The organism is Microcoleus sp. FACHB-831 (assembly GCF_014695585.1).
Lineage (GTDB): Bacteria > Cyanobacteriota > Cyanobacteriia > Cyanobacteriales > FACHB-T130 > FACHB-831.
The window spans coordinates 1-98,800 of the sequence record NZ_JACJON010000046.1 but is presented as its reverse complement, the minus strand read 5'-3'; the positions used below and the strand labels follow the sequence as shown (position 1 = coordinate 98,800).

Here is a 98,800-nt window from a genome sequence, read left to right as displayed (position 1 = left end):
GCTTAATGCCACTTATTATCATTAAGCCTGTTTATTCTGGTTTCTCATTAGTTCATTTGTACTCTTCCATCCCCTTTTGCTGATGTGTGACAGTTGTGGGTGCGGAATGTGGGTGATAAAGCGTGTTTTGTTCTTCAATTATGTGCTTTCCAGATAAAGTAAGCGATCGCGCCAACGACAGCAAAACTAGCAATTACAGCGGCACTAATTTTCCAAACACTATACGGGCGATCGCCGTGAATTTCACCAGTAATTGCATTCACCATTACTTGGTATGACTTGTTGCGATAACGATAGGCAGAAATCCATACAGGGAGCAAAATATGCTTAAAAGTAATCGCACTGTAAGCAGTCGAAATATTATTAACCCGCTGTTCATCGCCGCCAATGTCGTAGCGCACATCAGCATCAATCGAACCTGCCATAATATGTTTAGCAGTTTCAAACCCTTCGTCTAGGGCAACCTGCGATCGCTGCGCCTCAAATCCTGCCAGATAAGATGGATCGTAGGGGCGTAGCGAGTCCTTGAGGTTCCAAGGTTGCAGAGCATCCAGGCGATCCGTATTAACTAACTTCGTCCCTGGAATTAAAATATCGTCAAAAAAGCGATCCACTTTGCCAGAAACCCAGTACCAACGGGTGTGTCTCACCTCACGAGTTTTAGTTTCCGTCGCCCCCTCACCGTTAGTTTCCGTATACGTTTCAGTTACATAATAATAGTCGCCGCGATCGCCAGTGTAGTGGCTGACAGTATAAGTATCGTAAGTCCAAAAAGGCAAATAAACCCCTTGAATTTTTTCTTGTTGCGCCAACTGCTTTAACTCAGTTGGTGCAAACCAGCGACTGCCAATCCAGCGTTTAATATTTTCTCTAGCCGCCTTGCTACCAACAGTAAAAGGCACAATACCTTCTGGTGCGACAGTTGGGTCGGCCATTTTAGGTTGCGCCACAATAGCAGCCGCACAAAATGGACATTGACCAGCTACATGGGGAGGCTCAAAAGTTACACTTGCTCCACAATTAGAGCAAGCAACTTCCATAGCCGTTGCAGATAAAGTGGCAAGTTGACTGCGGTTAGTGTTGAGGTATTCATCATAAGAACGTTCCTCTACCTGTTCGGCACTCTGGGGAATTGCATCTTCCCAGCCGCAGTAAGGACATTTCAGCTTACCGCCTTGGGGGTTGAACTGCAAATTAGCTCCGCAACTGGGACAGGGAAATTGTTTAGCTTGTGGTTTTGGAGTATTCATTGATAGGATGCGATCGCTTACAAGTAGAGGTAAACTCTTTATCTACCTCATTTCCACCCTCAGCCCTTACCCCTAACCCAAATACTCCCTTAAACCTTTGTGGTTGGGCAATATAGCCTCACAAATAGGCACAGCTTTCATCGGGAGATGCTTTGGAATCTACCCCTAAATTGCCTATTTTTCAGCAATTAAACACAACTCTCAGGCCGAGGGGGTTTGGAGGGAGGCCCCCAAGTCCGGGTTTTATTAGATAAAGGTGCAAGATTCTTTCTCAATCCCCCAATCCAACTGGCGGTGGCGGCGGCGTAGAACCCAGCAACAAAGCTAGATCCGGCACTTCCGAAGCATACTTCCAACCATCCTGACCAGCACGCCACACATACGTTTGAGCCGTCAAACCTTCTTGGAGCAACTGATTTGCCGCAAACGGCCCCATCTGCTGACCGTTGCGCGACATATACCACTGAATTTGTGGCGGTGGCGGCGGCGGCGTTTGGGGAGATTGCTGTTGCATCGTCCCCGTCAACTGCTGACCCATTGCAATCCCAACACCAAAATCTAGAGCCTGATTGCCACCGCCTGGGTTTTTAGCCGAATGCTCTATAGCGTTAGCAGCCTGAAACTGGGCATATTGCTGCATATTCCCCAGAATCCCCATCGACGTTCGCTTATCGAGCGCTTCCTCAACTTCAGGGGGTAGGGAGATATTTTCGATCAACAACTGGGTTAGTTCTAACCCGAAGCTTTGCATTTCCGGCTGCATAGCGCTGCGGATGTTATTGCCCATCTCCCGATAGTGGGCGGCAAAGTCATATAAAGAAATTTTGCTTGTACCAAGCCAAGTGGCAAAGCCAGTCAAGATCATATTGCGGAGGTTATCGCTGACCTCATCAACTTGAAACAAACCATCGGTGCTGACAAGTTGCTTTAATATTTCTGCTGGGTCAGCAACTCTAATACTGTAGTTCCCATAAGCCCGCAACCGCACCGGGCCTAGTTCAGGATCGCGCACGGTAATGGGGTTGGAAGTTCCCCACTTTAAATTAGTAAAGACTCTCGTGCTAAAAAAGTAGACTTCTGCCTTAAACGGAGAATTGAAGCCATAAGGCCAAGCTTTCAGCGTACTGAGGATAGGCAAGTTGCGGGTATATAGTTCGTACATTCCCGGCTCGAACACATCTGCCACATGACCTTCGTTGACGAATACTGCGACTTGGCCGGGTCGCACCGTCAGTTTAGCGCCTTGTTTAATTTCATTGTTGTAGCGCTCGAAGCGGTAAACAATAGTGTCGTTGGTGGAGTCTAACCATTCGATGACATCTAGAAATTGACCGCGAAGATTGTCAAAAAGACCCACGAGCTGACCTCCAGGTTTTCTAAAAATTCTTACCTGCCTGCATAGGATCTACGAGGCAGGAGGTAGCGATTCCAGAATCACCTGCATTGTCGGACGTGGCTGGGTGGGAAGTTGCCCACCCTATTCTATTAAAGGGGTCGATAAACGCGATAGTTAATTTCGGGGAAGATGTTGTCGATTTCCTCTACTTTTTCTAACCAACCGCTGTCAATTTTGCCAACTTGAATGTCATCGTAGATTTTGTTGAAGCGCATGAGGTGCGATCGCGTTCTTCGCACTGCATACGGAACCATCGTCCCCGTCCGCATAATAAATGCCCAGTCTGAAGATTGCGCCAGTAGCAGTTCCCGCGCCGCTTGGTTGAGTGCTTTCCACTCCAATTCATCCGCTGGTTCCCGCCGTCCTAGCTCAATCATCCGCTCTGCGGCTTTGTGCAAATATTGATAAATCCAGGCGTTGGTTTCATTGAGCCAATACTCGTGGAAACCCTTGTAACCCCAACTCGACTGGGAAGGACGACACACTTGCTGAGTAGGATTTTCTTTTAAATAATCCGCCAAGTGGGTCATCTGATAAGTACCTTGGTCATACCAAGACTTGCGGAACAAGTAATCTATAAACCAGGGGCCTTCATACCACCAATGACCAAATAACTCGGCATCGTAGGGCGAAACTATAATTGGAGGGCGATCCATAATGCCCTTAAGATGTTCAACTTGGCGCTCCCTGTTATACACGAAATTTCCAGCGTGTTCGGCAGCCTTTTCCCGCGCCCAATATGGATCGTAAAGTTGTTTATCACCTAAACCCAAGCCGCGTCCTGTAATCTTGTGGTATTTAATACCAGTGTTCTTGCGCTGGCCATTAGGCATGATGTAGGGCTTAATATACTCATATTCTGCTTCCCAGCCCAAATCTTTATAAAACTCCCGATATTCTGCCGCACCGGGATATCCGACTTCAGACGACCAAACCTGCTGGGAAGACTCGTGATCGCGACCAAAAGCTGCAACTCCACTTTCAGTAAAAATGGGCGCATAGCTGCCAAAGCGGGGGCGAGGGCGCGCATAAAGAATGCCGTGACCATCTGTGAGGAAATAACGCAGACCAGCATCCGCCAGCATCCGCTCTAGCCCTTCATAATAAGCACATTCTGGCAACCAAATTCCTTTAGGCGGACGGCCAAAATTTTGCTCATAGTGTTCGCAAGCAACCTGGATTTGCGCCCATACCGCTTGGGGGTACATCTTCATCAGCGGTAAGTAGCCGTGAGTTGCGCCACAGGTAATGATCTCTAGGTTGTTACTGTCTAAGAATTGCTTAAAGGCCGTTATCAAGTCCCGGTTATAACGTTCCCAGGTTTGGCGAATAGTATTAAACTCAGTGGCATAATGTTCGGCTAGGTAGCGTATGTGGCCGTTATGCGCGTTATGCTCAACTTCTAACTCAGCCAGTTCTTCCAATTTTGCTAAGTGATCGTCGTAGCGGTCTTGGAGCAATGGATCGCGCAGCATTGACACCAAAGGTGGTGTCATGCTCATAGTCATTTTGAAGTCAACGCCATCCCGCTTTAAGCCTTCAAATACGTGTAAGAGGGGAATATAGGTTTCTGTAATGGCCTCAAACAGCCATTCTTCTTCCAGAACATAGTCACTTTCAGGATGGCGGACGAAAGGCAAGTGGGCGTGAAGGACAAGCGCGAGGTAGCCAATAGCCATAGTGATTCGGGTGGGGGTGGATGTAGAACTGACACCAACTGTAGCTGGAAAAACTTTTACAATATTTTAAGATTGTATGATACAGGTGTAAAAATAAACTAAGCCACATCTTAGACTGTCAAAATGATGAAATAAAGATTAAATTTAAAAGAAGTAAGTATTTTCTGCCACATACAGTCAATCCCACTTTTGCCCAAAGCGTTATCGGTTTGTCCCTAGTGCTGAAACCAGATTTAATGCAGGCAGCTTCAGGATCTCCTACATCTTCCGAAGCGTCGTTACAGCTACTGCTGTTTGTCGATGATCGTCCTAGTTCGCGCAAACAGCTCCAGCAAATTTACAGTTATCTGGAGCAGATCAAGGCAGATAATAGCTTTGAACTTCAGGTAGTCGAGGTGGGTGAAGAGCCTTATTTAGCTGAACACTTCAAAATTGTCGCTACCCCAGCTCTGATTAAAATCCATCCCGCTCCTAGACAGGCACTCGCTGGTAGTAATTTAGTCGTCCAACTACAGAACCTGTGGCCGCGCTGGCAAACCAGCGTTGAGCAATACGAGTCTGCAAACAATGTGGAGCCTAACTTACAGCAGCAGAATAGCTCATCGGACACTAGAATTCGTTCTGTTGCTCATTCGGCAGAACTGATTCAGCTATCCGACGAAGTGTTTCGTCTTCAGAAAGAAAAAGAAGAACTTGAAGAGCAGCTGAACTTTAAAGACCGGGTTATCGCGCTTTTAGCACATGACTTGCGTAGTCCTTTAACTGCGGCTTCTCTAGCGTTGGAAACCATAGAAATTATTCAACAGCCGCCTAATAGCGGTAATACGCGGTTGTCACCAGCACTGATGGAGCAATTAATTAAGCAGGCGCGGAGCCAAATCCGTGCTATGGACAGATTAATTGTAGATATTCTGGAAGCCGCTAGGGGAACCAGTGCCGAATTACACATTCAACCGCACAAATTAGAGATAGGGGAACTGTGCTGGGATGTGATTGCTCAGATGAAGGAGCAATTTAAGGTAAAATCACAACGCTTGGTGACAGATATTCCTAATGACTTGCCGACTGTGTATGCAGATAGAGAGCGAGTGCGGCAGGTAATTGTGAATTTGCTAGACAATGCGATTAAATATACTCCGGAAGAAGGGACGATTCAGATCTCAATTTTGCACCGGACGACACAAAAAATTCAGGTGAGCGTGTTCGATAATGGGCCGGGTATCCCAGCGGAGAATCGCGATCGCGTCTTTGAAGACCACTTTCGGCTAAAGCGAGATGAAGCTAAAAATGGCTACGGGCTAGGCTTAGGTCTATGTCAGCGCATCATCCGCGCACACTACGGTCACATTTGGGTCGATTCTCCTGGCAATCAAGGCAGCTGTTTTCACTTCACCCTCCCGGTTTATCGCTGAAGTTGTTAGGTGAAAACTGGCGCAGGGCGTCGATAATCTGGAAATTGGCTTCAGGAAAAGCATAACTATCGAGGTCATCTAACCTTACCCAGCGGATTTCATCGCATTCGATGGGTTGGGGAACGCCACTAAGATGGCGACAGTGATGTACGTTCAGGGTAACGCTAAAGTGCGAGTAAATGTGGTTGATAGCCAGCAAGCGATCGCCCACTTCTATTTCAATCCCTAACTCCTCTAAAATTTCTCGTTTAATACACTCAACAACCGTTTCACCAGGTTCTATTTTGCCACCTGGAAATTCCCAAAGCCCGCCCATCAGTCCTTCGGGGCGTCTCTTGTCAATTAAAATTTGCCCTTCATCGTTCCAAATGACGGCGACGCCGATTGACTTATGCGGAAAAGGGGAAAGCTTTTCATTCATATTTGTTAACTATTAGTTATTGGCCATTGGTTAACCCTGCTTTTATACCCCGTTTGCAGGGAAACATGATGGAGCCAATCACCAACAAATAACCAAAATAGCAGAACTCGGCAGATTGGAAAATCAATCTGCCGAGTGTCTTTGATAGAAATTTCTTGTAGACACGAGCTTATAATCATCTCTACAAGAACTAGGCTTTATAAGCGTGGGCTGTCGGAAGCCGATTGCAAAGATTTTTCAAACGCCATGCGTTGTTCAGCGTTGTGCAGGAAGTAGCCACTAATCATAGCAGAGGCCAAAAGACGCCCCAGATTCTCGCGATTGGTGGTAACTGTAACACCGAAATGCTCTGGAGGCAGATTACCCAACAACCCTACAATATTGCGTTCCATTACTTGAAACACTTCAGAAGAAGATGGCTTTGAGAGTTGGGCGATTGTCTCTGGACTCATGGATTGGACATATTGCCACAGCACGTTGCTGCCTTCCGAATCGCTATCAAAGAACTCTGAAACTCGATTTGATTGGTTATTCACCTTAAACCTCCCTACTTGGTAGCGACAGCAGCCTCCAATTTGAGATCCAGGGAGTAGCCGCTAATCTGCTGGTTGTTGTAGTTAACTCGGATGTTTGCTTTTAGAGTTATTAACCTTTGTATAACTTAATGTAACAGGCTCCCTCTAGCTGTGGAGTGAGCGCAACCGTACCTCAAGCGGCGTATTTATTCGCCAAGGTAGTGGGGATTAGAAGTCCAAAGTCCGGAGTCCGGAGTCCGGAGTCAAGAGTCCTCAATCCCCATCTAGTAGGCTCAAATCCCTTGCGCCAAACTAGCTGGCAATATATTCACCCATGTCTGCTTTGCGCTTGCGGAGTTTGGATAGGGCTTCGCGTTCAATTTGCCGCACTCGTTCCCGGCTAATATTTAGCCTTGCGCCAATCTTGGCGAGAGTGAGGGCTTGTCCATCAGCCAAACCAAATCGCAGCGCCAAAACTTCGCGTTGCTGGGGTGTCAAATCTGCCATAATTTTCTCTAGATCGACTTGCAGAGATGACTGGGTGGCAAATTCTTCTGGGGAGGGGCCAGTATCTTCTAGCAACTCTCCGAGTTCTGTATCTTGGTTATCGCCAACGCGCAAATCTAAAGATAGTGGTTGACGCGCCCGTTCTAGGTACTCGCGCACCTGCTTGGGGGTAAGCTCTAATTCGGCTGCGAGTTCGGCTGCTGTGGCGGCGCGTCCCAGTTGTTGAGCTAGGTAGCGTTGAGCTTTTTTAATTTTGTTAAGTTTTTCGGTGATATGGATGGGGAGGCGAATTGTGCGACCTTTTTCTGCGATCGCCCGCGTTATTGCTTGTCTTATCCACCAATAAGCATATGTTGAAAACCGATAGCCTTTGGTGGGGTCAAATTTCTCGACGCCGCGCTGCATACCGATAGTACCTTCTTGGATCAAGTCCAGCAGGTCAACGTTGCGCTTTATATATTTTTTAGCTACAGAAACCACTAAGCGCAAGTTAGCTTCAACCATTCTGCGCTTGGCTGTTTCACCTGCTGCGATCGCGTTGTTTAACTCGGTTTCTTCTATACCTGCTGAACGTGCCCAATCTGTTAAACTTGGCTCATAACCCAGCACTTCTTGAAGTGAATTTTTCACTTCCTGCAAATTGGTTAAGCGCTGTACTTGCTTTCCAAAGACGATTTCCTGCTCGTGGGTCAGCAAGGGGACGCGGCCAATTTCTCGCAGATAGGTGCGTACTAGGTCTGTTGAAGCTTGAGCAGTTTTCATAGCGCTGGTCTTTGATTAATAAGGAAGGGGATAGGGCAAAGGTACTTTGCGGTAGTGAGGAAGTTGCGATCGCTACAACTATGGCCGTGTTTCAAAAAGATTCTTAATCGGGGCGCTTGCTTGTAACCAATTGTAACATTTCTGAGAGCGGCGATCTATTTCCCAGGATGGAGTTCTGGTGTAGCTAAATTTAGAGTACCCAGCGATCGGCCTGGTAGTTGCATCTTGGGCAACAAAAATGGAAATAATGTTTGCCCACCTGCAATGGCGCGGGTGAGTTAGTATTTTTGCTAATAAAGATTGACAAATAAACTTAATGGTGAATAAAAGGGTGGAAGCGAGCCAACCGAACGGCATACGTTTGGCGATCGCTCTGTAAAGTAGCATTAGCTCTTGGTGCGGGAAGTCCAAGAGTAGCATTCTTTTGAAGTAAAGTAAAAATGCTCAGTGGCGCAGGTTTAAGGAAAACAGGTACGGGGTGGGAATTTGCGAGTGAAGCGGCGCTAGAAGATTTTGTTTGGGCTAATCTACAGCAGCTATTTGGATTAACTTGTCTGAAGCGACAATATTATATTAATGGTCAAGTTTGTGACATTTTAGGGCTGAGTGAGAATAAACAGTTAGTCGTTGTTGAGTTGAAAAATACTGAAGATAGATATATTGTTCAGCAGCTAACTCGTTATTATGATGCTTTGCGTGAGGAAAAACCCTTTAGCGAAGAAATAGACTATGAACAACCCATCGGGTTAGTGGCGATCGCGCCAAGTTTTCATAGAGATAACTTTACAGATAGAAAGTATAACCATCTAGTTGTTTAATTTTTACGTTGTGAGATTTTGATAGAGACAGAAAATTTATATTTACAGCTAAAAGATGTAGATACTGGGAAAGTTTTACAAATAGAAATTACGCAGCAAAAAACAGATATCAATGAGGATATACCACCGCCTCTCCAAGCGCTTCATAAACTACTGAATAATTGCGAGCATAGTCAACAGGAAGAAATATTGAGGATTAGGAGGAAAATCCTAAGCTTTGATAAACGTATGCAAATTTTAGTTTTAGATCGCTAGGAGCCGATGGTAAAAACAACTCCTATGCTGCGGGTTTCTGGGTAGAAAATAAAACACCTAGTAAATAGTACACAAGGCGGCAAATGGAAAAAAATTGGGATGCTTAAGAATCTATTGTCAAAAATGTCAATTACATAAAACAATAAATCGGCAATAACTTCTTTGCAAATATTCCTAATGATATTGAGTAGAATATCGAAGAGAATAAATTTATATGCGATTCCGAAAAAAATAGAAATGTAATACTTTGAGAGCTAGTAAGATTAAACAGCCCAATAGTTTTCTGGAGGCAGAAAAAACAGCCGATTAAAATACTTTTGGAGCGTCTACTATAAGCAACGTTAATTTCTTACCCGCACCTACAATCGTTGTTTATGATACTTCCGTCGGGCATAGTGGTGTTGTAGAGAATAGCATCATCAAGATCAACCCTCTGACTACCCATCAAGTTGGCATTGCTGAGGTCAGCACCCCAAAATCCAGCTTGAAACAAATCAGTATTCCGCAAGTCAGCACCAACAAACAGAGCATCCCTCAAGTTGGATTCATAGATGAAACCACCACTGAGGGTAGCACCAGTGAAGTTGGCACGCTCCAAGTCAGCGACATCAAAACGGGCAGATCTCAGGTTAGCACCGCTGAAATTAGCATTAACAGCACAAATACTACCGAGGTCGGCTCTCTCAATGTTGGCATAACTCAGATCGGCACCGCTGAGATCGGTACTATCCAAGAAGGCTCTGCTCAAGTTGGCTCCTCTCAGGTTGGTGTTTCTCATCTCAGCACCAGTCAGAGTAGCTTCTCTGAGGTTGGCACCGCTCAGGTCAGCACCAGTCAGGTCAGCACATCTGAGTTCAGCACGGCTCAAGTTGGCATTTTCCAAGTGGATACCACTCAAGTCAACACGGTTCAGTTTGGCTCTCGCCAAATCAACCCCAGAGAAATTCCTATCTCCAGCAGCATAGCGCCTGAGCAATTCTTCAACAGTCATATCCATCACTCATTTCCCGCATCTATTTACACCCTCAACAATAATGCCCTCAACCTCTGGCACACCCTCCTTTCACCTCAAACAAAGTTCGACATCAACCTCCAACTGGTTGACCTCCCCGCCGGACAACTCGCAGAAGCTCAAATTACTAAATATGACGAGTTCGGACACCCCAAAGGTTAGTAACTTATGAAGATATGAAGTTGCTTGAAGCGAGAAAAGAGGTTGAATTTGAATTGCCTATTTCTCCGTATAAAAATATGGAGTAATTAGTTGAGATAGCTTTAAAAAAGTAGCTGAAAAGGTTTTGAGGGGAGTTAATGCGATCGCACGCTACCATATCCTCGATTATTCCTTCTACCCCGACTAAGAGTATAGTGAACTTGAAGCCCGCACAGACGGGCTTTGTTTGTGTAGCCGCGATTACGAACATCGCCCGGATCTTTAAACCCATGTCTCAAACCATCTGGATTGCCCGACACGGAAACCGCCTCGACTTCGTTAACCCCGAATGGTTTAACACCGCAGAACGCCCCTTCGATCCGCCACTTTCCGATGATGGCGTCATCCAAGCAAGGCAACTAGGACAACGCCTGGGGCAAGAAAACATCGCCCATATCTTTGCCTCGCCTTTCTTGCGAACGGTGCAAACCGCAAACCAGGTAGCAGAAGCCCTCGATTTACCCATTAAAGTTGAATCCGGCTTAAGCGAATGGCTAAATCCTGGCTGGATGCCAAGCATACCAGAAAAACTCCCAATCGAAGCATTGCACGAAAAATATCCCCGAATTGACCTAAACTATACCTCTCGCGTTATAGCCAACTATCCAGAAACTAGCGAAGATGTCTTAGAACGTTCAGGGGAAACCGCAAGACGACTCGCCGCCGAGTTCCCAGAAGATATCCTATTGGTGGGACACGGCGCATCCGTGTTGGGTACAACCAGAGGTTTAGTCGGTGGCGAACCTGAAGTAAACGCTGTTTTGTGCTGTTTAGTTAAAATTGTGCGGGTGGGTGAAGAATGGGTTATGGAACTCAATGGCGATACGTCCCACTTGAGCGAAACTGAAAAAGTCATCCGGTTTAATTAACGTCATGGGATTGTTACTAGCAGGGGATATCGGCGGCACTAAAACGATTCTGCGTTTGGTTGAACAGCCAGATGCGGGAGAATTGTACAGTCTAGATGAGGCGACTTATCCCAGCCGCGATTTTCCAGATTTGGTGCCCCTTGTGCAGCAGTTTTTGCAGGCGGCGGCTGAACATTTGGGCTATATGCCAGTACCTCAAAAAGCTTGTTTTGCGATCGCTGGCCCAGTCGTCAATAACACTTCATTATTGACCAACCTTGGCTGGTCTCTCGACGCGAAGCGTCTGGAAAAGCAATTAAAAATTGCACAAATTAGTTTAATAAACGATTTTGCTGCTGTTGGGTATGGTGTTTTGGGTCTAAAAGACTCAGACTTGCTCACCTTGCAAACAGGCAAGCATCAGCCTGATGCCCCGATTGCTGTAATTGGTGCAGGCACTGGCTTAGGACAAGGTTTTTTAATCCAGCAGGGAAACAGCTATCAAGTATTTGGCTCTGAAGGCGGACACGCTGACTTTGCCCCGCGATCGGAGTTAGAATTTCAACTGTTGAAATATCTGCTAGATAAACACGATATCCAGCGAGTTTCAGTTGAGCGCGTAGTTTCCGGAATGGGGATTGTAGCTATTTACCAGTTTTTGCGAGACAAGCAGTATGCCAGCGAATCGCCAGAAATTGGGCAAATAGTCCGAAGTTGGGAAGCACAGGCAGGTCAGAGCGAGAAGACAGTTGAGCCAGCAGCAGCGATCGCCAAAGCTGCCTTAGAAAACAGCGATCGCCTCTGCCAACAAACCATGCAAATCTTTGTAGAAGCCTACGGCGCTGAAGCGGGCAATCTCGGCCTCAAACTCTTACCCTACGGCGGTCTTTACGTTGCTGGTGGCATCGCCGCCAAAATTCTTCCCCTAATGCAAGATGGAAGGTTCATCCATGCCTTTACCCACAAAGGGCGCGTCAGTTCATTACTAGAAAGAGTGCCAGTACATATTGTCCTTAATCCTCAAGTAGGACTAATCGGAGCCGCCATCTGCGCTGCCAGATTGTAAATAGGGAGTCCGGAGTCCGGAGTCCGGAGTCCGGAGTCGCCAGTTTTGTAGAGACGCCGATTTATCGTGTCTCCAGATTTATCGCGTCTCCCCAATTCTCTATGACTGCTCAGACTTAGCGCAATTGAGCATCCGCAGAGTAGCAGCCGCAGCATAGTTGCGACGAGCAGCAGACTCCGGCTCAAAGTTGGTGCCTCTTTCATTGAGAGGCGAGGCAACATTGCAATAAGAAGACATTTCGCCGATTAATCCAGATGCCCAGTGTTTGGAGGTATCAGAGAAGGCGGTGGGTGAATTTTTGCCAGTTAGCTGCGAAGGCAAACCGCGACTAGATTTGGCGAATTCAGCAGCACGCCGCTGCACCGCCATCAGTTCAGCTCGCGTAACGGGTTGAGTGGGTCGAAACTTGCCATCTTTATAGCCGCTGACAATCTTGTTATCTCGCGCCCATTGAATCTTAGCCGCACTCCAGCGAGTAGCATCGACATCGGGATAAGGTTTGGATGCTGCTTGAGTGGGGATGTTGACGTTAGTCCCCGGTAGTTTGCTTAAGCCTTCCAACACCATAGACACGAGTTGCTCTCGCGTTAAGGCGACTTCTGGACGGAAGGTATTGTCTTCTTTAAACCCAGAAACGAAGCCCATTGCCACAGCGTCGGTAATTTCTTTAGCGTATACATCTGAGGAAATGTCTCGGAAGGCTAAAGTTGTACCAGTGCCCGTACCTGTGCCAGTGCCCGTCCCCGTCCCCGTGCCAGTTCCCGTTCCAGTACCGGAACCGGAAAGGTCGATACCAGTAGCTACAACGTCGCTGGCGAGATAGACGTGACCTAGTGTTTTACCGTCGTAGGTTCTTCTAGCAAACTTCCAACCAGGCTCTAGAATAATTTTCATAAAGCCATCGGTCATGCCTTGGGTGCTACCAATTTTAATAACTGGAGCGCGGCGATCGCGCAAGTCTTGTCCGACGAGTAATACTTCCCCATCGCGCTTAACCAGGTTGAAGTCGTACTTCTGTCCGTAATCCGTTCCCGCCATACGGATGGAATAGCCGTTACTGTCGGTACTGCGTCCGCAAATGCCCGTAAAGTCGAATTTGAGTAGCAACGGATCTACTTGTATAGGCGCTTGCGTGCCGCTTTCACTCCAGCATTGCCGTTTGTTTGATACTTGTTCGAGGACGATCAGTTGGTAATTACCAGCACCAAAGGGCGCTGCCATAGCGATATATTTCTCTTGGTCAACTTCTTTTTGACCAAAACCTGTCTGCGCGATCGCACTGCTGATAGCGGTGAAGGTAACAAGTCCTGCTGTGGCGATCGCGCCCACAGCTCTTTTAACATTAAGTCCAGTTTTCATTGAGCCGAGTATATTTTTCTCTTTACACTGTTTGATGAACGCGGGCGCCAAAAGTTCCCACTTCTATCTTCGGGTAGTGGCGCTAGCTGTCAACGGGTGAATTACCCATCGCGACTTTGCACAGAACCTACTGCGAACGGCTTCCTCGTATTGTCGGGGTTGACGATATTGCCACGTTACCCCCATAAAACAAACCATCTTGGTAAATAAACAATCAGGAAAGAAATGACTGTAAATTTCTTTGAATTGCTGTTCAGACTAATATTGCCTGATGCTAAATGCCTTTACAAAGGTTCATGAGTTCTAAACTTTAATATTCTCCATGCGTTGCCTATTACATATTTTACCCTATCTGGAATAAAATCTTTTATCGCATCAACTATATAACCGAGTGGAGCTGGGCTTTCTACTTCTGATATATTATCTAATATAGCAATTTTGCCGATTGTATTATTTAAGATTATTCGGTAGATTCCAGCAAATATATTGGATATGGAGAGCAAACCTTTTAAAACGAGCGCTCGCTAATATTTTATCAAAAATATCAATTTCTATAACCAATTCCTAAGTTTTACTAATTTATCCGGCGATTAGCAGCAGATTTACTTCCTGCGATCGCCATCCTCCGGTTGCTAGTGAAGTTATCATTGCCTACGCTAACTTAGGCGGACAACCGCTTAAGCTGAAGGCGGAGATGACGCGCAGACTATCCTTTAAACGGAATAAATCCCGCTGATTTTATTCAACATAACCAGCCTTAAGATATTCGCTAGAACCAAATATGCGCGATCGCATTTTAAGCGAAAATTATTTAATTTTGTAAATTACTTTTGTTTTAACAAAGTTTTTAATTAAAGTATAATGTAGACAGAATAGCCAACTTAGCCATAATTTTAAACTGGATTTTAGCTCACAAGCGACTATAGCTTTAGTTTATAGACTTATACCTTGTTAGTTCCCATTATAACTTTAAATTACATAAGGTACAGAAGTCAAGTAGAATAATTGGTAAGAAATGAGAAATTAGAACAAATTGCTAAAAGAAATATTCAATAATTTTGAAGCTGCTAAACATAAACTTAAAATGAAATACCAAGTAATCAAGGTTTAGTATATGGAGGTCAATCAAAATTAGTCTAGCCTGACTAAATTAGTTTACATTAGGCTACCGATGTTCAAGCCAGCGATATATTATATTAAGGCTATGGTTCTAATAGGAACTTTACAGTTGTTTTATAAGTCTTATATATCCCACTTGGCTATAAAGGGGTAAATAATTCAGTGCTAACTGTTAAAAGTGTGCGCCCTAGAGATAGGTTATACAAAAAATGTAGAGTAGATTGGCTATAACGCTGGAATTGGAACGATTATTGCTAGTGAATTCATGCTATAAAATCTTATTTAGTCAAAAATTTATAACAATATAAATTAAAATGATTGGAGTAAAGTTTACTAATTTTAAAAGTAACAAATCGCCAAATACAGCGCATACACAAAGTATAAAAAAATTAATTTTTGATTATATTTTTAGAACTAATCTGAAGCGGTAGCATCTTTGGGTAAGTTGTGCTTTTGAAATAGAGGTGTAAGCATTGTATAGATTAACTTGCGGTAATAAGTATATGTCAATTATTTTGCCCTTGGCTAAAACTGCTTGGGCGCAGCCAGGAATATTTATTGTTTTGTGTTGCTTGAATAATCTTTTAACGGTAGTAATAAACTAATTTAACAGACACTTATTTACATAAGCGCTAAAATTGAATACGTTTAAAGAAAAATATAGAAGCTAGTGGAACTACAGTAAGGCGTTTTATATGATGTTTGCACTGCCTGGATGGGCGATTGATGGTCTTTTTGAAGCTATTTTATTTAGGGGGTAATATCTAGCGGGAGTAAATAAATAAAATTCATCAGTTGAATAATTAATTAAGGTGTATGCGATCGCCAGTGAACCTGGATGCGATCGCCAGTCAGTTACTATGCAAAATAACACTCAGATTTTCTGCATTTCTGCCTTAGAGCCAGCTATCGATCGTCATCCTCTAACAGTTGCTCCTGACACGCCCTTATTAAATGCGATCGCGCAGATGAGTCAGCACGATCGGCAAATTTCAAACGTGTCCATACAAAATGCGGCACGGGCTAGATGCGTTTTAGTTATGCAAGAGACGCAAATAGTTGGGTTATTAGAAGAAGGGGATGTGGTGCGTTTGGTGGCGTCAGGCATGAACTTGGCTAATGTCAAAATTGAAGAAGTGATGAGCCAGCCTGTTCGCGTTCTAAAAATAGCTGAGACCATCGATATTTCCGCAGCTTTGTCAATTTTAAATCAGCACAACCTGAGTCACCTACCAGTTTTAGACGATACAGATAGGCTGGTAGGTATTGTCACCCACGAAAGTATAACCAAAGCGCTACAACCCACGTCAGAAATAGCACAACAGGAATTACTGCAAAAAAGTATTTACCAACAATCCATCAGTATGCCAAATACTGAGGCGCGATCGCTCGAAACAACCACAGAGCGTATTTTATCGACAGATGGAATCGCAAATAATATCATTTTTGCCACCGACATTACCCCATCATCGCAGACTACAGAAGCACTGCAAAGCAGCGAATCGGTTGTGCGTAGCGTCATTACTAATGCGCCTATCATCCTGTATTCCATAAATAGCGAAGGCGTGTTTACCCTTTCAGAAGGAAAAGGACTGGAGAGTTTGGGACTTGCGCCTGGGGAGGTGGTTGGGCAGTCAGTATTTGATATCTACCGCAACAATACCGACATCTTGGAAAAGCTCGTCCTTGTACTCGCTGGAAAAAAGAATGAGTGGATTGGAAAATTAGGAGACTTTGTGTATGACAATCGAGCAACGTCACTAAGAAACGAAAACGGCCAAATCATCGGCATGATTGGTCTTGCTATTGATATTACACAGCGCCAGCGAGCGGAAGAGGCGAGGCAAGAAAGCGAAGAACGCTTTCGCATCATGGCCGATAACGCAGCAGTGCTGATCTGGATGACGGATCGCAACGGGCGGTGTATTTTTGTTAATAAACCCTACTTAGATTTTACTGGAAAAACTCTAGAAGAACTGGGCGCGAACTGGGGAGAAAGCATCCATCCCGAAGATAGACATCGCTGTTTAAATACTTATCTATCTGCCTCTAATGCTCGTCAGAAGTTTACGATAGAATACCGCATGAGACGAGCTGATGGCGAGTATTGTTGGATTTTAGATAAAGGCATTCCGCGCTTTACATCAAGCGGTAACTTTGTCGGATACGTTGGCTCAGGTATAGACATAAGCGAGCGCAAAGCTAGTGAAGAAGAAAAACTAAAAGCGATCGCATCTCTACAAGAATCCGAACAGAAACTATCGCTCCACGTCGAGCAAACCCCACTCGCCGTAATTGAATGGAATCTCAACTTTGAAGTTACAAAATGGAATCTGGCTGCACAGAACATCTTTGGTTACAGTGAGAGCGAAGCCAAAGGTCGTCATGCTTACAGCCTGATAATCCCCCAAAGTGCCCGCGATCGCGTAGGCCAAATCTGGAATCAATTACTGACTAAAACAGGCGGCACTCGCAGCACCAACGAGAATATCACAAAGCTGGGCGAAACCATCATTTGCGATTGGTACAACACCCCATTGAGAAATACTGAGGGGATGGTAATAGGTGTGGCATCCCTTGCTCAAGATATCACTCAGCAGGTGGAGGCTCAAATAGAGTTACAGCTGGCATATGAAGAGTTAGAAATGAGAGTAGAGGTGCGTACCGCTGAAGTATGGCAAGCGAACGAGCAACTTAAGAACGAAATTAACGAACGCAAACGAACGGAAGCAGAACTTCGCGCCACTACATCGCGCCTGACAGCGCTGATTACAAATTTACAGGCGGGCATTCTTGTTGAAGATGAATCAAGGCAGATTATTTTGGTGAATCAAGCATTTTGCACAATGTTCGGCGTTAAGGCGCCTCCTAATGCTCTGATAGGACTCGATTGTTCTCAATCCACTCTGGAACACAAATACTTGTTTGTTTCACCCGAAAAATTTGTACAGCGTATGGAAGAAATCATTGCTCGCAGACAAGTGATTACTAATGAAGAAATCTTGCTGACTAACGGAAGGATCTTAGAACGAGATTACGTGCCGATTTTTGTCGAAGAAAATTACTGCGGGCATTTGTGGATGCATCGCGACATTACCAGTCGGAAACTTGCAGAAGTGGCGCTGCTGATGACACAACAGCGGCTGCAATATTTACTATCTTCTAGCCCAGCAGTAATCTATAGCTGCAAGGCCTCTGAGGATTACGGTACTACGTTTATAAGCGAGAACGTCCGCAGCGTATTTGGTTATGAAGCGCGAGAATTTTTAGAGGAACCCAACTTCTGGCGCGATCGCGTACACCCAGAAGAGATAGATGAGGTCATGACTGGGTTGGCAAAGTTATTTGACGAGGAGCATCACACCCACGAATATCGCTTCTTGCACAAAGACGGAACCTACCGCTGGATGCACGACGAAGCAAAGCTAGTGCGGGACAAGGCTGGCAATTTGCTGGAAATTGTTGGTTACTGGGCAGATATCACCGAACGCAAGCAATTGGAAGAAGATATCAGGCTAGCTTTGGCTAAAGAAAAAGAACTTGGCGAACTGAAATCTCAATTTATTACCACAACCAGCCATGAGTTTCGCACTCCCCTCAGCACCATCCTGTCTTCGGCTGAATTGCTGGAACACTACCGTCACAAATGGGCGGAGGAGAAACAACTAACTCACCTACACCGCATTCAAAAGTCGGTGAAGCATATGACGCAGTTGTTGAACAATGTGTTGATTATCGGTGCATCAGAAGCTGAGACTTTGAAATTTCACCCTTCGCCACTAGATTTAACAAAGTTATGTCGCGATATCGTAGAAGAAGTGCAATTGAGCGATAACGCTCTGCACAGCATTAACTTGACAATATATCAACAGCCCTCCTCGTGCCACCTAGATAAAAATCTGCTACAGCAGATTTTAAGTAATTTACTGGCAAATGCCATAATGTATTCCCCCAAGGGCAGCACTGTAGAGTTTAGTCTCAGGTGTCTTAATGAGTATGCCGTCTTTGAGGTTCGCGACGAGGGCATTGGCATTCCCCCAGAAGACCAACCCCGCGTCTTTGAGTCCTTTTATCGGGCTGGCAATGTCGGCAATATCCCTGGGGCTGGTTTAGGATTAGCAATTGTCAAGAAGTGCGTGCAACTGCACGGGGGCGAGATTACTTTAGAAAGTAAAATCGGAGTAGGTACTACTTTTACCGTTACCCTGCCAATTAGCTATTAGCTTTGTTATGTTCGCAACAAGCCATATGTAGAAAATAAATATTTAGTTAGGCTAATTAAGAATTACTATACAAAGCGCGATCGCCCCCTTCCTTACAACTCCAAATTAAAATTGTCCATGAAAAAGATCTTGGTAATTGAAGACGAAGAATTCATCCGGTATAACCTCATGGAACTGCTGGATGCAGAAGACTTTGATGCGAGAGCCGCTGAAAATGGTGTCATCGGGTTGCAGCTAGTGAGAGAGGAGATCCCCGATTTGATTCTGTGCGACGTGATGATGCCTGAACTTGACGGTTACGCGGTGCTGAGTGCGCTGCGTTCTGACCCTCTCACGGCAACGATTCCTTTTATTTTTATTACCGCTAGAGCCGACAAAAACGACCTCCGTAAGGGGATGCAAATGGGAGCGGATGATTACCTCACAAAACCCTTTACCAGAGCCGAACTGCTAGGAGCGATCGCCACCCGCTTTAAAAAACAGCAAGCAATGGAAGAGCGTTATAACAGCACGCTCAAACAAGCAAATTCAAGGCTAAATCGCTTAATACATTACGACAGCTTGACCGGGTTGCCCAATCGTTTAATATTACGAGAACGGCTGAATCAATTTCTGTCTAAAACTACAGAAAGCTCGCAAATAGTACCGATTTTTTTCCTCGATTTAAACCGATTCAGCAGCATCAATGATACTCTCGGCCCCTCCTGCGGTGATAGTTTACTCAAAGAAGTCGCCCGTCTGTTATCAGGAGTTGTCAGTCCTGAAGATACAGTCGCTCGGTTGAATGCCGATCAATTTGCGCTCATACTATCACCTATTCATCATCAACGAGAAGCTGCCCATATTGCTGAAGCTCTCCTTGATGCCCTCTCTCAATCTTTTCTCCTTAACGGTCAGCAAGTCTTCATTACCAGCAGTATCGGAATTGCTTTTTATCCCAAAGATGCTCGCGACATCGATACTCTGATCCAGTTGGCTGAAACGGCAATGTCACACGGAAAAAATAGACGTGGAAATAGCTATCAATATTACACCAGCCAAATGCAGGTTGGTTCTAAAGACGATCGGGCACTAGAAAGCGCTCTATATAAGTCGTTATCTCGCAACGAATTTGAAGTTTATTATCAGCCGCTAGTCAATCTCCAGACAAGGCAAATTGTTGGAGCTGAAGCTTTAGTGCGCTGGAAACATCCAGAACTAGGGATGATTTCTCCTGGATCTTTTATTCCGTTAGCAGAGGCAAATGGGCTAATTATTCCTATCGGCGAGTGGGTATTGAAAACAGCAGCAAAGCAAACTAAATTGTGGCATCGCTCTGGTTTTCCTTGGTTGCGGGTGTCGATTAATCTGTCATGTCGTCAATTTAGTCAGCCAGGTTTGAGCGAAAAAATTGTTGAGGTACTCGCAGCAACTGGCCTTGAACCCCAGGCAATAGAATTGGAGCTGACAGAAAGCATCTTGATGCAAGATGTACCCTCTGCGATCGCTACTTTGGGTCAATTGCAAGCCAAGGGTATTAAAATCGCTATTGATGATTTTGGAACAGGATATTGTTCTTTAAGTTATCTAAAACAATTCCCATTTACTACCTTAAAAATAGATCGTTGCTTTGTCCGCAATATAGCTAATGATGCTACAAACAGCGCGATTACAACTGCAATAATTCAAATGGCTCACGATCTGAATCTTGAGGTAATTGCTGAAGGAGTGGAAACAGAAGATGAATTGGCTTTCCTCTATCAGCACGGATGCGATATCATGCAAGGCTTCTTGTTCAGCCGTCCGTTACCAGCTATAGAGTTTGAACAATTGCTAAGGACAGAGAAATGTTTGACAATTAAAAATTAACAATTAAAAATTAAAATGATGTTCATTTTTAAGGGAAACTTTTGAATTTTTAATTTGTATGGCAGGACACAGTAAGTGGGCGAATATCAAACGCCAGAAGGCAAGAGTTGATGCTGTAAAGGGCAAAACGTTCACGAAAATTTCGAGGGAAATTATTGTAGCAGCCCGCAGCGGCGTCCCAGATCCTAATGGCAATTTCCAATTACGCACGGCAATTGAGAAAGCCAAAGCAGCAGGGATTCCCAATGACAATATCGAACGAGCGATCGCCAAAGGTTCCGGTAAACTAGGAGCCGATAACGCCGCCTTAGAATCAATTCGTTATGAAGGTTACGGGCCAGGAGGCGTCGCCATTCTTATTGAAGCACTCACAGATAATCGCAATCGCACTGCGGCAGATCTGCGAGAAGCTTTCAGGAAAAATGGCGGTAATTTGGGTGAAACTGGCTGCGTTAGCTGGATGTTTGGGCAAAAAGGCGTTTGTACTGTGCGCGGTGAAATTGATGAAGAAGAGTTGTTAGAAGCTGCACTTGTTGGTGGTGCCGAGTTCTATGAATTAAGCGAAGATGATGATGAGTTAGTAGGCGAAGTATTTACAGATGTCGCAAACTTGGAAGCACTCGCCGGGGTTTTAAAAGACAACGGCTACTCGGTCAGCAATGCCGAATTGCGCTGGCTTCCCAATAATACGGTAGAAGTAGGCGATCCAATGCAGGCGCGATCGCTCCTCAAGTTGATGGATGCTTTAGAAGAGATCGATGACGTGCAAAACGCTACGGCTAACTTCGATATGGCTGATGAACTTATGTCCCTAAGCATGGTTTAGTTCGTTGTTGGTTGTTCATTGTTCATTGTATGAATAACCAACAACATAAAAAAGCTTATTTTTTATTAATTTAAATATAAATAGTGTAGCTTTTTTAATACTAATAAGCGATTATTTGTTATAAACAACTGTTAGTAAATAAAGCTTTATAAAAAAATAGTAGAAACTCAGGGTGTAAAAACCTTCCACCCCAAGTCTTAAAATCAGATCCAAGGCCATGCAGTAGTTACAAGTATCTCCCTATCTGGCGCTGGTAAACCTTGGCTTTGACGGATGGCTTCTTGACGACGAGCGATCGCCCACTGGCGCTGACGCCACAACACAAAGCCAGTAATAAATAAAACCATTGGTGCAAGGCCAACAAACACATAGATAATACGCATTACCAGCCCACCATAAGCACCGTTGTGTAACGGTAAAAGTACATTCATAATTTTGGTAGCTAGGGGCGCAACGAGTGCATTGTCCACCCGCAAAACTTTAGCGCTGTACTGGTCAAGATAAATACGGGTGCGACCTGAAGGGTGGATTTCCCCGGCTAATTTCTTAGTTACTCTGAATACTCCATCTGGTTTTTTAGGAAGGACAATGAACGTAATTTCGCCTCCTGGTAATGCAGCATCAACTTTTTGTAGAACTGTTTCTAGTGAAGAGGGCGGCAAATTCGCAACGATGGTCGATTTGACTTCGGCAGGCTTTGGCGTACCTGTAAGCCAGTAAACAGCAGGTTCAAACTGCTCGTGAAACATTATTGCTGCGCCTGAAAAAGCGATCGCGACTAGAAACACAGCAGACAAGATACCCCCTACTTTGTGGATATCGTAGTTAAGCAACCTCGCGGGGGAATTCCACCGGATTTTAAAGCCAGGAGTCAGTTTTTTCCAACCGGGCCATAGTATTAGTCCAGTCACGCCTAGTATTAACAGCAATATGCCGCAAAATCCCACAACCATTTCGCCGATTTCGCCAGCAAGGAGAGTGATATGAATGTCATAGAGGAACGTGATCAGAGTTTGTCCCCACTGAAGCTTTCCTAGAATCGCTCCCGTATAGGGGTGAACGTAAACGTCGCTCCACTTATCATCTTGTGAGACCATCGCTACTTTGTAAGTTTCTTCTGGCTTGCGGGGCAAATCGATAGCACTCAGTTTTAGAGTGGGATATGCTTTTTTGACTGGTTCTAAAATTGAATCTATAGAGACGCGATCGCCTTGAGGAACAACCTCCATCAGCGGTAAATTTTGTAAGTGTTCGATCTCGTGCCAGAATACTAAAAAGCTGCCAGTTAAGCCGACAATCGATAGTATAATTCCTACCATCATCCCGACATAGCGGTGCAGCTTGAATGCTATTTGCCGTATTTTCATATCATCATCTCCTTTTAGTACCAAAAAATTACTTTTTAGCCAAATAGATAAAAATTATTTAAAAATTGCTATTTGATTTAAAAAGCATAAATCAACGCGGTTAGCTAAGATATAAAAAAACTAACTCAATCTAATTTAAATTCAAAAACGAAACCCTATTTTTATAAACATTTAGTTGGGTTTTACTATCGTTCAACGCAATCTACAATTAACTCCCTTTCCTTATACATTACTAAGTGACAAGGAAAGGGAGTTTAGTTGGTAGCTTTCAGCTACAAAAATCAAAACTGTACAGACACCGTTCCCAAGAGAGTCAAAGGCGCTCCGGGGTAGAGAGTTGTTCCCTGAGAATCGAAATACTTGGTATCCAAGAGATTTTTCGCCGTCAGAGCTAATTTGTAATTATCGCGGCGATAGAAGAGAGTGGCATCTGTTCTGATATAGGAGGGAATAACAAGGTTATTGGGAAGCTCTGCTTCGCGCTCTCCCACAAAAAATAGCCCCGCTCCAAAACCTAAACCTCGCAAAGCACCACTTTGAAGTTCATAAGTAGTCCACAGGCTAGCGCTATGACGAGGCACGTTAATCAGCCCGTCGCCTTCAGGGATATCGTTATCTTTGCTAACAAAAGCATCAGTATAGGCATAGGTTGCGATCGCCTTCCAGCCTGGTGCAATTTCCCCTGCCAAATCAACTTCAAAGCCTCGGCTTTTGAACTCTCCAGCTGCAACCGAGAAATCACTATCATTGGGATCTGTGGTGGCTATATTTTCCTTGGTAATTTGAAAAGCTGCCACCGTCGCCGAAAGCCTTCCTCCCAACAACTCGGCTTTCATCCCCACCTCATATTGCGTGCCGCGTTCAGGGTCTAATGGCTGCCTGTTAGATGTCAAAGCAGTAAAGTTTGGCTTGAAGGAGCGGCTGTAACTGGCATACAGTGAGATAGGTTCTATCGGTTGATAAACTATTCCCACACGGGGGGAAAACGCTTCATAGGAACGACTAGCTTTTACAACCTCATTTTCAGCAAAAATGTCTGCAATATCTTCGCTGTCGTAGTTGACAAAATCGAATCTGCCTCCCGCAAGTAATTTAAGATTTGGCAGCAATGCCACCTGGTTTTGGAAATAAATGCCTACACTATCGTTAACTTGTTCATTTGCAAAACCCTCAGTCAACCTGGTTGGCAGCGGCAGACCATAGACAGGATTGAGAATATCAAGCGAAGGGAAATTAGATCTCTTGAAAGTGTATCCACTAATGCTTCTATTCAACTCGAAACCCAGAAGAACTTCATGTTTAATCGAGCCAGTATTGAATTTACCTACCAGGTCTGTTTGCAGAGAATAATCTCGCGCGTACTCGTCAACTTCATTAAATCTTCGCCGTAAGGTACGACCATCGGCCTCTAAGCGGAAGGTGCGAGGCTGGACATTTGAGCGACGTGAATCCAAAAGTTGAGCTGACAAACCACTCCTGATCCGCAAATTCTCATTAAAGCGATGATCTAAAACCAACCTTGCTTTGTTGTCAGTGCGGGTGTAGATGTCGCTTCTTTCTCCTACATTAAGACTAATCGGGAGGTCAAAAAAGATTTTTTCTGCTGGAAATCCCCGGTCAAAAGTCCGCTCAAGATCGATGTGTTCATATTCCAGCGTCAAGGTAGTAGAATCACCTATTTTGTAGCTCAATACGGGCGATATAACAAAAACTTTATTGTCAACAAAATCTCGGAAGCTACCAGAGCTTTCGTATGCAACATTTAAGCGATACAACAAGTTTTTATCAGGTGTAAGCGGCCCGGAAATATCTATCGATGGACGATAAAAGTCGTAACTTCCACCTGTAAATTCAGCTGCGTAGTACGGCTCGCTCAGAGGTTGTTTGGTGATGTAATTAATCGCTCCGCCTGGTTCAACCTGACCGTAAAGGACGGAAGCTGGGCCTTTGAGAACTTCGACTCGTTCTATGGTGGCGACATCAGAGTATCCGTAATAACCTTGGTCTTTAAAACCGTTTCTCAGGTTGTTTGATATTGCAAATCCCCGGATGGTGTAGTTATCAGTAGCGCCTCCATAACCTTCAGTTCGCGCAACGCCGCTGACGTTGCGCGTGGCTTCTGTGACTCGAACTACTTGCTGATCTTCGATCACCCGCCGGGGGATAACTTGAATTGACTGAGGAATGTCCCGCAAGGGGGTGTCTGTCCTGGTGGCGCTTGTGGCGCTTGGTGCGGTATATCTTCCTGGTTCCTCACCTGTCACGACAATTTCAATTTCCGCATCTCCATTGCTTTGAGCCTCTGGCAGTTGGCTAGATGGTGTCGTTGGTACGTCTGGCTGGGTTTCGCGAGGTAGGTTATCAGATGGTGTTGTTGGTAAGTCTGGCTGCGGCTCTACCGCGGTTTGACTAGATGGGATTGTTGGGACGACTGGCTGAGTTTGGCGAGGCTGGTTATTTGATTGTGTCGTTGGTAAGTCTGGCTGAGTTTGGCGAGGCTGGTTATTTGATTGTGTCGTTGTTACAACTGGCTGAGTTTGGCGAGGCTGGTTATTTGATTGTGTCGTTGATGCGGGTGCAGGCGTAGGCTGAACTGCTGTTTTATCAGAACCGTCAGCCAAACTGATGACAAAACCGCGATCGCTAGCTCCTACCTGTGCGTTTGGTATACCGGATGCTCCGATGACTTTAACGCGGATGCTGTTAACATCTAGCTGGCTAACTTGTACCTCACGAATTCCGGCTGCTGGATTTTCTTGGCGAAATGTATTGCCAGATGGTAAACGCAGCCTGGTGGTAATAATGTCAGCAACAAACGTCTCTCCATACTTGGTAGTAAAGATTTGCCCAAGTTTTCCATTTGGTGTTTCTAAGATCACCTCAACGCCGTTGGCTGTATCTTTGAGGCGCACGCCTGTAACTTCAGTAATATAAGCGCAGGCAGGCTGCGCTACTAAAACCGATACGGCGCTAGCAAGGGCAAGGCCATTTAGTAAATGCAGTTGGTTCACAATATCTCCTCACAGCAAAAGGTCTGAAATCTGATTGCGCTTTGTATGGATCGCCTCTTTTTTGAAGTTGGGTTCTCGAAGAGGCGCAATTTTTCACAAGCTAATTAGGAAAAATTTCATTAATAAATGAGAAATTTTAGTGTTAAGCGTGAAAAAGTTTTCTTTAAAGGTTGGCGATCGCGTGCGTTGCACGAGCGGTGTCTGCACGTCAAAGTTAGGCGGAAGGCCGCCAAAGGCGGCCTCTGAGCTATAGCCTTATTCAAAAAACCTATAAGCAGTCAACCTTTGCCAGCAGCATCCTACTCTAACTTCACAGGTTCAGGCGGTGGCGATTCCGATTCAGGCGGTGGCGATGCTGGTTCAGGTAATGGCGGGAGTTCTGGCGATGGTGGTGGTTCTGGTAATGGTGATGGCGGGGGTTCTGGTGCAGGAGTTGCAGGTTTGGGAGAAGCTTCTGGTTTAGTTCTAGACTCAGGCGTTGGTAAAGCAGGCAGAGACGGTGACTCTGGCACCTTTGGAATCTCGCGGTTTAACCTTTCTTGTTCTTTTTGTTCGCGCTCTTGCTGTTCGCGAAGTTCTTCTTCTCTCTGTTCGCGAATTTCGCGTTCTCTTTTAGCGGTAATTTCGCGTTCTTGCTGTTCGCGAATTTCCCGTTGTCTCTGAGCGCGAAGTTCGCGTTCTCGGGCTTCACGAGCGAAATCTGAGTTCTTCTTAGTAAAGTTAAGTCCTGCCCTTATGCGCTGTCCGCTTTCAGATCTGGAGAACTTCCACTCGTTTTTTACAGTTTCGACGGCGGCTTGATCGAGTATGTCGTGACCGCTGGATTTAGCAGGCCGTGCGTCAAGCACATTGCCATCTCTGTCAATTTCTATCTCTACAACCACTCTGCCTTCTAAATTTTCAGAGCCTCTGGGATATTTTGGTTCGGGACACCTGCGGCAAGAGGCACGACCAGAGCCAGAACCTGTTGTAGAACGTTTGCGATCGCGATTTCTAGGAGCTGCTCCCTGTCCTGGGCCTGTGGCGATCGGCCCGGTATTTCCAGAACCACTTCCAGAACCAGACCCTGTGCCATCTCCAGAACCACTTCCAGAGCCAGAACCTGTGCCATTGCCAAAGCCAGACCCTGTACCATTGCCAGAGCCAGACCCCGTGCCATTGCCAGAGCCGGAACCTGTACCATTGCCAGAGCCAGACCCTGTGCCATTGCCAGAGCCAGACCCTGTGCCATTGCCAGAACCTGTGCCGGGGCTAGTGCTTGTACCACCGCCACTTCTTCCACCGTTTGACTCACTACCAGGAATGCTAGTGCGATCGCCCGCTTCACTGCTGTTGTTTGACGGGCTTGGATCGTTCTTAGCAATTTCTTGACGTTCTGGGGTATTTTTCTGTCCTAGAAGATCTCTTAATCTGTCGGTAACTTGTCCAAAAGGTTGCTGTCGCTGTGTTGTGCGTTCTGGCTTTTCAAGTTGTGGAGATGGCGTCACAGGAACAGCAGGCGATTCGGTTGGCCTTGTTTCTGGAGTAGCGGTAGGGATTGGTGATGGCGTACTAACTCGCGGTGGTTCCGGCAGTTTTTCCGGAAGCGGTGTTAGCGTCGGCGAAGGGGTTTCTATCGGTGCAGGCGGCAAACTAGCCACTGGTGTCGGTACGGGCGTTGGCTCTACAGTTTGGGCTACTTCAGGCGATACCGTAGGTTCTGGAATTGGTGGTGGCGGCGTCGGTTGGACAGTTTGAGCTACTTCCGGCGGTACTGTCGGTATGGGGGTCGGCTCTACAGTTTGGGCTACTTCTGGCGGTACCGTAGGCAGGGGTGTTGGCTTCAGGTCAGGCTTGGGCAAGGGAGGGGGCAGCAAGCGGGCAAGTGATTGCTGTTTAATAGTTTCAGTTGGTGGCACATAAGCGGTTGGTTTAAATGAAGGCGCAAATCTAGTATCGGGGGTTTCGCTGCTTGTAGCTACGGCGGGGCTGCTGGAGCCACCACCGCCAGAGCCTCCTCCCGCTTTGCCTCCAGACCCCCCGCCAGAGCCTCCTCCCCCTAGTGAAGTGTCTTTCGGTTGAATCTTTTCTTCTAGTTTCTTCTCTGGGGGTTTTATCGTTTCAACAGTAGGCGCATCTACAACTACGATTTCAACCGGTTCCTCTGCAAATTCAGCATTTTTGACCCAAAAACTGCCGAGCGTCAGCAACGCTATATGCAGCCCAATGGAACCCATGAGGCCGTAGGCTAAGAACGACCTCAGGGCCTCCTCTTCTTTTTCTCGCTGCTGTACAGCAATGCTTGACAAGCTCATACCTTATTGCCAATGATTAGCATCTGCTTGAGTAAACTTACGGCTGTTAGGAGCAAATGTCAAGTAAAAAAACTCAATCCCTGTATTAATGCATTTCTACAGCCAAAGCCTCAACAGCACGGTTCGCCGCACTTCAAAGTACAAAGTTTTTATTGTAAATAAATATTACGGTTATGTAGTAATAAAATACTTGACAGGAATTTGCATTAGGTTTAATTTCACAAGAGAAGTTATATCAGCTTTGCCGCAGAGCAATCTGGTAAGCTTCCTTTGCCTTCTAAATTGCCCTAGAAAAGTACATGGGAATTACTGAGCTTTTTATTGCAGGCGGCGTGGTAATGTGGCCGCTGCTGGCATTTTCCGTAGTAGGGACAGCCCTCATTGCAGAGCGTATAGCTTTTTGGTTTCGTGTTACTCAACGGCAACGTCGTGTAGTGCGAGATGCGCTATCTGCATATCAGCAGAATCCGGACGTAGCGCTGAAAAAGCTACAAGCTAATGCCGATTTGCCTATTGCGCGCATCTTTTTAGCGGCTTTAGAACTGGAAGATCCCAATCCAGAGGAATTCCGTTTGGCTCTCGAAAGTGAAGCTCAAGCAGAGATTCCTGTGCTGAAAAGATTTAACGTTGTGTTTGACACTATCGTTAGTCTTTCACCCCTTCTGGGTTTGCTGGGGACAGTTTTGGGGTTGATTAACTCGTTTGCCTCACTGACATTGGGCGATGCGGGGAGTACCAAAACCACAGGAGTGACAGCAGGGATTAGTGAGGCATTGGTTTCCACAGCCTCGGGCTTAGTTGTTGCTATGTTTGTTTTGTTTTTTTCTAATGCTTTTCGAGGATTCTATCTGCGTCAAATAGCACTGATTCAAGAGTACAGCGGTCAGCTAGAATTGCTCTACCGCCGTCGTTATGAAAGAGGATCGCGCCATGCGTCTACCCGATGAGCCAGATATACCGCCCCAGATAAATATAGTGCCGATGATCGATGTGATCTTCGCCATTTTGACTTTCTTCATCATGTCATCCCTTTATTTGTCTCGCTCGGAGGGATTAGCCGTCAATTTGCCGCAAGCATCGACTGTCCAAACTCAGCCGCCAGCGCAAATTACGGTGACGATTGACCAGCAGGGACGGTTAGCCCTCAATCGCCAGCCAATTGAGCTAGACGCGCTGGAAGCAGGCGTGCGTCAGTTGCTCCAGCCTAATCAAGAAGCGCTCGTAGTGCTGAATGCAGATAAAGGGGTGAATCACGGGCAAGTGGTTGAGGTGATGGATCGCGTGCGTCAAATTAAAGGAGCAAAGTTGGCGATCGCTGCCCAGAAACGTTAACTTAGAAGACCATTGCTCTTCATCTCAGCAGTTAATTGAGAATTAATCGGCTAATTTCCATGTACTTGAGAAGTAGCGATCGCCTTGATGGCTAGACTATAGCCAATGCCAATGCCGAGATAATTTATTAAATAATTCTCTTTGCAAACAATACAACGCCATAACTTATGAACCCCGCTAATGCTGCTAGCGGGGTTCTGCATTTTTATTGAAAACCTATAGCCGCTTGAATTACAGCAACCAACGAGCGATCGCTTTTCTGAGTGCAGTTGTAGCAAATCTTTACTATCTACATCCATCAATAGTACCGATCCCCATATCTGTCTTCAGCAGGGGTAATAATACTTGCCAGCTTATTAAAACTTAATAGTGAAGGCGATACAAAGTTGCCTTGACTGGTTTAAAACCTCAATCTGTAAATAAAGCAATTGGAGAAATCTATGACAGTTACGACAGATAAAAACATTCTGCAAGTAGTTGAAGCCCTTGGGCGCTTCGATGTCGATACTCAACTCGCCTTGCTATGGTTCGGCTACCTCGACCTCAAAGAAGGTCTTAACCCAGCAAACGCACCTGCTTCCCAAGACATTGCTGAAGCCTTCTATCACAGCATTGAAGCACTACCCCACGACCAACAACTGCAAGCACAGCGCGACATAGCTGGACGAGTAGATAATGAAATTAGCCGTTCTTATGGTGCTTTAAGCCCTAGCGCCAAGATGGATGTGTGGTTGCGTTTAGCACAAGGCATGGAAGACGGTCGCATCATTGGTATGCCCGCTGACTATAAACTGCCCTCTGAAACAGACCAGTTTGTAGCTCAAGTCAAGCAACTCGACTTTGAAAACCGGGTGAGTTTCGCCCGTGCGGCGGCGGCTCAAATGGGGAGCCACCCTCAGCAAGGCGCTCCTGTATAGGACAAATGTATGGGAGTGTTTGGAGGAAGCTTTCTCGTAAAAAATCCCCTTCTAGATTGCAATGCAATTAGTAGGGGTGACATTAAATCTGCTGATTACCCATCCTAAAGCACTCGCCTGCAATTGTGAGCATCGTCTTGACCCGGAGCAACTGCTCCGGGTCAAAACGTAATGGGGGAGATCGTGCAGGGTGATATTCTAAGAGCATCAGAGACTCCACGCGATCGCGCCGCTACACTGCTTTACGTTGGCAAACTCGGGGAAAATTACATCAACGTGCAGTTAACAGTAGTGTTTGATTTGTAATGCACCGCTAATGTCAACTTGATCAACCCAGATGTTCGCGTCAGAATAAAATAGAGTAAATATTTCTCTTGTTTTGATAAATTTTGTTAACAATGGCGCTGGAACAGATAACTCAACCAAGTTTGACAGCGGAGACACCCACACACCAGCAAGATTTTGACTACGATCTAGCAATTGTGGGCGGTGGCATTGTCGGGGCAACTCTCGCGGCTGCTTTGAAAGATTCCGGGTTGAGCGTAGTATTAATTGAGCGATCGCCCCAGTCTGCTGCCGCTGCTATAGGCCGAGCTTATGCTATTTCCGTGATGTCCGGGCGTATCTTTGAAGGAATCGGCATCTGGGACAAAATATTACCGCAAATCGCTACATTCGGACAAATTAGCCTGTCTGACGCTGACTATCCCGGAGTGGTGCAATTCCACCCCCCGGATTTAGGCACAGATGGACTTGGATATGGAGCGGAACATCGAGTGTTGCTGACAGCTTTGCAAGAGTGCTTGCAAGATTGCCCGAACGTGCATTGGCTGTGTCCCGCAGAAGTAATTAGTGCTGACTATCAAGCGGACGCTGTTGAATTAGAAATTATGGTGAAAGGGGAGATTCCCCAATCCAAAATCCCAAATCTAAAATCTAAAATTCGCACTCGCTTGCTGGTGGCGGCAGATGGTGCAAAGTCTCCCATTCGCACTGCTGCTGGTATCGGCACCCAAGGCTGGCCTTACTGGCAATCTTGCGTAGTTGCAACAATTAAACCAGAATACTCGCACAATAATATCGCCTACGAGCGTTTTTGGCCTAGCGGTCCGATGGGGGTTCTGCCTCTACCGGGAAATAGGTGTCAGGTTGTGTGGACTGCACCGCACGCGGAAGCGAAAGCCTTGAAGGAACTGGACAAAGAAGAATTTTTGGCAGAGTTGGAACGGCGCACGGCGGGAAAGCTGGGGCGTTTGGAACTGGTGGGCGATCGCTATCTGTTTCCAGTACAGTTAATGCAGAGCGATCGCTACACTCAACCTCGACTAGCCCTAATTGGCGATGCTGCCCACTGTTGTCATCCCGTTGCCGGACAAGGAATGAACCTGGGCATCCGAGATGCAGCTGCTTTGGCTCAAGTTTTGCAATCTGCCCACAATAGCCGTGAAGATATCGGCGATTTGCGCGTCCTCAAACGCTACGAACGTTGGCGAAAAACCGAGAACCTAACGATTCTCGGTTTCACCGATTTCTTAGATCGGATGTTTTCTAATAATTGGTTGCCCTTGGTAGCAATTCGCCGCTTGGGTTTAATAATGCTAAATGGAATTCGTCCGTTTAAGACTTATGCTTTGCAGCTTATGACTGGTCTAAGGGGGCGTCATCCTCAACTGGCTTCCCGCTAAGAAATACCTCTGGCTGGAAAGGAAGCGGCGCGGCTTGATTACCATTCGGCAATGCTGTTACTTGATTTCCATTGGTAATGACATTGGCGATCGCACCTGGCAAACTTTTAGCCGCATGAATAATATCGGACGGCATCATAATCACTGTCGTAGTGTTATTTTCAGCCCCGATTTCTGTCAGCATTTGCAGACGCCGCAATTCTAATGCGGCTGGGTTTTGCATAATCACTTGAGAAGCTTCTGCTAACTTAATTGATGCTTCTTGTTCCGCAGCCGCTTTAATTATACGGGCGCGTTTTTCCCTAATTGCTTCTGCTTCCTTCGCCATTGCCCGCTGCATAGAAGGTGGAATTTCCACATCTTTCATTTCCACCCTTTCAATTACAACGCCCCAAGGTTCTGTGATTTCATCAACGATTTCTTGGACTTTGTTGTTGATTTTATCCCGGTTTTGTAGAACATCATCCAAAATATTTTGGCCAACTACATTTCTTAAGGTCGTTAGCGCGGCTTGATAGACAGCAAGATTGTAATTTTCGACCTTAATAATTGCCTTGGCAGGGTCAATAATTCGGTAATAAAGAACGGCGTTGACTTTTATTGTTACGCTGTCAGCCGTAACGGTTTCTTGGGGTTCGATATTGACAGTTTTGGTGCGGATATCAACCTGGGTTTTTTGATCCATCCAAGGTACAATCCAATACATCCCCGGCCCCATGACACCTTTGGTTCTGCCAAGTCGGAAGATGACGCCGCGTTCATATTCCCGATCTAGTTTGAGTCCTGAAGCTCCTAGAAATAGAGCTATAGCTAAAATCGTGCCTAGAATAGTTTCCATATGCAAGCGGGCTAATTTTGCCTATATCTATTCTAGTCGTGGCTACAGATGGGCAGCGATCGCGATCGCCCTGCATATGAGAAAAACGCGATCGCGCCTTTCAGCCTTTTTTAATGTGCTACACATAGGGTAGCGATTCCATTGCAATATCAATACTACTTGCTCGCTTGTAACACCCTATTAACAAATGTTAGGAACTTTTCAACAAAGCCATATCCGAATTGAAGTAGAAGCATCGGCTGCTGTCATCGGCGACAGTTTGCTGCGTCCGTCGCTGCTGAGTCGGTGGATGTGGGCGCAGCGCTTTTCACCTGGAATGCCCGAACAGTTGCACTCAGGATTGACATTCACAAACTGGGTTGGAGCAGTTCCAATTCAACACCATGTAGAAGTAGCGGAGTCTAACTGTCTGCGCCTGCTATTGAGTCAGGGTATTGACGGTTATCACGAGTGGTATTGGGGAGAAAGTTGGGTGCAGTCTCGCCTTGAAGGAGTGTCGATGCTGCCGCTAAATTTAGCTCAAAGTGTTAGTTTGTTGAGCCTGCGCGAATTTCTTTTGAAGCAAAAAGTATAAAAGAAAAAACACTGTTTTTGCTTTTGCTTTACCTCATCAATACTTTTCGGTTAAGGCTTCGATCCCCCCAACCCCCCTTAGAAAGGGGGGCTTTGTTCCCTCTTTTTAACAACGATGGGAGGGATATCTAAGGGCTAAATACTGATAAATGAGATGTATTGTTTACCTAGTTAGTTGCGATCGCTGTTGCTTTGTTATTTCATTCAGCCCTACTTGATCTAGAAGGGACAAGAAATCATCGCGAACAGCGGCATCGTTGGGGTTAGCAGCTCTAGCCGCTAAACTTGCTGCTAGGGCATCATACCAGTATCCTGCTCTAGCATAAATTATTGCCTTGTCGCTCTCTAAAGTCTTACCTGCCAGTTGTTCTTGGAGTTTTTGTGGTGCGTCTACGCGCTTAATCGTTGCTCGCGCTACATTCGGAGAAGCCTGACGTTTATTACAAACCAAGGATAGCGTCCAGCGGTATGTCTGCCCTGAAACCAGTTCTGGTTTATCTTTTGGCATTTCCAGCTTATTAATGCCAGCCTGGGGCGCCTCAATCTTTTGATCGATAAATGTAGTCTTTCCTTCTGGGTCGGTGAGGCTAAACCTCATAGGTACTCCTGGAACGTCAGACAAATACCAGACAAACGTAGGACGACCTGATGCAGTCAATCCCCTGTGCTTCTCAGGAACTAGCAAGGTTAGGGATACAGGCGCTGACTGGCTATCATTTTGGCATCGGGGCGCTACCTTCCGGCGAGGTGTTGCATTTCGGGGAAGCGGTGGAACAATTCTTTGCGGAGAGCCAATACCGCTGCTGGGTGGGCTAACGTCAACACCATCATCAGACTCATAACGCATCCGCGATCCACTTCCTATTGTGCCGCCTTTAGGAGATCCCGGATTGTCATCATTATTAGATTCGGGACGCGCCTGCCCTCCAGTTACACTCGTACCTTTGGGAGAACCCAGCTCGTCTCTACCCTTTTGAGGCTCGGACTTTAGCAGTTCGTTTGCTTTTGCGGTTGAACTTTGTTTAAACAGGTAATTGGGCGGAATGTCGAGCAAATACAACCAGTTGAGCAAAATAACTGATGTAGTTGCTGTAAATACAGTCCCTAATTGACGGCGGGTAAGCATAAGAGAAAATACTGTAATTTTACTTAATTTTTAAACATTTTGCGCGATCGCAGCGTGGAGGTGTGTGATTTAATACCTATCGAAATTGTGTTTTGAATAAGAAAGTATAAGTTAATACACCAGACGGCTTGTGATTTCCTGAATCGAGGCTAAATCGCATATCTAGCCTGCTGACTTCTGACTTATTGCATCGTTATCGGAAGCATTTTCTACCATAACTTGGTAAATGTCTGTCTGCTGTTCGCGCCCCTTAAGTTGGAAGCTACCGAGCCTTTTGGTAGGATATTTGCCCTTAAGGCGATAGTAAGTTTCGTCGTTGATTAAAATTCGGCAAATACCGCCATCTATCGACTTATCATAGCTTTCTAGTCTGGATGCTACGTTAACAGTGTCGCCAATAGTTGTGTACTCGATTCTTTGGAAACCGCCGAGGCTACCAGTCACCACCACACCAGTGGCAATACCGACGCGCATGGCGACGGTGGGGAGTCCCTGCGATTGCCATTGTTGATTGAGCGATCGCAGTTTTTCTCCCATTGCTAGGGCGCAAGTAACAGCTTGTTGTGCATCGCGGGCGATCGCTTCATCTGTAGTGCTGGGAATAGGAACGCCAAACACAGCCATAACAGCATCGCCAATAAATTTATCAACGACGCCACCGCACTCTAGAACAATCTGGGACATAGCATCCATGTACTCGTTAAGCCAAGACATTAACGTTTCAGGATCGAGCATTTCGGCAACGGTACTAAAACCTTTGAGGTCGGTAAATAGCACCGTTGCGGTAATTTGTTGTCCCCGGAGGCGTCCTTCAGTTAGCAATTGCTGGCGATCGCGCCAAATCGCTTCGGCAATTTTGGGACTAACATGACGACCAAACAAATTCATCACAGTTTGTCGGTCTTCGCCTTCTAGGTACGCAACATAAGCAGCGATCGCAGTTGCGGAAGCAATTAAAGTTAGAAACGAGGGCACAACGGGTATCCAAACTCCCCCTAAAAAAAGAAGATAAGACCCGCCCAGCAAACTGCCTCCTGCTAATAAAATGCTGGTGAATATCCAACTAAGCGATCGCTTACTATTACCTTCCACGTCGCGCAATTTCCAACTCAAAATTGTACCGATACAAGACCACAATAAAATCCACAGCCACTCCGCAGGTTCGGGCCAGACTTGAATTAGTGTACGACCATCGAGAGCTGTACTCAATATCTGGCTAGTTAAATTGGCTTGAATTTCTACGCCTGGAGTGCGTTCCGTAGTATTAATGCTGTAAGGAGTTTGGAAGAAATCATTCAGGCTAGTAGCCGCAGAACCAATCAAAACAATGCGATCGCGCAAAGCGTCTGGATATCGTTTTTCTAAGATATCTGCTAGCGAGATAGTGCGAAAACTTTGGGCTGGCCCCCTGTAGTTAAGCAAAATTTGATAGCCGCCTGCATCTGCACCAACATAAGCACCATCATCGCTTCTAAAACGTGGAAATATTAGTCCATTTAACTGCAAAATATATTTCGGATATCCATCAGCGCGTTGAGGAGTAACGCCCTCGGCTTTGAGATAAATTTCTGCCAGTCTTAGTCCTAAGCTGGATACTATTTTGCCCTCTGGTGATGTCAGTTTTAGCATCCCGCGACGCAACTTGCCATCTGCATCCTCGACTACATCATTAGCGCCTACTAATCCGCGTTTTTTTAGGGCAGGTGCAGGAGCAACAGCAGAGCTATTTTTATTCCCAATTGTTTTTTCAATGCCAATTAAATTGGGCGTTGATTCAAATATTTTGACTAGCTTCTGGTGTCCTGGTTCTAGAGGTAAATCTCGGTAAATATCTAGACCAATTGCTCTAGGCTGCTGTGTTTTAATTTCCTCTAGCAGTTGAGCCAAGAGATCGTCGCGAATAGGCCATCCGTACTTTTGAATATCGGTTTCATTAATGCCAACAATTACAATACGCTCGTCGCGTTTTTCTGCTGGGCGCCAGCGGAAGTATTGATCTAGGGCTGACCATTCCAAGCCTTGCAATGCACCAGATAAGCGCAGGGCGATCGCAATCCCGGCAACGGTGGGAGCAGTTGTCAATATGCCGCGCCATTCCCAGATTTTTTCTCCGAGCTTTTTCCACATATTCTAGATAGTTTTAAGGTGCGCTGCGAGCTGCGATTAAGATGCTTTTACTGTCTTAACCTATAACTTGTCAATCGTCACGAGACAATTAGCTCAATTGCTAAGTAACGCAAAGCAGGCAATCGCTCTAAATTATTATGTCTTGAAATATCGTTATACCAAGCAGAAATATTAGCGCGATCGCTGTTAGCCTGGATTGAATGAGTAGCAGCCTTGAAGCCTTTTAAGGGCGCGATCGCAGTTTAGTATATAGTTTTGAGCATTTTGGCAGCAACCATCTCAGTTGGTTGGGAGAGTTTCCCTAGTTTAGCTTTTCAGCCGGGATGTTATCTTGATTTCCTCTACAGTTGTCTAATTTAAGAATTTCTTATACCTGCGTGAATGCAGCGCGAACGAGCATCTTCCCAACGTGCTATTTAATTAAAACTTAACTCCTTCATAAATATCGTTGAACGAAATTTGAAGCTCTATCGAAGCTAGCGATCGCATAAAATCAATTGCAGTTATCATTTTTTGGCTAGTGAGGATAGATGCGCTCCCCACTAACTTAACTAATCTCATTGTATCGATTCAGATATGATTCTGAAATTCCGCGCCTTCCTAGATGGAGGCGGTTGCATCGATATTGGTTGGGGTTACTCCTATGATATTGGCAAAATTATCAAAATTTCCAACACCGGAAAGTATGAAATCGATGCCAGAGGCAAAGAATAGCAAAGTTATAACGCTTTGCCTAAATTACACGAATTGAAATTTTGCTATCCTTATCAATTCAAACTTAAACTGTTGGGAACACACGCCAAATATTGGGTATGCGATCGGAAGTTTGCCTACGTTGCTCTCGCAGCGTTTTTAGCTCAAATATTCCCAAACTAAACACCTGTCAACCTTACTTAGCAAGTGACGAGATGGGAAACCTACTCAAATCCCCGCGCACTATTACCAAATTGATTCAATGATTTGAACGTCAACCAGCTTTCTCGAAAAAAACCGCCAGTGGTAATAGCATTTCACTTTAGTTTTGCAACAAATAAGCTTATCAACTCCCTTAAAAAGGGAACTGGGGGTATCTATTGCTCTGGGGGCGTATGGCAATACATTCCTACGCCCCCAGTTGATTATTTGTTATAAGCTGTTCCACATTTAAGAAGCCTATATTCACTAGGCTTCTTGTCGTGGTAACACAAGTTTTCTTTCTTTTGCCTTTTGCCCTCGTTCCCAGGCTCTGCCTGGGAATGCTTTTGCCTTGCTTAACAGCTTTATTCTGGCTTAACCACGAGGACAGAACAAGGCGCATCCGCTACAACCTCACTGCTGACAGACCCTTCTATAATTCGCTCCACCCCAGTTAACCCACGACTGCCGATTAAAATCAAGTCAGCCTTGTAAATATGAGCTAGACGCACGATTTCTTCTGCCGGATCGCCCGTAACAATTTCTAGTTCACTCTCGTAGGGCAAATACTCCTGGTAGGATTCCAGCTTCTTTTCAATCTCTCGATAGGGCAACTCCTCTGAAAAACCATGAGGTCGATCGACTGCCACTTCTACATCAGTTCCACTTGAGGAAATAACGTGGGACAGGACAATTTTTGTTGCTGGCTGGAGTTGGAGTTCCTCCAGACACTGCATCACTCGCTGCGACAGATCTGAACCGTCGAGAGCCACCAAAATGGTTTTTAGCACCGAACAGTCTCCTTTTATCTAGGGGCGATCTAAGAAGGGATTGGGACACACGATAATAAAAGACTTCCCCTCTTTCAGAGAATACCACTAGCCTCTAATTTCGAGAAATTATCCCATTCCCAGTCCTTAATCCTCAGTCTCTTGCGATCGCAGTCTCACCGATTCGGCATGGGAAGGCAACCCCTCTGCTTTTGCCAAAATCTGGATGGCATTTGCCACCTTATCAAGTGCTGCTGGCGAGTATTGAATCAGGCTGGAGTGTTTCATAAATGTTTCCACTCCCAGCGGCGAAGCATATCTGGCTGCACCCGATGTTGGCAAGGTGTGGTTCGGCCCCGCTAAGTAATCTCCCACCGCTTCTGGTGTTGAGTTACCCAAGAAAATAGCACCAGCATGGCGAATTTTGTCAAGTAGCTCCCAAGGTTCTTCCACTTCGAGTTCTAGGTGTTCTGGGGCGAATTCGTTGGAAAGTGCTGCCGCAACTTCCAAAGATTCGACAAGGACAATTAGACCGTAGTGAGCGATCGCTTTCTCGGTCAGCACTCGTCGCGGATGTTCCCTCAGCTGCCACTCTACCTCTGCCTGCACTTTTTTGGCCAGACTGGCCTCGGTCGTCACCAAAATTGCTGCCGCCATTGGGTCGTGTTCCGCTTGCGCCAACATATCAGCCGCTACGTGGACGGGATTTGCCCCGCTATCTGCTATCACTAGCACTTCCGATGGCCCTGCTAGCGAGTCAATTCCCACCGTGCCGTAGACAAGTTTCTTGGCTAGGGTGACATATATATTGCCAGGGCCAGTTATGACATCTACCTTGGGGATGGTTTCCGTACCATACGCCAAAGCGGCGATCGCTTGGGCACCACCTACCCGATAAATTTCCTGTACGCCAGCTTCCTGCGCCGCCACGAGGACAGCCGGGTTAATCGTTTTCTCCGATCCTGGCGGCGTCACCATCACAATTCTTGGTACGCCAGCCACTTTAGCAGGGATGGCATTCATCAAAACCGTACTGGGATAAGACGCCCTACCCCCAGGAATGTACAATCCAGCCCTATCCACAGGAGTGTAGCGCTTGCCCAGCACGACATCATCATCGCCAAATTGCACCCACGATTTGGGTACCCGCTGTCTGTGAAATGCCTCTATTTGTTGACGCGCCAATTGAATCGCGTCTAGCAACTCTTTGGATACCTGTTGATATGCAGCATCCAATTCCGAGCCACTAACGCGCAACTCTTCCGCACTGAGGGTTTGACCGTCAAACTCCTCCGTGTAGTGCAGGATGGCCTTATCTCCCTGACGCTTTACCGCTTGGATAACTTCCCGAACGGTTGCCTCTTTGTGAACAGTCTGGTCGTCGTGAGTGCGATCGCAGATACGCCGCAGTTCAGTTTGTGCCTCAGCCAGCTGAGTAATTATTCGCAGCATGGAGTCGCAATGCCCATTTAGGAATTAACCGCCCGAAAACAGGTTGACAAGCATCCAGTTGGGAGCTGTTAGTTTACAGTTATCAGCATATCGATTTTTAAATTTTGATTTTTGATTACTCATCAATCTAAAATCTATATGGATCGCAATTAAACCGATTCAGCCTACCCTTACTCACCTTACTCCCGCCGACGAGCCAAGCTCATAACCCCTAGTGGGGGACAGCAGCTTTTCATGCGGGGCTGGTTTGTTTTGGTCACTCATCTCCGCGTATCCAAGGCGCGAATAGCGTTTGCCCGTTTTTGAATGCCTAAAGGCCAGTAACGGTGCCGACATCTGCTGTCTCATGTAGAAACCTTGTATGCAACGTCTCTACAGCAACACGTTTTTATTCACTTCCCCTGATTAGGGGTACTCGCGCTTATTTTAACTTGCCAGATGGGTTTCCGTGTACTGTATTACCTATCCTGCTTGGGTACTGCTTGCCTAACCCAGACAGCTATCTTCCCCATCTTCATAGCTTAACCTGATTTTAAAGAGCGATCGCGATTTTCTAGAATAGATGTTATAGTAGACAATCTAGGATTCTGTCTTTTTCCATACAAACTGGTCACTGTGGCAAATATTAAGTCTGCTATTAAGCGTGTACATACAGCCGAGCGCAACCGACTTCGCAACAAGGCTTACAAATCAGCGGTGAAGACCCTGATGAAGAAATATCTGGCTTCGGTAGAGAAATATGCGGCTAACCCCAGCCCAGAAGCGATGAATGAAGTGCAGAGCCATATGGCAGCTGCTTACAGCAAAATAGATAAAGCCGTAAAGCGGGGTGTTTTGCATATAAACAACGGCGCCCGGAAAAAATCCCGGCTAGCGCGATCGCTGCAACGTGTAGTGGCACCTAAATCTGCCGCAACTCAGCAGTCAGAGGCTTCATAGATCGGCGCAGAACCCCGATTCTACTGCAAGTGCTGGAAAAAACTGGCTACCAGCCAGTAATTTGTTCATCTACCATTAGCGAGAAGGAATTGGCAAGTCAACAAGCTATCGTGTTGCTGGTCGTGCGCCCCGGAACGGCGGCTTCTTGGCGACAGATGTAACCAAACACAAATCGCTAATAAAGGGAGACAGCACCAATGCAGTTGATTGACACTCACGTCCATATCAACTTTGCCGTCTTCCAGCAAGAGCTGGAAGCGGTACGCGCTCGTTGGCAAGAAGCAGGTGTTGTTCGGCTTATACATTCTTGCGTGGAACCATCTGAGTTTCCCAGCATCCAAGCATTGGCCGACCAGTTTCCAGAGCTTTTCTTTGCTGTAGGGTTGCATCCTTTAGACGCTGAGAAATGGACATCAGAAACCGAGAAACAGATCGGGGTTCTTGCTAGTTCTGACCGTCGAGTCGTAGCAATTGGCGAAATCGGCTTGGATTTTTACAAAGCCGAAAACAATCAGCAGCAGAAACAGGTGTTTGAGGCGCAGCTAAACGTAGCGCATCAACTAGACATGCCAGTAATTATCCACTGTCGCGACGCTGCAAGCGTTCTGCGCGATATGGTTCGGGAGTTTAGCAAAAAGACTGCCGTACCCGTGCGGGGTGTGATGCATTGCTGGGGAGGAACGCCAGAAGAAACCCAATGGTTTCTCGATTTGGGCTTTCATATTAGTTTCAGCGGCATCGTGACCTTTAAAAACGCCATTCAGATTCAGGAATCTGCGCGTATGGTTCCAAGCGATCGCCTCCTAATTGAAACTGATTGTCCCTTTCTAGCACCAGTTCCCAAACGGGGTAAACGTAACGAACCCTCATTCGTTCGTTATGTAGCCGAGTGCGTAGCCCAACTTAGAGGTGTATCCTTAGAGACTCTTGCCGCCCAAACCACTCAAAATGCCTGCGACCTATTTGGAATTTCAGTAGAAGAGCAGGTAATTCTGCCTTTTCCCCACAACGAAGTTTCTCTGCGTCATAATAGTTAATACTCTTGCTATGAACAGAATATTTTCACGCAGACAGGCATTGCAGCCTTTCCCGATAATAACAGAGCCTCGTCCTCGCGCCTACTGGCCGCCAAACCATCCGTAAACAAATCTTAAGGTGATTACCACCAGAGCTGCAATTAGAGAAAAAAAGACAGCCTTAAAAAAATTGAGTTCTTACCTTATGAACTTAGCAGGTGTTAGTAGTAGAGACGCCAGTAGTTGCATCTCTACTACTAACCACTTAGCGGCAAGTTTACCCGTCAAAGCGACAAATATTATCAGTTTGGGGTGGTAAAAACCGCTTCTAAAGCCCCGCCCCGCTTTAGTGTTGTGCTACGTTCCCTCGGCCCATTCAGTGCCGTAAACAAAACACAAATAACAATCAAATTCCCGCTTGTGGGAGGAGACGCATGGCTAATCAGACTGCACTGGCACCAGCCTATATGTTGCCCGACCTAGTAGAAATTCAGCGCTCCAGCTTCCGCTGGTTTCTGGAAGAGGGACTGATTGAAGAACTCAACAGCTTTAGCCCTATTACAGACTATACAGGCAAGCTAGAATTGCACTTTTTGGGCAAAGATTACAAACTAAAATGGCCTAAATACGACGTAGACGAAGCAAAGCGCAGAGACGCAAGCTACGCCGTGCAAATGTACGTCCCTACTCGGTTAATTAACAAAGAAACTGGAGAAATAAAAGAACAAGAAGTATTCATCGGCGATCTGCCCTTGATGACCGATCGCGGTACCTTTATCATCAACGGTGCCGAGCGAGTGATAGTCAACCAAATAGTGCGATCGCCCGGAGTCTACTACAAAAGCGAAACCGACAAAAACGGACGCCGTACATACTCAGCCAGCCTAATTCCCAACCGGGGAGCGTGGCTGAAATTTGAAACCGACAAAAACGATATAGTCTGGGTAAGAATTGACAAAACCCGGAAACTATCAGTACAGGTGTTGCTGAAAGCTCTAGGACTGAGCGACGGCGAAATTTTCGATGCCCTGCGCCACCCAGAATACTTTCAAAAAACCCTAGAAAAAGAAGGGAACCCCAGCGAAGAAGAAGCGCTGATGGAACTGTATCGGAAGCTGCGTCCGGGCGAACCCCCAACCGTAACTGGCGGACAGCAGCTATTAGATTCCCGCTTTTTTGACCCGAAACGATACGATCTGGGTCGCGTTGGTCGCTACAAGATCAACAAAAAGCTGCGCCTTAGCGTTCCAGACACAATGCGGATTTTGACACCGCAAGACATATTGGCGGCGGTGGACTATCTAATTAACTTGGAATTTGGCATCGGTCAAACAGACGATATCGACCACTTGGGAAATCGCCGAGTGCGGAGCGTCGGAGAGCTGTTGCAAAACCAAGTACGGGTAGGCATTAACCGACTTGAGCGGATCATTCGGGAACGGATGACCGTATCCGATAGCGAGACGCTAACCCCAGCAAGTTTGGTGAACCCCAAACCTTTGGTGGCGGCAATTAAGGAATTTTTTGGTTCCTCCCAGCTGTCGCAGTTCATGGATCAGACAAACCCACTGGCGGAACTGACCCACAAACGGCGTCTCAGCGCCCTTGGCCCTGGCGGTCTGACGCGGGAACGGGCAGGTTTTGCCGTTCGGGATATTCACCCATCGCACTACGGACGGATTTGCCCCATCGAGACGCCAGAAGGCCCGAACGCAGGTTTGATTGGCAGTTTGGCAACTCATGCACGGGTGAATCAGTATGGATTTATCGAGACACCATTCTGGCCTGTAGAAAACGGACGGGTGCTGAAAGAGCGTGCGCCGATTTACATGACGGCGGACGAAGAAGATGACAAGCAAGTTGCACCAGGAGACATACCCGTAGATGAGAACGGGTACATTATTGGGTCTGTAGTGCCCGTTAGGTATCGACAGGAATTTGCAACCACGACGCCGGATCAAGTGGATTTTGTTCTGGTTTCCCCGGTGCAGATTATCTCCGTTGCCACAAGTTTGATTCCCTTTTTGGAGCATGACGATGCCAACCGGGCACTGATGGGATCTAACATGCAGCGTCAGGCTGTACCTCTGTTGCGGCCAGAGCGTCCTTTGGTAGGGACGGGACTGGAAGCTCAGGCGGCGCGAGATAGCGGCATGGTGATCGTGTCGAAGACGGATGGCGAAGTTACTTATGTGGACGCCACGACTATCCGAGTTCGTCCTACATCTGACGGTCAGTTGTTGGAAGAAGGACGATCTAAGGGAGGGCGGAACGCACACAACGACCAGCCAGCCGAGATCGTGTATGAAATTCAGAAGTACCAGCGGTCGAACCAGGATACTTGTTTGAACCAGCGCCCCTTAGTGTTTGAGGGGGATGATGTAGTTGCAGGTCAGGTGCTAGCAGACGGTTCTTCGACTGAAGGAGGAGAGCTGGCGCTGGGACAGAATATCTTAGTGGCTTATATGCCTTGGGAAGGATATAACTACGAAGATGCGATTCTGATTAGCGAACGGCTGGTGTATGACGATGTATACACGAGCATCCACATTGAGAAGTATGAAATAGAGGCGCGGCAAACCAAGCTGGGGCCTGAAGAGATTACGCGGGAAATCCCGAATGTGGGTGAGGACGCGCTGCGCCAGTTGGACGAGACTGGCATTATCCGAATTGGTGCTTGGGTGGAAGCCGGGGATATCCTGGTGGGCAAAGTGACGCCGAAGGGTGAATCTGACCAGCCGCCTGAAGAGAAGTTACTGCGGGCGATATTTGGAGAAAAAGCGCGGGACGTGCGGGACAACTCGCTGCGAGTACCCAACGGAGAGAAGGGGCGCGTGGTGGATGTGCGCGTGTTTACGCGGGAACAGGGAGATGAGTTGCCACCTGGGGCGAACATGGTGGTGCGCGTATATGTAGCGCAGAAGCGGAAGATCCAGGTTGGGGACAAAATGGCAGGACGCCATGGGAATAAGGGGATTATTTCCCGGATTCTACCTTGCGAGGATATGCCGTATTTGCCGGATGGGACGCCAGTGGACATTGTGCTAAATCCGTTGGGGGTTCCGTCGCGGATGAATGTGGGGCAGGTGTTTGAGTGCTTGCTGGGATGGGCAGGAGAGATCCTGGATATGCGGTTTAAGATGGTGCCGTTTGACGAGATGTACGGAAGCGAGTCATCGCGAGAGACCGTGCATGGAAAGTTAGACGAAGCGCGATCGCGGCCTGGTAAGGGATGGGTATTTGACCCGGAAAATGCGGGGAAAATTTCTGTTTACGACGGACGGACAGGCGAGGCTTTCGACCGACCAATTACAGTGGGCAAGGCGTATATGCTGAAGCTCGTGCATTTGGTAGACGACAAGATACACGCACGTTCCACAGGGCCATACTCGCTGGTGACGCAGCAGCCTTTAGGCGGCAAAGCGCAGCAGGGGGGTCAGCGATTCGGGGAAATGGAAGTATGGGCGCTGGAGGCATTTGGCGCAGCGTATACTCTGCAAGAGTTGCTGACGGTGAAATCCGACGATATGCAGGGACGGAACGAGGCACTCAACGCGATCGTGAAGGGGAAATCTATTCCTCGTCCGGGTACGCCAGAGTCGTTTAAGGTGCTAATGCGCGAATTGCAGTCGCTAGGCTTGGATATCGCCGTCCATAAAGTGGATACCAAGGAAGACGGAAGCAGCCGCGATGTGGAGGTTGATTTGATGGCAGATGTGTCTAATCGTCGCACGCCCACGAGACCAACTTATGAGTCTCTAAGTCGAGAAGAATTGGAGGAAGATGAGGTTTAATTTCTTGTAGTAGGTCGCGCCCTTATTTGGGGCGCGACACCGAACCAAGAAAGCAGGCGTGAATTGAGCGCGAGATGATTAATTATTTCGACAAAAGCGCGATCTAAGAAATTAAACTCAACAGATGCATTTAAAACAATCCGTTGATTTATCTCATCGCTGCTCTTTCACGCTTTGCTCTTTAGAAGAATTACCCCCAACTAGCTGCATTATTACAGCAGTTAATCTCCAATTTCAGAGGGATGGCTACATAAAGGTAAACCGCAAAATGCTATTTTTTCATCGCCTCAAACACATTGTAAGAAACGCGAAAAATTGTACGCTTCTAAATATCTTCCAGCAAATCCTAAGCTGACAGTTGTACAAAAAATTGAAAGCCGCTAGACACATAGCGCCTCATCAAGTCTGTTTAGTTAACAAGCCGGGTACTTATTGCGCTCTTTAAATTACAACCTTCAGCATCGCCCCTAATTGCGCGAAGCCCAAACGAAAGGAAAAGTACTCCAAGTCGTACTAACATCTGTCTTAACTAAAACAAAGCTTTATTTCCATAGGTGATGAGATACAACAAACACTGACATATGGGGAAACAATGACTCATTTAACACAAGAGTAGGATGTTTCTATAAGTCCAATTGCTGAAAGCGATCGCACTAAGTAGTTAATATGGGCACTCCAACAGTACCCATTTAAATAGGGAAGTAACAAAATGAGAAGTCAGCTAGAAACAAGATTTGATTACGTCAAAATAGGAATTGCTAGCCCAGAACGCATTCGCCAATGGGGTGAAAGAACTCTACCAAATGGTCAAGTAGTAGGCGAAGTAACAAAGCCTGAAACTATCAACTACCGCACCTTAAAACCAGAAATGGACGGGCTATTTTGCGAACGCATATTTGGCCCCGCAAAGGATTGGGAATGTCATTGCGGTAAATATAAAAGAGTAAGACATCGCGGCATTGTCTGCGAACGCTGCGGTGTAGAAGTAACAGAATCCAGAGTGCGCCGTCACCGAATGGGCTTTATCAAACTAGCAGCTCCAGTAGCCCACGTTTGGTATCTCAAAGGCATTCCCAGCTATCTTAGCATTCTGTTAGATATGCCCTTGAGAGATGTAGAGCAAATTGTTTATTTCAATGCCTACGTCGTCCTCAATCCGGGCAACGCTCCCGACCTCACCTACAAACAACTGCTCACAGAAGACCAGTGGTTAGAGATTGAAGAGCAACTCTACAGCGAAGACTCCACCTTAACTGAAGTAGAAGTGGGTATTGGTGCTGAGGCGCTACAGCGACTTCTGCAAGATGTGGACTTAGAAAAAGCAGCAGAAGAACTGCGAGAAGAAATTGCCTCCGCCAAAGGGCAAAAGCGGGCTAAGTTAATTAAACGCCTGCGGGTCATCGACAACTTCATCGCTACTGGCTCGAAAGCTGAGTGGATGGTGCTGTCAGTAATCCCAGTAATACCTCCAGATTTGCGTCCGATGGTGCAACTGGACGGCGGTCGTTTTGCCACCTCTGACTTAAACGACCTTTATCGGCGAGTAATTAACCGCAATAATCGATTGGAGCGTTTGCAGGAAATCCTCGCACCGGAAATCATCGTCCGCAATGAAAAGCGGATGTTGCAAGAAGCCGTAGACGCCCTTATTGACAACGGTCGTCGGGGACGGACGGTAGTGGGAGCAAACAACCGACCTCTGAAGTCCCTGTCTGACATTATTGAGGGCAAACAAGGTCGATTCCGCCAAAACCTTCTGGGTAAACGGGTGGATTACTCTGGTCGTTCTGTAATTGTTGTAGGGCCGAAGTTAAAGATTCACCAGTGCGGGTTGCCACGCGAAATGGCAATTGAGCTGTTTCAACCCTTTGTCATCCATCGGCTAATTCGCGGAGGCCAGGTAAATAATATTAAGGCGGCGAAAAAGTTAATTCAACGTAATGACCCCAGCGTGTGGGATGTGTTGGAAGAGGTGATTGCAGGGCATCCAGTAATGTTGAACCGAGCGCCAACACTGCACCGTTTAGGAATTCAAGCTTTTGAGCCAATTTTGGTTGAAGGTCGCGCAATTCAGCTGCATCCTTTAGTCTGTCCCGCTTTCAACGCTGACTTTGACGGAGACCAGATGGCAGTTCACGTTCCTCTGTCTTTAGAGGCGCAGGCGGAGGCTCGAATTTTGATGTTGGCTTGCCATAATATTTTGTCACCAGCAACGGGACGCCCAATTGTCGCGCCGAGCCAAGATATGGTGTTGGGCGCGTATTATTTGACAGCAGAGAATCGTGCGGCTGTGAAAGGGGCTGGCACTTATTATGCCAATTTGGATGATGCCATCAGAGCCTACGAGCAATCCTCAGTAGACTTACACTCCTACATCTGGGTGCGGTATGAAGGAGCAATGGAGACCGAAGAACCAGATACGGAACCGCTGAAAGAGTCACGGTTGGAGGATGGAACCTTGCTGAAGGAATATAAGTTCCGGCGAGTGCGAGAGGACAAAAGCGGAAAGGTTGTCAGTCAGTTCATTAAGACAACTCCCGGTCGAATTCTTTTCAACAAGACAATTCAAGATTCACTGCTTTAACAGGTATGAATGATGAATTAACTAATAATTCATCATTCATAATTCATCATTTCCTCGAAGAAGAGAAACATCGGAAAAATGGCAGAACAACAGCAGCAGAAACTAACTTTCAGGAACCGGGTTGTCGATAAGTCTCAATTGAAAAAACTGGTATCCTGGGCTTTTACCTACTACGGCAGCGCTCGCACCGCCCAGATGGCAGACCGTCTGAAAGATTTAGGCTTTCGGTATGCGACCAAAGCAGGTGTGTCGATTAGTGTTGACGACCTCCAAGTTCCCCCCGTCAAACGGGAGATGTTGGAAGCTGCCGAAGCAGAAATTCGCACTACAGAAACTCGCTACTCGCGGGGCGAAATCACGGAAGTCGAGCGTTTCCAAAAAGTTATCGATACTTGGAATAGCACTAGCGAAGCGTTGAAGGATGAAGTGGTGGAAAATTTCCGCCGTACCGATCCATTAAACAGCGTATATATGATGGCCTTCAGCGGTGCAAGAGGGAACCTTTCCCAGGTGCGCCAATTGGTAGGTATGCGCGGTCTTATGGCAGATCCGCAAGGACAAATTATCGGTCTGCCGATTAAGACCAACTTCAGGGAAGGACTAACTGTAACGGAGTACATCATCTCCTCCTACGGCGCACGTAAAGGACTTGTAGACACCGCCCTGCGGACAGCAGACTCGGGGTATCTCACCCGCCGCTTGGTTGACGTTGCCCAGGATGTAATTGTGCGAGAAGGCGACTGCGGTAGCGTGCGGGGCGTGCGGGTACGTCCGATGAGAGACAACGATCGCGTCCTCATTCCTTTAGAAAATCGCCTTCTAGGTCGTATCTTGGCGGCTGACGTGCATCACCCCACAACCGGGGAAGTTATAGCCACTCGCAACCAAGCCATTAGCGACGATTTGGCAAAAGTTATCGGCAAGTCGGGGGTAGAAGAAGTTTTAGCGCGTAGTCCCCTCACCTGCGAAGCCGCACGGTCTGTGTGCCAGCAATGCTACGGCTGGAGTCTCGCCCATGGCAAACTCGTCGATCTGGGCGAAGCAGTCGGCATCATCGCCGCCCAATCAATCGGCGAACCGGGAACCCAGCTCACCATGCGTACCTTCCACACCGGGGGGGTCTTTACCGGAGAAGTAGCCCGTTTGGTGAAAGCACCATTCGACGGAACCCTCCGCTTTGCTGGTGGTTTGCGTACTCGACCCACCCGCACTCGGCATGGAGAAGACCGCGAACAAGTTGAAAGTCAAACTGGCGACCTTATCTTAACTGGTGCCAACGGGCGCATCGAAACCTTCCCCGTCACCTCCGGCTCTGTTCTTATGGTGTCAGACAAAGACACAGTGCAAGCAGGACAGATGCTAGCTGAAGTCGCAATCGGCAACCGTCGCCGCACAACAGAAAAAGCCGTCAAAGATGTCGCCTCTGACCTGGCTGGGGAAGTACTCTTCGCGGATCTGGTTTCAGAAGAAAAAACCGACCGCCAAGGCAACAGCACTCGCATCGCCCAACGGGGTGGATTGCTATGGATATTGTCTGGGGAAGTCTACAACCTGCCCCCAGGTGCAGAGCCGATTGTGAAAAACGGTGACAGAATTGAACCTGGGAGCGTGCTGGCAGAAACCAAACTGCAAAGCGTGAATGGTGGTGTTGTTCGACTGCGGGGAGGCCGAGAAATTGAAATTATCACGGCATCCGTCGAGCTAAACAGTGCGACAGTCCGAGCCGAAAGCACGGGAGGACGCGACCACTATATTATTTACACGACGGATAATCAGCGATTTCTGCTTAAAGCCACCCCAGGCACCAAGGTGCAGAACCATCAAGTGGTAGCGGAGTTAATTGACGATCGCTATCGCACGACGACGGGGGGCATTATCAAGTATGCGGGGATTGAGGTACACAAACGGGCCAAGGCAAAGCAAGGATATGAAGTCGTTAAGGGCGGCACTATCTTGTGGGTTCCCGAAGAGTGCCACGAAGTAAATAAAGATATCTCCCTGCTATTAGTCGAAGACGGCCAATATGTGGAAGCGGGGACAGAAGTGGTTAAGGATATCTTCTGCCAGACTAGCGGGGTGGTGGAAGTTGTTCAGAAAAACGATATCCTGCGGGAGATTGTCATTAAGCCAGGGGAACTGCATCTGCTGGATGACCCGCAAATGGGCGCCTCGAAGGACGGAGCGTTGTTTTATCCTGGGGAGGAGGCGATTCCTGGGGTATCGGTGACGGCGCTGCGCTATGCATCTTATATAGATGCACCAGAGGGGCCAGCTTTATTGTTGCGCTTAGTGACAGAGTATGCAGTACCGGACGATCCTGCCGTGCCTTCTCAAGCTTCGATTTCTTCGGGCAACAGCGGGGGGATTGAGCTGCGTGCTGTTCAGCGCTTGCCGTTCAAAGATGGGGAACGGGTAAAATCTGTTGAAGGGTTGGAATTGCTGCGGACGCAGCTAGTGTTGGAGTGGCGTGATATGGAAGCGACCGGGGTGGCGGGGGCACCGCAACTGGCCGCTGACATAGAACTGGTGCCATCAGAAGACGACCCCAGCGCGTTGCAGTTGCAGCTAGTGATTTTGGAATCTTTAGTGATTCGCCGGGATACAGCAGCAGATCCGTTGGGTGGTTCGACTTCGACGCGGATTATGGTGGAAGATGGCGATCGCATAGCTCCTGGTGCCGTCGTTGCCCGGACTGAAATTCAGTGTAAGGACGCAGGTTTGGTGCGGGGTATTAAGGAAGGAAGCGAGATGATTCGCCGAATTCTGATAATGCGCGAGGCGGATCGGGTGACTATCGACATTGAAGGCAAGAAGCCGAAGGTACGCCTTGGGGAACTGCTGGTGGCTGGGAGCGAAATTGCGCCCGGAATAGTTACTGAAGAATCGGGCCAAGTGGTTGGTCTGCCCGGGACTGCTGGCGATCCACAAGACGGGGCGCTGCAAAAAACTAGCGTGACGCTGCGCTTGGCGCGTCCTTATCGCGTGTCGGCGGGTGCCGTCCTGCACATTGATGACGGGGATTTGGTGCAGCGGGGTGATAACTTGGTGTTGCTGGTTTTTGAACGAGCGAAGACTGGGGATATTATCCAAGGTTTGCCGAGAATTGAGGAATTGCTGGAGGCGCGCAAGCCAAAAGAGGCTTGTATTTTGGCACGGCGTCCGGGTACTGCTTCTGTTGTTTATTCGCAGGATAACGAATCGACGGAAGTTAAGGTGATAGAGGATGACGGGACAATTGCCGAATATCCTTTGGGGCCGGGGCAGAACCCGATTGTTTCGGATGGTCAATATGTTGCGCCTGCGGAGCCGCTGACGGATGGGCCTGCGAACCCCCATGAAATTCTAGAGATTTTCTTTGAACTGACGCGGGAGGAGCAGGGCGTTTACGACTCGGCTCTTGTGGGATTGCAGAAGTCGCAGGCGTTTTTGGTGAACGAGGTGCAGTCGGTGTATCAGTCGCAGGATATTGATATCTCTGACAAGCACATTGAGGTGATCGTGCGGCAGATGACATCTAAGGTGCGGGTGGACGATGGCGGCGACACGACGATGCTGCCTGGGGAGCTTGTGGAGTTGCGGCAGATAGAGCAGGTGAACGAGGCGATGGCGATTACGGGGGGCGCTCCGGCGCAATATACTCCTGTTTTGCTGGGGATTACCAAGGCATCGCTGAATACGGACTCGTTTATTTCTGCGGCAAGTTTCCAGGAGACAACGCGAGTGCTGACAGAGGCGGCGATTGAGGGTAAGTCGGATTGGTTGAGGGGCTTGAAGGAGAACGTGATCATCGGGCGTTTGATACCCGCCGGGACTGGCTTCAATGCCTATGAAGAGCCTTCATTGGCTGCGGATGCCGATTTGCAGTCTTCCTACCTTGCCTATGACCCTTCTGGCGGTATAGTCGGGCCTGATGGCGAAGATCCGCTGGATGTAGTTCTGGACGACCGGACTGCACGCAGTTATGAGGAAAGTTCTTTTCAGGGCAGCAGCCGGGGACGCGATAAAGTCGGGGGCTTCACACCCTTGGTGGATCTCGATGAGGTAGAGGAAGAGTTTGGCGATGATTTTGAGGATGACGATGATGATTTTGAGGAGTAAGCAAATAAGGTAAAAGTAAAAAGTAAAAGGGCAAAAGAAAGAAAATTTTCTTTCTTTTGCCCTTTGCCTTTTTAATTGCAATCTACGACTGATTTTCTAGTTGCCCGGTGCGAACGCCTAGCGATGCGGTTTCGTTGCCACGCACCACTTTCAGCTGCAAGACTTGACCGACGTGGCTGTTCTCGACAAGAGCCTGCAACTGGTCGGCACTGGTAACGGGTTGCTCGTCAATCTGAACGATTACGTCTCCTCGACGAATGCCAAATTCCGCCGCGGGAGTGTTGGGTAAAACTTTTACGACTAGGACCCCGTTAACTTCAGGCACCTCAAAAGGAGAATTGGGGTCGCTGTTGTTTTCGGCTGCGAGTTCGGGTGTCAGGTTGAATAGCTGAATGCCGAGATAGGGATGGGACACTTTTTGTCCGCGTGCCAATTGGTCTTTAATCGCTTTGGCTTTGTTGATCGGAATGGCGAAGCCAATGCCCATTGCATCGGGGCGAATGGCTGTGTTGATGCCAATTACTTCTCCTTGACTGTTTAATAGCGGCCCGCCGGAGTTACCGGGGTTGATGGCGGCGTCGGTTTGAATGAAGTCTAGACGCTTATCTGGGATGCCTACTTGGGCGCTGGAGCGTTTGAGGGTGCTGATAATGCCGAGGGTGACGGTGTTATCGAGTCCGAGGGGGTTGCCGACGGCGATCGCCCAGTCTCCTACCTGCACTATATCGGAATCTCCCAGAGGCGCTACTGGTAAATCGCTGCCTCCTTCTATTTTGACGACCGCTAAATCTGTCACTTCATCCGCACCTTGGACTTTGCCCGTGTAAGTGCGGCCATCCTTGAGGGTGACTGTGACTTTATCCGCTTTGTTGATAACGTGGGAATTTGTCAGGATTATGCCGCTTCGGTCAATTATGAAGCCAGAACCTTGACCCCGCAGGCGCTCTTGTTGAGGCATCCGCATCCCTAGATCGTCACCAAAAAAGCGCCGGAAGAAGGGGTCATCAAACATCGGATCGAGCTTGCGGGTGACAGTGCGCTCGGTATCAATTCTGACTACGGCTGAACCGACGCGATTAACGGATGCTGTCACAAAACTGCTGCCATTAGATGCGATCGCTGCTTCAGCCGATAGCGAAGCGCCGACCTTGTCGGTTCGCTGCGCTACAAGTGGTGGTTTGGGAGACACAAGCGATCGCTCCCCTGCCCTTGCTGGCAGCACTACACTAGCTGTTAAAACGGCTCCCAGAAGGGTGGCAAATAGATAGGTAGCAAGTTGGCGTAAAAAGCGAGAAAAATTTGAAAATGTCATAGCATCAAGTTTCGTGATTGTCTATCGATTGCCACAAATATTTCTATATCTATTTTTACAGTTCTCTGACATGACCCGTTGGCTCTCCACTATTGCCACCCTTCTGGGCTAGGATGTTTAATACTGCTGCTAGCCTATTAACTTTGCACGACCGGAATCGAATGCTAACTGATGAAACCTTGCCCGTTGGCGATCGCGTTCACTTTCATGGGGATGAAGAGCATCACCACGATCACGTCCACAGCGAAGAATCACTGCGACGTGTAGTTAATCGGCTGTCTCGGATTGAAGGACACATCCGAGGAATTAAGTCTATGGTGCAAGAAAATCGCGCTTGTCCTGACGTACTCGTGCAAATTGCCGCCGTGCGCGGTGCCCTCGATCGAGTAGCCCGGATGATTTTAGATGAACATTTAACTTCCTGCATTGCCCGCGCTGCAAAAGAGGGCAATATTGAAGCTGAAATTGTCGAGTTAAAGGCGGCGCTAGATCGATTTTTACCGTAATATGCCCTACCCGATTTTGAAAGCAAATGGACTTGGAGTCCTTGTATAGAAGCGTTAATTAATTGAGGACTTACACCTCGACTTGGTAAACCTCTGATTAAAGTCACAAACCGCGTTTCTTTGCGTAAGTACTACATGGATTTAGCCAAAAGCCATGTAAAAATAGCCATTAGGCGATAAAAGTTAGAGTGTACCCATGTCTATTACGGCATACCGTCAGGCTATAGCTGAGTATGGGTTTAACCCGATTCAGCGAGTTCTTGACCAGTACCAAGTTGCAGCACTGAGGGCAGCGCTGCAATCAGCAATTCGGGGTCGCACTGCCAAGGACTATGCTATGCGTCGCCTACTCGAACTAATACCTACAGTGCATCAGCTGTGTTCGGAAGTGAGCATCCGCGCCCTGGTTGAACCGATACTTGGTTCTGAAGCTTTTCCTGTGCGAGGTATCTTCTTTGACAAGAACCCTGAAGCCAACTGGAGCGTGTCCTGGCATCAAGATCTAACGATAGCCGTTCGCCAACGTGTTGACACACCCGGTTTCGGTTCCTGGTCTATCAAAGACGACGTTCACCACGTTCAGCCGCCCATAAGCATCTTGGAGGGAATGCTATCCCTGCGTATCCATCTGGACGATGCTGACCTAGACAACGCTCCCCTGCTGGTGCTTCCTGGTTCCCATCGTCAGGGGCGCTTGCAACCGGAAACCATTCACAGCAAGAAAGCCTGTGCCGTCGCCTGTCCTGTGCCCTGTGGCGGAGTGCTAGTAATGAAGCCCTTGCTAGTCCATGCTTCCCGACGGGCACGAACCCCCGCCCATCGACGTGTTATCCACATCGAGTTTGCCGCCGAAAATCTACCGAACGGATTGCAATGGTACGGCTCATAGAGACTACATCAGATAAATTGACTATCGCGTTCCGTGGTTATGGTCATCTTTACTCGATGAAAATACTGTCTGTAATTTTGCCTTCTAGCGGTCTATTTCTATTGTGTGGCGGAGATAAAAGTACCCAAGAGCAAGACATCAGCAAGGCTAAGGAATACTAGGATAAATATACAAGAAGAGAAAATGACGACAAGTAAGAGCGATCGCTTTATGTTGCTTCTCTTTCAATATTTAGCCCCGTGCATTGTTCATTGTTCATGGAAATGATCCATCAACCACGAACAATGAACAATCAACTATTCAATCGAAGACGTGACTTTAGTTGACTTAGCAAACTCACACTCTACTGTTATTTTTAAATTGCTCTCAGCAGTACCTTGGGTAATGTAGGGAATACCCACGCTTCCGCCAACTTTCAGGCCAAACTCCAAAGTTACTTTGGTTATATTTGCTGTAGTTACTTGCTTAAACGCATTTAGAGTATAAGTCGTATAAGTACGAATCGTTCCTTCAATTGCCTTAAAATTTTGTAGAGCTTGAGCTTGGCTGTCCGATACACTCCTACCTGCTCCTCTTGTCCTACGTCCTACTTCCTCCTCTTCATCGTTATTAGAAGTGACATTGGAAGTATCTACATCCTGTGTCGCTTCAATATATATAATCGTTCCATCTTCAAGCTCGATAGGTGTCAGTTTATCCATAATCAAATTGTTTTTTTGCTGGAGAATACCTTGTTGCCCAGCTTATAGTAGCAGGTAAATCGTATTAGAGGAATGATTCAGGTATGAGCCGGGATGCCTTAGTGGTAGGAATTAATACATACGAGCGCTTAAGTCGTTTGAATGCGCCCGCACAGGATGCGGAAGCTGTAGCCCAAATGCTTACAGACATGGGCGACTTTAGAGTTCGACGCCTACCCGAAGCTGTCAAAGACGGTGAGGTGCGCGTCGGTCAAAAAACTAAAATCAGCCTCGATGAACTAGAAGAAGCACTTGTACAATTATTTACGCCAGAGGGAAAACATATACCCGATACGGCACTATTGTATTTTTCCGGGCATGGGTTGCGTAAAGTCAAAGGTAGAGTTCAAGAAGGCTTTCTTGCTACTAGCGATGTCAATCCAGATTTAGGGCTTTATGGTCTGTCGATGCAGTGGTTGCGGCGCTTACTTCAAGAAAGCCCTATTCGACAGCAAATTATATGGTTAGATTGCTGCCATAGTGGAGAATTACTTAACTTTGACGATGCAGATCCGGGGGATAGAGGCAAAGGGCGCGATCGCTGTTTCATTGCTGCAAGTCGCGAATTTGAGGTTGCTTATGAAGATGTTACAGGCGATCGCGGTGTGTTTACCTCTGCCTTAGTCCAAGGACTTGACCCATTACAGCATCCGGAAAGAATAGTAACCAACTATACTCTCGTTGATTACCTAAACACAGCACTAAAAACTGCCACCCAACGACCCGTTTTTGCCAACTCAGGCGGACAAATTATCCTCACGGGCAAAAAAGAAGAAGAGTCTATGACAGGTGCAGTTATAGGAGGTACCTGTCCTTACAAAGGTTTATCTTATTTTGACTGCAACGAAGAAGACCCTAAATATTTTCACGGACGGACGACGCTAACAGACCAACTTTTAGAGCAAATGCGTCAGGGGAACTTCCTAACCGTCTTGGGAGCTTCAGGGAGTGGCAAATCTTCTGTAGTCAGAGCAGGGTTATTGTATCAACTTAAATTAGGTCAGCGTTTGAGTGGTAGCGACACTTGGCCAATTTATATTTTCAGACCAGGCGAGCATCCGCTAGAAAATTTAGCTGGGGCATTTGTAGACCCGCAACTTCAAGGAGTTGAAAGAGCTTCCCAGCTAGTCAAAGCCAAAGAACTTATTAATGCAGGTGCTGAGGGGTTAAAGCAATTAATAGCAGCGATCGCTGCTCCTCGCGTAGTGCTGCTAGTAGATCAGTTGGAAGAAGCTTTTACCCTTTGCCACGACGAGAAGGAAAGACAGCAATTTTTTGAATGTTTGCTGGGCGTAGTTGAGGGAACAACTGACAACTCAAAAAACGAAGCTAAGAACTCAAAACTCACTATAGTGATGACGATGCGTGCAGATTTCTTTGGCAAATGTGCCGAGAAACAGTATGCCGGATTAGCTAATTTAATCCAACAGCATCTAGTAACAGTCACGCCCATGACTGCTGAAGAATTAGAGCAAGCGATTGTAGAACCTGCCAAACAAGTAGGCTTAGAAGTCGAGCGCGAGCTAGTCACCCAGATGATCGCAGATGTAGACGGCTCTCCTGGTAGCTTGCCCCTCTTGCAGTACACCTTAACCGAACTGTGGCAGCGACGGACGGTGAATCGATTGACGTTGAGCGCCTATACTCAACTCGGTGGGGTAAGGGGAACGTTGCAAAAACGAGCAACGGAAGTTTATGAATCGTTTTCGCCAGAAGAACAACAAGCAACAAGGCGAATTTTTCTAGAACTTACTCAACTGGGTGAAGGAACGGAAGATACTCGCAGACAGGTACGACAACCGGATTTAGTCACCAAACAGCAAGATGAAGCAATTGTGGATCGGGTAATTCAAAACTTAGCCGATGCCAAGTTATTGGTGACAAGTACTTTGATAGAGAAGGGCGTGGAATCGGGTAAGTTGGCAGTCGTAGATGTTGCCCACGAAGCTTTGATACGCCATTGGCCGCTTTTGCGCGAATGGTTGAGCGAGACGAGGGATGCTCTAAGACAAAAGCGGATGATTGAGGCTGGTGCCCAAGAGTGGCAAGAAAAGGGCAAGGCGGGAGATTATCTGTTGCAAGGACTGAAATTAGCTGAAGCGGAGAATTTCCTTAAACTTTATGCCCAGAGCGTACCGCTATCAAGCTTGAGCCATGAATTTGTCGAGAAAAGCATCAACAAGAGACGAAATAACCAGCGATCGCGTCTTGCTATTGGTGCGGGTTTGCTGGGGTTGGTAGCTGTAATAGCTATGGTTTTTGCGGTCTTGTGGCGAAAAGCTGAACGGGATGCGGCGATCGCAACGCTGCGCGAACGGGCGGTGGTGGTGCAAAATTCCGTAGCTGCTCAGCCTGTAGATGGATTGTTGAGTGCGATGCAGCTTTTGGGTCAGAGCAGGGCAAAATTGGGGCGCGTCTTGCCTCCTGTTGAGTCTAGCTTGTTAAGCGCAGTACAAGTAGCAACCGAGCGAAATATTTTTCAAGGACATGAAGATAACGTCAATTCTGTCGCCTTTAGTCCTGACGGACAGTACATTGCAGCAGCTAGCAAAGACAAGACGGTACGTTTGTGGAATATAAAAGGAGAACCGATAGGTCAACCGTTTGCAGTTGAAAGTCCTGCTAGCGCGATCGCCTTTAGTCCAAATGGTAATTATATTGCGGGGGCCAGCGCGGATGGAACCTTAAAGTTGTGGAACCTCAACGGTCAACTTATAGGCCAACCGTTCCAGGGACATCAAGGTGCTGTAAGTTCTGTCGCTTTTAGCCCCAACGGACAGTACATCGTTTCTGGAAGTACCGACTCGACTTTGCGGCTGTGGAATCTCAAAGGTCAAACCGTTGGCCAACCGTTCCGGGGACATCAAGGTGATGTTTTTGCTGTCGCCTTTAGTCCCGACGGTCGCTATGTTGTCAGCGGCGGTAAGGATAAAACAGTGCGGTTGTGGGAAATTACAGGCAAGCCGATTGGTCAACCATTCGTCGGACACGAAAATGCTGTGAGTTCCATTGCTTTTAGTCCAAACGGACAATCCATTGTCAGCGGTAGTTATGATCAGACGCTGCGGGTTTGGGGCATTGGGGGGCAGCCGATTGGCCAACCTTTTGGAGGCCACGATCAGGTTGTGTTGTCTGTCGCTTTTAGTCCTAATGGCGAGTACATCGTCAGTGCTAGCGCTGACAATACTTTGCGGTTGTGGGACAAGTCGGGCAAGCCGCTTGGTTTAACCTTTCGGGGACATGAGAATACTGTCAGATCTGTCGCTTTTAGTCCCACTGGGGAGTACATTGCCACTGGCAGCGATGACACTACGGTGCGGTTGTGGGACGTTGGGGACAATGCTGGCAAGCCATTCCAAGGACATCTACAAGCTGTTAGTTCCATCGCTTTTAGCCCCGATGGTCAGTACATCATCAGTGCCAGCGATGACAATACCTTGCGGTTGTGGAACGTTAAGGGCGAACCTATTGGTCAGCCATTCCAAGGGCAGCAAGGTGGTTTCACTTCTGTTGCGTTTAGTCCGGACGGTCAATATATTGTCAGCGGCGGTGGCGATCGCACTGTGCGATTGTGGAACATTAAGGGCGAACCTATTGGTCAACCTTTGACGGGACATGAGGATGCTGTTTTGTCGATTGCAGTTAGTCGAGATGGCCAGTATATTGCCAGTGGCAGCGCTGATAAGACTCTGCGGCTTTGGAACAAGCAGGGGCAAGCAGTTGGCGAACCTTTGAGGGGGCATGAGGCTGTGGTTAGTTCGATTGCCTTTAGTGCAGACGGGCAGACGATTGCCAGCGGGAGTTGGGACGGAACAGTGCGGTTTTGGAACCTTAAGGGCGAACCGATTGGTCAACCGTTACGGGGACATCAGGATGCCGTCTTTGCGATCGCTTTTAGTCCCGATGGTCAGTATATTGTTAGCGGCAGCAGAGACAAGACGATCAGGTTGTGGGACAAAGCGGGCAAGCTGATTGGCGAACCTTTCCGAGGGCACGATTATGCTGTGACTTCGGTGGGTTTTAGTCCTGATGGTCAATATATTGTTAGTGGTAGCGGCGACAAAACTTTAAGGTTGTGGAATCTTAAGGGGGAACCTATCGGGCAACCTTTCCGGGGACATGAGGATGCCGTCTTTGCGATCGCTTTTAGTCCAGATGGACAGTATATTGCTAGCGGCAGCGGCGACAAGACTTTAAGGTTGTGGCGCGGTGGCAATTGGAAAACGTGGCTGCAAGTTGGGTGCGATCGCTTGCGCGACCATCCTACCTTAAAAAAACCTGAATCTGATGCCGCTAAGGGTGCTAAAAAAACTTGCCAGCCATAATTTTGGGGCAAGCGTCTCGCCTTTTACCCTCCTAATAACATCTGGGGCTTGGAGAAAAGTATCCAAAATCCTTTTTGCGGAGAAACTCCAGGGGCGCAAAATCTAAAATTCAAAATTGTATAAGGGGCGATCGCGTAGTGCGATCGCCCCTTTTTACTGCTCTTGGGGCGAATGCGATCGCGTCTAGGCCACATTCACCCGCTACACCATTCTGGCAAGCTTCATAGCCAACTTTAGAACTTCTTTACCAGTTCCAGTTCTTTTAAGCGGCTTTCCCTCAAACCTTTAGACACGTTGAGTACCTATTCAAGTTTTTATCTAATAGAAATATAAGTTTGTAGGATATTTATCATAGTTGTTTTCCGCTTTATTGCTTAAACCCTGCTTCTGCCCTCAGTAAACTTACTGAAAATCGCTGTAATTTAGCTTATTTATTTAATCTAAATCTATTTTGTTTTGGATTATTAATAACGAAAAATCTCTACTTGTAGTTCCCTTAATTTGAATCAGTGGATATACTGATTTCTGGTTATTTTGACCCAATCTTCAAAATAAACCGAGAAATATCTTGTTTCGTTAAAACAAAGCTTAAATGCTTGTCATATTTAATAAAAGCGTGCCACTATTAATTGGTAAGGGCGAAGAAGAAGGCAAACAAGTCAGCTAAACAAACGATTAGAGTGCCATCTACTATTTGATTAAGAAACGCCGAATTGTAAAAAGCAATTACCTTGGCGTTTTAGTAATAAAAGTTTTAACCGCTTTCGTTCTAGCTATCGCTCCTCTGCGTCAACCAATTAAGAGGTTTAATTCCTATGAAACCAGCATTATTCGCAGCTTTCGCAATAGCAGGGATTGCACTTCCAGTTTTCAGCCAACAGCAGGTTCAAGCCGCAACTACAAGTTTCGATGCTACTAACTTCACAGGCGCTCCTGCTAAGGTCAATGTAACCTTGGACGATAACAATGGAAGCGGTAAGATTACTGTGACATTGAAGGTTGTAACCGACGCACAAAACCCAAATACTGCCGACCTGCGCGGATTCTTCTTCAACCTTCAAGACGACTCGCTTCTAAGCAGCCTCAAAGTATCTGGTACAAATGTAAACAACACTTCTTTTAGCGGTAATGTTAGCAAAGTTGGCAATGCTAATCTTAACGGTGATGGCGGTCAAGCCTCATTCGATGGTGGAGTCGAACTTGGTACAAACGGTATAGGTAAGGATGACATTCAAACGACCACATTTACCGTATCCGCTTCTCAGCCTTTGACTTTGGATATGTTTTCGCAGCAGAGCTTCGGAATCCGGATCACAAGCGTAGGACTTCCTGGAAGCAAGCGCGAGCTTAGTAGCAAACTAGAAACTGCTGCCCCTGTAGCTACAAGCACTGTTCCCTCTAGTGGTGGTACATCAACTGGTGGCGGTACGTCCTCTGGTGGTGGCACTTCCTCTGGTGGTGGTACGTCCTCTGGCGGTGGTACGTCCTCTGGTGGTGGTACGTCCTCTGGCGGTGGCACATCAACTGGTGGTGGTACTTCCGGTGGTGGCGACACATCTACTGGCGGTGGCACATCAACTGGTGGCGGTACTTCCGGTGGTGGCGACACATCTACTGGCGGCGGTACATCAACTGGTGGCGGTACTTCCGGTGGTGGCGACACATCTACTGGCGGCGGTACTTCCGGTGGTGGCGACACATCAACTGGTGGCGGTACTTCCGGTGGTGGCGACACATCTACTGGCGGCGGTACTTCCGGTGGTGGCGACACATCTACTGGCGGCGGTACATCAACTGGTGGCGGTACTTCCGGTGGTGGTGACACATCAACTGGCGGTGGTACTTCCGGTGGTGGTGACACATCAACTGGCGGTGGTACTTCCGGTGGTGGTAGCCCAATAGATGGTGGTAGCACTTCTGGTGGTGGTAGCCCAATAGATGGTGGTAGCACTCCCATAGGTCGTGATGGTGCTAGCCCCCAAGAAGTACCAGAACCAGCAACTGTGGCAGGTGCAGCGTTCGGTATAGCAGCTCTGATGAAAATGCGTAGCCGTAAGGGTAACAACAAGAAATAGTTCTTACCTGTTAAGCAAATTACACAACTATGATTTTTAGTGGGATGAGCCTTTCGGCTCATCCCACTAAGCTGTTTTAGATAGAAATTAGTTGATTATTGAGATCCTTTGACGCGAAGCGCGATCGCCTCTTTCAGCTACGCCGCCGCTTTCTCTTCAAATGGCGTAAACAAATTTTTGCTTGCACCGCATATGGGGCAAATCCAATCTTCTGGAATATCTTCAAAGCGCGTACCGGGGGCAATTCCTGAATCGGGATCTCCTGCAACAGGATCGTAAATCATGCTGCATTGCTTGCAGATCCACTTGCGAGTAGCTGGATCGTTGCCAGGTACTCTGGTTGAAGGCTGTCCGCCCTCTAATACTTGGAGTGCGTCAGTGTAAAGATCGGCATGGTAATTTTCTACGTGTTTAAGTAAACCAAAGCGATGGGCAGCTTCACGAAAAATGCGAGCATGATCGGCAGATTCTTCAGCTTGGGCTTCAAATTCTACAACAGCCGCACTATCGCGATCGCGCACCGCATCTGCTGCAAAATCTGGATACATTGTAGTGTACTCATAAGTCTCGCCCTCTACAGCCAAGGCTAGGCAACGAGCTACAATTTCCTGCTTTTGAGCATCAGTTAGTGTCGCTGGGTCTTTTACCACCAGTTCTGGATGTAATAAAGAAAAGTGAGCAAAGGCGTGTTGCGTCTCTTGTGCAGCGGTTTCTTTAAACAGCTTCGCCACATCTTTAAAGCCAAGATTACTAGCCACATCTGCAAAAAATAGATATTTGCGATTAGCCATTGATTCACCCCCGAAGGCTGCTTCCAGGTTTTTCAGGGTATTTGAGTTTGACATATTCATCTGATCGGATGCGTCTTTACTCATGGATGCTCCCAAGTGCATTTTATTAGTTTTGTCTAGCTTAAGTGGCTTTATCTTAAAGGGTATTGGGCAATTTAAAATGTATCCCTATCGACAATATTAACTTTGTACTATTAGTATCCCTGTGCCCACTTTGGCTGATTTGCAGGGGTTTTTACGGATAAGGCGCGATCGCACACCTCTTAGAAGTTACTCATAAAAACGGTAGTCATTTGCTCTTTATCCCTTTATTAATAGAAATATAGATTTCAAAAGATATTTATGAATAATCATCGCCACGCTCAACATCTGTTATCGCGGGTAAAAAATATTAAAAATAAAGGCTTCACCACTATTGATATGCTGGCTCATGTTTTTGTTATTGCAATCTTAATTATGGCTTTACCCATTTTTTTGACCCCCTCGCCTTTAGGCAGCAGTATTGGTTCGCCTAGCCGCCCTATATTGCTGCTTCGTTAACGATTCTACAGCTCTCCTCATTCATCATTCATTGCTGCATTACAGCAATGAACGATCAACTATGAATTTCCTTACAGATGCATGATGTATTCACCCAAACCAGGCATCAAATTTTGCATCGTTGCAGAGGAGTTTCTGAACTGGCGCCACCTATATCAAAAGGCTTGCCTGATGTGACGAACATCGTCGTCTGTTCCAAAAGTCCTTCTATCCAAAATTTATCTTCTTTAGGCGCATCAAACCTTGATAAGAGTGAGTGATTTACTCCTTTTTGATAAAAGCACGCATTTACAAAAGTTTGGTCTTTTATCTGGCTTTCAGACAATGTATCTGATTGATTAATATTAAATATAGGAAAGGAGGTTATTTTATCTTTGACTGATTTTTGTTCTGGCACATTTTTTTTACTCTTTAACCGGGCGATCGCTGTTTTAATTCCAGCACTACTTGCCAACACATCACCCTCTACACCAACAACTTGAGTACCTGTTTTAGTCGGTTTAAGTTGACCAAGCACGTATCTGCCAAAAATGGCGACTGCCGCAATATGTTTTATTTTAAATTCGCAATAACCTGCACGATTTGCCGCTCTTTCTTCTTGACAAACTTTTCCCCAGCCAACGCGCTGGTTTGCTAAATTATCAACTTGTTCAACTAATTTATCTACTACTGTATCTTGGCTTCGTTTTGTATCCTTCTGTAATTCACTTGTTATAATACTTGTCGAAAGCTTAAATAAAGGAGTAAATAAAATTTGACGGTTGTACAAATCTGGAAATTTATTAGTCGCCAAAGCTGCGATCGCTCCACCAATAGAAAGTCCGCCAACAATCCGCGTTCCTCCTACGTTTACAGCAATCTCGTTCATCCGATCTGCAAGTTCCTCATATCTTTCCCAGTTATCAATACTTGGCATATAATCAATAACATCTCTGCCATTTTTAGGAAGGCGACCGTGACCTGGATTTAGAGGAAGCAGCACCTCATAGCCCTCTTTCCTTAACCGATCTGCCAACTCAAACAACTGCTGCGGGCAAGCACTGAAACCATGAAATAAGATGACTGTTCCACGATATTTAGCAATTTTAGGTGGAGAAAATCGTCGCGGTATACAGTTGTTTTGTAGTGGTTCTGCTTTAACATTTTCGACATATTTTTCCCACAGATATTGAGCTTGGGGCGAAAACTCCAGGTTTTTACTTAGTGGCTGCTGCTGTGAGGATGAGTCAATACTATTATAAATTATTTGTCTGCTGTATGCCTGCGGGCTTATAAATAAACTCGTGACGTTGGCAATAATTAAATGAGCTAGTAAACCTCTGAACTTGTGCCTGCTCATACTTTAAATTTATAATTATAATTAAAAATTTTATAGTGTTTTCTTGTTAGACGCAGTATAGAGTGATTTCTTCCCAAAACCTAATTATTTGAAATATTCTAACAAAACAGTAATTTTTATCCTTCCAGCTTCCGAGAATAGAGGTTTTATATGCAAATTAAAAATAATATATTAATTGAACTGAAAGACAATTGAATATTTTTTCATGGTTAAGTACTCATAACAAATAAATGCAGAAAATCAAACGCTTCTAAGACTTACTCACCAACTCCCAGCTGTAGGGGCGCATACCTATATGCCCCTACAGATGAGAGTGAAACGGTCAATTTGCGTAAGTCATAGCCTTATTTCCAGGCATAAGCCCGGAAAACAAAAACTTGGGTCTGGTGCCTTATTTTCGTATTCAGCTAGCTGCTAATTCCTCTTGCAGCATTTGCTGATAAACTCTTGGCAAGTTACCAGTATTAGAATTATTTTCAATTCCATAACCTAAACTTGTCCAAGTGCCAGACAGCAGGCGCAATACCCGATCTAACTTCCCCTGTTGGAGCAAAGAAGAAATATCCGCACCCCAAGCTCGACGGTCTTTTAACCAAGCATAAACTACGGCATCCTGATATTGAGGCTCAAAACTATAAGACTTCCAAAACAGAAACTGGGACGGCTTTGGGTGATAGGCTTTAGCTTTTTCATCCCAGGTTCGGTTTATCATTTGATAACGTCCAGCAGCAGTTGAGCAATTTCCCTTATTTGGGCCGACAGTAATTGTGACGCATTGGCTGGGATGACGGCTGAGGTCTTTGACGCGATCGCCCCCATACAGTACAAAATATGGTTGCTTAACATTCGATTCACTAGCAGATATCGTCCGCATCAATGCACGAATGTACGGATCGCCCCCCTGCATAACCAGAGGCGGCAGACGACTACTATTATTAAGCCCTGTAGGTGCATCCCCACAGCCATGCAAGGACAAAAGCAAGCACGCTAAACCAATTGTGCCTGCAATACGCGATCGCCCTATTACTGAAACTTTACTCATGCCACACCAGCAAACAGTTGCTCCCAAGTTTTTTCCGGAGCCTCACTCTTAGCTACAATCTCCACAACTTTATTCCGCGCACTTGGTTGAAACAGTGCCTCAACAGCGACTTGCGCCACCTTAGTACGCGGAATGCTGCCATCAAACAGTGTATCTGCGGAAGACATCACGATTGGGTATGGGTTATCTTCATTCTTGAGGCCACCGGGCCGCACAATTGTATAGTTAATACCACTTTTGTCGATATACTCTTCCGCTTGTTTCTTCCACACTAAAATTAACCAGAACAAATTTAGCGGATGAAATAACTGGGAGGTACATAAAGACGAAACTAGGACAAAATGCTCGATACCCTTAGCCTTTGCCGCATCCACCAGATTTTTAGTTCCTTCGTAGTCCACCTTATACGGGCCAGTAGGGTCAAAGCTGGGCGCTGCACCAGTAGCGCATAGCAGTACGGTACTATCTGCCAATCCAGCCCTGATACTCTCTGGATTTAGCACGTCGCCGACTACTAACTCTGTCTCAGATGGCAGAATTTCTCTAGCTTTCTCTAAGTTCCTAACTAATGCCCGGACGGGAATATTTCGCTTAACTAGCTCTTGTACAATCCGGCGACCCGTTTCACCTGTTGCCCCTGCTACAAATGCTTTCATGCTTTTCTCCGTAAATTACTCATGGTCGATCCTCAAGATACAGGCTATGGGTAAAGGAAAAAGTCTCTCGTTAGGCAGTAAACTCGACTTTTCCAATTGTATGAACTTTGTATAAGGCAGCTCGTCTTGTTCTTTTCCCCGGAGAGTCCCCACTCAGTTTTTAGGCAGAGGCGGGAATACCGATAACAAGCGATAGTCTTGTGAATATTTAACCCCCAAGTGGGAACACTTGATATAAGCAAACCGCAACCAACGCAGGAGAGCGTCTTATGCAGTCGCAATTTGCTCAAAACCAACCTATAGAGGTTTCCTCGGCACTTTTGAAGGCTACGTCAATCGGAGCAGAAAAGGTCGAAGAAGCATCAGAATTAGCACAGAATGCTACTAGCCCGATGTGCTTCCAGACTCATTTTGAAAGCTGCATGGAGCTTTATGCTGATGCTAAAACGGTTGCTAATTACCTCGATAGCCACCAAGGTTGGTTTGGAGAGTGCGCCGAACCTATGAAAGTTGAGCCTTTGGGCGATAACGCCTATGCGCTTACTATCGGTCGTTTTGGTGCTTTTGGTTACGAAGTGGAACCAAAAATAGGCTTGGAGTTGCTACCAGCAGAAGCAGGAGTCTATCGCATCCAGACGGTACCGATTCCTAATTACGTCCCCCCAGGGTATGACGTTGACTATAAATCGTCTATGCATCTGGTGGAAGTAACGACAGATGGGGTTCCGATGACGCGAGTTGAGTGGCAGTTGGAGGTGGCCGTTTACCTGCGGTTTCCCAAGTTTATTTATAAGTTACAGAAGTCTTTACTGCAAAAAACGGGCGATCGCATCCTCAGCCAGATTGTCCGCCAAGTCTCTCGCCGCTTAACCTTCAAGACTCAGGAAGATTTCCACACCGCTTTAGGCATCCCCTTCCCCCCAAAAAAATCTAAAAAGGGGTAATGGGGAATGGGGAATGGTGGAGTTATGAGTTATAAATTCAAAACTCATAACTCAAAACGCAAAACTGGAGCGCAGCGACTCTTGCCAATCCCCAATCCCTAATTTGAATTACTACATTTTGCTGATAATTCTTTGCACAATTTGCATCCCTGTCACCGCTTGCCAGCTAAACAGTGCCAATAGGGCTGAATTCAGGACAATGTGCGTGTAACGCGCCCAGTCTTTTCCTTTCTGCATATAAGGCGAAAGAGCCGCCGAAGTCGCAATCAGTCCTGTCATGCCTAACCCAGCCAGCAGGTGCGGCCCTACAAACAGTTTGCCATTGTTGATGTAGGTGATAGCCATTCCCCCCAGCGAACCAACGATCATCAGCGCCAAGAGCAACGATCCGATTTGATAGTGCTTGACGCTGAACTTGCCCTTGATTAGCTCTTTCTTGGCTTCTCCTTCCGCCGTTCTGGTACGTCGGACTAGAACGCCCAAATAAAGGGCATATAGGGACACGGCTAACAACACCCACATTAAAACGGGGTGAAAAAATTGGCTCCAAACTTTAACCGATGCGGGGATCTCAAAACTCATGGTGTTCTCTGGATCGTTTAAGAAACTTCATAAAAATTAGCATAATTATCCCCATCGCTTTTTGGGTAATCGTAATACCTCGGCTGCCTGATGTTGAGCTTGTAGTAAACCTGTTAAAGATATAACGGTTTGGTTGGCTACTAGGGAGAGTGTCTGATGTTGCCAGTCTGGTTGCAGGCGGGATTCTGGGGTTTAGTTGGCGGATCGGCGCTGCTAATTGGCGCAGTAGTGGGCTATTATGCCACGATTCCCCAATAGAGCGATCGCCGCAGGCGCAATTCTGGCTATGATATCCGACACAATGATTCCAGAAGCCTTCGAGCAAACCCACGACTTTGCTGGCTTAATCACCGTCTTGGGGTTTCTCGCCGCCTTTGTTCTCAGCAAACTTGGGGAATAATCGCTCTAATCGCATATTTGATTGCATAAATGGAATGCTCCCCCCGCACCGCCTTCTCAAAAGCCTGATTTAACGCTAAGTTGACATTGCTGGGGATGGAAATGAAGGGGCAATGACTAGCACTAAAGATAAAGATATCTTATTAAGACGGGCGGCTCAGAATGGAGACATCAATAGAGTAAAAGCACTACTCGCTAATGATGCTAACGTCAACGGAGCGGATAAAGACGGCACAACCGCTTTAATGTTTGCCACAAGAAATGGCTATACCGAGATTGTCCGAGTGCTGCTGGAAGCTGGTGCGAAGGTCAACCAGCCTAGAAAACTTTATGGCCTGACGGCTTTGATGATAGCAGCCGCCGCTAATCAAGTTGATATAGTGCGCGAGTTGGTCAAAGTCGGCGCTGATGTGAATGCGAAAAATGATGACGGCAGCACAGCATTAATGGCGGCGGCGGCGAAAGGACATAGTAGCATCGTGCAAATTTTGCTTGATGCGGGTGCTGATGTCAATACCAAAGATAAGGATGAAGATACAGCCTTGAATGTGGCGATCGCGCAAGGCCACGCCAAAACCGTACAAATTTTATTAGAATCCGGAGCTGATGCCAAGGCCACAACAAAAGATGGCAGAAATATGCTTATGGCAGCAGCTGAAACTGGCGATTTAGCAGTCGTCCAACTATTAATCAACAACGCTGATGTCAATGCTAAAGACAAAGAGGGGGAAACTGCTTTAACCCTAGCAGCAGACCAAGGCCACGCTAATGTTGTGCAAGCATTACTAACAGCTGGTGCTGATGTCAATGCCAAAAACATAGATGGTGGAACCGCACTAATGGCAGCAGCTGCTGCTGGCAAAATCGACACGGTATCGATTTTGCTTGATGGCGGAGCGGATCTCAATATCAGAGACAAAGATGGCGAGACAGCTCTCAATGTAGCTGTTGTAGAAGGGTATGTTGATGTTGTCGAGATTTTACTTAACCGAGGCGCTGATTGCCAGGGAAGAAATAATCTGGGAGACACTCCTTTATTAGTTGCAGCCTTGCATGGTAACGCTGAAATTGTGGAGGCGCTGGTGCAGAAGGAAAGCAATGCAAATAGCAAAAATTTTGGCGAGACAGCTTTAACTTTAGCTGCATCTAACGGGCACGCTGAAACCGTCAAAGTATTACTTGCGGCGGGTGCGGATGCTAACACCAAAGCAGACGACGGAAAGACGGCGCTGATGAAAGCATGCGATCGCGGCTATACAGACGCGATTCAAGAGTTGGTAGCTAAAGGCGCTGATGTAAATATTCAAGATAAAGCTGGCGCAACTGCTTTGATGTGGGCAACCCATCGCGGTCATGGGGATGCAGTACAAGTATTGCTAAGTGCTGGTGCAGATGTAAACCTGAAAAATCAGGGCGGATATACAGCATTAGCGATCGCTGAGTTTAACGGTTATCCAAATGTCGCGCAAATGTTGAAAGCATCTGGGGCACAAGAGTAATATCAAGTGTGGATTTTACTCATGCTGTCGGTAATTTTTAGCAGCGATCGCGCAAAATCTAAATGATGGAGGTGGTAGAAAATTTTATGAAAATTTTTGTTCCTGGTCGCCTTTGTTTATTTGGCGAACACAGCGATTGGGCGGGGGGATATCGTCGCCTAAATCCTGCTTTGGAAAAGGGTGCTGCTTTAATTGTTGGTACAAATCAGGGACTTTATGCATCAGTTAAGTCTCATCCAAACCAGCTAATTTTACGCACATCCTTAAGTGATGGAACCCGTAAAGAACCCTTTGTTTTGCCTATGGAAAGACCGACTTTACTTGCCGAAGCGGAAAAAGGCGGTTTTTTTAGTTATGCTGCTGGGGTTGCTTACCAAGCCATCACTCACTATCGCGTTGGCGGAATTGAAATTGACAATTACTTAACAGATTTGCCGATAAAAAAAGGTCTTTCATCGAGTGCAGCTTTATGCGTACTTGTGGCGAGGGCATTTAATTGTATCTATGACTTGAAGATGACAATTAGGGGTGAGATGGAATTAGCTTATCAAGGTGAAATTACCACACCTTCACGCTGCGGTCGTATGGATCAGGCTTGTGCTTACGGGAACAGACCAATATTAATGATATTTGATGGCGATCGCACTGATGTCATCGAGTTAAACGTTGCTAAAGATCTCTTTTTTGTAATTGTAGATCTCGGTGCAAACAAAAATACTCTAGAAATTCTCAGCCAACTCAATCAGTCTTATCCTATCGCCACCAACGAAGTACACAGAAACGTCCAGAAATATCTTGGATCTATCAGTTTTCAAATTACACATCAGGCAGTTAACGCTATACAAAAAGGCGCTTCCGAACAACTTGGCGCTTTGATGGAAATAGCACAAACCGAATTTGACAAGCATCTAATACCTGCTTGTCCTTCTCAGTTAACTGCTCCCGTACTGCACAAAATACTCAACTATGAGCCAATTCAACCCTATATTTTAGGTGGTAAAGGTGTTGGGTCGCAAGGCGATGGCACAGTTCAATTTATTGTTAAAGATGAGGAAAGCCAGCACCAGGTAATGGAAATTTTTGAGCGGGATTTTCCGCAGATGAAATGTATAAAACTGGTGATAGGCGAGTATTCACCTTCTACAAATTCATCTGTTGTAGGAGAAGCTTATAGATAATAAATCTACAAAATAATCAAATAGCAAAAAATATATGCAATCTTCAAAAAACAAAGTTCGCAAAGCTGTTATTCCAGCCGCAGGTTTCGGCACTCGTCTGTTTCCAGCTACAAAAGTGGTAAAAAAAGAACTTTTCCCGATTATCGATAGAGATGGACGCGCCAAACCAGTAATTATGGCGATTGTTGAAGAAGCAATTAGTGCTGGGATAGAAGAAATTGGGATTGTCGTACAAAAAAGCGATCGCGCACTTTTTGAGGAGTTCTTTAAAACTCCACCCACTAAAGAGCTTTTCAATAAACTATCCCAACAAAATCAGGAATACAGCCAATATCTTGTAGATATTGGCAAAAGAATTACAATTTTGACACAGGACGAACAGGAAGGGTTCGGTCATGCCGTATCTTGTGCTAAAAATTGGGTAAAAGATGAGACATTTCTGCTGCTGTTAGGCGATCATGTTTACATATCAAGCACGGAAAAATCTTGTTCTAGCCAAGTTATAGACATTTACCAACAATTCAACAAAAGCGTTGTTGGCTTAACTGTAATGCCAGTAGAGATTATTCAAAAGGCTGGCTGCATTACAGGGTTTTGGCAAGAACAAAACTCAATTCTTTCTATAAACCAACTATACGAAAAGCCGGATATTGAATATGCACGGAAGCATTTGCGTGTAGAGGGAATGGCAGATGATGAATTTCTAGCTGTATTCGGCTTATATGTACTTACGCCTAAAATTTTTGACTACTTAGAAGAACACATTAGCAACAACATCCGCGAACGGGGTGAATTTCAGTTAACGTCCTGTATTGACAGATTGCGGCAAGATGAGGGAGTCACTGGGTACGTTGTTAAAGGAAAATGTTTTGACACGGGATTGCCAGAGACGTATCGACAGACAATGATTGATTTTCGTAACTCATAAATTAGGGAATAAGCTAGCCAAATACGTTAGCTTCCCACCCCGAATCCCGTGTTAAAACAAAACTGGTGATTGCCGAAACTATAAATTTTCGAGGAAATTACCTTCGTCCGACAAAACGCGGAGGAAATTTAGCCGCAAGTCAAAAAAATCGCGAATAAAAAAAGATATATAACTTTTTTATAATAAGAATTATTTCAAAAAAAGCCCTAAAAGTCAGGTGTTGTAGAGGATATACTATTGGTAACTTTACCAATAGAGATTATATATGTCTAATAAGGAACTAAAGTCTCAAATAGCTAGAATGCAGGCTGAACTGGAAAGACTTGGGGTTGCACAGGTTAGCGAAAAACAGAAATTGGTTGATTTGTTAAAAGATGAAGTAGGTAAAATCGATGCTGAATTAGAAAAATTTGACGAAAAGAAAGCTGAACTTGAGGCTGAGAAACAGGAGATGCAAGATTTGCTCAGCAACCTCGAAAGCGGGGACGATACTCAAAAAGTAGAAGAGGACGATACTCAAAAAGTAGAAGAGGACGATACCCAAAAAGTAGAAGAGGACGATACCCGAAAAGTAGAAGATTCCGGTAAGGAGAGTGAAGAAAATAGTTAATATAAACAAGCGATCGCGTTAGCTTTGTTCTTTAGCAGTTCTTCGCGGCGCGATCGCTTTCGGTTTATGATTGTTAAGAAATCAGAAGCAAAGCTTAGCCAGCGCGACTTAATGTAAAAAGTGGCGAACTTTGGTGAAAACCATCACCAATCCCAACTCATTAGCAGCTTTGATAGAATCCGCATCGCGCATGCTACCGCCAGGCTGCACAATAGCAACAATTCCTGCCGCTGCTGCTGTTTTTACCGAGTCATCGAAGGGGAAGAAACCATCGCTAGCTAGAGTAGCACCTTGCGATTTTTCTCCAGCTTGTTCTAAAGCAATTTTGGCAGAACCGACGCGATTCATTTGACCAGCACCAACGCCTAATGTAGCGCGATCGCGTGTGACTACAATTGCATTAGACTTAACGTGCTTGCAGACTTTCCAAGCAAATAGCAATTCTTCCAATTGTTCTGGTGTTGGTTGCTTCTCGGTTACTACCTGCCAATCGCTAGGGTTTTCTACCGCATCATCTGAATTTTGAGCCAGAAATCCACCAGCGATCGCTTTAATTGTCTGTTGCGGCCCCGACTTTAAATCTGGCAAAATTAAAACTCGCACGTTGGTTTTAGCACCCATAATTTCTTGTGCTTCTGCGTCACAACCAGGCGCTAAAATACATTCCAAAAATGTCTTGGTTAACTGTGTTGCAGTAGCCGCGTCGATAGGATGGTTCAACGCCACAATTCCGCCAAACGCAGAAACAGAGTCAGCATTGAAAGCCTTTTCGTAAGCTTCCGATAAACTATTCCCCAAAGCGACACCGCAGGGATTAGTATGTTTAAGAATAGCCGCTGCTGGCGTATCGGGAAACTCAGCAATAATTCGCCGTGCTGCTTCTAAATCTACTAAGTTGTTGTAACTAAGTTCCTTCCCTTGCAATTTAGTAGCAGCAGAAAAGCCACTTTTCGCCGTCCCACTTTGATACCATGCTGCTGGTTGATGGGGATTTTCACCATAACGTAGAGATTGCAGTTGTTTACCGGAAATTGTAAAGTGTTCTGGTAAATCGCTGGCTGTTTCTTCCTCTTGACTTACCAAGTAAGAAGCGATCGCAGTGTCATAAGTCGCCGTGTGCGAAAATGCGTGTTGGGCACAGGCTTTGCGGAACTCGAAAGATGGAGCCTCCCCATGCTTGTACAACTGCTCCAAGTAAGCGTCGTACTGCACGGGGTTGCACAAAACTGTCAGATATTTGAAGTTTTTTGCAGATGCCCTCAGCATAGCAGGGCCACCTATGTCAATCTGCTCAACTGCGTCTGCTAAGGTACAACCCGGTTTAGCAATAGTTTGCTCAAAGGGATACAGATTAACAACGACTAGATCGATGGGGCGAATCTGCTGATTTTCTAAATCTGCTACGTCCGAAGGTTCGTCGCGACGCGCTAAAATACCGCCATGAATCCGGGGGTGTAGGGTTTTGACTCGTCCTCCTAAAATTTCTGGAGAACCAGTGTAATCGGAAACTTTAGTAACTGGTATCCCTGCCTCTTTGAGTGCTTTGGCAGTTCCACCACTGCTGATGACATCGAACCCAAATTCTTCAACCAGTTTGCGGGCAAATTCAATTAGCCCAGTTTTATCAGATACACTCAGCAGTGCCAGACGCGCCATGAATTAGAAGTCTCCGTTTATCCAACTCTTATTCAGGATAAATGCGATCGCGTAGCGCGTGACATCAATTTTTGATTTTTGATTTTTGATTTTTGATTGAAGGTAAATCGTCGAAAATTGCGATCTTAAGCAATCAACCGCATTGATATGAAAGCACCAACGCGATCGCCTGTAAAAAAACCAAGTAGGGGCTACTTGGATAGCGCCCCTACATTTGGTTTAGCCGCGCAGTTTGGCGGCGTCTGCAATTAGCTGCTGCTGAACGCTGGCGGGAACCTGTCTGTAGTCAGCGAACTCCATAGAGAAATTAGCCATCCCCGAAGAAAGCGATCGCAGCGGTGTCGAGTAACCAAACATTTCCACAAGCGGTATTTCAGCACGGATTGCGGCATAATTTTCTATCGTCTGCGAACCCAGCAGCAAGCCGCGACGAGACGACAAATCACCCTGCACCCGTCCTACAAAATCGTTTGGTGTTTCCACTTCCACAAGCATAATTGGTTCGAGAATAATCGGCGTCGCTTTGGCACATGCTTGTTGGAATCCTTGCTTCGCCGCAACCCGGAATGCCATTTCCGAAGAATCAACGTTATGGTAAGAACCGCCTTCTAGAATTACTTTGACTCCAATAATTGGATAACCAATTAAAAGTCCGCTTTCTATAGCATCGCGGAAGCCTTTTTCGCAAGCAGGGATGAATTGCTTGGGAATCGCACCGCCGACAACTCGGTTCTCGAACACAAAAGGTTCTTCACAAGCTTCAATACGACCAATTACATGAGCATATTGACCGCTTCCTCCTGATTGTTTCCTGAGTTTGTAATCAAAACTTGCCGATTGAGAGACTGTTTCGCGATAGGCTACTGCTGGCGCACCGACGTAGACTTCCGCGTTGTATTCGCGCTTAATTCGCTCGATGTAAATTTCCAGGTGGAGTTCGCCCATTCCCGATATCAATGTTTCCTTAGATTCGGGATCGATGCTGACTCGGAAGGTGGGATCTTCTCGCATAAAGCGGTTAAGCGCCTTGGAAATTTGATCGGCATCGTCCCGTTTTTTGGGCGCGATCGCTAAGGTAATTACGGGTTCTGGTACAAACATTTGCTCTAGAGAAAGGTTTGTTCCTTCCGAGCAAAATGTGTCGCCCGAAGCGCAATCCACACCAAGCAAAGCTACAATTTCTCCAGCCGCTGCACTTTCTACGTGTTCGCGTTTGTTGGCATGCATCTGCACGATTTGGCTGACTTGAAACCGTTGGTTAGTGCGGGTGTTGTAGATCCGTTTTCCCTCGCGCAGCGTACCGGAATAGATGCGAGTATAAGTCAGTTGACCAAACGCATCATCTGTAATTTTGAACGCCAAAGCAACAAGATTTGCGTCTTTATCTGGGTAGACATTAACTTTCTCCTTAGTGCTAATATCAATTGCCGTTACTACTTCCCGATCTTCTGGAGATGGCAGATAAAGGTCTACAGCATCGAGCAGGTTCTGAACGCCCTTATTTTTGAAGGCAGAACCTAAAAGAACTGGTGTCAACTCAAGACTTAAAGTTCCCTTGCGAATAGTTGTCCAAATTATCTCCTTGGGAACTTCTTTGCCTTCAAGCAGCATTTCCATCATTTCTTCTGAAAACATGGAAAGCCGATCGAGCATCTTTACTCGTGCCTCTTTTGCCTCATCTTGTAGGTGTTCGGGAATAAGCTGGCTAACGCGATTTTCGCCTTTTGCTCCTTCAAAGTAATTTGCTGTCATCTCAATTAAATCGATAACGCCAACAAAGTTATCCTCGCTGCCGATTGGATATTGAAGGAGTAGGGGATTTAAATTTAATTTGGCCCTAAGCGCTTGCACAACTCGGAACGGATTTGCACCCGCACGATCCATCTTATTAATGAAGGCAATACGCGGCACGCGATAGCGCTTCATTTGCCTATCGACTGTGATGGATTGCGACTGAACTCCAGCAACGGCGCACAGCACCATAATTGCGCCATCCAGAACTCGCAAAGCACGCTCTACTTCAATTGTGAAGTCTACGTGTCCGGGGGTATCGATTAGGTTGATTTGGATATCATTCCAGATGCAAGTTGTAGCAGCTGAAGTGATGGTGATACCTTTTTCTTGCTCAAGCTTCATGTAGTCCAGCGTGGCAGTATCTCCGCTACCTTTTACTTCCCCAATTTTGTAAATTTTGCCCGTGTAGTAAAGAATCCGCTCGCTTAGTGTTGTTTTACCAGAGTCGATATGAGCAGAAATTCCAATATTACGGATGCGTTTTCGGGGAATCATAGGACAATACTCTGCCTTACCAGAGCGATGAAAAGATATTTGCCACTTGAGCAACTATCTTTATACTACAAAAATACTACAAAATTGTCAATGGTGTATAAAGGAGCAGCGATCGCAAAGTGGCGCGGACGGAGCTTCGCGGTATATGATCTATGGAGCCGGAAATTTTGACCATTATCTAACCGTTGAAAAGTTAACGTGATGCTGACAAATGAAGAAGAACGTGTAGCATTATATTCGCGTGCAGATTTAACTACTGTGCCAAGTGAAGTTACAAAAGATACGAATTTAGAAAATTTAAATTTAAACTGGCGCGAGAAAGAGTTACCTGAAAAGGAACGGACAAAACACGTTCATAGGCTTCATCCATATCTAGGTAAGTTTATCCCCCAATTAGTTGAGATATTTCTGCGAAAATACTTTAGTCCTGGACAAACTGTATTAGATCCTTTTTGTGGCTCAGGTACAACTTTGGTTCAAGCTAATGAGTTGGGAATTAATTCTATTGGTTATGATGTATCGGCTTTTAACGTACTTCTTACTCGTACTAAAACAGCAAAGTATGACTTAGTTAAAGTCCGCAAGGAAGTTATGGATATTTTTAATAAAACTCGTGACATAAGCCAGCCAAAATCCCAACAATTATGCATATGGGAAGAAAGTTCACCAACTTGGCTTTTGAAAGAAACAGATGATCCGTATCTTCAGCAGTGGTTTGCACCGCAAGCTCGTCGGGAGTTATTAGTCTATCGTCAATTGATTGAGTCTGAAGGTTATGAGTATCAAAGTTTACTGAAAATAATACTGTCTCGTTCGGCTCGTTCGGCTCGTTTGACTACGCACTTTGATTTAGATTTTCCCAAAAATCCCCAGACAGAGCCTTACTGGTGTTATAAACATTCGAGGTTATGCCAACCCACCACAGAAGCATTAAAATTCTTGAAGCGATATAGCCTTGATACTATTAAAAGGCTCGAAGAGTTTTCAGTCAGACGCACGGATGCAGTGGCGATCGCCTGTCACGCTGACAGCCGTAAAACTGCACCTCCCCCAATAGATGGGGTAATCACCAGTCCCCCTTATGTCGGTTTAATTGACTACCACGAACAACACGCTTACGCCTACCACTTACTAGGGTTGGAAGATAAACGCGAACGGGAAATTGGAGCCGCGGCTAATGGTTCTAGCCAGAAAGCGCAACGACAGTACCAACAAGACATTTCAGAAGTATTCCGTAATGCGCTTGATTCTATGCCAGCAGGCAGCCGTTTGATTGTAATAGCGGGTGACAAAGCTAATCTTTACGGTCAAATAGCTGATTTTATCGGTGTAGAAGTAGAGGCTATTGTTCAGCGTCATGTCAACAGGAGGACGGGAAGACGTTCTGGTGAGTTTTACGAGTCTGTATTTATCTGGCGGAAACGCTGAAGTATAGGTAAAACATAGCAAAGTAGTGGCAATACGAGGAAGTTTTAAATATGGCTGACCAGCAGCAGATGAAAGCTGCAATCCAAGCAGTTATAAAAAAAATGATGGATAGAGTTATGCACAATGTTTTGCTCAAAGATCCTTTTATTAAAGAAGATCATCGGGCTAAAAAGCCTCTTTATGCAGCTTTAGTTCCTGATGAAATATTCAAAGGTTCTCATTTTGAGAGAAGGTTTGTCACACCCTTTGGTTCAGCATGGGAAACCTTAGCTGTGGTTGCAGCTAACGAAGGGATAGGATATGGCGCTATAAACCATAGCATTCATGGAACAGTAAAAGCCGAGAGATTGAGGCGGATTCAAGAAGTGCTTAACAGGCTAGAACACGCAGTTGGAGGACAAAAAAGAATCAAACCAGATTGGGATACTGAGTTAGCTTACATTCTAGATGGAGATGGCGAAGACATACCCGTTTCTGTAGTTTGTGATGTTTACGCTGAGGATAGAACTAATAATAAAAAGTATGCTTTTGAGCTTAAAGCTCCTCTTCCCAATAGCGATCAAACAAAAGTTAGTAAAGAAAAAATACTAAAACTATACAGTATGGAGCCACTAAAAGTTGATGGAGCATACTATGCGTTGCCATATAACCCATACGGGTGCAAAGAAAATTATGCTTGGAGTTTTCCCGGCAGATGGTTCAATATGCAAGAAGATGAAGTAGTTCTTATAGGGGATCAGTTTTGGGAGAAGATAGGCGGTTTGGGTACTTACCAATCATTCATTGATGCTGTCAACGAAATTGGTAGGGAATACAAAGATAGGATATACAGGGAATTTTTGGGAATTGAACCTCCTGCTGATGCTGACGAAGGTCTGCTGTAGTCTGTAGAATGGGCAATGTCTACTTAACATTTTTGAAAATTATAGTTAAAAACAGGCCCGATGCGAGCGCCCCTTCTGATTATCTATTTTGCAGGTAAGTAAATACTACGCGATCGCACTTTATAAAAAACAAATTTAAAGCGCGATCGCCCCTTCTCATTATCAATTTTACAAGCATAGAGATATTACGCGATCGCCCCCTTATGGCAAAGGGTGGGTTATATTGATAACCCACCCTTTATAAACGGTTCTAAGCCCTAGTTTTAATCAGCCTGAGCTAGGAATTCACCCCAGCAACTTAGCCTAAAGGTAAGTCCTTGTCAGTAGGAGTTATTGGCTTTTGAGCCTCTACAGGCTTGCTGCGTCGATCGACAATCTCTAGTGGGATTGATGCTTTGCCTGTGTCAGGTTCAACTTGCTTCCCAAGGCCAACATCACCAGTCTCCATCGGCTTCTTGTCTGCAACTACCCGTCTTTGGGGTGGCTGGGCAAGGATATTGTCAGATGGCCGCGCCTCTGAAGCTGCGCCTTTTACCTGGTTAGTTACATCTTTGACAGTTGACTTGGCATCAGCCGATGCACTCTTGGCTGCGTCTGCTACAGCAGGCCGTGCATCAGAAGCTGCGCCCTTTACCTGGTCGGTTACATCTTTGACAGTTGACTTGGCATCAGCCGATGCACTCTTGGCTGCATCAGTTACAGCAGGCCGCACATCCGAAGCCGCGCCCTTTACCTGGTCGGTTACATCTTTGACAGTTGACTTGGCGTCAGCCGATGCACTCTTGGCTGCGTCTACCACCGAGGGTCGGACATCCGAAGCCGCGCCCTTTACCTGGTTGGTTACATCTTTGACAGTTGACTTGGCATCAGCCGATGCACTCTTTACTGCGTCTACTACCGATGGCTTGGCCTCATCAACTGTATCTTTGACAGCCTCGGCTACACCTTTGATAGATGGCCTGACATCCTCAGCTGTACCCTTAACGGCTTCGGCTACACCTTTGATAGATGGCCGGATATCGTCAACCGCACCCTGTACCTCTTGGGCTACACCCCGAACGGCTGGCCTGATCTCCTCAGCTGCGCCCCTTACTGTTTCTACAACAGATGGCTTGGCCTCTTGAACTGTATCCTTGACAGTTTCCGCTACATCTTTTATAGATGGCCGGACATCCTCAACTGTATCCTTGACTGCATCTACTGCACCTATTACAGAGGGCTTGGCATCCTCCACGGTATCCTTAACGGCGTCTACTATACCTATTACAGATGGTTTGACATCCTCAGCGGTATGCTTTACAGTCTCCCCTACACCTTCTACAGTGTGGGTGACGCCCTCAGCTACAGTGTTTACTGCATCCACTACACCGTCTACGGTGCGGTTAACAGCCTCAGCTGTACCCCTACCAGCCAAAGCGCCCGCTACTGCGCCCGCTACTGCACCAAACACTCCGCCAACTCTACCACCGACTACCCCGCCAATCGCTGCTCCAGCTAGGCCAGCACCTATGCCTGGGCCTCCTGACAATTCCTCGGGTTGCTCGTTAATTGGGTCAGCATTTTCGTCTTGCTTATCTAAAGGTTGTTTGTTTTCAGTCATAGCCATAATCTCCGATTTGTTAAAAAGGCTGAACGCCTATCTGTTGCAAATTTTTATCTAGGGTCACTCTAACAGTTACAGGCAAGGTATTACACCAAACTAAAGAGATAAATCCCCCAACTCGGAGTCCGTCTGCGGTTATGAATTTTAGGTTTAATAGGATTTCTAGCTTAATTTTTATTAGTTGCCGCACGGCATGGGTTACTAATTATTAAACTCAGATTTATAACTTAAGTACGTTATGGTTAGTAATGTCGCAGGCGCCTGGACGCTTCTTGGGGAGGCTTGCACGGTTCCCGGCTATGGCAATTTTTAAGCAAGCATCGTGGACATTGCCATCATGCGCGATCGCCATTTTTATAAAAACTAACAACTCCAATATAAATGCCCCTATCCTAACTGCGACTCAGGACAGGGGCATTTATATAAATCCAAGGGAGGATTTAGCAATAACCAGATTGTCTCTAGTTAAATAAATTGCTAGAGATGCTCTGGAGAACTTCCAAATTAGAAATCAGCAGGTAAGCAAAGCCAGCGCCGCCAATTCCACCAATCAGAAAATTACTAGCAAACTCATTCCAACCTTCCTGTGTTGAAAGGGAGTCAGAAGGATGGGGATTAGTAATAGTTGCCACTGGTTGGGGAGGATTGCTAGAAGCGTATAGAGATAACGCAATCGTTAAAATGACAATCAAACCAACTGTTGCCAATAAACCAGCCAGATTTGCTACATCTGAATCCCGTAATGGTCCTAGCTTGGCGAAGGGGCCAATCAGCCAATAACCGTGAGCCATACCAATTTCTAGCCCCCGGCGTCCGGGTGATAGTCCTTTGCGATAGGCGGGCAAGTTATTGATGTAAGCTTCTGTGAACCCCGAAGAATTTATCGGTGTCGCTAAATTCCCGTTTTGTGGGTCGCCAGCTACGTGGACAACCTCTTGATTCCTTGGATCTCTTGGCCGATCTTTAGAGTCGCTAATCGCTTGCACTTGCATAACTTTTTTTCCCAATTATATGCAGTCGTGGCATTATTTTAAGGCAGCTTCGTAGCCTAATTCCCAGTCTTTGGGTGTATCTTTAGAAAAATTAATTAATTCTATACACTGTGCTGAATCTTGTCGCTACAAAAAGGCAGAAACTCGCGCTGCCAATCGTGCGGGATAAGTCCTACAACTTTCAACAATCGCGAGTTTCTTATTTTCACTTAGCACTAACCCGTCCAATTTTGATTTTAAATTTTCAATTTTGCATTGAAGACCAAATCTAAAATTGGATTCACTTGACCCTAAACCGCATCAGCTTTACGGCATAGGATGGAAAAGCAGATCGGGGTAGAAGTAGTTAATCACGATCAACAGAACAGCTGTAAGTGACAGCCATACGGTGGCAAGCACTGGCGCCGTGGAAAGATATGTCAGGAAATACTTCAATTGCATGAATCGTTCTCCAAAACTACTTAACTAATAAGGCTGAACTAGCGCGGTGAAACGGGGATTTCATTGTCTTTGGCATATAATTCCCCAGTTAGGAATTCTTTAGTAGCTGCCAAAGGCCAAGTGAAGCCAGATAGCATGATAGGGATCGCCCGAGGAACGTCGATTTTAATTTCTCTCAATTCTGGATTAGCTTCCTTTTGAACGGATTGCAGATAGGCGCGACCTACCCAACCAATCCAACCTGCAATATACAGGAACAGAATGCTAGGAATGATAAAGTCCCCAGCACGATTAAGGCGACCATCCACAATCAAGTGCGGTAAACCTTCTGGGCCGCAGAATGCCTGCGAATAACGCTCAAAACGGTGTTTTGCAGAATCGGGGTCGCCGCCGCTGGTAGGACGGGCATTAGCAGCCCGTTCTTGGAAGGCAGGCGAATCACTACAACGCACTAGCCCAGATACATCATTAGCAGATGCAACTGGGGCAAAGCTCATCCACACACCAACAGCAATAATTAAAGCCAACAATCGTCGCATAGCATTGTTTCCTTTTGTTACGAAACAAAAATTTTTTTGTACAAAACACTGTGCTTGTTTGTACGAAAGCAATCATGTATCGATAGATTAACTTACCAGTGAATGGCGACAGTCTTAGCAATTGAAACAAGTTGTGACGAAACTGCGGTGGCTATTGTTAACAATCGTAAAGTTTGCAGTAACATCGTTGCCTCACAAATCCCTGTGCATCGGCAGTATGGCGGCGTTGTGCCAGAGGTGGCTTCTCGTCAACACGTCGAGACTATTAACGATTGTGTAGCTGAGGCACTCCAAGAGGCCCAGATGGACTGGGCAGAAATTGACGGCATTGCGGCAACCTGTGCCCCTGGTTTAGTAGGGGCGCTGTTGGTAGGTCTAACTGCTGCTAAAACGCTTGCCATTGTCCACCAGAAGCCTTTTGTGGGCGTCCATCACCTCGAAGGTCACATATATGCCAGTTACCTGAGCGAACCAGACTTACAGCCGCCTTTTTTGTGTCTGCTGGTTTCTGGCGGACACACTAGCTTTATTTATGTCAAAGATTGTGGCGTGTACCAAACGCTAGGAGAAACCCGCGATGACGCCGCGGGTGAAGCCTTCGATAAGGTAGCGCGGTTGTTAAATCTGGGTTATCCTGGTGGCCCAGTCATTGACAAGCTGGCGCGAGAAGGAGATGCGCGAGCTTTTCCCTTACCGGAGGGCAATGTTGGACTACCAGGGGGCGGCTATCATCCGTATGATTCTAGTTTTAGTGGTTTAAAAACAGCAGTTTTGCGGCTAGTACAAAAGTTACAGCAGCAGGGCGGTGAGGGGCTGCCTGTGAGGGATATAGCGGCGAGTTTCCAGGAAAGTGTAGCGCGAAGTCTCACCAAAAGAGCGATCGCCTGTTCTTGCGACTATAACCTCTCTACCATTACTGTAGGCGGCGGCGTCGCGGCTAACAGCGGATTGAGGGCGCACTTGCAAGCAGCGGGTGCCAATCGCAACCTGCGGGTGCTATTCCCGCCCCTCAAGTTCTGTACCGACAATGCCGCTATGATCGGTTGTGCCGCATCTGACCATCTAAGTCGAGGCCATACTTCTCCCTTAACTCTGGGAGTACAATCTCGCCTTGCTATTACGGATGTAATGCAGCTTTACCAGGCTTCTGTTTAAATACTGGCTAATTGCTGCTGTTATCTGCGACTTTCTACCTCTGACAACATGGAAAGGCAACGCGATCGCGTTGCCTTTCCAGATGAACTAGCGCCTTTATCGATTCAACCCCTATGTTTCAATCCCTGTTTCAATCCCTAATAGGGATTTTTACAGCGCCCGCTTCACCTTTACAGATCCATGACCGCATTCCCTTAGTTTTGGTGTCTCTAACTCAACTGCAAACCGCTATAACAATTAGGTTTGATTGCTTGCAACGCAGAAACTAGGAAATAATTTCCTCTAAAGCGATCGCGCGGTTTCTTTCTGAAAGGCGTTTCAAATTCAGTTGATTATAATTCTCTACAAGATTTTCTTTTTCTAATAGCTCATAAATTGTTAGAGACAGCAGCACTTCCACTTGATTTGCCCGACTGGCAAGCCATTCATGAGTAGCAGTATCGTTAGGAAAGCGTTCTATACATTCTGTTGTGTAACGGCGAAATTCTCTAACCTCTTTTAAAAGTCGAACCAAATAGCTAGGACACTCGCAAGCTATCATATCTGCTGCGTCGGAAATAGCAACCAGATGCTCGTCCGGAAACTCTAAGGATATTTGAATGGTCTGGCTTTCTTCCACGTTAGCTTCCTGAGAGATAAAGGTATCCATTAACTTCATTAGTTCCTTACTTCTAAACGTGTCTGCTGACACGAGCTTTTCATCAAGTCAATAAGCGCGATCGCAATTGTTATGCCATGCTAGTAGAAAGAGCAATTTGCTTGCGATCCCCATCGTTTTCCTTAAGAATATTAACTTGAAGGGTAGCTTACAAAATCTGCCTTAAGTGTGGTGAACAATTTCCTCTAATCAGCATTTGTCACCTTCCGTCATGAAGTTCGCCCAAAACTCAAACGCTCTACATCTTTTTTTCTAGCATGAATAAGTAATTTATGCTAGACAAGCGAGTAATATCTAATGCTATTAGCATAGCACCAGTACTCCCCAACTTTGGTAATTTTTAGTAGCGCTTATAGGTTTTATATAAGCTGTAATTTAGGTTTTGATTTAGCATTTTTATAGTTGGGGAAATTGGGTTTGCTAGGGGATGCTGGGTTAAGGCAGTGATAAAAAATAACGTTTGTCAGACACGATTTCGCCAAGCGGTAAAGCCTTAGTTTAAGACGCGCCCTTAACCTTAACTTAACCCTCCCTGCTGCACGCACTAAGGCAAAGCAAACTGCCAATGAAAATAAGAATACTTTATGTATTATATATTATAAATATATTAATAAAAATTCCTACTAGCTTTTTTCGGCAACCCAAAATAAAGGGTGAGTAAATAAACCTAAAATAGAAAAATATTTGAGCGAACTATGAGGTTCACAAAGTCAATCTTAAGATGTATGAGCTGCGAGAAAGGTGCGGATGTGACAGGAGACTGCATCTGGCTGTTCAAGCATAGACAGGTGTCCGCAGTCAGGGAGTTGAATCACATTATCGCCACAGCCTTGAAACAGCGGATGAAAACTAGCTAAATGCATCACATACTTAGGTTCCATCACCGTGTCTTTAACTCCGGTAATGAAATAAACAGGTTGTTTTAGCCGGGACACAATTTGGGGTAAGCGGTTGACTTCAGCTTCAGTCGTAGAATCGAGTAATGTCCCCAGCGCCGCGTCCGGGTGAGCGATCGCAAAATCAATCGCACGTTGCCGTCCCCAAGAACGAGCTAAAGGACGCGCCACCATTGCCCGTGCAAACAGCAAATCCATACCAGGCACATACCTTAACCAACGAGGACGCCATTTAAGAATCTGTTGACCCGCAGCCCGAAACCTCTCAAACCCTTCCTTAATGTAAATACCACCGCCAGCATTAACACACACCACTCCCTTAACACACTCAGGCAGAAGGGAAGCTCCCCAAAGACCAATAGTGCCACCTAAAGAGTGACCTATAAGCCAAGCACTAGAAATATTCAACTCCTGCAACAAAATGCCCAAGTCTCCGGCATAGGCAGCGGGCGTGTATAGTGACGCCAAAAGTTCGGCAACACTGTCTGAAGGCAATATCGCTTCTGGCTGCTTCGACATTCCCAAACCTTCTAACCTAGAAGCCTTAAAAAGCTGGGAATCACCAAACCCCCGCAGGTCGTAAGCCAGACATTGATAATCCGGCGATAAGCGGTCAATTAGGGGTTGCCAGTACCGACGGCTTAAGAGCCAGCCGTGTATGAATACTAAAACATGGGGAGAGGAGGTTGGAGCCGTCAACTCGTAAGCGTGCGGAACTCCCTGGATATCTACGGTTGCCATAATTAAATCCTATCCCGGTTAGGGACGCAGGCGTTTTGAAAAGTCTTGCTTCCAATTAACACGAAAGAAATTACAGTTTTGGAGTCTTCAGATAAAAGTCCCCACCACGACAGGCTTTGCGTCACAGGCTCCGCTCAAAGTCTTTAAAACCGTCGTCCTAACAATCGCTGCCTGACGCTTTCAGCAATTTTTTGACCTAGATATTCGGGAATAACGCTTTCATTCGGCCCCAGTAGGTAGAGAATCAGGCGGGTTCGCCCCCGCCAGACTAGCAAATTGGCATTTACCACCAGCAGATCCTCTTGCCAGATAGCGTACATTACCTTATAAAACAGACCAGGCTGGTTGTCTGCCTCGATTAATAGTGCTGGAAGATGGAAAACGGGGTCTACATAAAATTCTGTTTCTACCTGTTCTAAACCAGCGTCGAGATTAAATTCCACCGCCAGCATCTCTTCCACTTCAAACCGCCCTGCCAGAGCTTCCCGAATTGCTCGGCAGACATTTTCTGCTGTTTTGTCTGTTAGTGCTTTGCTACCACGAGATACAACGAGTTTGATAAATACCAGCATGGGTGGCGTGATCTGACCATATAGGCTAAGACTGTGGATTGTCAGCCCATAGGCAGCCAGTACGCCAAAAATATCACTCAGGAGAAAAGATTGGTTGCGGTAAGCAAAATGCAGGGCACTTTTGCTGCCTTCAGGTTTCAGCTCAATCACGGCTCGCTGAGTTTTGTATAGCCGATAGGCTAGTCTGAGGTTTTGTAACTGGATCTCACTGCTGACAAACTGCTCGTAGAACTGAGGAAACGACCGATTAAATCGCTTCAGGAGTTCCAGTGTCGATGATTTCAAACCCGTAGCCATAATAGGGGGTAAGACTCGCTAGCCTGGTTAGACGCATAATAAAACAGAGCCAAATACCCTTTAGCTAAACTCTCCCATACAGTTCGACAAAAAAGCGCTTTCTCTATTAGTCGGATGCATGGGGTTCGTCAGGCTCACAGGTGTTTGCCCCTGAGCCTAAGAATCTCGCTTCAGAAGGGATAGTATAATTTTTATATCTACATGGCTGAAAGCGCTCGGCTTCGTATGGAAACCTTGAAGAGCAATTTTTAGGGTTTGACTCCCGCAAATGCTTGGTTAGGTAAAAATGTTGGGAAGCATGACCGAGTTGTTGTCGTCTTTGCAATAGACTTTCTAGGGGCTGTTTTATTCAAAATATTATGGGGATACTGGATTGGCTCAAAAATAGAGCCGCAATTGAGGTGAGGGGTTATAAACTCCCGTTCGTCTAGTATGTCTAATTTAAGCATTGTAGCCATTTGTGAAAAACATAGAAAAGAGAAGAAAAATGAAGTAAGGTTATGATTCATTACTTCTAAGTCTCTATGACCTAGTAAAGTCCCAGGTAGCTGCGGATAGCTTTTTGAAAGCCCTAGCTCCTGTGTATCAGGAAATCCCATAATCTAGCAAGCACGGGCTTTAATGGATAGACAATTCAGTAAAAGGTAAATTGGACTGAAAGTAGTCATTAAAATGCACAAAAGCCAAGTGGATAAAGGCTTGGTAGTTTAGCCATCAGGTAATGACGTGTAAACAGACGAGTGGAAGTTTTTTCCATAAAATCTGAAACTATTGCCCCCTGCAATTTTTCACTCCAACACCCACTCCCCGTGCTATATCCTTTAAGAGCGTGACCATATGAGGGGGCAATTGTGTTATTATTGCCGAGGACATAAGGTTGGGAAGCCCGCCGCCCGTTGGGTACGGGAAAGTGTCAATATCTTAACCACATCTGCATGGGTTTTTGGAAAAGCTTGTTTAGCGGTTCTGAGGCAACCACCCCGTCAAATGCGACGCAGGTGGGTGAAGACGCTGTTGAAGGTACGAGCGATCGCACTGAAAATGGCCCGAGCATATTTTTTAGCACGGAACGGGAAATCGACCTGTACGAACTCGAAGAATTGTGCGATGCCGTTGGTTGGTCGCGCCGCCCCCTCCGTAAGGTTAAAAAAGCAATTCAACATAGCTTCCTTGTCGTTACAATGTGGCAAAAGCGGGGGACGCAGCGACGTCTGATTGGCTTTGCCCGTGCAACTTCCGACCATGCCTTCAATGCCACTCTCTGGGATGTCGTGGTTCACCCAGATTTCCAGGGCAAAGGTCTGGGGAAGGCTCTGATGAAGTATGCGATTAAGAAGCTGCGGAGCGAAGATATAAGCAACATTACTTTATTCGCCGATCCTCAAGTTGTCGATTTCTACCGGGGTTTGGGCTTTATGTCCGACCCGGAAGGGATTAAGGGAATGTTTTGGTATCCCGACTAATTGTTAGGATTTCATAATATTAAGGATAAACTCTAAAAAATAAGCTATAATTGAGAAATAGCAACGGGATGTAGCGCAGCTTGGTAGCGCGCCTGCTTTGGGAGCAGGATGTCGCAGGTTCAAATCCTGTCATCCCGATTTAATTGGTTAAAAAAGTTCTCAAGTTTCGCTTGGGGGTGCCCCCAGGTTTAACGAGCGATCGCCGTTGACAAGCTTAGGTTTTGCTCGGAGAAATTAAATCGCTTAGATTAATCTGCGCTTGCGACATCAAGAGAGCGTAAATAATCAAAAAGCTAACCCCATTTCTAAAATCCCACTGCCACAGTATCATTTACACTCCCAACCACAATTGAAGGATTTTATAGGCAAGTTTAGACAAATGTGATGCTGAAGAGCGTGAGCTTAAGCGAAGAAGCTAGTGTTAAATTTGTAAGTATTTTGGCGATCGCGTAATCATTAATGGTTAATTAGTCAAACATCAAAATTATTCTTGCTAAATGCTCTCTAAAATTGATTGCGTTGAGACAAGAAGAGCCACAGTTAGACTAAGTGAGGTGCCTCGCAGCCTGTAGAACAACTGCCATGTCTGAGACGCAACAAATTGATGTAGATACAACGCTGCCCGGAACTCTTACCTTGCTCACCGAGTCATAGAAAGCACACAGCCCTGGAAAAGCAAAAATCTAGAGTAATTCTCTTTTACAGGTCGTGCATCTTTCTGCTAAGAAATAGTCAAGGCTCTGCAACGACTTTGTAACTAGGGAGTTAAAGTATCTACATTAGCTTGTCGTCATATAACAACAGAACCGATAAAGTTAATGTGGGAACAATCTTTGACTCGTAGGAACGGGTATATCTTCATCAAGTACTGATAGCTAGGGGGTTGTCGGCAGCAGCACATCAGAAAAGTCGGAAGGTCTGACAACAATCTAAATCTATTCTGGTAGTACAAAGCAATCAAGGTTAAACACTGAGGAAATTATGAAGAAATCATTGGTTCGCTGGAGCGCAACACTGGGTCTACTTGGCACTACCCTAATGGGGTCATCATTGCTCGGCAATATGCCGGCGGTGGCATTGCCAGAAGCTCAGATCATACCAAAGTTGCAACCAGTGCCTGTGTTTACAATTACAGATGCACAAGGAGCGCCCCTGGTTGCTTCTGTGGATAATGGGCCTAAGAAAGGGGCAGTGGCAGGCGTCTTTATCAGCCAGAAGGATGCTCAGGCTTTTATCGACAGACTGAACAAGGAAAAGCCCGATTTGGCTAAAACAGTCAAAGTGGTACCAGTGTCGCTGGCAGAGGTCTACAAACTCGCTCAAGCAAATAAAGATAAAAAAGACGCTCTAGATTTTGCTTACGTGCCCGTGCAGCAGCAAGTGCAATCGGCAGTAACACTGCTACGCCAGAGCGATCCTAAAGTACAGCAATTTGCAGGCGTACCGCTTTTTGCTGCTAGAGGAGGAAAGGATAAGGGATACCTAACGATTCAACAGGACAACAAGCCTGTGATTCCTTTCTTCTTTGATAAAGAGCAATTGCAAAGTATGGTAGACCGCTTCAAGCAGCAACAGCCTGCTATGGCAAGTACGATTGAGATTCAGGTGGTGCCTTTGGAGGGTGTTATTCAAACCTTGAAGAGCAGCAACAATCAGCAGTTGAATAACATTATGCTGATTCCGTCGCGGGAGTCTATGCAATTCTTGCAATCGCTCCCAGCTTCTGGCCCTGCCCAGGCTCGACCCCAACAACGTCGCTAGTAAACAGCAAAAGGCTCAAGCGTCAAGGGCTAGGGAGCGATCGCCAATAAGCTCGCGTCTTTTCCCCGACCCTTGACCCATTCACTATTAACCATGAACCAGGAACCCCATGTTGTTTCAGGTCTGGAACTCTGGCAGTGGCGGCACAAAGCTCGCGAGGCAGCGCGTTCATCTGACATCCCAATCGCTGAAGTAGACTGGTTGCTGCAAGAAGTGGCTGGTCTCGATCGGTTGGCTCTGCGTTTGGAATCTTATAAAGACTTGCCTCAAATCAAACTAAAGCTGCCCCTGCAAGTTTTAACCGATCTGTGGCAGCGACGGATTCGCGATCGCTTGCCAGTTCAATACATTGCTGGTGTTACTCCCTGGCGTAATTTTTCCCTGGCTGTATCTCCGGCGGTGTTAATTCCCCGACCGGAGACAGAGTTAGTTATTGATCTGGTAATTGCTGCTGTTCGCTGCTTCAGCCGCCAAGTTTCTCCACCACTAGAACAAGGACACTGGGCGGATTTAGGGACTGGAAGCGGCGCGATCGCTCTCGGACTTGCAGACGCCTTCCCCGATGCTACTATTCATGCTGTCGATTACAGTCTTGAAGCCTTAGCGATCGCTCAACAAAATGCCCAGCATCTAGGAATGGCCTCTCGCCTTCAGTTTTATCAAGGGTCTTGGTGGGAGCCTTTAAGCTCTCTTAAAGGAAAATTCAGTGGTATGGTGTCCAATCCGCCCTATATCCCCAGCAGCATCGTCCCTTCTCTGCAACCGGAAGTAGTACGCCACGAACCCCACAGCGCACTTGATGGCGGAGAAGATGGCTTGGATTGTATCCGCCATCTTGTAGAGACAGCACCAGAGTATCTTCGACCAGGCGGCGTTTGGCTGATTGAAATGATGGCAGGACAGGCAGCAATTGTCAGCGAATTGCTGCAAAATCAGGGTAGCTACAGCCAGATTCAAATTCACAAGGATTTGGCTGGCATCGAACGCTTTGCTTTAGCTATCATCAATTTCAATTAAAATCTTTTAGAATTTCCTAGCAGTGATTTTTTTGGTAATTAAAAATTAAAAAATATATGAGATTTATAAAAAACTTTTTTTCTAGGGTTCTTTTATTTTTAGATTTTCTGGTATGATTAATGTTATCAATAATGGAAATAGTTGTAAAAATATTATTTAAGCACAGATTTCCATTATTTAATTATACCTTGGCAAGGTGCAAAATTATATTACTAAATGCTACTAATATCGCTAAGCGACAATAATCTAGAAATAACAAATAAAAAATAAGAAATTTTGGATGACGCAGGTTGCGATCGCAGATTTAATAGCAGGAGTACGCGCTGGTAGCTTAGCGAGTTTTCCCACAGATACAGTACCAGCACTGGCTGTTCTACCGGAACGCGCAGATTTAATATTTGCTGCAAAAGGACGAAGCAGAGAAAAACCGTTGATTTTGATGGGGGCTTCGCCAGAAGCACTGTGGCCGTATGTTAAGGGAAGTGCAGAAGAGAAGAAGATCTGGCAGAAAATAGCGGCAAAGTACTGGCCGGGGGCGCTGACATTGGTATTGCCAGCAAGCGATCGCGTACCATTGGCTATGAATCAAGCAGATCCGACAACAATAGGGGTGCGAGTGCCCGATTGCGCGATCGCGCAGAAAATATTGGCTCAAACTGGCCCCTTAGCCACCACCAGCGCTAACCGTTCCGGAGAGGCAGCCTTGCAGACGATGGCAGAAATAGAAACTCAGTTTCCCGACGTTCTCACGCTGGATATTGCTGAGTTGGAATCTGTTAAACGAGTAATTGGCTTACCCTCGACTGTTGTTAAATGGACGGGTAGCGGCTGGGAAATTTTAAGGCAGGGAGGCATAGTTTTAACTTCCGATGGCGGTTTGTAAATTTATCCAGCTTTAGCGCATTTAAAACACAGCATATAAGTTTCGATTTGTAGCAACGCAATAAAGAATTGGTAGTAACGGGTTGAGCTAAAACAATGAGCTGGGACAACTTGGTATATTTGGTTATGGGATTGGGAATAGGCGCTGGCATTAGCTGGGTATTGGGAAGAGAAGCCCCCCGCAGATCCAGGCAACAACAGCACCAACGCCCACAAGGCACTAAAGTTGACGAGGGTAGGATAGTCAAGGAAGCAGCAGTAACCCAAGATTCCCAACCGGATACTGTCGCCGTACCACCACAAGCGGCAGTAAGCCAAGAGGGCGATCGCGATGTTTCTAACTTAACGCCAGAGGTAAGCAGCAAAGACTCTGAGTTAGACACAGATGCCCTTAAGGAGGAACTGAAGCAAACTCAGCTTGCTTACCAGATGGCAAGTGAAATGAGCAAGTTTAAAGCAGGGTTTTTGGCACGGAGTTCCCACGAGTTGCGATCGCCCCTCAGTAGCTTAATTGGCCTGCATCAATTGATATTGAACGATTTGTGCGAAGACCCAAGTGAAGAGCGAGAATTTGTCGCCCAAGCCAACACCTCAGCCATCAAGCTGATGAATTTAATAGACGAAATTATCAGTGTCGCCAAAACCGAACACGGTACTACAAAATTGGATGCTCAGCCTTTGAACTTGGCGGGTGTTTTGCAGGAAGTTTATAACCTGACTCACCTGCAAGCAACTAATCGCAGTTTGCGTCTCCACTTATCGCCCCCAGAGGCAGATATTTACGTGCAAGCAGACCAACGTAGACTGCGACAGGTGCTAGTAAATATGGTGGATGCTGCTATTAGCAAAATGCAGGAAGGGAGCATAAAGATTTCTGCACAAAATGCACCAACATCGGGTTATTTCAACATCTGCATTGATGCCGAATGCCCGCCAGACGTTTGGATTGAGCCAGTGGATTTACTGCAACTCCCGCTTGAGAACAATGAGCAGCCCCGTAAACAGGCAGCATTCTCAACGGGAATGAATTTGTTGATGAATCAGATGCTGATCGAAGTCATGCACGGACGATTGGAAGTGGTGGAAGTACCCCCAGAAGAAGGCTCTGGGGCATCAACACCAGCTAGTTTCACGCGGATGCAGTGTTCTGTGCCCCTAGCGCCTAGTGAGACTGCATAACAGAGGCAGGCACAGAACCAGTCAACGGCTTGTTATTGTGAAGCACCATCGTGGTACTTGGGTTGCTAAATTCAAAACCGATGCGTGCGTAAAAACCCTGTTGATAGGTAGTCAGCAGGTAGACGCGCTCTACTCGATTCATGCGTGGATGGCTGAGAAGTGTTTGTATTAACTTGCGTCCGAGTCCGCTACCTTGGTAGTCCGGGTGAATGAGGACATCCCAGATAGTGGCTCGGTAAACGCAATCTGAAGTAGCTCTGGCAAATCCAATGAGGCGGTCTGCATCCCAGACGCTGACAACAGGATCGCTGTTAGCGATCGCTATGGCTAAATCCTCAATTTGCCTATTTTGTGCCCAGAACGCAGTAACTCGAAACAGTTCCTTGAGTTGCTTGAGGTCAACCTTTGATTTTTCCTGACAAAAATGAATATGACGGTCATCCATCGTCATCAATAACCTAGAGTCTAGTACTGGGTCATTCTACTAATCAAAAAGCTGGATATTGGTGTCCGATCGCACGAAAAAGTTATGAGCGATGAGTTATGAGTTTTGAATTAATAACTCATCACTCATAACTCTTCCACCAAACTAACTGTGCAACCACCGAGCGGCATCTTTAGCGTGATAGGTGAGAATCAAGTCAGCACCAGCACGTTTAAAGCCAGTTAAGGTTTCCATAACCACTCGCTCTTCGTCAATCCAACCGTTGAGAGCAGCTGCTTTAACCATAGAATATTCGCCAGAGACATTGTATGCGGCGACTGGCAAATTGCTTGCTTCTTTGACGCGCCAGATAATGTCCATATATGCTAAAGCTGGCTTAACCATCAGCATATCCGCGCCTTCAGCGATGTCGAGGTGAATTTCTTTGAGGGCTTCGCGGACATTGCCGGGGTCCATTTGGTAAGTGCGGCGATCGCCAAACTGCGGCGTTGATTCGGCTGCATCGCGAAATGGGCCATAATAAGCTGAGGCATACTTAGCGGCGTAGGAAAGAATCGGCGTATCTTCATAGCCAGCCTCATCTAGTCCCACTCGTATTGCCTGCACGAAACCATCCATCATCCCAGATGGCGCAATAATATCAGCACCCGCCTTAGCTTGAGATACGGCTGTTTTCTTCAGCAACTCCAGGGTCGGATCGTTCAGCACCCGCCCAGTCAAATCCCCCACTTGCAAATAGCCGCAGTGACCGTGACTGGTGTACTCGCACAAGCAAGTATCAGCTATTACAACCAAATTTGGCACCGCACTTTTAACGGCTGTGGCAGCTTTTTGGACAATGCCGCAATCGTGCCAAGCGCCCGTTGCGTCTGCATCTTTATCAGCGGGAATGCCAAACAAAATGATAGCTGGGATGCCCAAGTCGTAGACTTCTTTTGCTTCTTCCACAATTTTGTCTACCGATAATTGGTAGACTCCGGGCATGGATTTAACCTCTTTGGCAATTCCCTCGCCCGGAACGGCGAATAACGGGTATATTAAATCGCTCGTAGTAACAACAGTCTCCCGCACCATACGGCGCAGATGGGGTGAAGTGCGGAGGCGGCGGGGGCGATGAGTTGGGAACATAATCTAGTTTTGAGTGCTTGGCTTCAAGGTTTTTGTTTTTTAGGGACGGCTTTTAGAGACGCTGATTTACTGCGTCTTATGGAATTTGGCCGACAGCCTTAATTAAAACCGCCCTAAGCGAGTTTTGAGTTAATTAGCTAGAAAGTAGAATTTTCTAAAGCTCAGAAACCCGCCTTCTTTGAGAAAACGGGTTTCTTGAACTATTATCTCAGGGACGGGCAAGTTGCCGATCCCACAACAAAAGTTTATAACTGCGGTGGTTAAACAGCAGCCACAGCGGGTTCAGTTTGTTCAGCGGCGGGTGCGGGCAAGGGGTAAACACTTACCTTCTTGCGAGTTCTATCTTTGCGCTCGAAAGTCACCACACCATCAATAAGGGCAAACAAGGTGTCATCCTTGCCAATACCTACATTATTGCCGGGGTGAACTTTAGTGCCGCGCTGACGGATTAGGATGTTGCCAGCTTTAACTTTTTGACCGCCCCAGCGCTTGACGCCTAGACGCTGGGCATTAGAGTCGCGCCCGTTGCGCGTACTGCCTGTACCTTTCTTATGAGCCATAATTTCCTCTAAGTTTTGTACTTTCTCTATTATTCAGCAACCGTCTGAGCATCTGGCTCATCAGCTACCACGCTAACAGCAGCCTGTTGTGCTTCGTCTGCCTCAATGGTTTGGGCGTCTGGCTCATCAGCTGCGGGGATTGCGGCTGATTGTTGTTCGGTAGCGATCGCCGTTCCATTCATGCTAATGGAGTTAATCATCAGTTGGGTGATTTCCTGGCGATGCCCGCGCTTTTTGCGGGTTTTCTTTTTGGGCTTCATCTTATAAACGATGATTTTTTTGCCCCGGCGGTGACGCATCACCGTACCTTCTACCGTCGCACCCTCGATGAATGGTTGACCGATGGTGATGTCGTCGTTGTGGTGAACGAACAAAACTTTATCGATCGTAACTTGCACGTCTGGATCTACGTGAAGTAGTTCGATCTCGTAAAAGCGGCCTGGTTCGACTCGCAGCTGTTTGCCGCCCGTTTCAATAATTGCGTAACTCATCAAATTGTCCTAGTGGTTGCCGTACAGGTAGCTAAATGGGGTATGGGAGAGTTTTGAGTTTTGAGTTTTGAGTTTTGAGTATAAATTTTTAACTTTTAACTCTTGCAAGTGCCTAGCCAAAGACGCGATCGCCTTGGCCTAAGAAAATCGGCATCTATACAAAACTCCTAACTTTGACCAACAATCAATCACCAACTACCAAGCCCCAAGCAGCTTTTGGAATGTCTCAACCTGATCCGAGCAGGAATAGACAGACAATCTACCATTATCGGTAATTATATGTAAATGTGTCAAGCGATCGCGAGCCAATATTTCGAGATCGGCTAGGCACTATGTCATCAGCACCCGGAGGTAGAAATCGCAACGGAACTGCAAAAGTTCTGCAAGTTTCTAAACACCGATGTGGGGAAATTATGGCAGGCGATAGAGGCGATGGCTTTAGGCAATTTTAGATTTTAGATTTTAGATTTTTATTTTGGAAGCCCTACAAATAGTTAGTTTCAGAACTTCAACTCCACAATCCTAAAACCAAATGATGTTAATGGGTTAGGTTTGCTTTATCAGAAAAGTATAAGTTAGCGAAGCGGTTGTTGCAGAGTTTTGCATCTTATGTCAAGAAATCGGCTTGTTATAGTTGTTGATTAAAGGTGTCAAGCGCAGAAATTAAGGGAAAAGAACTAATGGAAACGACGCTAGAGAAGGTGTTGAAGGTGTTTAAAACTCCTGTCCCGGAATTATTTGGGCGAAAACACGATGCGATCGCCGATTTAACCGAGACATGTAAGACAGTGTTGGATCTGGGGATCGCTCTGGGTCTAGGAGCGCTGGCTTCACCCATAGCTCCCATTGTCTCAGCTGGGCTGCCGTTTGTGTGGATTAGTACGCGGCTGCTAAAGCGTTTTCACGACAAGCGAGAGCAGGATAGAACCCTTGGAGACTGCGTAAAGATAGCATCTACATTAGCTTATCTAAAAAGTTTAGAAAAATTGCTAGAAAAAACTGACTTTTGGACGCCGCTTAGTGTAAAAAATGTTTCCGAAACATTGCAACAGCAGGCTGAAAATCTGGAAAATTTTCAATTAACTGAGGATCAAGCTGAAGAAGTGATTGTCTGCTTCCATGAATCGGAATTAGCAAAAGCTTTTAATCAATTGTTGTCCAATAATCTGCAACAAGCCGGAATTAATCAAAATGAGGCTGAAATTGTAACAGAGCGGGTTTCTCGCAATACCCACCGTTATCTAAATCAATCCTTAGCTGAGGCGGGGAATGCAGTTAAGACGCTGGCTCAATTGTACCGCGATGGCTGGCGCAAGGAACTGGAGAAATACGAGAGCATCGAGGAATATCTGCAAGAGATTGCGGCCAAACCTAAAGAGAAAGTTTTTGCTGAAGAATTCACGTTTAGAGATATTTATGTACCGCTGAAGGCTAAGCCAGTTGATCAAAAGGGCGATGTAGATAAAAAGGCAGCAGCTTTTGATTTAGAGAGTTGGGCAAAAGGTATTCTCAACACTAGCCAAAACCAGGATAACGTAATGTTTATCCAAGGGGGGCCAGGTCGCGGTAAGAGCGTCTTTTGTCGGATGTTTGCCGATTGGGTGAGACAGAATTTGCATCCAATTTGGACGCCCGTGTTAATTCTATTGCGAGATATACCCCAATTGCAGTCGAGTTTTAGACAAACATTGCGAGAAGCAGTGAAACCCGATTTTGCTGCCAGCGATGATGGCTGGCTAACAGATAGAAATACGCGATATTTGTTTTTGTTGGATGGTTTTGATGAATTGCTAATGCAGGGCAGAACCAGCGGCGGGTTAGAAGAATTTATGAGCGAAGTGGGGCAATTTCAACTGGATTGCCAACAGTGCAAAGACATGGGGCATCGCGTTTTAATTACTGGCAGAGCCTTAGCTTTGCACAGCATTGAACCCGATATGCCACACAATCTGGAGCGAGTGGAAATCCAGCCGATGGATTACCAACTCCAGCAGCAGTGGTTTACTAAATGGTCGGCACAATTTGGAGAGGGTACGACTTCAGCATTTCAGCAATTTTTGCAAGATTCGCGCTGTCCAGATAGAGTGCGGGAATTAGCAGAAGAACCGCTATTGCTTTATCTATTAGCAGCAATGCATATAGACGGCGAATTAACGGTTGAAATGTTTGAGGGAGCCAGCAGTATTAGGGCGAAAATTTTAATTTATCAAAAATCTTTGCAATGGGTACTAATTAAACAACGTCCAAAAACGCTAAACCGACAGCTGACAAAAATGGAAACAGACGGTTTAGCGCGCATTCTGTCAGAAGCCGCGCTATGTGTAGTGCAGTCTGGCGGTGAATGTGCGGCGCTGCAAATGGTGGAGGAGCGCATCCAGGATAACGGAAATGCAGCTACATTAATTCAACAAGCACGGGAGAGATGGGGAGATGACGCGCTAAAAAATGCCTTGGCTGCTTTTTACCTTCAGCCAACTGCGGGCGATAAGGGTGGATCAGTAGAATTTGCCCACAAGAGTTTCAGCGAGTTTTTGTTTGCCCAGCGGTTGAAAGAAAGCCTGGAAGAATGGACAGAACCGGGCAGAAAAGGTGAAGAATTTATCGTCAAGAATGATCAGATGGCTTGGAAAATATACGATCTACTGGGTTACGGTGGGCTAACGCCAGAGATTGTTGAATACCTGATGGAGTTGCTAACTGCGAATCAGCAATTTCAAGCATTGCAGCTATTCAAACGTCTGGAAAATTTCTATCTTCGTTGGTGCGATGGGGAATTTATTGATATACCAGTTGATATACCCGAAGGAACTTTACCCCAAAAAAAGACGCGACAACTGCAAAAGCAAGGAATCCAGTTAGGACAGCGCCAGGTTGATGTTTATGCTGGGCTGAACGTGATGATTTTGTTGCTGGAGTTGAATCCCACATTCCGCACCCACAACTGTCACACATCAGCAAAAGGGGATGGAAGAGTACAAATGAACTAATGAGAAACCAGAATAAACAGGCTTAATGATAATAAGTGGCATTAAGC

79 protein-coding genes, 1 tRNA gene and 1 pseudogene are annotated in these 98,800 nt (G+C 46.3%); 43 read left to right on the top strand and 38 right to left on the bottom strand.

The window, feature by feature from the left end; all coding sequences use genetic code 11:
- Window positions 1-134: 134 nt before the first annotated feature.
- From H6F77_RS12595 to H6F77_RS12585, 3 genes are all read right to left on the bottom strand, one after another.
- On the bottom strand, window positions 135-1,250 hold the full coding sequence (locus tag H6F77_RS12595) for a TFIIB-type zinc ribbon-containing protein (protein ID WP_190488971.1): 1,116 nt from the start codon (window positions 1,248-1,250) through the stop codon (window positions 135-137).
- A 271-nt stretch (window positions 1,251-1,521) separates the two neighbouring features.
- A complete protein-coding gene (locus H6F77_RS28710) occupies window positions 1,522-2,607 on the bottom strand; it encodes an SPFH domain-containing protein (protein ID WP_190488969.1) in 1,086 nt (361 codons plus the stop codon).
- A gap of 128 nt (window positions 2,608-2,735) precedes the next feature.
- Complete coding sequence (locus H6F77_RS12585) at window positions 2,736-4,325, bottom strand: glycoside hydrolase family 57 protein (RefSeq protein WP_190488967.1); 1,590 nt, start codon at window positions 4,323-4,325, stop codon at window positions 2,736-2,738.
- 236 nt (window positions 4,326-4,561) lie between these two features.
- Here H6F77_RS12585 and H6F77_RS12580 point away from each other — a divergent pair, with 236 nt between their 5' ends.
- Complete coding sequence (locus H6F77_RS12580) at window positions 4,562-5,737, top strand: histidine kinase (protein ID WP_190488964.1); 1,176 nt, start codon at window positions 4,562-4,564, stop codon at window positions 5,735-5,737.
- Here H6F77_RS12580 and mutT read toward each other — a convergent pair.
- The 3 genes from mutT to H6F77_RS12565 form a co-directional block, all read right to left on the bottom strand.
- Complete coding sequence (gene mutT, locus H6F77_RS12575) at window positions 5,715-6,158, bottom strand: 8-oxo-dGTP diphosphatase MutT (RefSeq protein WP_190488962.1); 444 nt, start codon at window positions 6,156-6,158, stop codon at window positions 5,715-5,717. The genes H6F77_RS12580 and mutT overlap by 23 nt on opposite strands.
- 197 nt (window positions 6,159-6,355) lie before the next feature.
- Complete coding sequence (locus H6F77_RS12570; protein WP_190488960.1) at window positions 6,356-6,694, bottom strand: DUF760 domain-containing protein; 339 nt, start codon at window positions 6,692-6,694, stop codon at window positions 6,356-6,358.
- 291 nt (window positions 6,695-6,985) lie between these two features.
- Complete coding sequence (locus tag H6F77_RS12565; RefSeq protein ID WP_190488958.1) at window positions 6,986-7,942, bottom strand: RNA polymerase sigma factor, RpoD/SigA family; 957 nt, start codon at window positions 7,940-7,942, stop codon at window positions 6,986-6,988.
- 440 nt (window positions 7,943-8,382) lie between these two features.
- Here H6F77_RS12565 and H6F77_RS12560 point away from each other — a divergent pair, with 440 nt between their 5' ends.
- Together H6F77_RS12560 and H6F77_RS12555 are read left to right on the top strand one after the other, a co-directional pair.
- Window positions 8,383-8,760 carry an endonuclease NucS domain-containing protein gene (locus H6F77_RS12560; RefSeq protein WP_190488956.1) on the top strand — a complete coding sequence of 126 codons (378 nt, stop codon included), beginning with the start codon at window positions 8,383-8,385 and terminating at the stop codon, window positions 8,758-8,760.
- A gap of 18 nt (window positions 8,761-8,778) precedes the next feature.
- Window positions 8,779-9,015 (top strand): hypothetical protein, encoded by a 237-nt coding sequence (locus tag H6F77_RS12555; protein WP_190488954.1) that lies wholly within the window; start codon window positions 8,779-8,781, stop codon window positions 9,013-9,015.
- 349 nt (window positions 9,016-9,364) lie between these two features.
- On the opposite strand, the gene H6F77_RS12550 is transcribed toward H6F77_RS12555, so the two are convergent.
- Entirely contained in the window at window positions 9,365-10,006 is a 642-nt protein-coding gene (locus H6F77_RS12550) for a pentapeptide repeat-containing protein (RefSeq protein ID WP_190488952.1), read from the bottom strand.
- On the opposite strand from H6F77_RS12550, the gene H6F77_RS12545 reads away from it, so the two are divergent.
- The 3 genes from H6F77_RS12545 (at window position 9,899) to H6F77_RS12535 (ending at window position 12,142) form a co-directional block, all read left to right on the top strand.
- Window positions 9,899-10,189 (top strand): hypothetical protein, encoded by a 291-nt coding sequence (locus H6F77_RS12545; protein ID WP_190488982.1) that lies wholly within the window; start codon window positions 9,899-9,901, stop codon window positions 10,187-10,189. The two genes, H6F77_RS12550 and H6F77_RS12545, sit on opposite strands and share 108 nt — an antisense overlap.
- Before the next feature lie 269 nt (window positions 10,190-10,458).
- Window positions 10,459-11,097, top strand: coding sequence for a histidine phosphatase family protein (locus H6F77_RS12540; RefSeq protein WP_190488950.1), 639 nt, complete (start codon window positions 10,459-10,461; stop codon window positions 11,095-11,097).
- A 4-nt stretch (window positions 11,098-11,101) separates the two neighbouring features.
- Complete coding sequence (locus tag H6F77_RS12535) at window positions 11,102-12,142, top strand: glucokinase (protein ID WP_190488948.1); 1,041 nt, start codon at window positions 11,102-11,104, stop codon at window positions 12,140-12,142.
- Between the two features lie 99 nt (window positions 12,143-12,241).
- On the opposite strand, the gene H6F77_RS12530 is transcribed toward H6F77_RS12535, so the two are convergent.
- The gene (locus tag H6F77_RS12530; RefSeq protein WP_190488946.1) at window positions 12,242-13,501 is read right to left on the bottom strand and encodes a DUF3747 domain-containing protein; all 1,260 of its coding nucleotides are present in this window, start codon (window positions 13,499-13,501) and stop codon (window positions 12,242-12,244) included.
- Window positions 13,502-15,432: 1,931 nt separating this feature from the next.
- On the opposite strand from H6F77_RS12530, the gene H6F77_RS12525 reads away from it, so the two are divergent.
- The 3 genes from H6F77_RS12525 to H6F77_RS12515 all read left to right on the top strand — a co-directional run bounded on the left by H6F77_RS12525 (window position 15,433) and on the right by H6F77_RS12515 (window position 21,517).
- On the top strand, window positions 15,433-18,843 hold the full coding sequence (locus tag H6F77_RS12525; protein ID WP_190488944.1) for a PAS domain S-box protein: 3,411 nt from the start codon (window positions 15,433-15,435) through the stop codon (window positions 18,841-18,843).
- A gap of 117 nt (window positions 18,844-18,960) precedes the next feature.
- Window positions 18,961-20,691 (top strand): putative bifunctional diguanylate cyclase/phosphodiesterase, encoded by a 1,731-nt coding sequence (locus H6F77_RS12520; RefSeq protein ID WP_190488942.1) that lies wholly within the window; start codon window positions 18,961-18,963, stop codon window positions 20,689-20,691.
- A 58-nt stretch (window positions 20,692-20,749) separates the two neighbouring features.
- Window positions 20,750-21,517 carry a YebC/PmpR family DNA-binding transcriptional regulator gene (locus H6F77_RS12515; RefSeq protein ID WP_190488941.1) on the top strand — a complete coding sequence of 256 codons (768 nt, stop codon included), beginning with the start codon at window positions 20,750-20,752 and terminating at the stop codon, window positions 21,515-21,517.
- 203 nt (window positions 21,518-21,720) lie between these two features.
- Here H6F77_RS12515 and H6F77_RS12510 read toward each other — a convergent pair whose 3' ends face one another.
- From H6F77_RS12510 to H6F77_RS12500, 3 genes are all read right to left on the bottom strand, one after another.
- Entirely contained in the window at window positions 21,721-22,884 is a 1,164-nt protein-coding gene (locus H6F77_RS12510) for a PepSY-associated TM helix domain-containing protein (RefSeq protein ID WP_190488939.1), read from the bottom strand.
- Window positions 22,885-23,165: 281 nt separating this feature from the next.
- A complete protein-coding gene (locus H6F77_RS12505) occupies window positions 23,166-25,895 on the bottom strand; it encodes a TonB-dependent siderophore receptor (RefSeq protein ID WP_190488936.1) in 2,730 nt (909 codons plus the stop codon).
- A 299-nt stretch (window positions 25,896-26,194) separates the two neighbouring features.
- The gene (locus H6F77_RS12500) at window positions 26,195-28,189 is read right to left on the bottom strand and encodes an energy transducer TonB (protein ID WP_190488934.1); all 1,995 of its coding nucleotides are present in this window, start codon (window positions 28,187-28,189) and stop codon (window positions 26,195-26,197) included.
- Between the two features lie 299 nt (window positions 28,190-28,488).
- Here H6F77_RS12500 and H6F77_RS12495 point away from each other — a divergent pair, with 299 nt between their 5' ends.
- On the top strand, window positions 28,489-29,136 hold the full coding sequence (locus H6F77_RS12495; RefSeq protein ID WP_190488933.1) for a MotA/TolQ/ExbB proton channel family protein: 648 nt from the start codon (window positions 28,489-28,491) through the stop codon (window positions 29,134-29,136).
- Window positions 29,102-29,521 (top strand): ExbD/TolR family protein, encoded by a 420-nt coding sequence (locus H6F77_RS12490; protein WP_375335935.1) that lies wholly within the window; start codon window positions 29,102-29,104, stop codon window positions 29,519-29,521. The genes H6F77_RS12495 and H6F77_RS12490 overlap by 35 nt, the downstream gene beginning before the upstream one ends.
- Window positions 29,522-29,571: 50 nt before the next feature.
- On the opposite strand, the gene H6F77_RS12485 is transcribed toward H6F77_RS12490, so the two are convergent.
- Window positions 29,572-29,820 (bottom strand): hypothetical protein, encoded by a 249-nt coding sequence (locus H6F77_RS12485; RefSeq protein ID WP_190488929.1) that lies wholly within the window; start codon window positions 29,818-29,820, stop codon window positions 29,572-29,574.
- Between the two features lie 141 nt (window positions 29,821-29,961).
- Here H6F77_RS12485 and H6F77_RS12480 point away from each other — a divergent pair, with 141 nt between their 5' ends.
- From H6F77_RS12480 to H6F77_RS12475, 3 genes are all read left to right on the top strand, one after another.
- Window positions 29,962-30,438, top strand: coding sequence for an orange carotenoid protein N-terminal domain-containing protein (locus H6F77_RS12480; RefSeq protein WP_190488927.1), 477 nt, complete (start codon window positions 29,962-29,964; stop codon window positions 30,436-30,438).
- A gap of 171 nt (window positions 30,439-30,609) precedes the next feature.
- Entirely contained in the window at window positions 30,610-30,744 is a 135-nt protein-coding gene (locus H6F77_RS28375; protein ID WP_255515736.1) for a hypothetical protein, read from the top strand.
- A 92-nt stretch (window positions 30,745-30,836) separates the two neighbouring features.
- Window positions 30,837-32,123, top strand: coding sequence for an FAD-dependent hydroxylase (locus H6F77_RS12475; protein WP_190488925.1), 1,287 nt, complete (start codon window positions 30,837-30,839; stop codon window positions 32,121-32,123).
- Here H6F77_RS12475 and H6F77_RS12470 read toward each other — a convergent pair.
- Window positions 32,077-32,961 (bottom strand): slipin family protein, encoded by an 885-nt coding sequence (locus H6F77_RS12470; RefSeq protein WP_190488923.1) that lies wholly within the window; start codon window positions 32,959-32,961, stop codon window positions 32,077-32,079. The two genes, H6F77_RS12475 and H6F77_RS12470, sit on opposite strands and share 47 nt — an antisense overlap.
- A 187-nt stretch (window positions 32,962-33,148) precedes the next feature.
- Here H6F77_RS12470 and H6F77_RS12465 point away from each other — a divergent pair, with 187 nt between their 5' ends.
- Window positions 33,149-33,535 (top strand): hypothetical protein, encoded by a 387-nt coding sequence (locus H6F77_RS12465; RefSeq protein WP_190488921.1) that lies wholly within the window; start codon window positions 33,149-33,151, stop codon window positions 33,533-33,535.
- Between the two features lie 162 nt (window positions 33,536-33,697).
- Here H6F77_RS12465 and H6F77_RS12460 read toward each other — a convergent pair whose 3' ends face one another.
- Together H6F77_RS12460 and H6F77_RS12455 are read right to left on the bottom strand one after the other, a co-directional pair.
- The gene (locus H6F77_RS12460; RefSeq protein ID WP_190488919.1) at window positions 33,698-34,660 is read right to left on the bottom strand and encodes a DUF928 domain-containing protein; all 963 of its coding nucleotides are present in this window, start codon (window positions 34,658-34,660) and stop codon (window positions 33,698-33,700) included.
- Window positions 34,661-34,822: 162 nt separating this feature from the next.
- Window positions 34,823-36,787 (bottom strand): CHASE2 domain-containing protein, encoded by a 1,965-nt coding sequence (locus H6F77_RS12455; protein ID WP_190488917.1) that lies wholly within the window; start codon window positions 36,785-36,787, stop codon window positions 34,823-34,825.
- Window positions 36,788-37,363: 576 nt separating this feature from the next.
- Here H6F77_RS12455 and H6F77_RS12450 point away from each other — a divergent pair.
- On the top strand, window positions 37,364-37,501 hold the full coding sequence (locus H6F77_RS12450) for a hypothetical protein (protein WP_190488915.1): 138 nt from the start codon (window positions 37,364-37,366) through the stop codon (window positions 37,499-37,501).
- Between the two features lie 545 nt (window positions 37,502-38,046).
- On the opposite strand, the gene H6F77_RS12445 is transcribed toward H6F77_RS12450, so the two are convergent.
- Both H6F77_RS12445 and hisD read right to left on the bottom strand, forming a co-directional pair.
- Window positions 38,047-38,472 carry a universal stress protein gene (locus tag H6F77_RS12445; protein ID WP_190488913.1) on the bottom strand — a complete coding sequence of 142 codons (426 nt, stop codon included), beginning with the start codon at window positions 38,470-38,472 and terminating at the stop codon, window positions 38,047-38,049.
- Between the two features lie 126 nt (window positions 38,473-38,598).
- A complete protein-coding gene (gene hisD, locus H6F77_RS12440) occupies window positions 38,599-39,903 on the bottom strand; it encodes a histidinol dehydrogenase (protein ID WP_190488911.1) in 1,305 nt (434 codons plus the stop codon).
- 615 nt (window positions 39,904-40,518) lie between these two features.
- Here hisD and rpsT point away from each other — a divergent pair.
- The 5 genes and pseudogenes from rpsT (at window position 40,519) to H6F77_RS12415 (ending at window position 52,334) form a co-directional block, all read left to right on the top strand.
- Window positions 40,519-40,842: a 30S ribosomal protein S20 gene (rpsT, locus tag H6F77_RS12435; RefSeq protein ID WP_190488909.1), complete on the top strand. Its 324-nt coding sequence runs from the start codon at window positions 40,519-40,521 to the stop codon at window positions 40,840-40,842.
- A gap of 29 nt (window positions 40,843-40,871) precedes the next feature.
- Complete coding sequence (locus H6F77_RS28370) at window positions 40,872-41,003, top strand: hypothetical protein (protein WP_255515735.1); 132 nt, start codon at window positions 40,872-40,874, stop codon at window positions 41,001-41,003.
- 36 nt (window positions 41,004-41,039) lie between these two features.
- On the top strand, window positions 41,040-41,879 hold the full coding sequence (locus H6F77_RS12430; protein ID WP_190488907.1) for a TatD family hydrolase: 840 nt from the start codon (window positions 41,040-41,042) through the stop codon (window positions 41,877-41,879).
- 413 nt (window positions 41,880-42,292) lie between these two features.
- The gene (gene rpoB, locus H6F77_RS12425; protein WP_190488905.1) at window positions 42,293-45,652 is read left to right on the top strand and encodes a DNA-directed RNA polymerase subunit beta; all 3,360 of its coding nucleotides are present in this window, start codon (window positions 42,293-42,295) and stop codon (window positions 45,650-45,652) included.
- Between the two features lie 709 nt (window positions 45,653-46,361).
- Window positions 46,362-52,334 (top strand): annotated as a pseudogene (locus tag H6F77_RS12415) (DNA-directed RNA polymerase subunit beta').
- A gap of 82 nt (window positions 52,335-52,416) precedes the next feature.
- Here the strand turns inward: H6F77_RS12415 and H6F77_RS12410 are convergent.
- Entirely contained in the window at window positions 52,417-53,646 is a 1,230-nt protein-coding gene (locus H6F77_RS12410) for an HhoA/HhoB/HtrA family serine endopeptidase (protein ID WP_190488899.1), read from the bottom strand.
- 161 nt (window positions 53,647-53,807) lie between these two features.
- Between H6F77_RS12410 and H6F77_RS12405 the strand changes: the two genes are divergently transcribed.
- The 3 genes from H6F77_RS12405 to H6F77_RS27870 all read left to right on the top strand — a co-directional run bounded on the left by H6F77_RS12405 (window position 53,808) and on the right by H6F77_RS27870 (window position 55,202).
- Window positions 53,808-54,152: a metal-sensing transcriptional repressor gene (locus tag H6F77_RS12405; RefSeq protein ID WP_190488897.1), complete on the top strand. Its 345-nt coding sequence runs from the start codon at window positions 53,808-53,810 to the stop codon at window positions 54,150-54,152.
- A 196-nt stretch (window positions 54,153-54,348) separates the two neighbouring features.
- Window positions 54,349-55,041 carry a phytanoyl-CoA dioxygenase family protein gene (locus H6F77_RS12400; protein ID WP_190488889.1) on the top strand — a complete coding sequence of 231 codons (693 nt, stop codon included), beginning with the start codon at window positions 54,349-54,351 and terminating at the stop codon, window positions 55,039-55,041.
- The gene (locus tag H6F77_RS27870; RefSeq protein WP_242022114.1) at window positions 55,026-55,202 is read left to right on the top strand and encodes a type II toxin-antitoxin system RelE/ParE family toxin; all 177 of its coding nucleotides are present in this window, start codon (window positions 55,026-55,028) and stop codon (window positions 55,200-55,202) included. The genes H6F77_RS12400 and H6F77_RS27870 overlap by 16 nt, the downstream gene beginning before the upstream one ends.
- Window positions 55,203-55,337: 135 nt before the next feature.
- Here the strand turns inward: H6F77_RS27870 and H6F77_RS12390 are convergent, their stop codons facing one another.
- On the bottom strand, window positions 55,338-55,742 hold the full coding sequence (locus tag H6F77_RS12390; RefSeq protein WP_190488887.1) for a CU044_2847 family protein: 405 nt from the start codon (window positions 55,740-55,742) through the stop codon (window positions 55,338-55,340).
- An 83-nt stretch (window positions 55,743-55,825) separates the two neighbouring features.
- Here H6F77_RS12390 and H6F77_RS12385 point away from each other — a divergent pair, with 83 nt between their 5' ends.
- The gene (locus H6F77_RS12385; RefSeq protein WP_190488885.1) at window positions 55,826-60,106 is read left to right on the top strand and encodes an nSTAND1 domain-containing NTPase; all 4,281 of its coding nucleotides are present in this window, start codon (window positions 55,826-55,828) and stop codon (window positions 60,104-60,106) included.
- 815 nt (window positions 60,107-60,921) lie between these two features.
- The gene (locus H6F77_RS12380) at window positions 60,922-62,181 is read left to right on the top strand and encodes a hypothetical protein (RefSeq protein WP_190488883.1); all 1,260 of its coding nucleotides are present in this window, start codon (window positions 60,922-60,924) and stop codon (window positions 62,179-62,181) included.
- A 137-nt stretch (window positions 62,182-62,318) separates the two neighbouring features.
- Here H6F77_RS12380 and rd read toward each other — a convergent pair whose 3' ends face one another.
- Window positions 62,319-63,056 carry a rubredoxin gene (gene rd / locus H6F77_RS28645; protein WP_199321305.1) on the bottom strand — a complete coding sequence of 246 codons (738 nt, stop codon included), beginning with the start codon at window positions 63,054-63,056 and terminating at the stop codon, window positions 62,319-62,321.
- A gap of 258 nt (window positions 63,057-63,314) precedes the next feature.
- Here rd and H6F77_RS12370 point away from each other — a divergent pair, with 258 nt between their 5' ends.
- A complete protein-coding gene (locus H6F77_RS12370) occupies window positions 63,315-63,512 on the top strand; it encodes a hypothetical protein (RefSeq protein WP_190488881.1) in 198 nt (65 codons plus the stop codon).
- 106 nt (window positions 63,513-63,618) lie between these two features.
- Here H6F77_RS12370 and H6F77_RS12365 read toward each other — a convergent pair whose 3' ends face one another.
- The 3 genes from H6F77_RS12365 to H6F77_RS12355 form a co-directional block, all read right to left on the bottom strand.
- Window positions 63,619-64,851 carry an alpha/beta hydrolase gene (locus H6F77_RS12365; protein WP_190488879.1) on the bottom strand — a complete coding sequence of 411 codons (1,233 nt, stop codon included), beginning with the start codon at window positions 64,849-64,851 and terminating at the stop codon, window positions 63,619-63,621.
- 403 nt (window positions 64,852-65,254) lie between these two features.
- Window positions 65,255-65,893: a glycoside hydrolase family 24 protein gene (locus tag H6F77_RS12360; RefSeq protein ID WP_190488877.1), complete on the bottom strand. Its 639-nt coding sequence runs from the start codon at window positions 65,891-65,893 to the stop codon at window positions 65,255-65,257.
- Window positions 65,890-66,549: an NAD(P)H-binding protein gene (locus tag H6F77_RS12355; protein ID WP_190488875.1), complete on the bottom strand. Its 660-nt coding sequence runs from the start codon at window positions 66,547-66,549 to the stop codon at window positions 65,890-65,892. The genes H6F77_RS12360 and H6F77_RS12355 overlap by 4 nt, the downstream gene beginning before the upstream one ends.
- A 269-nt stretch (window positions 66,550-66,818) precedes the next feature.
- On the opposite strand from H6F77_RS12355, the gene H6F77_RS12350 reads away from it, so the two are divergent.
- A complete protein-coding gene (locus H6F77_RS12350; RefSeq protein WP_190488873.1) occupies window positions 66,819-67,493 on the top strand; it encodes a DUF1997 domain-containing protein in 675 nt (224 codons plus the stop codon).
- Window positions 67,494-67,604: 111 nt separating this feature from the next.
- Here the strand turns inward: H6F77_RS12350 and H6F77_RS12345 are convergent, their stop codons facing one another.
- Complete coding sequence (locus H6F77_RS12345) at window positions 67,605-68,075, bottom strand: DUF4079 domain-containing protein (protein WP_190488871.1); 471 nt, start codon at window positions 68,073-68,075, stop codon at window positions 67,605-67,607.
- Window positions 68,076-68,313: 238 nt separating this feature from the next.
- Between H6F77_RS12345 and H6F77_RS12340 the strand changes: the two genes are divergently transcribed.
- The 5 genes from H6F77_RS12340 to H6F77_RS12320 all read left to right on the top strand — a co-directional run bounded on the left by H6F77_RS12340 (window position 68,314) and on the right by H6F77_RS12320 (window position 72,689).
- Window positions 68,314-68,475 (top strand): hypothetical protein, encoded by a 162-nt coding sequence (locus tag H6F77_RS12340; protein WP_199321304.1) that lies wholly within the window; start codon window positions 68,314-68,316, stop codon window positions 68,473-68,475.
- Window positions 68,476-68,587: 112 nt separating this feature from the next.
- Window positions 68,588-69,973, top strand: a complete 1,386-nt coding sequence (locus tag H6F77_RS12335; RefSeq protein WP_190488869.1) for an ankyrin repeat domain-containing protein — start codon at window positions 68,588-68,590, stop codon at window positions 69,971-69,973.
- Between the two features lie 86 nt (window positions 69,974-70,059).
- The gene (locus H6F77_RS12330) at window positions 70,060-71,151 is read left to right on the top strand and encodes a mevalonate kinase family protein (protein WP_190488867.1); all 1,092 of its coding nucleotides are present in this window, start codon (window positions 70,060-70,062) and stop codon (window positions 71,149-71,151) included.
- Window positions 71,152-71,185: 34 nt separating this feature from the next.
- A complete protein-coding gene (locus tag H6F77_RS12325) occupies window positions 71,186-72,079 on the top strand; it encodes a sugar phosphate nucleotidyltransferase (protein ID WP_190488864.1) in 894 nt (297 codons plus the stop codon).
- A 265-nt stretch (window positions 72,080-72,344) separates the two neighbouring features.
- The gene (locus H6F77_RS12320) at window positions 72,345-72,689 is read left to right on the top strand and encodes a hypothetical protein (RefSeq protein ID WP_190488860.1); all 345 of its coding nucleotides are present in this window, start codon (window positions 72,345-72,347) and stop codon (window positions 72,687-72,689) included.
- A 108-nt stretch (window positions 72,690-72,797) separates the two neighbouring features.
- Here H6F77_RS12320 and purH read toward each other — a convergent pair whose 3' ends face one another.
- Both purH and fusA read right to left on the bottom strand, forming a co-directional pair.
- Window positions 72,798-74,345: a bifunctional phosphoribosylaminoimidazolecarboxamide formyltransferase/IMP cyclohydrolase gene (gene purH, locus H6F77_RS12315; RefSeq protein WP_190488856.1), complete on the bottom strand. Its 1,548-nt coding sequence runs from the start codon at window positions 74,343-74,345 to the stop codon at window positions 72,798-72,800.
- 219 nt (window positions 74,346-74,564) lie between these two features.
- A complete protein-coding gene (gene fusA, locus H6F77_RS12310) occupies window positions 74,565-76,634 on the bottom strand; it encodes an elongation factor G (protein ID WP_190488854.1) in 2,070 nt (689 codons plus the stop codon).
- A gap of 201 nt (window positions 76,635-76,835) precedes the next feature.
- Between fusA and H6F77_RS12305 the strand changes: the two genes are divergently transcribed.
- Together H6F77_RS12305 and H6F77_RS12300 are read left to right on the top strand one after the other, a co-directional pair.
- The gene (locus tag H6F77_RS12305; RefSeq protein ID WP_190488852.1) at window positions 76,836-78,062 is read left to right on the top strand and encodes a DNA methyltransferase; all 1,227 of its coding nucleotides are present in this window, start codon (window positions 76,836-76,838) and stop codon (window positions 78,060-78,062) included.
- Window positions 78,063-78,112: 50 nt separating this feature from the next.
- Window positions 78,113-78,946: a TdeIII family type II restriction endonuclease gene (locus H6F77_RS12300; protein WP_190488850.1), complete on the top strand. Its 834-nt coding sequence runs from the start codon at window positions 78,113-78,115 to the stop codon at window positions 78,944-78,946.
- 298 nt (window positions 78,947-79,244) lie between these two features.
- Here the strand turns inward: H6F77_RS12300 and H6F77_RS12295 are convergent, their stop codons facing one another.
- The 5 genes from H6F77_RS12295 to H6F77_RS12275 all read right to left on the bottom strand — a co-directional run bounded on the left by H6F77_RS12295 (window position 79,245) and on the right by H6F77_RS12275 (window position 82,521).
- Complete coding sequence (locus H6F77_RS12295; protein ID WP_190488845.1) at window positions 79,245-80,546, bottom strand: phage tail family protein; 1,302 nt, start codon at window positions 80,544-80,546, stop codon at window positions 79,245-79,247.
- 223 nt (window positions 80,547-80,769) lie between these two features.
- A complete protein-coding gene (locus H6F77_RS12290) occupies window positions 80,770-80,925 on the bottom strand; it encodes a hypothetical protein (protein WP_190488840.1) in 156 nt (51 codons plus the stop codon).
- A gap of 85 nt (window positions 80,926-81,010) precedes the next feature.
- On the bottom strand, window positions 81,011-81,541 hold the full coding sequence (locus H6F77_RS12285) for a photosystem I reaction center subunit XI (RefSeq protein WP_190488838.1): 531 nt from the start codon (window positions 81,539-81,541) through the stop codon (window positions 81,011-81,013).
- Window positions 81,542-81,847: 306 nt separating this feature from the next.
- Entirely contained in the window at window positions 81,848-81,982 is a 135-nt protein-coding gene (locus tag H6F77_RS12280; protein WP_190488836.1) for a photosystem I reaction center subunit IX, read from the bottom strand.
- A gap of 38 nt (window positions 81,983-82,020) precedes the next feature.
- Window positions 82,021-82,521 carry a Photosystem I reaction center subunit III gene (locus tag H6F77_RS12275; protein ID WP_190488834.1) on the bottom strand — a complete coding sequence of 167 codons (501 nt, stop codon included), beginning with the start codon at window positions 82,519-82,521 and terminating at the stop codon, window positions 82,021-82,023.
- A gap of 102 nt (window positions 82,522-82,623) precedes the next feature.
- Between H6F77_RS12275 and tsaD the strand changes: the two genes are divergently transcribed.
- Window positions 82,624-83,676 (top strand): tRNA (adenosine(37)-N6)-threonylcarbamoyltransferase complex transferase subunit TsaD, encoded by a 1,053-nt coding sequence (gene tsaD, locus H6F77_RS12270; protein WP_190488832.1) that lies wholly within the window; start codon window positions 82,624-82,626, stop codon window positions 83,674-83,676.
- Window positions 83,677-83,941: 265 nt separating this feature from the next.
- On the opposite strand, the gene H6F77_RS12265 is transcribed toward tsaD, so the two are convergent.
- The 3 genes from H6F77_RS12265 to H6F77_RS12255 all read right to left on the bottom strand — a co-directional run bounded on the left by H6F77_RS12265 (window position 83,942) and on the right by H6F77_RS12255 (window position 86,840).
- On the bottom strand, window positions 83,942-84,367 hold the full coding sequence (locus H6F77_RS12265) for a hypothetical protein (protein WP_190488830.1): 426 nt from the start codon (window positions 84,365-84,367) through the stop codon (window positions 83,942-83,944).
- Window positions 84,368-85,050: 683 nt separating this feature from the next.
- A complete protein-coding gene (locus tag H6F77_RS12260) occupies window positions 85,051-85,971 on the bottom strand; it encodes an alpha/beta fold hydrolase (protein ID WP_190488828.1) in 921 nt (306 codons plus the stop codon).
- Window positions 85,972-86,114: 143 nt separating this feature from the next.
- Window positions 86,115-86,840 carry an ACT domain-containing protein gene (locus H6F77_RS12255; protein ID WP_190488826.1) on the bottom strand — a complete coding sequence of 242 codons (726 nt, stop codon included), beginning with the start codon at window positions 86,838-86,840 and terminating at the stop codon, window positions 86,115-86,117.
- A gap of 935 nt (window positions 86,841-87,775) precedes the next feature.
- Between H6F77_RS12255 and H6F77_RS12250 the strand changes: the two genes are divergently transcribed.
- From H6F77_RS12250 to H6F77_RS12225, 6 genes are all read left to right on the top strand, one after another.
- Window positions 87,776-88,303 (top strand): GNAT family N-acetyltransferase, encoded by a 528-nt coding sequence (locus tag H6F77_RS12250; protein WP_190488824.1) that lies wholly within the window; start codon window positions 87,776-87,778, stop codon window positions 88,301-88,303.
- 64 nt (window positions 88,304-88,367) lie between these two features.
- Window positions 88,368-88,441 (top strand) — tRNA-Pro (locus H6F77_RS12245).
- Window positions 88,442-89,284: 843 nt separating this feature from the next.
- Window positions 89,285-90,064 carry a Tic22 family protein gene (locus H6F77_RS12240; protein ID WP_190488822.1) on the top strand — a complete coding sequence of 260 codons (780 nt, stop codon included), beginning with the start codon at window positions 89,285-89,287 and terminating at the stop codon, window positions 90,062-90,064.
- A gap of 93 nt (window positions 90,065-90,157) precedes the next feature.
- Window positions 90,158-91,081, top strand: a complete 924-nt coding sequence (gene prmC / locus H6F77_RS12235) for a peptide chain release factor N(5)-glutamine methyltransferase (protein ID WP_190488820.1) — start codon at window positions 90,158-90,160, stop codon at window positions 91,079-91,081.
- Between the two features lie 280 nt (window positions 91,082-91,361).
- Complete coding sequence (locus tag H6F77_RS12230; RefSeq protein ID WP_190488818.1) at window positions 91,362-91,964, top strand: L-threonylcarbamoyladenylate synthase; 603 nt, start codon at window positions 91,362-91,364, stop codon at window positions 91,962-91,964.
- A gap of 95 nt (window positions 91,965-92,059) precedes the next feature.
- Entirely contained in the window at window positions 92,060-93,142 is a 1,083-nt protein-coding gene (locus H6F77_RS12225; protein WP_242022112.1) for a sensor histidine kinase, read from the top strand.
- Here the strand turns inward: H6F77_RS12225 and H6F77_RS12220 are convergent.
- From H6F77_RS12220 to rplU, 4 genes are all read right to left on the bottom strand, one after another.
- Complete coding sequence (locus H6F77_RS12220; RefSeq protein WP_190488973.1) at window positions 93,126-93,587, bottom strand: GNAT family N-acetyltransferase; 462 nt, start codon at window positions 93,585-93,587, stop codon at window positions 93,126-93,128. The two genes, H6F77_RS12225 and H6F77_RS12220, sit on opposite strands and share 17 nt — an antisense overlap.
- A gap of 144 nt (window positions 93,588-93,731) precedes the next feature.
- Entirely contained in the window at window positions 93,732-94,715 is a 984-nt protein-coding gene (gene hemB, locus H6F77_RS12215) for a porphobilinogen synthase (RefSeq protein ID WP_190488816.1), read from the bottom strand.
- Window positions 94,716-94,975: 260 nt separating this feature from the next.
- A complete protein-coding gene (gene rpmA, locus H6F77_RS12210; RefSeq protein ID WP_190488814.1) occupies window positions 94,976-95,275 on the bottom strand; it encodes a 50S ribosomal protein L27 in 300 nt (99 codons plus the stop codon).
- 29 nt (window positions 95,276-95,304) lie between these two features.
- On the bottom strand, window positions 95,305-95,766 hold the full coding sequence (rplU, locus tag H6F77_RS12205; protein WP_190488812.1) for a 50S ribosomal protein L21: 462 nt from the start codon (window positions 95,764-95,766) through the stop codon (window positions 95,305-95,307).
- 680 nt (window positions 95,767-96,446) lie between these two features.
- On the opposite strand from rplU, the gene H6F77_RS12200 reads away from it, so the two are divergent.
- On the top strand, window positions 96,447-98,753 hold the full coding sequence (locus tag H6F77_RS12200; RefSeq protein WP_190488810.1) for an NACHT domain-containing protein: 2,307 nt from the start codon (window positions 96,447-96,449) through the stop codon (window positions 98,751-98,753).
- Window positions 98,754-98,800 lie beyond the last annotated feature (47 nt).

Coding starts and splice junctions, on each gene's coding strand:
- H6F77_RS12305 (WP_190488852.1), top strand. CDS start 76,836: ATGCTGACAAATGAAGAAGAACGTGTAGCATTATATTCGCGTGCAGAT.
- purH (WP_190488856.1), bottom strand. CDS start 74,345: ATGGCGCGTCTGGCACTGCTGAGTGTATCTGATAAAACTGGGCTAATT.
- H6F77_RS12510 (WP_190488939.1), bottom strand. CDS start 22,884: ATGAAAATACGGCAAATAGCATTCAAGCTGCACCGCTATGTCGGGATG.
- H6F77_RS12225 (WP_242022112.1), top strand. CDS start 92,060: ATGAGCTGGGACAACTTGGTATATTTGGTTATGGGATTGGGAATAGGC.
- H6F77_RS12475 (WP_190488925.1), top strand. CDS start 30,837: ATGGCGCTGGAACAGATAACTCAACCAAGTTTGACAGCGGAGACACCC.
- H6F77_RS12530 (WP_190488946.1), bottom strand. CDS start 13,501: ATGAAAACTGGACTTAATGTTAAAAGAGCTGTGGGCGCGATCGCCACA.
- H6F77_RS12500 (WP_190488934.1), bottom strand. CDS start 28,189: ATGAGCTTGTCAAGCATTGCTGTACAGCAGCGAGAAAAAGAAGAGGAG.
- H6F77_RS12280 (WP_190488836.1), bottom strand. CDS start 81,982: ATGCAATTGAAGTATTTCCTGACATATCTTTCCACGGCGCCAGTGCTT.
- H6F77_RS12460 (WP_190488919.1), bottom strand. CDS start 34,660: ATGCTTACCCGCCGTCAATTAGGGACTGTATTTACAGCAACTACATCA.
- rpoB (WP_190488905.1), top strand. CDS start 42,293: ATGGCTAATCAGACTGCACTGGCACCAGCCTATATGTTGCCCGACCTA.
- H6F77_RS12220 (WP_190488973.1), bottom strand. CDS start 93,587: ATGGATGACCGTCATATTCATTTTTGTCAGGAAAAATCAAAGGTTGAC.
- H6F77_RS12515 (WP_190488941.1), top strand. CDS start 20,750: ATGGCAGGACACAGTAAGTGGGCGAATATCAAACGCCAGAAGGCAAGA.
- H6F77_RS12340 (WP_199321304.1), top strand. CDS start 68,314: ATGCCACGATTCCCCAATAGAGCGATCGCCGCAGGCGCAATTCTGGCT.
- H6F77_RS12560 (WP_190488956.1), top strand. CDS start 8,383: ATGCTCAGTGGCGCAGGTTTAAGGAAAACAGGTACGGGGTGGGAATTT.
- H6F77_RS12595 (WP_190488971.1), bottom strand. CDS start 1,250: ATGAATACTCCAAAACCACAAGCTAAACAATTTCCCTGTCCCAGTTGC.
- H6F77_RS12385 (WP_190488885.1), top strand. CDS start 55,826: ATGAGCCGGGATGCCTTAGTGGTAGGAATTAATACATACGAGCGCTTA.
- H6F77_RS12495 (WP_190488933.1), top strand. CDS start 28,489: ATGGGAATTACTGAGCTTTTTATTGCAGGCGGCGTGGTAATGTGGCCG.
- H6F77_RS12335 (WP_190488869.1), top strand. CDS start 68,588: ATGACTAGCACTAAAGATAAAGATATCTTATTAAGACGGGCGGCTCAG.
- rpmA (WP_190488814.1), bottom strand. CDS start 95,275: ATGGCTCATAAGAAAGGTACAGGCAGTACGCGCAACGGGCGCGACTCT.
- H6F77_RS12480 (WP_190488927.1), top strand. CDS start 29,962: ATGACAGTTACGACAGATAAAAACATTCTGCAAGTAGTTGAAGCCCTT.
- H6F77_RS12350 (WP_190488873.1), top strand. CDS start 66,819: ATGCAGTCGCAATTTGCTCAAAACCAACCTATAGAGGTTTCCTCGGCA.
- H6F77_RS12250 (WP_190488824.1), top strand. CDS start 87,776: ATGGGTTTTTGGAAAAGCTTGTTTAGCGGTTCTGAGGCAACCACCCCG.
- H6F77_RS12585 (WP_190488967.1), bottom strand. CDS start 4,325: ATGGCTATTGGCTACCTCGCGCTTGTCCTTCACGCCCACTTGCCTTTC.
- tsaD (WP_190488832.1), top strand. CDS start 82,624: ATGGCGACAGTCTTAGCAATTGAAACAAGTTGTGACGAAACTGCGGTG.
- H6F77_RS28375 (WP_255515736.1), top strand. CDS start 30,610: ATGGGGGAGATCGTGCAGGGTGATATTCTAAGAGCATCAGAGACTCCA.
- H6F77_RS12405 (WP_190488897.1), top strand. CDS start 53,808: ATGCTAACTGATGAAACCTTGCCCGTTGGCGATCGCGTTCACTTTCAT.
- H6F77_RS12550 (WP_190488952.1), bottom strand. CDS start 10,006: ATGACTGTTGAAGAATTGCTCAGGCGCTATGCTGCTGGAGATAGGAAT.
- H6F77_RS12360 (WP_190488877.1), bottom strand. CDS start 65,893: ATGAGTAAAGTTTCAGTAATAGGGCGATCGCGTATTGCAGGCACAATT.
- H6F77_RS12230 (WP_190488818.1), top strand. CDS start 91,362: ATGACGCAGGTTGCGATCGCAGATTTAATAGCAGGAGTACGCGCTGGT.
- H6F77_RS12535 (WP_190488948.1), top strand. CDS start 11,102: ATGGGATTGTTACTAGCAGGGGATATCGGCGGCACTAAAACGATTCTG.
- H6F77_RS12565 (WP_190488958.1), bottom strand. CDS start 7,942: ATGAAAACTGCTCAAGCTTCAACAGACCTAGTACGCACCTATCTGCGA.
- H6F77_RS12345 (WP_190488871.1), bottom strand. CDS start 68,075: ATGAGTTTTGAGATCCCCGCATCGGTTAAAGTTTGGAGCCAATTTTTT.
- H6F77_RS12450 (WP_190488915.1), top strand. CDS start 37,364: ATGATTCTGAAATTCCGCGCCTTCCTAGATGGAGGCGGTTGCATCGAT.
- H6F77_RS12355 (WP_190488875.1), bottom strand. CDS start 66,549: ATGAAAGCATTTGTAGCAGGGGCAACAGGTGAAACGGGTCGCCGGATT.
- H6F77_RS12200 (WP_190488810.1), top strand. CDS start 96,447: ATGGAAACGACGCTAGAGAAGGTGTTGAAGGTGTTTAAAACTCCTGTC.
- H6F77_RS12240 (WP_190488822.1), top strand. CDS start 89,285: ATGAAGAAATCATTGGTTCGCTGGAGCGCAACACTGGGTCTACTTGGC.
- H6F77_RS12300 (WP_190488850.1), top strand. CDS start 78,113: ATGGCTGACCAGCAGCAGATGAAAGCTGCAATCCAAGCAGTTATAAAA.
- H6F77_RS12275 (WP_190488834.1), bottom strand. CDS start 82,521: ATGCGACGATTGTTGGCTTTAATTATTGCTGTTGGTGTGTGGATGAGC.
- prmC (WP_190488820.1), top strand. CDS start 90,158: ATGAACCAGGAACCCCATGTTGTTTCAGGTCTGGAACTCTGGCAGTGG.
- H6F77_RS12320 (WP_190488860.1), top strand. CDS start 72,345: ATGTCTAATAAGGAACTAAAGTCTCAAATAGCTAGAATGCAGGCTGAA.
- H6F77_RS12380 (WP_190488883.1), top strand. CDS start 60,922: ATGAAACCAGCATTATTCGCAGCTTTCGCAATAGCAGGGATTGCACTT.
- H6F77_RS12400 (WP_190488889.1), top strand. CDS start 54,349: ATGTCTATTACGGCATACCGTCAGGCTATAGCTGAGTATGGGTTTAAC.
- H6F77_RS12365 (WP_190488879.1), bottom strand. CDS start 64,851: ATGAGCAGGCACAAGTTCAGAGGTTTACTAGCTCATTTAATTATTGCC.
- H6F77_RS27870 (WP_242022114.1), top strand. CDS start 55,026: ATGGTACGGCTCATAGAGACTACATCAGATAAATTGACTATCGCGTTC.
- mutT (WP_190488962.1), bottom strand. CDS start 6,158: ATGAATGAAAAGCTTTCCCCTTTTCCGCATAAGTCAATCGGCGTCGCC.
- H6F77_RS12470 (WP_190488923.1), bottom strand. CDS start 32,961: ATGGAAACTATTCTAGGCACGATTTTAGCTATAGCTCTATTTCTAGGA.
- H6F77_RS12285 (WP_190488838.1), bottom strand. CDS start 81,541: ATGCAAGTGCAAGCGATTAGCGACTCTAAAGATCGGCCAAGAGATCCA.
- H6F77_RS12430 (WP_190488907.1), top strand. CDS start 41,040: ATGCAGTTGATTGACACTCACGTCCATATCAACTTTGCCGTCTTCCAG.
- H6F77_RS12455 (WP_190488917.1), bottom strand. CDS start 36,787: ATGTGGAAAAAGCTCGGAGAAAAAATCTGGGAATGGCGCGGCATATTG.
- fusA (WP_190488854.1), bottom strand. CDS start 76,634: ATGATTCCCCGAAAACGCATCCGTAATATTGGAATTTCTGCTCATATC.
- H6F77_RS12580 (WP_190488964.1), top strand. CDS start 4,562: ATGCAGGCAGCTTCAGGATCTCCTACATCTTCCGAAGCGTCGTTACAG.
- H6F77_RS12260 (WP_190488828.1), bottom strand. CDS start 85,971: ATGGCAACCGTAGATATCCAGGGAGTTCCGCACGCTTACGAGTTGACG.
- H6F77_RS12325 (WP_190488864.1), top strand. CDS start 71,186: ATGCAATCTTCAAAAAACAAAGTTCGCAAAGCTGTTATTCCAGCCGCA.
- H6F77_RS12295 (WP_190488845.1), bottom strand. CDS start 80,546: ATGACTGAAAACAAACAACCTTTAGATAAGCAAGACGAAAATGCTGAC.
- H6F77_RS12255 (WP_190488826.1), bottom strand. CDS start 86,840: ATGGCTACGGGTTTGAAATCATCGACACTGGAACTCCTGAAGCGATTT.
- H6F77_RS12520 (WP_190488942.1), top strand. CDS start 18,961: ATGAAAAAGATCTTGGTAATTGAAGACGAAGAATTCATCCGGTATAAC.
- hemB (WP_190488816.1), bottom strand. CDS start 94,715: ATGTTCCCAACTCATCGCCCCCGCCGCCTCCGCACTTCACCCCATCTG.
- H6F77_RS12410 (WP_190488899.1), bottom strand. CDS start 53,646: ATGACATTTTCAAATTTTTCTCGCTTTTTACGCCAACTTGCTACCTAT.
- rd (WP_199321305.1), bottom strand. CDS start 63,056: ATGAGTAAAGACGCATCCGATCAGATGAATATGTCAAACTCAAATACC.
- rplU (WP_190488812.1), bottom strand. CDS start 95,766: ATGAGTTACGCAATTATTGAAACGGGCGGCAAACAGCTGCGAGTCGAA.
- H6F77_RS12465 (WP_190488921.1), top strand. CDS start 33,149: ATGTTAGGAACTTTTCAACAAAGCCATATCCGAATTGAAGTAGAAGCA.
- H6F77_RS12485 (WP_190488929.1), bottom strand. CDS start 29,820: ATGGATGTAGATAGTAAAGATTTGCTACAACTGCACTCAGAAAAGCGA.
- H6F77_RS12330 (WP_190488867.1), top strand. CDS start 70,060: ATGAAAATTTTTGTTCCTGGTCGCCTTTGTTTATTTGGCGAACACAGC.
- H6F77_RS12540 (WP_190488950.1), top strand. CDS start 10,459: ATGTCTCAAACCATCTGGATTGCCCGACACGGAAACCGCCTCGACTTC.
- H6F77_RS12370 (WP_190488881.1), top strand. CDS start 63,315: ATGAATAATCATCGCCACGCTCAACATCTGTTATCGCGGGTAAAAAAT.
- H6F77_RS12490 (WP_375335935.1), top strand. CDS start 29,102: ATGAAAGAGGATCGCGCCATGCGTCTACCCGATGAGCCAGATATACCG.
- hisD (WP_190488911.1), bottom strand. CDS start 39,903: ATGCTGCGAATAATTACTCAGCTGGCTGAGGCACAAACTGAACTGCGG.
- H6F77_RS12390 (WP_190488887.1), bottom strand. CDS start 55,742: ATGGATAAACTGACACCTATCGAGCTTGAAGATGGAACGATTATATAT.